This is a genomic window from Rhodothalassium salexigens DSM 2132 (assembly GCF_004341375.1).
In the GTDB taxonomy this organism is placed as follows: domain Bacteria; phylum Pseudomonadota; class Alphaproteobacteria; order Sphingomonadales; family Rhodothalassiaceae; genus Rhodothalassium; species Rhodothalassium salexigens.
Genome location: NZ_SLXO01000009.1, coordinates 1 through 112,584, shown reverse-complemented (window position 1 = coordinate 112,584; position 112,584 = coordinate 1). Strand labels below are relative to the sequence as shown.

Annotated in this window: 99 protein-coding genes and 1 other RNA gene (1 of these 100 only partly in view); 61 read left to right on the top strand and 39 right to left on the bottom strand. The window is 69.0% G+C overall.

Annotation, left to right across the window (positions count from 1 at the left end):
* The 8 genes from EV659_RS11785 to EV659_RS11750 all read right to left on the bottom strand — a co-directional run.
* On the bottom strand, positions 1-164 hold the 5' portion of the coding sequence (locus EV659_RS11785) for a UDP-N-acetylmuramoyl-tripeptide--D-alanyl-D-alanine ligase (protein ID WP_132709090.1). It extends 1,294 nt beyond the left edge of the window; 164 of the gene's 1,458 nt are visible here — the first part of the coding sequence; its start codon is at positions 162-164; its stop codon lies off the left edge, out of view.
* Positions 161-1,633, bottom strand: coding sequence for a UDP-N-acetylmuramoyl-L-alanyl-D-glutamate--2,6-diaminopimelate ligase (locus EV659_RS11780; RefSeq protein WP_132709089.1), 1,473 nt, complete (start codon positions 1,631-1,633; stop codon positions 161-163). The genes EV659_RS11785 and EV659_RS11780 overlap by 4 nt, the downstream gene beginning before the upstream one ends.
* A gap of 5 nt (positions 1,634-1,638) precedes the next feature.
* On the bottom strand, positions 1,639-3,321 hold the full coding sequence (locus EV659_RS11775; RefSeq protein ID WP_132709088.1) for a peptidoglycan D,D-transpeptidase FtsI family protein: 1,683 nt from the start codon (positions 3,319-3,321) through the stop codon (positions 1,639-1,641).
* Positions 3,318-3,773: a cell division protein FtsL gene (ftsL, locus tag EV659_RS11770; protein WP_132709087.1), complete on the bottom strand. Its 456-nt coding sequence runs from the start codon at positions 3,771-3,773 to the stop codon at positions 3,318-3,320. The genes EV659_RS11775 and ftsL overlap by 4 nt, the downstream gene beginning before the upstream one ends.
* The gene (rsmH, locus tag EV659_RS11765) at positions 3,770-4,798 is read right to left on the bottom strand and encodes a 16S rRNA (cytosine(1402)-N(4))-methyltransferase RsmH (RefSeq protein WP_132709086.1); all 1,029 of its coding nucleotides are present in this window, start codon (positions 4,796-4,798) and stop codon (positions 3,770-3,772) included. The genes ftsL and rsmH overlap by 4 nt, the downstream gene beginning before the upstream one ends.
* Positions 4,798-5,268, bottom strand: a complete 471-nt coding sequence (locus EV659_RS11760) for a division/cell wall cluster transcriptional repressor MraZ (protein WP_165878870.1) — start codon at positions 5,266-5,268, stop codon at positions 4,798-4,800. The genes rsmH and EV659_RS11760 overlap by 1 nt, the downstream gene beginning before the upstream one ends.
* Positions 5,269-5,654: 386 nt before the next feature.
* An RNA gene (gene rnpB / locus EV659_RS11755) (RNase P RNA component class A) lies at positions 5,655-6,062 on the bottom strand.
* Positions 6,063-6,221: 159 nt separating this feature from the next.
* Positions 6,222-6,530, bottom strand: a complete 309-nt coding sequence (locus EV659_RS11750; protein WP_132709084.1) for a metal-sensitive transcriptional regulator — start codon at positions 6,528-6,530, stop codon at positions 6,222-6,224.
* Between the two features lie 189 nt (positions 6,531-6,719).
* Between EV659_RS11750 and EV659_RS11745 the strand changes: the two genes are divergently transcribed.
* The 3 genes from EV659_RS11745 to EV659_RS11735 all read left to right on the top strand — a co-directional run bounded on the left by EV659_RS11745 (position 6,720) and on the right by EV659_RS11735 (position 10,894).
* Positions 6,720-7,286: a DUF4396 domain-containing protein gene (locus tag EV659_RS11745; protein WP_165878869.1), complete on the top strand. Its 567-nt coding sequence runs from the start codon at positions 6,720-6,722 to the stop codon at positions 7,284-7,286.
* A gap of 122 nt (positions 7,287-7,408) precedes the next feature.
* Positions 7,409-8,329: a cation diffusion facilitator family transporter gene (locus EV659_RS11740; protein ID WP_165878868.1), complete on the top strand. Its 921-nt coding sequence runs from the start codon at positions 7,409-7,411 to the stop codon at positions 8,327-8,329.
* Between the two features lie 69 nt (positions 8,330-8,398).
* A complete protein-coding gene (locus EV659_RS11735) occupies positions 8,399-10,894 on the top strand; it encodes an ATP-dependent helicase (RefSeq protein WP_132709082.1) in 2,496 nt (831 codons plus the stop codon).
* 91 nt (positions 10,895-10,985) lie between these two features.
* On the opposite strand, the gene EV659_RS11730 is transcribed toward EV659_RS11735, so the two are convergent.
* Complete coding sequence (locus tag EV659_RS11730; protein WP_132709081.1) at positions 10,986-12,083, bottom strand: glycerophosphodiester phosphodiesterase family protein; 1,098 nt, start codon at positions 12,081-12,083, stop codon at positions 10,986-10,988.
* Between the two features lie 109 nt (positions 12,084-12,192).
* Between EV659_RS11730 and EV659_RS14720 the strand changes: the two genes are divergently transcribed.
* From EV659_RS14720 to EV659_RS11715, 4 genes are all read left to right on the top strand, one after another.
* Entirely contained in the window at positions 12,193-12,330 is a 138-nt protein-coding gene (locus EV659_RS14720; protein WP_165878867.1) for a hypothetical protein, read from the top strand.
* Positions 12,331-12,532: 202 nt separating this feature from the next.
* Complete coding sequence (locus EV659_RS11725; RefSeq protein ID WP_132709080.1) at positions 12,533-15,208, top strand: MMPL family transporter; 2,676 nt, start codon at positions 12,533-12,535, stop codon at positions 15,206-15,208.
* Between the two features lie 144 nt (positions 15,209-15,352).
* Entirely contained in the window at positions 15,353-16,528 is a 1,176-nt protein-coding gene (gene hpnH / locus EV659_RS11720) for an adenosyl-hopene transferase HpnH (protein ID WP_132709079.1), read from the top strand.
* A 125-nt stretch (positions 16,529-16,653) separates the two neighbouring features.
* Complete coding sequence (locus tag EV659_RS11715; RefSeq protein ID WP_132709078.1) at positions 16,654-18,495, top strand: ABC transporter ATP-binding protein; 1,842 nt, start codon at positions 16,654-16,656, stop codon at positions 18,493-18,495.
* A 32-nt stretch (positions 18,496-18,527) separates the two neighbouring features.
* Here EV659_RS11715 and EV659_RS11710 read toward each other — a convergent pair whose 3' ends face one another.
* From EV659_RS11710 to hpnC, 7 genes are all read right to left on the bottom strand, one after another.
* Positions 18,528-19,358, bottom strand: coding sequence for a lysophospholipid acyltransferase family protein (locus EV659_RS11710; RefSeq protein WP_132709077.1), 831 nt, complete (start codon positions 19,356-19,358; stop codon positions 18,528-18,530).
* Positions 19,359-19,361: 3 nt separating this feature from the next.
* Positions 19,362-19,823 (bottom strand): phosphate-starvation-inducible PsiE family protein, encoded by a 462-nt coding sequence (locus EV659_RS11705; protein WP_132709076.1) that lies wholly within the window; start codon positions 19,821-19,823, stop codon positions 19,362-19,364.
* Between the two features lie 41 nt (positions 19,824-19,864).
* The gene (locus EV659_RS11700) at positions 19,865-20,605 is read right to left on the bottom strand and encodes a phosphorylase family protein (protein ID WP_132709075.1); all 741 of its coding nucleotides are present in this window, start codon (positions 20,603-20,605) and stop codon (positions 19,865-19,867) included.
* Entirely contained in the window at positions 20,602-21,978 is a 1,377-nt protein-coding gene (gene hpnE / locus EV659_RS11695; protein ID WP_132709074.1) for a hydroxysqualene dehydroxylase HpnE, read from the bottom strand. Before hpnE ends, EV659_RS11700 begins: the two co-directional genes overlap by 4 nt.
* On the bottom strand, positions 21,975-22,904 hold the full coding sequence (gene hpnD / locus EV659_RS11690) for a presqualene diphosphate synthase HpnD (RefSeq protein WP_132709073.1): 930 nt from the start codon (positions 22,902-22,904) through the stop codon (positions 21,975-21,977). The genes hpnE and hpnD overlap by 4 nt, the downstream gene beginning before the upstream one ends.
* Positions 22,905-23,027: 123 nt before the next feature.
* Positions 23,028-24,257, bottom strand: coding sequence for a glycosyltransferase (locus EV659_RS11685; RefSeq protein ID WP_132709072.1), 1,230 nt, complete (start codon positions 24,255-24,257; stop codon positions 23,028-23,030).
* Between the two features lie 10 nt (positions 24,258-24,267).
* Positions 24,268-25,122 carry a squalene synthase HpnC gene (hpnC, locus tag EV659_RS11680; protein WP_132709071.1) on the bottom strand — a complete coding sequence of 285 codons (855 nt, stop codon included), beginning with the start codon at positions 25,120-25,122 and terminating at the stop codon, positions 24,268-24,270.
* Between the two features lie 249 nt (positions 25,123-25,371).
* On the opposite strand from hpnC, the gene EV659_RS11675 reads away from it, so the two are divergent.
* From EV659_RS11675 to EV659_RS11665, 3 genes are all read left to right on the top strand, one after another.
* A complete protein-coding gene (locus EV659_RS11675) occupies positions 25,372-26,289 on the top strand; it encodes an SDR family oxidoreductase (protein ID WP_132709070.1) in 918 nt (305 codons plus the stop codon).
* Positions 26,290-26,296: 7 nt separating this feature from the next.
* On the top strand, positions 26,297-27,277 hold the full coding sequence (locus tag EV659_RS11670) for an NAD(P)/FAD-dependent oxidoreductase (RefSeq protein WP_132709069.1): 981 nt from the start codon (positions 26,297-26,299) through the stop codon (positions 27,275-27,277).
* A 93-nt stretch (positions 27,278-27,370) separates the two neighbouring features.
* Complete coding sequence (locus tag EV659_RS11665) at positions 27,371-27,811, top strand: universal stress protein (RefSeq protein WP_132709068.1); 441 nt, start codon at positions 27,371-27,373, stop codon at positions 27,809-27,811.
* A gap of 50 nt (positions 27,812-27,861) precedes the next feature.
* Here EV659_RS11665 and EV659_RS14895 read toward each other — a convergent pair whose 3' ends face one another.
* Positions 27,862-29,457, bottom strand: a complete 1,596-nt coding sequence (locus EV659_RS14895; RefSeq protein ID WP_200287507.1) for a GNAT family N-acetyltransferase — start codon at positions 29,455-29,457, stop codon at positions 27,862-27,864.
* A gap of 281 nt (positions 29,458-29,738) precedes the next feature.
* On the opposite strand from EV659_RS14895, the gene EV659_RS11655 reads away from it, so the two are divergent.
* A complete protein-coding gene (locus EV659_RS11655) occupies positions 29,739-30,917 on the top strand; it encodes a glycosyltransferase family 2 protein (protein WP_165878866.1) in 1,179 nt (392 codons plus the stop codon).
* An 85-nt stretch (positions 30,918-31,002) separates the two neighbouring features.
* Here EV659_RS11655 and EV659_RS11650 read toward each other — a convergent pair whose 3' ends face one another.
* Positions 31,003-33,105 carry a S9 family peptidase gene (locus tag EV659_RS11650; RefSeq protein ID WP_132709066.1) on the bottom strand — a complete coding sequence of 701 codons (2,103 nt, stop codon included), beginning with the start codon at positions 33,103-33,105 and terminating at the stop codon, positions 31,003-31,005.
* 134 nt (positions 33,106-33,239) lie between these two features.
* Positions 33,240-34,070: a DUF2189 domain-containing protein gene (locus tag EV659_RS11645; protein ID WP_132709065.1), complete on the bottom strand. Its 831-nt coding sequence runs from the start codon at positions 34,068-34,070 to the stop codon at positions 33,240-33,242.
* 324 nt (positions 34,071-34,394) lie between these two features.
* Here EV659_RS11645 and EV659_RS11640 point away from each other — a divergent pair, with 324 nt between their 5' ends.
* The 6 genes from EV659_RS11640 (at position 34,395) to EV659_RS11615 (ending at position 43,493) form a co-directional block, all read left to right on the top strand.
* Positions 34,395-36,278 (top strand): putative nucleotidyltransferase substrate binding domain-containing protein, encoded by a 1,884-nt coding sequence (locus EV659_RS11640; protein ID WP_165878865.1) that lies wholly within the window; start codon positions 34,395-34,397, stop codon positions 36,276-36,278.
* 18 nt (positions 36,279-36,296) lie between these two features.
* A complete protein-coding gene (locus tag EV659_RS11635; protein WP_132709063.1) occupies positions 36,297-36,956 on the top strand; it encodes an exonuclease domain-containing protein in 660 nt (219 codons plus the stop codon).
* Positions 36,957-37,194: 238 nt separating this feature from the next.
* On the top strand, positions 37,195-38,508 hold the full coding sequence (locus tag EV659_RS11630) for an MFS transporter (RefSeq protein ID WP_165878864.1): 1,314 nt from the start codon (positions 37,195-37,197) through the stop codon (positions 38,506-38,508).
* A gap of 274 nt (positions 38,509-38,782) precedes the next feature.
* Entirely contained in the window at positions 38,783-40,567 is a 1,785-nt protein-coding gene (locus EV659_RS11625; RefSeq protein WP_132709061.1) for an N-acetylglutaminylglutamine amidotransferase, read from the top strand.
* 3 nt (positions 40,568-40,570) lie between these two features.
* Positions 40,571-42,382: an N-acetylglutaminylglutamine synthetase gene (gene ngg / locus EV659_RS11620; RefSeq protein WP_132709060.1), complete on the top strand. Its 1,812-nt coding sequence runs from the start codon at positions 40,571-40,573 to the stop codon at positions 42,380-42,382.
* Positions 42,363-43,493 carry an osmoprotectant NAGGN system M42 family peptidase gene (locus EV659_RS11615; protein WP_132709059.1) on the top strand — a complete coding sequence of 377 codons (1,131 nt, stop codon included), beginning with the start codon at positions 42,363-42,365 and terminating at the stop codon, positions 43,491-43,493. Before ngg ends, EV659_RS11615 begins: the two co-directional genes overlap by 20 nt.
* A gap of 173 nt (positions 43,494-43,666) precedes the next feature.
* Here EV659_RS11615 and EV659_RS11610 read toward each other — a convergent pair whose 3' ends face one another.
* Entirely contained in the window at positions 43,667-44,251 is a 585-nt protein-coding gene (locus EV659_RS11610) for a VPLPA-CTERM sorting domain-containing protein (RefSeq protein WP_132709058.1), read from the bottom strand.
* A gap of 537 nt (positions 44,252-44,788) precedes the next feature.
* Here EV659_RS11610 and EV659_RS11605 point away from each other — a divergent pair.
* Genes EV659_RS11605 through EV659_RS11595 form a run of 3 tightly spaced genes read left to right on the top strand, consistent with a single transcriptional unit; the run spans position 44,789 to position 47,359 of the window.
* The gene (locus tag EV659_RS11605; protein WP_132709057.1) at positions 44,789-45,535 is read left to right on the top strand and encodes an acetoacetate decarboxylase; all 747 of its coding nucleotides are present in this window, start codon (positions 44,789-44,791) and stop codon (positions 45,533-45,535) included.
* A gap of 18 nt (positions 45,536-45,553) precedes the next feature.
* Positions 45,554-46,336 carry a 3-hydroxybutyrate dehydrogenase gene (locus EV659_RS11600; protein WP_132709056.1) on the top strand — a complete coding sequence of 261 codons (783 nt, stop codon included), beginning with the start codon at positions 45,554-45,556 and terminating at the stop codon, positions 46,334-46,336.
* Positions 46,337-46,339: 3 nt separating this feature from the next.
* Positions 46,340-47,359, top strand: a complete 1,020-nt coding sequence (locus tag EV659_RS11595) for a patatin-like phospholipase family protein (RefSeq protein ID WP_132709055.1) — start codon at positions 46,340-46,342, stop codon at positions 47,357-47,359.
* A 64-nt stretch (positions 47,360-47,423) separates the two neighbouring features.
* Here EV659_RS11595 and EV659_RS11590 read toward each other — a convergent pair whose 3' ends face one another.
* The 3 genes from EV659_RS11590 to EV659_RS11580 form a co-directional block, all read right to left on the bottom strand.
* The gene (locus EV659_RS11590; protein WP_132709054.1) at positions 47,424-48,512 is read right to left on the bottom strand and encodes an alpha-ketoacid dehydrogenase subunit beta; all 1,089 of its coding nucleotides are present in this window, start codon (positions 48,510-48,512) and stop codon (positions 47,424-47,426) included.
* A gap of 97 nt (positions 48,513-48,609) precedes the next feature.
* Positions 48,610-49,593: a thiamine pyrophosphate-dependent dehydrogenase E1 component subunit alpha gene (locus EV659_RS11585; protein ID WP_132709053.1), complete on the bottom strand. Its 984-nt coding sequence runs from the start codon at positions 49,591-49,593 to the stop codon at positions 48,610-48,612.
* Positions 49,593-50,360, bottom strand: a complete 768-nt coding sequence (locus EV659_RS11580) for an SDR family NAD(P)-dependent oxidoreductase (protein ID WP_132709052.1) — start codon at positions 50,358-50,360, stop codon at positions 49,593-49,595. The genes EV659_RS11585 and EV659_RS11580 overlap by 1 nt, the downstream gene beginning before the upstream one ends.
* Before the next feature lie 117 nt (positions 50,361-50,477).
* Here EV659_RS11580 and EV659_RS11575 point away from each other — a divergent pair, with 117 nt between their 5' ends.
* Positions 50,478-51,569, top strand: coding sequence for an EAL domain-containing protein (locus tag EV659_RS11575; protein WP_132709051.1), 1,092 nt, complete (start codon positions 50,478-50,480; stop codon positions 51,567-51,569).
* 138 nt (positions 51,570-51,707) lie between these two features.
* Here the strand turns inward: EV659_RS11575 and EV659_RS11570 are convergent, their stop codons facing one another.
* From EV659_RS11570 to speD, 3 genes are all read right to left on the bottom strand, one after another.
* Positions 51,708-52,433, bottom strand: coding sequence for an SAM hydrolase/SAM-dependent halogenase family protein (locus EV659_RS11570; protein ID WP_132709050.1), 726 nt, complete (start codon positions 52,431-52,433; stop codon positions 51,708-51,710).
* A 97-nt stretch (positions 52,434-52,530) separates the two neighbouring features.
* Complete coding sequence (gene speE / locus EV659_RS11565; RefSeq protein WP_132709049.1) at positions 52,531-53,409, bottom strand: polyamine aminopropyltransferase; 879 nt, start codon at positions 53,407-53,409, stop codon at positions 52,531-52,533.
* Positions 53,406-53,903 carry an adenosylmethionine decarboxylase gene (gene speD / locus EV659_RS11560; protein WP_132709048.1) on the bottom strand — a complete coding sequence of 166 codons (498 nt, stop codon included), beginning with the start codon at positions 53,901-53,903 and terminating at the stop codon, positions 53,406-53,408. Before speD ends, speE begins: the two co-directional genes overlap by 4 nt.
* Before the next feature lie 272 nt (positions 53,904-54,175).
* Between speD and EV659_RS11555 the strand changes: the two genes are divergently transcribed.
* Complete coding sequence (locus tag EV659_RS11555; protein WP_132709047.1) at positions 54,176-54,616, top strand: VOC family protein; 441 nt, start codon at positions 54,176-54,178, stop codon at positions 54,614-54,616.
* Positions 54,603-55,373 (top strand): SDR family NAD(P)-dependent oxidoreductase, encoded by a 771-nt coding sequence (locus tag EV659_RS11550; RefSeq protein WP_132709046.1) that lies wholly within the window; start codon positions 54,603-54,605, stop codon positions 55,371-55,373. The genes EV659_RS11555 and EV659_RS11550 overlap by 14 nt, the downstream gene beginning before the upstream one ends.
* 71 nt (positions 55,374-55,444) lie before the next feature.
* On the opposite strand, the gene trmFO is transcribed toward EV659_RS11550, so the two are convergent.
* Positions 55,445-56,803, bottom strand: a complete 1,359-nt coding sequence (trmFO, locus tag EV659_RS11545; protein ID WP_132709045.1) for a methylenetetrahydrofolate--tRNA-(uracil(54)-C(5))-methyltransferase (FADH(2)-oxidizing) TrmFO — start codon at positions 56,801-56,803, stop codon at positions 55,445-55,447.
* A 185-nt stretch (positions 56,804-56,988) separates the two neighbouring features.
* Between trmFO and EV659_RS11540 the strand changes: the two genes are divergently transcribed.
* Positions 56,989-58,407, top strand: coding sequence for a glutamate-cysteine ligase family protein (locus EV659_RS11540; RefSeq protein ID WP_132709044.1), 1,419 nt, complete (start codon positions 56,989-56,991; stop codon positions 58,405-58,407).
* Positions 58,391-59,473, top strand: a complete 1,083-nt coding sequence (locus tag EV659_RS11535) for a M14 family metallopeptidase (protein WP_132709043.1) — start codon at positions 58,391-58,393, stop codon at positions 59,471-59,473. Before EV659_RS11540 ends, EV659_RS11535 begins: the two co-directional genes overlap by 17 nt.
* Before the next feature lie 12 nt (positions 59,474-59,485).
* Here the strand turns inward: EV659_RS11535 and fliP are convergent, their stop codons facing one another.
* Together fliP and EV659_RS11525 are read right to left on the bottom strand one after the other, a co-directional pair.
* Positions 59,486-60,373 (bottom strand): flagellar type III secretion system pore protein FliP, encoded by an 888-nt coding sequence (gene fliP / locus EV659_RS11530; RefSeq protein WP_132709042.1) that lies wholly within the window; start codon positions 60,371-60,373, stop codon positions 59,486-59,488.
* Positions 60,345-60,668: a flagellar biosynthetic protein FliO gene (locus EV659_RS11525; RefSeq protein ID WP_132709041.1), complete on the bottom strand. Its 324-nt coding sequence runs from the start codon at positions 60,666-60,668 to the stop codon at positions 60,345-60,347. Before EV659_RS11525 ends, fliP begins: the two co-directional genes overlap by 29 nt.
* Before the next feature lie 344 nt (positions 60,669-61,012).
* Here EV659_RS11525 and flgB point away from each other — a divergent pair, with 344 nt between their 5' ends.
* From flgB to alaS, 9 genes are all read left to right on the top strand, one after another.
* On the top strand, positions 61,013-61,456 hold the full coding sequence (gene flgB / locus EV659_RS11520) for a flagellar basal body rod protein FlgB (RefSeq protein ID WP_165878863.1): 444 nt from the start codon (positions 61,013-61,015) through the stop codon (positions 61,454-61,456).
* A 79-nt stretch (positions 61,457-61,535) separates the two neighbouring features.
* Positions 61,536-61,943: a flagellar basal body rod protein FlgC gene (gene flgC / locus EV659_RS11515; protein WP_132709039.1), complete on the top strand. Its 408-nt coding sequence runs from the start codon at positions 61,536-61,538 to the stop codon at positions 61,941-61,943.
* A gap of 11 nt (positions 61,944-61,954) precedes the next feature.
* On the top strand, positions 61,955-62,287 hold the full coding sequence (fliE, locus tag EV659_RS11510) for a flagellar hook-basal body complex protein FliE (RefSeq protein ID WP_132709038.1): 333 nt from the start codon (positions 61,955-61,957) through the stop codon (positions 62,285-62,287).
* 225 nt (positions 62,288-62,512) lie between these two features.
* Positions 62,513-62,788 carry a flagellar biosynthetic protein FliQ gene (locus EV659_RS11505; RefSeq protein ID WP_200287505.1) on the top strand — a complete coding sequence of 92 codons (276 nt, stop codon included), beginning with the start codon at positions 62,513-62,515 and terminating at the stop codon, positions 62,786-62,788.
* A gap of 12 nt (positions 62,789-62,800) precedes the next feature.
* Positions 62,801-63,559, top strand: coding sequence for a flagellar biosynthetic protein FliR (gene fliR / locus EV659_RS11500; RefSeq protein WP_132709037.1), 759 nt, complete (start codon positions 62,801-62,803; stop codon positions 63,557-63,559).
* Between the two features lie 50 nt (positions 63,560-63,609).
* The gene (gene flhB, locus EV659_RS11495) at positions 63,610-64,713 is read left to right on the top strand and encodes a flagellar biosynthesis protein FlhB (RefSeq protein ID WP_132709036.1); all 1,104 of its coding nucleotides are present in this window, start codon (positions 63,610-63,612) and stop codon (positions 64,711-64,713) included.
* Positions 64,714-64,806: 93 nt separating this feature from the next.
* A complete protein-coding gene (locus tag EV659_RS11490; protein ID WP_165878862.1) occupies positions 64,807-67,155 on the top strand; it encodes a hybrid sensor histidine kinase/response regulator in 2,349 nt (782 codons plus the stop codon).
* Positions 67,156-67,283: 128 nt separating this feature from the next.
* Positions 67,284-68,336 (top strand): recombinase RecA, encoded by a 1,053-nt coding sequence (gene recA, locus EV659_RS11485; protein WP_132709034.1) that lies wholly within the window; start codon positions 67,284-67,286, stop codon positions 68,334-68,336.
* 238 nt (positions 68,337-68,574) lie between these two features.
* A complete protein-coding gene (gene alaS / locus EV659_RS11480) occupies positions 68,575-71,277 on the top strand; it encodes an alanine--tRNA ligase (protein WP_132709033.1) in 2,703 nt (900 codons plus the stop codon).
* Between the two features lie 637 nt (positions 71,278-71,914).
* On the opposite strand, the gene EV659_RS11475 is transcribed toward alaS, so the two are convergent.
* Both EV659_RS11475 and EV659_RS11470 read right to left on the bottom strand, forming a co-directional pair.
* The gene (locus EV659_RS11475) at positions 71,915-72,748 is read right to left on the bottom strand and encodes a hypothetical protein (protein WP_132709032.1); all 834 of its coding nucleotides are present in this window, start codon (positions 72,746-72,748) and stop codon (positions 71,915-71,917) included.
* Positions 72,749-72,891: 143 nt separating this feature from the next.
* Positions 72,892-74,106, bottom strand: coding sequence for an NADP-dependent isocitrate dehydrogenase (locus tag EV659_RS11470; RefSeq protein ID WP_132709031.1), 1,215 nt, complete (start codon positions 74,104-74,106; stop codon positions 72,892-72,894).
* A 1,159-nt stretch (positions 74,107-75,265) separates the two neighbouring features.
* On the opposite strand from EV659_RS11470, the gene EV659_RS11465 reads away from it, so the two are divergent.
* Entirely contained in the window at positions 75,266-76,054 is a 789-nt protein-coding gene (locus tag EV659_RS11465) for a LysM peptidoglycan-binding domain-containing protein (protein ID WP_132709030.1), read from the top strand.
* A gap of 80 nt (positions 76,055-76,134) precedes the next feature.
* Here the strand turns inward: EV659_RS11465 and EV659_RS11460 are convergent, their stop codons facing one another.
* Complete coding sequence (locus tag EV659_RS11460) at positions 76,135-76,581, bottom strand: hypothetical protein (RefSeq protein WP_132709029.1); 447 nt, start codon at positions 76,579-76,581, stop codon at positions 76,135-76,137.
* 219 nt (positions 76,582-76,800) lie between these two features.
* Between EV659_RS11460 and EV659_RS11455 the strand changes: the two genes are divergently transcribed.
* The 4 genes from EV659_RS11455 to EV659_RS11440 all read left to right on the top strand — a co-directional run bounded on the left by EV659_RS11455 (position 76,801) and on the right by EV659_RS11440 (position 83,885).
* A complete protein-coding gene (locus EV659_RS11455) occupies positions 76,801-78,678 on the top strand; it encodes an ABCB family ABC transporter ATP-binding protein/permease (RefSeq protein WP_132709143.1) in 1,878 nt (625 codons plus the stop codon).
* A gap of 129 nt (positions 78,679-78,807) precedes the next feature.
* On the top strand, positions 78,808-79,098 hold the full coding sequence (locus tag EV659_RS11450; protein ID WP_132709028.1) for a Dabb family protein: 291 nt from the start codon (positions 78,808-78,810) through the stop codon (positions 79,096-79,098).
* 469 nt (positions 79,099-79,567) lie between these two features.
* Entirely contained in the window at positions 79,568-80,680 is a 1,113-nt protein-coding gene (locus EV659_RS11445) for an efflux RND transporter periplasmic adaptor subunit (RefSeq protein ID WP_132709027.1), read from the top strand.
* 61 nt (positions 80,681-80,741) lie between these two features.
* A complete protein-coding gene (locus EV659_RS11440) occupies positions 80,742-83,885 on the top strand; it encodes an efflux RND transporter permease subunit (protein WP_132709026.1) in 3,144 nt (1,047 codons plus the stop codon).
* A 175-nt stretch (positions 83,886-84,060) separates the two neighbouring features.
* On the opposite strand, the gene EV659_RS11435 is transcribed toward EV659_RS11440, so the two are convergent.
* The 4 genes from EV659_RS11435 to EV659_RS11420 all read right to left on the bottom strand — a co-directional run bounded on the left by EV659_RS11435 (position 84,061) and on the right by EV659_RS11420 (position 90,279).
* Positions 84,061-85,431, bottom strand: coding sequence for an amidohydrolase family protein (locus tag EV659_RS11435; protein WP_200287693.1), 1,371 nt, complete (start codon positions 85,429-85,431; stop codon positions 84,061-84,063).
* Complete coding sequence (locus tag EV659_RS11430; RefSeq protein WP_132709025.1) at positions 85,428-86,912, bottom strand: amidohydrolase; 1,485 nt, start codon at positions 86,910-86,912, stop codon at positions 85,428-85,430. Before EV659_RS11430 ends, EV659_RS11435 begins: the two co-directional genes overlap by 4 nt.
* A 53-nt stretch (positions 86,913-86,965) precedes the next feature.
* A complete protein-coding gene (locus tag EV659_RS11425; RefSeq protein WP_132709024.1) occupies positions 86,966-88,306 on the bottom strand; it encodes a metal-dependent hydrolase family protein in 1,341 nt (446 codons plus the stop codon).
* Between the two features lie 125 nt (positions 88,307-88,431).
* Positions 88,432-90,279 carry a peptide MFS transporter gene (locus EV659_RS11420; protein WP_132709023.1) on the bottom strand — a complete coding sequence of 616 codons (1,848 nt, stop codon included), beginning with the start codon at positions 90,277-90,279 and terminating at the stop codon, positions 88,432-88,434.
* A 263-nt stretch (positions 90,280-90,542) separates the two neighbouring features.
* Here EV659_RS11420 and ispH point away from each other — a divergent pair, with 263 nt between their 5' ends.
* The 7 genes from ispH (at position 90,543) to ftsY (ending at position 96,707) form a co-directional block, all read left to right on the top strand.
* The gene (gene ispH / locus EV659_RS11415) at positions 90,543-91,496 is read left to right on the top strand and encodes a 4-hydroxy-3-methylbut-2-enyl diphosphate reductase (RefSeq protein WP_200287694.1); all 954 of its coding nucleotides are present in this window, start codon (positions 90,543-90,545) and stop codon (positions 91,494-91,496) included.
* Positions 91,497-91,524: 28 nt separating this feature from the next.
* Positions 91,525-92,547 carry a homoserine kinase gene (locus tag EV659_RS11410; protein WP_132709021.1) on the top strand — a complete coding sequence of 341 codons (1,023 nt, stop codon included), beginning with the start codon at positions 91,525-91,527 and terminating at the stop codon, positions 92,545-92,547.
* Complete coding sequence (gene rnhA, locus EV659_RS11405; RefSeq protein ID WP_132709020.1) at positions 92,534-92,992, top strand: ribonuclease HI; 459 nt, start codon at positions 92,534-92,536, stop codon at positions 92,990-92,992. Before EV659_RS11410 ends, rnhA begins: the two co-directional genes overlap by 14 nt.
* 139 nt (positions 92,993-93,131) lie before the next feature.
* Positions 93,132-93,764 (top strand): 50S ribosomal protein L25/general stress protein Ctc, encoded by a 633-nt coding sequence (locus tag EV659_RS11400; protein ID WP_132709019.1) that lies wholly within the window; start codon positions 93,132-93,134, stop codon positions 93,762-93,764.
* A 99-nt stretch (positions 93,765-93,863) separates the two neighbouring features.
* Entirely contained in the window at positions 93,864-94,439 is a 576-nt protein-coding gene (gene pth / locus EV659_RS11395) for an aminoacyl-tRNA hydrolase (RefSeq protein ID WP_132709018.1), read from the top strand.
* A 59-nt stretch (positions 94,440-94,498) separates the two neighbouring features.
* Entirely contained in the window at positions 94,499-95,602 is a 1,104-nt protein-coding gene (gene ychF, locus EV659_RS11390; protein ID WP_132709017.1) for a redox-regulated ATPase YchF, read from the top strand.
* Positions 95,603-95,729: 127 nt separating this feature from the next.
* Positions 95,730-96,707, top strand: a complete 978-nt coding sequence (ftsY, locus tag EV659_RS11385) for a signal recognition particle-docking protein FtsY (protein WP_132709016.1) — start codon at positions 95,730-95,732, stop codon at positions 96,705-96,707.
* Between the two features lie 114 nt (positions 96,708-96,821).
* Here the strand turns inward: ftsY and EV659_RS11380 are convergent, their stop codons facing one another.
* Positions 96,822-97,961 (bottom strand): alpha/beta hydrolase family protein, encoded by a 1,140-nt coding sequence (locus EV659_RS11380; RefSeq protein WP_132709015.1) that lies wholly within the window; start codon positions 97,959-97,961, stop codon positions 96,822-96,824.
* A 222-nt stretch (positions 97,962-98,183) separates the two neighbouring features.
* The gene (acnA, locus tag EV659_RS11375) at positions 98,184-100,874 is read right to left on the bottom strand and encodes an aconitate hydratase AcnA (RefSeq protein ID WP_132709014.1); all 2,691 of its coding nucleotides are present in this window, start codon (positions 100,872-100,874) and stop codon (positions 98,184-98,186) included.
* A gap of 275 nt (positions 100,875-101,149) precedes the next feature.
* Between acnA and ccmA the strand changes: the two genes are divergently transcribed.
* The 13 genes from ccmA (at position 101,150) to EV659_RS11310 (ending at position 110,645) form a co-directional block, all read left to right on the top strand.
* The gene (gene ccmA / locus EV659_RS11370; protein WP_200287695.1) at positions 101,150-101,851 is read left to right on the top strand and encodes a heme ABC exporter ATP-binding protein CcmA; all 702 of its coding nucleotides are present in this window, start codon (positions 101,150-101,152) and stop codon (positions 101,849-101,851) included.
* The gene (gene ccmB, locus EV659_RS11365; RefSeq protein WP_132709012.1) at positions 101,851-102,513 is read left to right on the top strand and encodes a heme exporter protein CcmB; all 663 of its coding nucleotides are present in this window, start codon (positions 101,851-101,853) and stop codon (positions 102,511-102,513) included. Before ccmA ends, ccmB begins: the two co-directional genes overlap by 1 nt.
* A 108-nt stretch (positions 102,514-102,621) precedes the next feature.
* Positions 102,622-103,365 carry a heme ABC transporter permease gene (locus tag EV659_RS11360; protein WP_132709011.1) on the top strand — a complete coding sequence of 248 codons (744 nt, stop codon included), beginning with the start codon at positions 102,622-102,624 and terminating at the stop codon, positions 103,363-103,365.
* Positions 103,362-103,529, top strand: coding sequence for a heme exporter protein CcmD (ccmD, locus tag EV659_RS11355; protein ID WP_132709010.1), 168 nt, complete (start codon positions 103,362-103,364; stop codon positions 103,527-103,529). The genes EV659_RS11360 and ccmD overlap by 4 nt, the downstream gene beginning before the upstream one ends.
* Positions 103,526-104,032: a cytochrome c maturation protein CcmE gene (gene ccmE, locus EV659_RS11350; protein ID WP_132709009.1), complete on the top strand. Its 507-nt coding sequence runs from the start codon at positions 103,526-103,528 to the stop codon at positions 104,030-104,032. The genes ccmD and ccmE overlap by 4 nt, the downstream gene beginning before the upstream one ends.
* Entirely contained in the window at positions 104,029-106,032 is a 2,004-nt protein-coding gene (locus EV659_RS11345; RefSeq protein ID WP_132709008.1) for a heme lyase CcmF/NrfE family subunit, read from the top strand. Before ccmE ends, EV659_RS11345 begins: the two co-directional genes overlap by 4 nt.
* Before the next feature lie 69 nt (positions 106,033-106,101).
* Positions 106,102-106,692: a DsbE family thiol:disulfide interchange protein gene (locus EV659_RS11340; RefSeq protein WP_132709007.1), complete on the top strand. Its 591-nt coding sequence runs from the start codon at positions 106,102-106,104 to the stop codon at positions 106,690-106,692.
* 54 nt (positions 106,693-106,746) lie between these two features.
* Positions 106,747-106,950, top strand: coding sequence for a hypothetical protein (locus tag EV659_RS11335; protein ID WP_132709006.1), 204 nt, complete (start codon positions 106,747-106,749; stop codon positions 106,948-106,950).
* Positions 106,947-107,438 carry a cytochrome c-type biogenesis protein gene (locus tag EV659_RS11330; RefSeq protein ID WP_243641593.1) on the top strand — a complete coding sequence of 164 codons (492 nt, stop codon included), beginning with the start codon at positions 106,947-106,949 and terminating at the stop codon, positions 107,436-107,438. Before EV659_RS11335 ends, EV659_RS11330 begins: the two co-directional genes overlap by 4 nt.
* Positions 107,435-108,739, top strand: coding sequence for a c-type cytochrome biogenesis protein CcmI (gene ccmI, locus EV659_RS11325; RefSeq protein WP_132709005.1), 1,305 nt, complete (start codon positions 107,435-107,437; stop codon positions 108,737-108,739). The genes EV659_RS11330 and ccmI overlap by 4 nt, the downstream gene beginning before the upstream one ends.
* Positions 108,740-109,033: 294 nt before the next feature.
* Complete coding sequence (locus tag EV659_RS11320) at positions 109,034-109,402, top strand: hypothetical protein (protein WP_132709004.1); 369 nt, start codon at positions 109,034-109,036, stop codon at positions 109,400-109,402.
* A gap of 82 nt (positions 109,403-109,484) precedes the next feature.
* On the top strand, positions 109,485-110,057 hold the full coding sequence (locus tag EV659_RS11315; protein WP_132709003.1) for an NUDIX hydrolase: 573 nt from the start codon (positions 109,485-109,487) through the stop codon (positions 110,055-110,057).
* Between the two features lie 3 nt (positions 110,058-110,060).
* On the top strand, positions 110,061-110,645 hold the full coding sequence (locus tag EV659_RS11310) for a hypothetical protein (protein WP_132709002.1): 585 nt from the start codon (positions 110,061-110,063) through the stop codon (positions 110,643-110,645).
* 76 nt (positions 110,646-110,721) lie between these two features.
* Here EV659_RS11310 and EV659_RS11305 read toward each other — a convergent pair whose 3' ends face one another.
* Positions 110,722-111,333, bottom strand: a complete 612-nt coding sequence (locus tag EV659_RS11305; RefSeq protein ID WP_132709001.1) for a septation protein A — start codon at positions 111,331-111,333, stop codon at positions 110,722-110,724.
* Between the two features lie 48 nt (positions 111,334-111,381).
* Here EV659_RS11305 and EV659_RS11300 point away from each other — a divergent pair, with 48 nt between their 5' ends.
* Positions 111,382-111,966 (top strand): NUDIX domain-containing protein, encoded by a 585-nt coding sequence (locus EV659_RS11300; protein ID WP_132709000.1) that lies wholly within the window; start codon positions 111,382-111,384, stop codon positions 111,964-111,966.
* A 92-nt stretch (positions 111,967-112,058) separates the two neighbouring features.
* Positions 112,059-112,502 carry a hypothetical protein gene (locus EV659_RS11295; RefSeq protein ID WP_132708999.1) on the top strand — a complete coding sequence of 148 codons (444 nt, stop codon included), beginning with the start codon at positions 112,059-112,061 and terminating at the stop codon, positions 112,500-112,502.
* The last annotated feature ends 82 nt before the right edge of the window (positions 112,503-112,584 follow it).

Sequence of the window (112,584 nt, the reverse complement as noted above, 5' to 3'; positions counted from 1 at the left end):
TCGCTCGTGCGGCCGGCCAGGGCGACGAACAGGTCGCCCGGCACCACTTCGCGGCTGTCGATGGCGACCCCGGTCACCGCCAGGTCGGCGGTGGTCCGGCCGGCGACGGCGGCGGCGATGGCGCCGGTGGTCCACAAGGCGCGTTGGTCGGGGGCTGTGGTCATGACAGGGTCTCCGAGGCCGGATCGCTCAGATGGGCTTGGGCCACCTCGCGGTCGTTGAACGGCAGCACCGTGTCGCCCACGATCTGGCCGGTTTCGTGGCCCTTTCCGGCAATGATCAGGGCGTCGTCGGGGCCCAAGCCCGCGATCGCGGCGGCGATCGCGGCGGCGCGGTCGCCGATCGCCTCGGCCTCGGGGCAGCCTTCGCGGATTTCGGCGCGGATCTCGGCGGGGTCTTCGCCGCGCGGATTGTCGTCGGTGACGATCACCCGGTCGGCGTGGCGCGCGGCGGCGCGGCCCATGGCCGGGCGCTTGGTGCGGTCGCGGTCGCCGCCGGCGCCGAACACCACCGTCAGCCGGCCGCGCACATGTGGGCGCGTCTGCGCCAGCACGGTCTCCAGGCCGCCGTCGGTGTGGGCATAGTCCACATAGACCGGCGCGCCCGAAGCCGCCCGGCCGACCAGTTCCATGCGCCCCGGCACGCCGGTGAGGTGGGCGAGCGTGCCGAGGGCGGTGTCGGCGGGCAGCCCGGCGGCGATCGCCAGGCCGGCGGCGAGGATCGCGTTTTCGGCCTGGAACAGCCCCACCAGCGGCAGGTCGACCCGGTAGGGCGCGCCGTCGAAGGTCAGGCTCAGGCGCTGGCCGGTGGCGCCCGGCTCGGCGGCGACCAGGCGCAGGTGCGCGGCCGGGTCGCGCCCGACGCTCAGCCGCTTGAGACCGTGACCCCAGGCCAGGTCCTCCATCGACCGGCCGCCGGGCGTATCGATATTGACCACGGCGGCGCTGCCGGGCTCCAGCAGTTCGCCGAACAGCCGCGCCTTGGCGAAGAAATACGCCTCCATGGTGCCGTGATAGTCCAGATGGTCCTGGCTGATGTGGGTGAAGCCGCCGGCGGCCAGCCGCACGCCGTCGAGCCGCGCCTGGTCGAGCCCGTGCGACGACGCCTCGAACGCCACATGGGTGACGCCGGCGTCGGCCAGGTGCGCCAGCACCTTGTGCAGATGGGCGGGGTCGGGCGTGGTCAGGCCGCCGGGGCTTTGGATCGGGTCGCTGTCGACGCCGAGGGTACCGACGGCGGCCCCCGACAGCCCGGCTGCGCGCCAGATCTGGCGCACGAAGCGGACCACCGAGGTCTTGCCGTTGGTGCCGGTGACCGCCACCGCGGTGGCCGGTTGGCGGCCCCAGAAGCGCGCCGCCAGTTGGGCGTAGCGCCGGCGCGGGTGCGGGTCTTCGATCACCGGCACAGGGCTGCGGTCGATCCCCCACCGGTCGAGCGCGCTGCCGGCGGGCACCAGAAGTGCTGCGGCGCCACGGGCCAGGGCGTCGGCGATGAAGGCGCGGCCGTCGGCATGGGCGCCGGGCAGGGCGGCGAACAGCCAGCCGGGCTCGACCGCGCGGCTGTCGGCGGTCAAGCCGGCGATCTCCACGCCGGTGACGGTGCCTTGGGTGCCGATCAGGTCGGATAGGCGCATGGCGATCAATCCTTCTCCTGGACCAGCAGCGCGGCCTCGCGGATGAAGGTCTGGTCGGCCGGTCGGGGCTCGACGCCGAGCAGCGGGCCGATGCGCGCGATGATCTTGCCCACCGTGGGCGCCGCCACCCAGCCGCCGCCGGCGAACTGATAGGTGGCCTCGGTGCCGTGCGGCTCGTCGAGCATGGCGAACACCAGGTAGCGCGGCGTCTCGGCCGGGAACACGCCGGTGAACGAGCTCAACACCCGGTCATGGTCATAGCCGCCGGTCTGGCCCGGTTTCTCGGCGGTGCTGGTCTTGCCGGCGACCCGGTAGCCGGGCACGTCGGCGAACGAGCCGGTGCCCTTGACCACCGCCACGCGCATCAACTGGCGCATCACCGCGCTGGTTTCGGGGCTGATCACCTGGCGGCCGCGGTGCCGGCCTTGGCGATCGGCGTCGGCCAGCAAGGTGGCCGGTTGCAGGCGCCCGCCATTGACCATGGCGGCCATGGCCTGGGCCAGTTGCACCGACGAGATCGACACGCCGTGGCCGAACGAGGCGGTCATGGTGTGGATGCGGCCCCAGCGTTCGGGGTAGCGCGGCGCGCTCACCTCGGTGACCTCCACGTCCGCCGGGCTCAACAGCCCCACCTGGCGGAAGAACCGCTTCTGGCGTTCGGCGCCCAGCGTGTCGCCGAGCCGCGCCGAGCCGATGTTGGAGGAGTAGGTGAACACCTCGGGCACGGTCAGGTCGCGGCGCTGGCCGTGAAAATCGTGGATGGTGTAGCCGGCGATGCGGATCGGCTTGGTGGCGTCGATCCGGTCGTCGAGGCGCACCAGCCCGGCGTCGAGCGCGGCGGCGATGGTCACCGCCTTGAGCGCCGAGCCCTGCTCGTAGATTTCGTAGGTGGCGCGGTTGCGCTTCTGCTCGGGCGTCGCGGTGGCGTAGCGGTTGGCGTTGTAGTCGGGCAGCGACACCAGCGACAAAAGCTCGCCGCTGTGCACGTCCATCACCAGCGCCACCGCGCCCTTGGCCTGAAACTCGTCCATGGCCAGGGCGAGTTCGTCGGTGGCGGCGTGCTGGACGCGCAGGTCGAGCGACAGGCGCAGCGGCTCGTCGAGCCGCGCGGGGTCGGTCAGCCGGCGGTCGAAGAACTTCTCCAGGCCCGCCAACCCCTCGCCGTCGATGCCGGTATAGCCGAGCGCGTGCGCGGCCAGCCGGCCGTGCGGGTAGAGGCGCAGGCTGCCGGTCTTGAAATTGAGCCCCGGCTCGCCGAGCGCGTTGACCGCGGCGACCTGGGACGGCGTCAGATTGTGTTCGATCCAGACGAATTCCTTGGGCCGGCGGAACCGGCGCAGGATGTCGCCGGCGGTCTGGCCCGGCAGGATTTCGGCCAGGGCGAGCGCGGTCTCTTCGGGCTTCTGAATCCGCCGCGGGTCGGCATAGAGCCACTGCGACGCCACCGTGGTCGCCAGCACCTCGCCCCGGCGGTCGACGATCTCGGCGCGCTGCCAGCGATGGTCGGCCTCGGCGGGGTTGACCGGGGCGGCCGGGTCGCCCGCGTACTGGAACACGCCCAAATCCACCGCCCGGCCGGCGACCACCAGAAAGCCGGCGGCGAACAGCAGGATCAGCACGCTCAGCCGTTGGTGGGCCTGGTCCAGCGACGGGCGTTGCAGGCGGAACAGACGGTCGACCCGGATCATCGCTGGTCCTCCCTTTTATCTACGGTCACCCATCGGGGCTGGCCGGCGCGCTCGGCGGCTTGATAGGCGATGCCGATGCCCGGCACGTGCGGTCGCCGCGCCGGCGCCTCGTCGGTCGCCACGTCCGGGCGGATCAGGTCGCGGTCCCCGTCCACCGGCGTCTCCGGGTCGAGGCGCAACGGAATGTCCCGGATATTGGTGATCACCTGGTCCGTGCGCGCCTTGCGCAGGGTCAGGAACTTGGACGCTTCGGTCTGGACCACCGCCGGGCTCGACAGATAGGCGGCTTCGGCGCGCAGCACCTGGATGGCGTCGCGTTCGCGCGCGATAGTGGCCTTGAGCGCGGCGACCTCGCGGCTGCGCGCGTCGGCCATCAGCTTGAGCTGATAAAGCCCGCCGACCGCCCCCAGGACCACGGCCAAGCCCAAAAAGATCAACAGCTTGCGGATCATTGCGGCGCCTCCCCGGTGGGCCGGGGCGCGGCCTCGGTGCGGATGCCGACGCGCAGCCGGGCCGAGCGCGCGCGCGGATTGGCGGCGATCTCGGCGGCGGTCGGCTTGACCGCGCCCTTCGACGGCAGGCGGAAGGTGGCCACCGGCGCCGGCCCCTCGGGCAGCGGTTGGTGGCGCGACACCGCCGGGCGCTCGCCCGTGCGCGCGGCCAGGAAGCGCTTGACCCGCCGGTCTTCCAGCGAATGGAAGCTGACCACCACCAGCCGCCCGCCGGGCTTGAGCAGCCGTTCGGCGGCGTCGAGCGCGGCGTCGAGCTCGTCGAGCTCGCGGTTCACATGGATGCGCAGCGCCTGGAAGGTGGTGGTGGCGGGGTGGATCTTGCGCTTGGGCGTCGGCCCGACGGCCTGGGCGACGATCTCGGCCAGCCGGCCGGTGCGGGTGATCGGCGCGCTGGCGCGTGCCTCGACGATTGCCCGGGCGATGCGCCGCGAGCGCGGTTCCTCGCCATAGCGGTAGATGATCCGGGCCAGGTCCTCGGCGTCATAGTCATTGACCACGTCGGCGGCGCTTTCGCCGGCCTCGGCGCCGCCGGCGTCCATGCGCATGTCGAGCGGGCCGTCATGGGAGAAGGAAAAGCCGCGTTCGGCCCGGTCGAGTTGCATGGACGACACGCCGATATCGAGCACGATGGCGTCCACATCCGCCACGCCGCGCGCCGCCAGCGCCTCGGCCATGGCGCCGAAACGGCGTTCGATCAGGGTCAGCCGGCCGGCATAGGCGTCGACCAGGGCCGCGCCGGCGGCGATCGCCGTCGGGTCGCGGTCGAACGCCAGCACATGGGTGCGCGCGGCGTCGAGGACCGCGCGGGTGTAGCCGCCGGCGCCGAAGGTGGCGTCGACGATCACCTGGCCGTCTTGGGGGCTGAGCGCCTTGAGCACGCTGTCCAGCATCACCGGCACATGCGGGCCACCGGTGGGGGCATCGGGGCCGGCATTGGGGCTGGGCGGGGTCTGGCGTTCGACCATCACGACAGCGCCCCTTCCGCCGGCAGCCCTTCAAGGGCGGCCAGCACATCGTCGGCCATGGCGTCGTCGTCGTTTTCCTCGGCGTCGAGGCTGGCGCTGTTCCAGATCTGGAAATGGTCGCCGGCGCCCACAAAGCTGAGCGTGTCGACGATATCGGCATAGTCGAGGAATTTCTTGGGCAGGATGATCCGGCCTTCGCTGTCGAACTGCATTTCTTGCGCGCGGCTGAACAATTGCCGCGAGGCGCGGGTGCGCTTGGCGTCGAAGCGGCCGTAGGTCTGCTTGAGCTGGCGCAGGATGTCCTGGAATTCGGCCGGTGCCATGGCGCGCAGGAACGGCTCGCGCGGTTCGGGCAGAACCACGACGCTGGACGCGTTCGCTTCGGCGAGCGCGGCGCGGAAATCGGAAGGCACCGAAACCCGGCCCTTCTTGTCGATCCGCTTGTCGTGTCGTCCCCAGAAGAGATTCATCCACCGCCCCAGCGCGGCTTTGGGCCGCGCGCACATATCCCAGCCAATCTTGGGTATCTTTGGGATATCATGGGATTGCTTGGGCGTCCAGGGACTCCTTACCTCGGACGCTAGGATTCATGCGCCTTTCCGGCCGTTTGTATTCGATAAAATCTACGCAATTTGTGTCGACATTCTCGGCAGCGGCCCGCCAATTCTTTCTATGTTTATGTTTTGTTCTTCTTATGGTCTCGTCTTCTGGCAAGGGCGATGCGGTTCCCAAGCGTTCCCAGGGCCCGCTCGCCGGTTTCGCGGCTTGGGCGTCGGTAGGACGTTACCGCCGCGCCCGACGGGCCCGATTTTGTTAAAAGAAACGCCCTAAAGGGCTGATTTTGCAGCCCGAAGCGGTGGGCAGACGGCCTGTAAGCCGGGTTCTGTGCGCCCTGGTGGCCCAGGGGCGGCGACCATTCATCTGGGGCGGGCGTTGCCGACCGCCTCGTGCGACCTACCCGAGCGACACCCCGGAAACCGGGCCGGGCCGCGCCATCAGGCCGGCCCCGGTCGCTCCTTCTCGGTCTTGCTCCCGGTGGGGTTTACCGTGCCCCGACCGTTACCGGCCGGGCGGTGCGCTCTTACCGCACCCTTTCACCCTGACCCGCCGAGCCGCTCGGGCCGGTGGGCGGTTTGCTTTCTGTGGCACTGTCCCTGGAGTCGCCTCCGCCGGGCGTTACCCGGCACCGTGTTTCCGTGGAGCCCGGACTTTCCTCTCCCACCACGGCCTCGCCGCGGTCGGGAGCGGCCGCCCGGCCGTCTGCCCACTGGTTTTATATGACGCGGCCGGCGGAGGCGCGCAAGTGTCGCCGACCAGCCGGGTGGCCGGGGCCGGGCACCGCGCCGGGTCGGGGCGGTTCGAGCGGGCCGCTGCTGTCGACCACCACGCGCCCGCAACCCGACCGAAGCACATCTGCCCCGTCTCAGCGGCGGGCCTTGCCGAACAAGTCGACCAGTTCGTGAAACTGGCGGCGCTGCGCCTGCGGGTCGCCGGCCCGGATCGCCTGTTCCACGCAACTGGCGGCGTGGTCCTTGAGCACTTGGTCTTCGACCTTGGCCAGTGCCGCGCGCACCGCCTGCAATTGGTACAGCACGTCCATGCAATAGCGGTCCTGCTCGATCATACGGGCGATGCCGCGCACCTGGCCCTCAATGCGGTGGAGCCGGCGCAGCTTTGCGGTCTTGTCGGTGGCCTCGGCCGGGCTGTCGGCGGTTTCGGTCGTGTCCGTCATTAGCAGCGGGTCCTTGACGTATACCCCATAGGGGTACCATGTGTAGCGAACGGATGAGCCGGCGTCAAAGCGGCGTCGGCCGGACGACGGAGCGGCGACGAAGCCCCCGACGGGCCGGAGTTGATGCCGCCGACCGGTTCGATGCGGCAGCGCCCATCCGCTGACTTGATCGGAGCAAAGGAGCCATCCATGACCGACACTCCTACGCTAACGACGTCCAACGATCCAGGCACCGCCGTGCGCCACGCGGACGCTGCAGAGGATCAAGGCTGCGCTGGCCACGGCGCCAAATCCGGCGGCGAAGCGGAAGCGGGCCACGCCCATGGTCATGGCGCGAACCGCTGGGTCACCTCGGCGCATGCCACGCTGCATTGTTTGAGCGGCTGCGTGATCGGTGAGGTCGCCGGTCTGGCCATCGGCGTGTCGCTGGGCTGGCCGGTGTGGGCGACCATCACCCTGGCGACCGTGCTGGCCTATATCTCCGGCTTCACCCTCGGCCTGGTGCCGGTGATGCGCCAGACCGGGCGCACCTTCGTCCAGGCGTTCAAGGCCATCTGGCTTGGCGAGGCGATCTCCATCGGGGTGATGGAAATCGCCATGAACAGCGCCGACGTGATGGTCGGCGGCGCCAGCGCGGGTTCGATCCTGGAGCCGGCGTTTCTGATCGGCCTGGCGGTGGCGATCCCGGCGGGCTTCCTGGCCGCCTGGCCGGTCAATGCCTGGTTGCTGGCCCGCGACATGAAGAAGTGCCACTGAGCCGGCGGGCGGGCCGTCGGAGTCTTCAGGGCCTTCCGGGGCCGGTGGGGCTGGCTGTGGCGGTTATTGGCCAGCCCCGATCCCGTTGCTAGGATGGCCGCGCATCACGTCAGGAGATCGCCGTGGCTCACGCGCATACCCATGGGGCGGACAAGGCCGGGCTGAACCAGCGCCGGTTGGGTCTCGCCGCCCTGCTGACCGGCCTGTTCATGGTGGCGGAAGTGGCCGGCGGTGTCATTTCGGGCTCGCTGGCGCTGCTGGCCGACGCCGGGCACATGGCCACCGACTTCGCGGCCCTGGGGCTTGCCTGGTTCGCCGCCCGGCTTGCCCGACAGCCGGCCGACGCCCGACGCACCTATGGCTTCGACCGGTTTTCGGTGCTGGTGGCGTTCGCCAACGGTCTGGCGCTGTTCGCCATCGCCGGTATGATCGTGATCGAGGCCGGGCGCCGGCTGGCCGAGCCGGTGGCGGTGCAGGGGCCGGTGATGCTGGGCGTCGCGGCGGCCGGGTTGGCGGTCAACATCCTGGCGTTCTGGATTCTGCACGGCGCCGACCGGGGCAATCTCAATGTGCGCGCCGCCGCCTTGCACGTGTTGGGCGACCTGTTGGGCTCGGTGGCGGCGATCGGTGCTGCGGTGGTGATCATGACCACCGGTTGGACGCCCGCCGACCCCTTGCTGTCGATCCTGGTGGCGCTGTTGATCCTGCGCAGCGCCTGGCTGGTGGTCAAGGACGCCGGCCGCATTCTTCTGGAGGCCGCGCCCGTGGGCGTCGACGCCGAGGCGATCGCCGCCGACCTGGTGGCCGAACTGGACGGCGTGGTCGACGTGCACCATGTGCACGCCTGGGCGCTGACCGAGACCCGGCCGATGATCACCCTGCACGCCTGCATCGACGCCGGCGCCGACCCGGTGGGGCGGATCGCCGCGATCAAGGACCGGCTGCACGCCCGCCACGGCATCGACCACGCGACGGTCGAGATCGAATATGGGCGCTGCTGCGATGCGGTGATCCATCGCCGCGCGGCGGTGGCCACGTCCTGAACGCCGGGCGGACCGACGCCGCCCGCGCCGCCGCTGGCGTCGGCCTCACCGGCTTGCTATACCGCGCCCATGCCCGATCATGACCCGTTCGACCTGAGCCATTTCGATGCCCCCGCGCCCGCCGGCGCGCCCGCCGCCGCTGGTGAGCCTGTGCCCGGTAGCGAGCCGGCGAGGGCGTCGGTACCGCCCGCCGTGCCCCAGTCGCCGCCCGCTTATCTGGACGGGCTGAACCCGCCGCAGCGCCAGGCCATCGAGGCGCTCGACGGGCCGGTGCTGGTGCTGGCCGGCGCCGGCACCGGCAAGACCCGGGTGCTGACCACCCGCATCGCCCATCTGATCGCCACCGGCCGCGCCGGGCCGGGGCAGATCCTGGCGGTCACCTTCACCAACAAGGCGGCGCGCGAGATGACCGAGCGGGTCGAGGCGCTGCTTGGCCGGCCGATCGGCGGCATGGCCATCGGCACCTTCCACGCCATCTGCGCGCGCATGATGCGCGGCGTCTATGGCGCCACGCCCGGCGCCGGCCTGGTGGGTCTCGACCGCAATTTCACCATCCTCGACCCCGACGACCAGATCCGCCTGCTCAAGCAGCTCATGGCCGCCGAGGGCGTCGACGAAAAACGCTGGCCGGCGCGCGCCCTGGCCGGGCTGATCGACCGCTGGAAGAACCGGGCGCTGACCCCTGACCGGCTGCCCGAGGCCGAGGCGCACGGCTTTGCCAACGGCTTGGGCGGCCGGCTCTATGGCCAGTATCAGGCGCGCCTGAAGACGCTCAACGCCTGCGACTTCGGCGACCTGTTGCTGCACATGATCACCGTGTTCCAGAACCACGCCGATGTGCTGGGCGACTATCACCGGCGCTTTCGCTATCTGCTGGTCGACGAGTATCAGGACACCAATGTGGCGCAGTATCTGTGGCTGCGCCTGTTGGCCCAGGACAGCAAGAACATCTGCTGCGTCGGCGATGACGACCAGTCGATCTATGGCTGGCGGGGCGCCGAGGTGGGCAACATCCTGCGCTTCGAGCGCGACTTTCCCGGCGCCCAGGTGATCCGGCTGGAACAGAATTACCGCTCCACCGGCAATATCCTGGGCGCCGCCTCGGGGCTCATCGCGGCCAATGAGGGGCGCATGGGCAAGACGCTGTGGACCGAGGCCGGCGCCGGCGACGCGGTGGTGGTGCGCGGGGTCTGGGACGCCGAAGAGGAAGCGCGCCAGATCGGCGACGAGATCGAGGATCTGCAACGCGAGGGCCTGGCGCTCGACCGGGTCGCCGTGCTGGTGCGCGCCGGCTTCCAGACCCGCGAGTTCGAGGACCGGTTCATCACCTTGGGGCTGCCCTATCGGGTGGTCGGCGGCCCGCGCTTCTATGAGCGGCGCGAGATCCGCGACGCCATGGCCTATTTCCGCCTGCTGGTCCAGCCGTCGGACGATCTGGCGCTCGAACGGATCATCAATGTGCCGCGCCGGGGCATCGGCAAGGCGACCTTGCAGGCGCTCAACGCGGCGGCGCGTGCTGAGGGCGTGCCGCTGATGGTCGCCATCGACCGCCAGTTGCGCGCCGGCGCGGTCAAGGGCCGGGCACGCACCGCCCTGACCCAGTTGCTGACCGACTTTGCCCGGTGGCGGGAGTTGTTGGACGCCGGCGAGCACCGCCACACCGAGGTCGCCGAGATCGTCCTCGACGAGTCCGGCTATCTGGCCATGTGGCAGGCCGACACCTCGGTCGAGGCGCCGGGGCGGATCGAGAACCTGCAGGAGTTGATCCAGGCGATGGCCGAGTTCGACAATCTGGCCGGCTTTCTGGAGCATATCGCGCTGGTTATGGACAATGACCGCCAGGCCGACGGCGCGGCGGTCACCATCATGACCCTGCACGGCGCCAAAGGGCTGGAGTTCGACACCGTGTTCCTGCCCGGTTGGGAGGAGGGCGTGTTCCCCAACCAACGCGCCATCGACGAAAGCGGGCTCAAGGGGCTCGAAGAGGAACGCCGGCTGGCCTATGTGGGCATCACCCGGGCCAAGCGCCGGGCGCGCATCTATCACGCCGGCAACCGCCAGGTGTTCGGCAAGTGGCAGTCGCAGATCCCGTCGCGCTTCCTGGACGAGTTGCCCGAGGACCATGTGGAGATGGCCGCCGATACCGGCCTTTATGGCGCCCAGGGCGGCATGGCCTGGGGGCGCAGCTACGAGGCCGGCGCCTGGGGGCGGATGGACGCCGGCGCCGGCGGTTCGGGCGGCGCGGGGAGCGCGGGCCATGGCGACGCCGGACGCCACGCCGGGCCCGGCTGGCAGCGCATGGCCCGGCGCGAGGCCCGCGCCAACCCCTTCGACCGCGACCAGAAGCCCGCCGCGCGGGGCACCACGCTCGACCTGCGCGCCCGCAAGGTGACGGTTCAGGACAGCGCGGCGGCGTCCTATGACCAGGGCGACCGGGTGTTCTCCGACAAGTTCGGCTATGGCACGGTCACCGCCACCGACGGCAACAAGGTCACGGTGGCGTTCGACAAGGCCGGCGAAAAGCGCCTGGTGGCCAGCTACGTCCGCCCCGCCGACCAGGCCTGAGCGCCGCCGGCGCCGGGCGTTGGCGGCACCATGGTGCTGGGGCTTGAGCGCCCGGGGGTGTTAGCGCCCGGGGGCGTCGCCATGGCGGGTGTCAGCGATGGCGGGCGGCGCAGCGCCGGGCCGCCTGGCTGGTCCGGTCGGGGTCGGTGATCGCGGCGTGGGCGGCGGCGGCGCGGTCGGTGGCCAGCAGGTCGACCCCTTGGCCGACCAGGCGGCGGTAGCGCGCGTCGTCGCCCGATGCGGCGATGGCGCGGTCGATGTCCCACATGGTGCCGAACGAGACCGGCACGCCGGCGGCGTCGAGCGCCTGCCAAAGCGCGGGCGCCGGCGCGCCGACCCCGGTCCAGGCCAGAATGCGCCGCGGGTCGACGCCCCGGGCCGCCAGGGCCTTCAGGTCCGCCTCCGCATCCACCGACACCGAGACGCCGAGCCGGTCGTTGGCGGCCAGCGCCGTGGCGGCGGCGTCGGCGCTGTAGGTGATCACCGTGGCGACCGCCTCGGCGTTGTGGGCGCGCACCGCGCGGGCGACCCGGGCGATGTCGACGCCGCGTTTGACGTCCAGTTGCAACAGCACCGGCGCGCCCCGCCAGCCCAAGGCCCAGGCCAGGGCGGCGTCGAGCGTCGGCACGGCAAAATCGGTGGCCGCCCCGTCATTGTCGCGCAGCCGCAGCCCGGCGATCCGCTGCCACGGCGTGTCGGCGACCGGGCCCGTGCCGGTGGTGGTGCGGTCGAGGGTGTCGTCGTGCATCAGCAACAACACGCCGTCGGCGCTGCGCCGCACGTCCACTTCCAGCGCCACCGGCCCCAGGGACGCCGCGTGCGCGAAGGTCTCCAGCGCGTTTTCGGGATAGCCCGGCGCCGGGCCACCGCGATGGGCGCTGACCAGCGCCACGTCGGCGGCGTCCAGGCAGCGCAGATAGGCGATCGCCGGCGCGTCGGCCTCGGGCGCCTGGGCCTGTGCCGGTGCCTGGGCCTCCAGCGGTTCCCGAGCCGGTTCCTGGCCATGGCCGGCGACCGGCGCGGCCAGCACGGCGCCGATGGCCACCAGCGCCCGGGGCAGGGCTGGGCTAAACGCCGGGGCCAATGCCGGGATACGCGCCTTGGGGATCAAGCCGGCGGCCAAACGGGACAATGAAAACCACCCGCTGAGCGGACGGGCGGTCGGGTCGGCGGCGGTGTGTTCAGGCATGGCGGCGGGGTCCGGTCGCGAAGCTGGGGGTCAAGGTTGCGCGACCCAATAGCGCAGCTCCACCGGGACCGCCAGCGCGAATTCTATAAGGTTGAAAAAAGGGGGGATTATGAACGTTCTCGGCGATTACTGGCGCGATCTGCGCACCGCGGCCGAATTGTTGCTGGTTCTTCGGCCCTATCATTGTCTTGGGGTGGGCATCGCCCTGGCCCTGGCGGCCGATCTGGTTTTATCCGGCGGCCTTTGAGCCATCCGGTTGGCCGCCCCTAAGCCGTCCCGAAGCTGTCCCTGAACCGGTCGGCGGTGACACCCCGCTGCGGTCTTTGACCGGCAGGGACCGGCGGGGCGACCGCGCACCGGATCGGCCGGCCGAGGGGCCTTGATGCCCCCGCCACCGCGCGTCTACAAGCGGGCCTCAGTGGTTTTTCAGGCACAGCGGGCGCGCATTCATGCACAAAGGGTTGGGACCGATCGTCGGATGGCTGCGGGCGTGGGTGGCGCTCTGCGTCAGGCGCCCGCGTCTGGTATTGGCGCTGGTGACCAGCCTGGCCTTGGCTGGCCTGGCGCACGGCATCGCCTTCATCTCCATCGACACCGAAGCGCGCAACATGATCGACGGCGATCTGCGCTATCGCCAGGTGCAGCAGGCGTATCTGGACGCGTTCGGGCAGAGCCGGGATTCGATCGCCGTCATTGTCCGCGCCGAGACGCCCGAGACCGCCGACGAGGCGACGCGCATGCTGGTCGACGCCATGCGCGCCCGGCCCGACACCTTCGACACCGTGTTCGCCAGCGCGGTCGAGCCTTATCTGCGCGACAACGGGCTGTTGTTCCTGTCGGTCACCGAACTGGAGGACCTGTCGGGCCGGTTGAGCGACGCGACGCCGTTCCTGGAACGGCTGATGGCCGACCCGACACTGACCGGGCTGTTCAAGCCGATGAAGGGCGCGCTCGAACGGGATTTCGAGCCACAGGTTCTGATCGGGCTGTTCGACGAGTTGAGCGTCACCGCCGACGCCGCCTTGGCCGAGTCGTCGGCGGCTCTGGCCTCGGGCGGCGGCGCGCCGCCGACGCGCGCCATGTCCTGGGCGCGGGTTTTCGACCCCGACGGCCAGATGACCGGGCAGGGGCCGGTGATGCGCGTGATCACCGCCAACCCACGCCAGGATTTTCGCAGCCTCAACCCCACCAAGCGCGTCGAGGCGACACTCGACACCTTGTTCGACGAGGTTCGCGGGGTGGTCGCCGGGCCGGTGGCGTTTGCGGTCACCGGCGACGCGGTGCTGCGCGGCCAGGAACTCAAAAGCGTGTCGAGCGGCATCGGCGTGTCGACCATGCTGTCGCTGGTGCTGGTGGCGGTGATCCTGGCGGTGGGGCTGCGGTCTTGGGCGTTGGTCGGCGGCGCGCTGTTGTCGCTGTTCTTGGGACTGTTTTTGACCTTCGGTTTCGCCAGCGTCGCGGTGGGCTCGCTCAATCTGGTGTCGATCGCGTTCACCGTGCTGTTCATCGGCCTTGGCATCGACTTCGCGATCCATCTGGCGCTCAGCTTCTGGGACGAACGCCGGCGCGGCCAGCCGGTGGGGCGCAGTCTCGACAACGCCATGGACGAGATCGGCCTGGCCTTGTTGTTGTGCGCACCGACCACCGCGCTGACCTTCTATGCCTTCATCCCGACCGCGTTCACCGGCATCGCGCAATTGGGCATCATCTCGGGCACCGGCGTGTTCATCGCCTTCTTCACCGCAGTCACGGTGATCCCGGCCTGGCTCGCCCTGGTCAACCCGAGCCCGAAGCGCTTCAAGCGCGATCCCCATCCGGCGTTCCAGCGCCGCTTCGCCAAGGTCACCCGGCCGATGGCGCTGATCGCGCTGGTGCTCGGCGCGGTGGCGATCCCGTGGGCCGACGACGCCCGGTTCGACGCCGACCCGATGAGCCTGCGCGACCCCGACAGCCCCGCCGTGCGCGCCTTCCAGCTTTTGTTCGAGAAGGACAACACGGTCCCCTACACGCTGCAATATCTGGCCGCCGACCTGGGCGCGGCGCAGGACAAGGCCGAGATGTTCGAGCGCCTGCCGGCGGTGCGCCAGGCGCTGACCCTGGCCAGCTTCGTGCCCAAGGATCAGGCGTTCAAGCTGACCGAATTGGACTATTTGGCCGGCCAGTTGGCGATCGTGTTCCAGACCGAGCCCGAGCCGACCACCGACCCCGACAGCCACCGCGCGGCGATCACCGACTTTATCGCCGTCGGCCGCGACATGCTCGACACCAAGCGCGCCGAGGCCGACCCGGCCCTGCGCCCCGGGCCGTTCGAGGCGTCGTTGACCCGGCTGATCGACCGCATGGCGCGCATGGTGGCCGCCGACGACGCCACCCTGGCGCGGTTCGAGGCCCTGGTGATGCGCCACCTGGGTGACCATCTGGGGCTGTTGGAGCGCCAGGTGGCGGTGGCGCCGGTGGGCCTCGACGATGTGCCGGAGACCTTGCGCCGGCTTTACCTGGCCGACGACGGCCGCGCGCGGGTGCAGATCTATCCCGCCTATGACGTGGCCGACGAGGCGCGCCGCGCGCGCTTCGTCGATGAGGTGGGCGCGGTGGAGGAAGACGTGACCGGCTCGGCCAAGGTGGTGCTCTACGCCGCGCGCTATGTCAGCGAGGCCATGGTCCAGGCCACCGCCACCGCCGGGGTGCTGGCGGCCGTGATCTTGTGGGTGGCGCTGCGCCGGCTGACCACGGTGGCGTTGATCCTGTTGCCGCTGGTGCTGGCGGGCGTGTTTACCATGGCGGCGAGCACGCTTTTGGGCATGCCGTTCAACTTCGCCAATGTGATCGTGCTGCCGCTGCTGATCGGCTTGGGGGTGGACAGCGGCATCCATTTCGTGCTCAGAGCACGGGCTGGCGGCGGGCCCTTGTCGGCGGTCGCCACGTCGACCCCGCGCGCGGTAAGCCTGTCGGCACTGACCACCATCGGTAGTTTCGGCACCCTGGCGCTCAGCGACCACCGCGGCACGGCCAGCATGGGCATCCTGCTGACCGTGGCGATCGGCTTGACGCTGGTCTGCACGCTGGTGGTATTGCCCGGTCTGTGGAGCCTGCGCCACCCGCCCGGCGATACGGACGACGGATGACAGGGCCGCCATACCGGCTTGTGGCAAGAGTGCTGCACCTGCTCTTATGATGACCGAAATGGTCTGAAAAGGGGGTGACGCATACCGGCTTATGGTGTATGGCGCCATAGGAGAACAGGAATTCCAGGATAAGAGGAAAGAGCCGTGGCTGTCCCCTTGATACAACAATTCCGCGTCGGGTCTTACATCCTCAAGCAGAAGCTGATGGGGCGGCAACGCTATCCGCTGGTGCTGATGCTGGAGCCCTTGTTCCAGTGCAATCTGGCGTGTCCGGGCTGTGGCAAGATCGATTACCCCAAGCGCATCCTGGAACAGCGCCTGTCCAAGGAAGAGTGCCTTGAAGCGGTCGACGAGTGCGGTGCGCCGATGGTCTCGATCCCCGGCGGCGAGCCGCTGCTGCACAAGGAGATCGACGAGATCGTCGCCGAGATCGTCGCGCGCAAGAAGTTCGTCTATCTGTGCACCAACGCGCTGCTGCTCAAGAAGGCGCTCAAGAAGGGTACGTTCAAGCCGTCGCCCTATCTGACCTTCTCGGTCCATCTGGACGGGCTGGAAGAGGAGCATGACGAGGCGGTCGACATGAAGGGCGGCTTCAAGCGCGCGGTCGAAGCGATCGAGATGGCCGTCGAGCAGGGCTTCCGCGTCACCGTCAACGCCACCTTGTTCAACAATGCCGAGCCCGAGCGCGTCGCCGAGTTCTTCGACTATTGCATGACGCTCGGCGCCGAGGGGATCACCGTATCGCCGGGTTATGCCTATGAGCGCGCGCCCGAGCAGGAGCACTTCCTCAACCGCCAGCAAACCAAGACCATTTTCCGCGACGTGTTCCGCCTGGGCAAGAAGCGCGAGCGCAAGTGGGTGTTCAACCAGTCGTCGCTGTATCTGGATTTCCTGGCCGGCAACCAGCAGTACGAATGCACGCCCTGGGGCAATCCCACGCGCAACGTATTCGGCTGGCAGAAGCCGTGCTATCTTCTGGGCGAGGGCTATGCCGGCAGCTTCAAGGAATTGATGGAAGACACCGACTGGGACAGCTACGGCACCGGCAAGTACGAAAAGTGCGCCAACTGCATGGTCCATTGCGGCTATGAGCCGACCGCAGTCGACGACACCGTGGCCCACCCGTTCAAGGCGTTCCTGCGCATGGTGCGCGGGGTCGAGACCGAAAAGCCCATGGTCCAGGACCTGGACCTGTCCAACCAGCGGCCGGCCAAGTATATCTTCGACAAACAGGTGGACGCGTTCATGAACGACGCCCACATGCCCGACGCCACCAAGCGCGATGGTGAGGGCGAAAGCGCGGAAAGCCGCGTCGCCTGACGCCGCGACGCGCCCCGGCGGCGTCGCCTCGCGCGGCACCGGCGGGGGTCTGTGAGCCCCCGATCTGACGACCACGCCCGCCCCGGCCGTTCGGGGCGGGCGTTTGTGGCTGGAGGCAAGCTGTCATGTTGCGCTGGTTCGAGACCCGGCTGGAGGCGTTTCCGTCCGACCCGGCGGAGCAGCCGCCGCGCGGGCTGTGGGCCTATTGCTGGCACTATGCGCGCTCGGCCAAGGGGCTGATCGGCGCCATGGCGGCCACGTCGGCGGCCGTGGCGATCCTGGAGGTGTGGCTGTTCGCCGTGCTCGGCCAGTTGGTCGACTGGCTCGACGGCGCCGACCGGGCGACCTTCCTGGCCGAGTATGGCTGGACGCTGGTGGGCATGAGCGTCGTGGTGCTGGTGGTGCTGCCGGCCATGGCGCTATTGAGCGGTCTGGTGGTCCACCAGGGGCTTCTTGGGCCGTTCCCCATGCGCATCCGCTGGCTGACCCACAAATATCTGCTGGGCCAAAGCCTGAGCTTCTTCCAGGACGATTTCGCCGGCCGCATCGCCACCAAGCTGATGCAGACCTCGCTGGCCGTGCGCGAGGTGGTGCTCAAGCTCACCGATGTGTTGCTCTATGTGGGCGTCTATTTTCTCGGTACGCTGGCGCTGCTCGGCGGTTCGGACTGGCGGCTCATGGTGCCCATGGTGCTGTGGTTTCTGGGCTATGTGGCCATGATGCGGTTCTTTCTGCCGCGCTTGCAGGACCGCTCGGAGCGCCAGGCCGACGCCCGCGCCGACATGACCGGCCGGGTGGTCGACAGCTATGCCAACGTCCAGACGGTCAAGCTGTTCGCCCGGTCGGGGCGCGAGGAACGCTATGCCCGCGACGGCATGGACGGCTTTCTGGCCACCGTGTTCGCCCAGATGCGCCTGGTCACCGGCTTGCAGACCTGTCTCTACACGCTCAATTCGCTGTTGGTGTTCGGCGTTGCCGGGCTGTCGATCCATCTGTGGCTGACCCAGGCGGTGTCCTTGGGCGAAATCGCGGTGGCCATCTCCATCGTGCTGCGCCAAAGCGGCATGGCTCAGTGGATCATGTGGGAAATTTCGGCGCTGTTCGAGAACATCGGCACGATCCGCGACGGCATCGCCACCTTCGCCCGGCCGCGCGCCATCGTCGACCGGCCGGACGCCCGCGCCCTGACCGTTACCCGCGGCGCGATCCGCTATGACGGCGTGGCGTTCCACTATGGTAAGGGCTCGGGCGTGATCGACGATTTGACCCTGGAGATCGGGGCCGGCGAGCGGGTCGGTCTGATCGGCCGCTCAGGCGCCGGCAAGTCGACCCTGGTCAACCTGTTGTTGCGCTTCCACGATGTGGAGGCTGGGCGCATCCTGATCGACGGCCAGGACATCGCGGCGGTGACCCAGGAAAGCCTGCGCCGCTCGATCGGCATGGTCACCCAGGAACCCGGGCTGCTCAACCGCTCGGTGCGCGACAATATCCGTTTCGGCAGCCCCGAGGCCTGCGATACCGCCGTCTGGCGCGCCGCCGAGCGCGCCCACGCCGCCGAGTTCATCACCGGACTGGTGGATCACAAGGGCCGGACCGGCCTCGACGCCCATGTGGGCGACCGGGGCGTCAAGCTCTCGGGCGGCCAGCGCCAGCGCATCGCCATCGCGCGCATGTTCTTGAAGGACGCGCCGGTGCTGTTGCTCGACGAGGCCACCTCGGCGCTCGATTCAGAGGTGGAGGCGGCGATCCAGGACAGCCTGGCCGAGTTGATGGCCGGCAAGACGGTGATCGCCATCGCGCACCGGCTGTCGACCATCGCGTCCATGGACCGGCTGATCGTGCTCGACCGCGGCCGCATCGTCGAACAGGGCACCCATGACGATCTGCTGCGCGCCGGCGGCCTTTACGCGCGCCTGTGGCAGCGCCAGTCGGGCGGCTTTTTGACCGAGGAAGCCGCGGCGGAGTAAGCCGGCCGGCGCCTTGAGGATGTCCCGGCCGGTCAGCCCGGCGCCCGGCCCAGCGTCAGGGTGACCTGGCGCAGATGGGCCAAGAGCGCGGCGCGATTGGCGAAGCCGGTCAGGGCCTCGAACGGGATCGGCGCGCCCACCCGGACGTCGAGCGGCGTGTCGATGCGCCGCGCGGTTTCGCGGAATAGCAGCGACAGGCGCAGGGTCTGGCTCAGATGGCTGGCGATCTGGAACAGCCGCGAATTCTGCCCGGCGAAGTGGACCGGCACGACGCTCGCCCGGGCGCTCAGGATCAACTTGGCGGTGAACGGGTGCCAGGGCCGTTCCTCGGCGCGGCCGGAAAAAGCGCGCGGGCTGGTCGCGACGCCGCCGCCGGGAAAGAGGCCGACCGCGCCGCCCTGGGCCAGCCAGTCGCGCGCCGCCTTGCGCGCCGCCAGCATGGACGCCTGCGCGGCCGGGGTGCCGGCGAAGTCCACCGGCAGCAGATGGCCGTGCGCCTCGGGGATTCGGGTCAGCGCGGCGTGGGCCATGACCAGAAGGTCACGGCGCGCGCGCAACGCCAGCGCGGTCAGCGTCAGCCCGTCGAGCACGCCGTAAGGATGGTTGGCGATGAACAGCACGGGCCCGCTGGCAGGCACCCGGGCGAGGGCCGCGTCGTCGACCCGAAGGTCGAGGCCCAAGGCCGCCACGGCGCGGTCGAAGAAGCTTTCATCCGGTGCCCAAGGCCGTGCCGCCGCGCGGTCGTAGAGCCGCTTCAGCCGGCGCCGCCCGCCGGCCTGTTCCACCAGCGCGATCAGCGCCCGCTTGGCCACCGGCAGGTCCGGCGTGGCGTAGGAAAAGCGTGCGGGCGGCGGTTTGGCCACGGGTCAGAACGGGCTGCGGTCGATCGGACGCTCGGCGCCGTCTGGGCTCTGGCGGCCACGCTCGACCCAGAACACGGCGGCGTAGGAGAAGCCGAGCGCCAGAATAGCCGTGCCGAGGCCCAACAGGAATAGACCGCTGGTCTGTTCGATTTCCAGCAAGATGAACTTGCGCACCACCGCCAACACGCCGATCAGCAACACTGTGCGGACCTGGGTCAGACCGTGTTCGCCGGCGGCCATTTGTTGAACGGAATGCGCGAGTTCGAGCGCGATGATCGCCGCCAACACGCGCTCGAACAGGCCCTGGAAGGTTTTGTAGGTGAAGCCGGTGTCGAGCGTCCAGAGCGTCTCGCCCACACCAATGAGGAATTGCAGCGCCGCCATGGCCACCACCGCCATCAGCCCAATGGTCAGGGCGGCGGCCACCAGCCGCTCGAATCCTTGATAAATCCGTTTGAAAACCATGGTCGCCAGCTTAACGGGCGCAGGCCTGTGCAATCAACCGGTCAGGATCGCCCGGTTTCTGACAAGGAGGGCTGGGCCAGGCCGAAATCGGGCAGGCCGGCGCGGGCCACCGCCTCCAGGTCGCGGGTCACGGCGGCACGCCGGCGCGCCAAGCGCAACAGGCCCGGCAGGTCTTGCGGTCGCCGGGCCAGGGTGGCGATCACCGGCCACACCGATGTGCCGCGCCCCGGGGCGAAACCTGCCAGCGCCGCCGGCGGCAGGGTCTCGTCGGCGGTGTCGAGCACCAGACGGACGCTGAGCCAGGGCACGCCGGCGGCGTTTGCCGCGCGCGCCACGCCCAGGCTTTCCATGTCGACGCCGAGCGCGCCGGTGCGCGCATGGGCCGCCGCCTTGGCCTCGGCGGTGGCCAGGGGCACGTCGCCATGGACCAGCGCGCCAACGGCGGGCGGCGCGCCGAGCACCCGGGCCAGCCGGGCGGCGGCGGCGTCGAGGGCGGGGCGCTCGGCAACCAGGGCGCCGTCGCCGTCCGGGGTCAGCAGCCGGTCGGCCACGACCACCCGGCCCGGGGTCAGATCGGGCGCGAGCGCGCCGCAGAAGCCCAGGCTGATCAGCGCGCGGGCGCCCCTGTCCGCCAGCGTCGCGGCGGCGGCTTCGGCGGCGTGGCAGCCGGCGCCAACGGCGATCGGCGGCGCGAGCAACCGGGCGCCGCGTGCCGCCCGGCGCACCGCTGCGGCCTCGAAGTCCATGCCGGTAATCAGGCCCACCGAGAGCGCGACGGTCATGCGGCGCGGATCGCTTGGGCGGGCGCGGTGCCGGTGTCGGCCGGGGCGGCGGGGCTGAGCGCCTCGGCGGCGGTAAAGCCCGAGCGGATGGCGCCTTCGATGGTGGCGGGCAGGCCGGTGTCGGTCCAGTCGCCGGCCAGGGCCAGATTGGCCAACTCGGTGCGGCTGTGCGGCCGGCGCGCCACATTCTCGGGCGTTTGCAGGAAGGTGGCGCGCTTTTCGATAATCACTCGCACCGGCGGCATCGGCTCGGCCGGGCGGTCCAAGGCGCGGCTCACATCGGCCCAGCAGGTTTGGGCGATCTCGTCATTGGGGCGCTGCGCCAGGTCCGTGGCATTGGACACGGTGACCGAGGCCAGCCGGTCGCGCAGGAACAGCCAGTGCGCGGTACCGCCGACCAGGCCCAGAAGTCGCGGTTCGCCCGGCGGCGCCAAGGGCACGTCAAGGCGGAAATGCACATTGACGATCGGCACCGCCCCTTGCGGCACGTCCAGGTCCAACAGCTTGCCGGTCTGGTCGGGGGGCAGGGCGAGCACCACGGCGTCGCCGGCGTCGAGCGCCACACGGCCCCGGTCGCGGCCGAACACCAGCGCGCTGGCGCGCCCGTCGCGGCGCTCCACGGCGCTCAGCCGGGCGCCGGTTTCAAGGCTCACCCCGTGGCGGTCCAGATGGGCCAGGGCCGGATCGACCAGCGCCTCCGACAGCCCCTCGCGCGCGATCCACGGCCGGCAGGCGTCGCCGCCCCGGGCGAAGGTCTCCACCATCACCCGGCGCAACAGCCTCGCCGAGGCCCGATCGGGGCCGCAGTTCATCACCGCCTCGGTCAGCGGCAGGATGAACCGGTCGTAGAGCGCGCCTTGCGCCGGCACCCGGTCGACCACCCGGTCGCGCGCGCCGGCCAGCAACAGCCCGGCGGCGCGCAGATGCGCCCACAGCCCGGCCCCGGCGACCCGCCGGCCGGGCACCAGAAGCCACCAGGCCAGGGCGCCGCGATTGGGGTGCACCGACCAGCGGGTGCCGCTGGCCAGGTCGAGAAAGTCGAAGCGCGCATGGGGGGCTTTGTAAAGCCCGTCGGGGGCGCCGACCCGGTCGAGGAAGTCGGCCACGGCGGTGTTGGCGGCCATCATCAGATGGTTGCCATTGTCGATCCGGGCGCCGAGGGCGCTGTCGTCGAACGACCGGCAGCGCCCGCCGGCGCGCGGCGCGGCGTCGTAAAGCCGCACCGGCCGGCCGGCATCGGCCAGCGCCACGGCGGCGGCGAGCCCGGCCAAGCCGGCCCCGACCACGTGCACGGTGCCGGGGGTCGTGACGGTGCCGGGCGCCGTCACGGTGTCGGGGGGCAGGGCGGGGCCGGGGGGCGGGGTGGCGGTCATGACCGCGCCAGCAGGCCGTGGCGCAGCGCCAGCCACAGCTTGACCGCGCTCGACCGGATCTTGGCCAGCGGGTTGCCCGGCTTGGGCTTGCCGACGCCGGCGAAGCCGTCGGCGGCCATGCGGTCGAGCAGGTGGCGATAGACCGCGCGCATCATCCGGGCGGGTTTCATGGCCACCCGGTCGCAGCGGGCCATGGCGGCGTCGGCGCGGTCGAACGACTGCGCCGCCATGGCGCCGATGTCGCGGGCCACCGTCGGCAGCCGGGGGTCGGCGGCGACGGCATAGGGGTCGGCGGTGTCGATGCCGTGGCGCTTCAGCACCTCGCGCGGCAGGTAGAGCCGGCCTTCGAGCGCGTCTTCGTGGACATCGCGCAGGATGTTGGTCAGTTGCAGGGCGCGGCCCAGATGGGTGGCGACCGCCTGGCCGTTGGCGCCGGGCTCGCCGAAGATCGGCACGCTCATGCGTCCGACGGCGGCGGCGACCCGGTCGCAATAGAGGTCGAGCCGGTCGAGCGACGGCGCGCGGATCGGGCCGTCGGCGTCCATGGCCATGCCGTCGACCATGGCGTCCAGGTCGGCCTGGGCCAGATCGTAGGCGGCGACCACGTCGGCGAGCGCGCGCGCGGTGGGGTAGGCGGGTTCGCGGCCGTCGAAGATCGCCGCGATGTCGGCGCGCCACAGGTCGAGCGCCTGGTGTTTTTCCTCGGTTGCCAGGTCGCCGTCGGCGATGTCGTCGACCTCGCGGCAGAAGGCGTAGACGGCGAACATGGCGCGCCGCTGCGGCTTGGGCAGCAGGCGCATGGCCCAGAAGAAGCTGGTCCCCGCCTCGCCGACCACCGCATAGACATGGGCCCAGTCGGCGCTGTCGGCGGTGGGGGTGGAGCGGGCGGCGGGGGGCTCGGACCGGATGGCTTGGGTTTCGGTCATGCGTCGCGTTCCGGCAGGCCGGCCGCGCGGGCGTCGCGCCTATGGGATGGCCGCGACAGGGCGGGGCGAAGGGGCGGTTTCGGGCTGGTCCAGGCTGCCATGTGTCGTCCGAATTGTCTATTGTCAGCCATGATCGTACACGCGCCCCTTCCAGGCGCCGCCGGCGCCGCGCCAGTGGGCGAGCGCCGAATGCACGGTCATCGCCGTGTACAGCGTCGCCGCGACCGCCAGTGTCGGCGCCCAGGCGACGGACAGGGCATAATACCGGTCGGTCGGCCGGCGCAAGATGGCAAGGCCCAGCCACGGCGCCAGCGCCGCGGCCCAGCCGAGCCAGCCGGCGGGAAACAGCCAGCCCTGGCCGGTCGCCGCCCAGACCAGCCGGTCGACGAGCCCGAGCGCCGGCGGCACGATGAACAGCGCCGCCATGAACACCACGGTGACGATCAGCAGCCAGGGCGAAAAACCCAGTTGCACGAACGCGGTGCGCTTGACCATGTGCCAGAATTCGCCCAGGTGCTCGTAGCGGCGCAGCGACCGGCTGTGTTCGGCCAGCCCAAGCCAGATCGGCCGGCCCTGGCGCTTGATCAGCGCGGCCAGCGAACAATCGTCGATCAGCGCGCCCTTGATCCGGTCGAGCCCGCCGGCGGCATCGAGCACCGGCCGCGACACCAGGATGCAACCGCCCGCTGCGGCTGCCATGGGGTGGCCCGGCGTGTTGACCAGCCGGAACGGGTAGAGCATCTGGAAGAACAGCACGAAGGCCGGCACCAAAAGCTTCTCCCACACGCTGGTGCAGGCCAGCCGCACCATCAACGACACCAGGGCGGCGTCGCTTTGGGCCGCCTTGGCGGTCAGGTCGCGCAGCACCTGCGGGTCGTGGACGATATCGGCGTCGGTAAACCAGTAGAAATCGGTTTCAGGAGCGACCTTCGTCGCGTGCGCCAGGCCGGCGTCGAGGGCGGCGATCTTGCCCGACCAGCCGGGCTTGAGCGCCGGCGCGGTGATCACCTCCACCGGGACCCGGGCGTCCGCGCCGGCCCCGGCGGCGATCGCGGCGGTGTTGTCGCTCGACTGGTCGTCGACCACGATCACCCGCAGCCGGCCCGGATAGTCCTGGGCGGCGAGCGCCCGCACGCAGGCGGCGATGGTCGGCGCCTCGTCGCGCGCCGGCACCACCGCGGTCACCGTCGGCCACCCGGTGTCGGCAGGACTGTCGGCAGGGCTGTCGGCGGCGCGGCTGGCGGCGGGCTCGCGGGTCAGGCGTTCGTCGGCGCAGAAGAAGCCCGGGCGCGCGGCGGCCAGCCCGGCCAAGGCGGCGCCGTGGGCGAGGATGTAGCTTAAGGTGGCGAACATCACCGGCGGCCTAAAAGGTCCGGGCGATGCCGCGCACCGCCGCCCACAGTTTTTCGGGCTTGCTCAGTTCGACCCGGGTGGCCAGCGGGTCTTGGCGGCGCAGGCGGGCCACCAGATCGTCGGCGATTTGCAGGATCACAGCGCTTTCCCACGCCAGCCGCCGGCTTTTCAACTGCGCGGGCAGGGTCCAGGCGTGCGCCAGCAACTCTTGGGTGGCGTCGAGGCAGCGGTCGACGGCCCGGCGCAGGCCGGGGCTGAGGGCGGCGCCGTCCAGGTCTTCGTTGGTCGCCCCGGCCTCGGCCATCCAGTCCTGGGGCAGGTAGATGCGGTCGAGGGCGGCGCGGTCGTCGCCGCAGTCCTGCAGGTGGTTGATCACCTGGAGCGCGTTGCACAGGGCGTCGGAGGCGGAATAGCCCGCCCGGTCCTCGCCGTGCAGGTCGAGCAGGAAGCGGCCCACCGGACAGGCCGAGCGGTTGCAATAGTCGATCAACTCGGCCCAATCGGCATAGCGCGTCTTGACCGCGTCCTGGCGAAACGCCGAAATCAGGTCGAGCGCGTGGGCGTGCGGGATGCTCAGCGGGTCGAGGGTCTGGCGGCCGAGGCGGGCGGCCTTGTCATAGCCCGGCGGCGTCGGCTGGCCGGCGATGGCGGCGGCGAACCGGTCGAGCCGGGCGATTTTTTGCTCGGCGCTGGCGTCGGCGTCGTCGGCCACGTCGTCGATGGCGCGGGCGAAGGCGTAGTAGCGCGCCACATGGGGGCGCAGCCGCTTGGGCAGCAGGAGCGACCCGACGGGGAAATTCTCGTCTGCCGCGCCCTTGCCCGAGGGCGTCTCGGCCGCCAGGGCCGTTTGCCGTGCCTCGTCCATGTCTCGCTCACTCCCGATTGGCGTGGCGCCCCTGAAGACCCGGGTACACGCCGGTCTGCCCGTCGGTCTGATAGCGTGCCGAAGCACCGGGGTCCATGGGGGGCGGTGCCCGGCAGCGATTGATTTGCCCCGATAGCTGGACCAAGATCGCGGCCCCGAAGGCCCGTAGAGCATGGTCCGTGCGGCAGGGGTCGTGGCGGGCGTACCGGACAAACCAATGGCCGGACAATCCAAGAGGGGGAGACAGACATGACGCTGCGTTTTGATGGTCGGGTGGCCATCGTGACCGGGGCCGGCGGCGGCCTCGGCCGGGCCCATGCGCTCGAACTGGCGCGCCGCGGCGCCAAGCTGGTGGTCAACGATTTGGGCGCCGATGTGGACGGCGCCGGCGGGTCGTCGGACGCCGCCGACGCCGTGGTCCAGGAAATCCGCGACATGGGCGGCGAGGCGATCGCCAACGGCGCGTCGGTGTGCGACCGCGACGGCGTCGCCTATCTGGTCGAACAGACTCTGGACCGGTTCGGCCGCATCGACATCCTGGTCAACAATGCCGGCGTGCTGCGCGACCGGTCGTTCCACAAGATGACCCTCGACGATCTGGATTTCGTGCTCGACGTGCACCTGCGCGGGGCCGCCTATTGTTCGCACGCGGTCTGGCCGGTGATGCGCGACCAGGGCTATGGCCGCATCGTCATGACCAGCTCGTCCACCGGGCTTTACGGCAATTTCGGCCAGGCCAATTACGGCGCCGCCAAGCTTGGCCAGGTGGGCCTGATGAACACCCTCAAGCTCGAAGGCGCCAAGTACGACATCCGGGTCAACGCGCTGGTGCCGATCGCCGCCACGCGGATGACCGAAGGGTTGATGCCCGAACAGATCTACGACCTGTTTCAGCCCGACCTGGTGACGCCGGCGCTGGTGGTGCTGGCCCATGAGGACGCGCCCAATGGCGAGATCGTCTCGGCGGGCGCCGGCCATTTCGCCAAGGCGCACATGGTCGAGACGCCGGGGGTGACGCTCGGCGCCCATGCCCGCGCCGAAGACGTCAAGGCGGCGTGGGCGGAGTTGGTCTCCAACCAGGGCCAGGAGCCCCTGGAACAGGGCGGCAAGCACACCGAGAAATACGCCACCCGCGCCTTCACCTGGATGCAGCAGAACGCCGAATGACCCGCCGATGAACAGTCTGAGTGCACCGCGTTACGCCGTCATCGGGGCGGGCATGGCCGGCCTTGCCTGTGCCGACGCGCTGGCCGGCGGCGGCGCCCGGGTCAGCGTGGTCGACAAGGGCCGGCGCCTGGGCGGCCGGCTGGCAACCCGGGCGCGCGACGGCCGGTCGTTCGACCATGGCGCCCAGTTCGCCAGCGCCGAGGGGCCGGCTTTCGCCGATGCCCTGGCGCGCTTCGAGGCCGCCGGCACGGCCGCCGTCTGGCCGGCGCTCGGCGGCGGTCCGGGGCCGCGCTATGTGGGCGTGCCGGGCATGGCCGATCTGGCCGCGCCGCTGGCCGACGGGCTCGACGTGCGCCTGGCCACCGAGGTGGCGGCGATCGACGGTGCGGCCGGCGCCTGGACGCTGCGGCTCAAGGACGGCGCCGCCCTGGGGCCGTTCGACGCGGTGCTGGTCACCGCCCCCGCCCCCCAGGCGGCGGCGTTGTTGGAACCGGTCGCCGCCGACCTGGCGGCCCAGGCTGTGCGGGCGGTCTATGCGCCGTGCGCGGCGGCGATGGTGGCGGCACCCGGGCCGGCCGATGCGCCGGCGTTCCTGCGCCCCGAGGCCGGTCCGATCGGTTGGGCGTGCCGCAGCGAGACGCGCCCGGGCCGGCCGCGCCCGGCCGGCGTGCAGCAATGGCTGATCCACGCCACGCCCGAGTGGAGTGCTGAGCATCTGGACGACGACAAGGCGGACCTGGTGGCGCCGTTGCAGGCGGCGCTCGAAGCGCTGCTGGGCGCGCCCTTGGGGCCGCCGGTCTACAGCGCCGGGCACAAATGGCGCTATTCCCTGGTCACCGAGGCGCTCGGTCTGCCGTGCCTGTTCGAGCCCGAGCGCGGCCTGGGGGCTGCCGGCGACTGGTGTCTCGACGGCCGGGTCGAGGCGGCGTTCGAAAGCGGCCGGGCGCTGGCTGCGGCGGTCGCCGTCTGGGGCACGCTCAGGGGCTGAACGCGCATGGTTGATATGGCTCAAGGGTGCTGGACATCGCCGATGGCATCGAAGACCATGCCGCTCCAAAGGACAGAATAAGGGATATCGCCCATGGCATCGGAGAAAGTGTTCATCGTCGCCGTCGACGGCAGCAAGGCCAGCCACCGGGCGCTGGACCACACCATCATGCTGGCCCAGGCGCTCGGCGCGCGGGTCCATCTGATCCATGTGGTGCATTGGTCGGGCTATGTGCCGATCGGGGTCGAGGACGCCTATCACCGCCCGCTCGACCGCAAGAAGGAAGAAAAGCACGCCAAGGAAGACATCATCGCCCCGGCCATGGACAAGCTGCGCGAGGCGGGCGTCGAGGCGGACAACAGCTACACCTGGGGCAATCCCGCGCAAGAGATCAAGAAAAAGGCCCAGAAGCTCAATGCCGACATGATCATCGTCGGCCGCAAGGGCCGGTCCAACATCGCCGAGATGATCGTCGGCAGCGTGTCGAACGCCATCGCCCATATCGCGCCGGTGCCGGTGCTTTTGGTGCCCTGATGGTGTCCTGACCGAGCCGCGCCGCGCGCGCCCGCGCCGGCCTCGGGGCCTCAGGGCGCGTCGTCGGGCAGCCGGACCACATGGTCGGCGGCCAGCCGGGTCTGGTGCACGCGGCCCGGCCGGCGCAGGCCATCGGCCCCGGGCAGCGGCCGGCCGGCGGCTTCCGCCAGCGTCCAGCCGAACGGGTCGAGCCCGGCGGCGATGCCGGCGGTCGAGGCGCCGCCGAAGCGCGGGTTGACCTCGATCACGTGCAGGCGGTCGTCGGCGTCGACGATCGCCTGGGCGACCACTGGGCCGGATAACTCCAGGCTTTCCAACAGCCCCGCCAGGGTGCGCTCATGGTCCGGGTGGCGGAACGTGACGGTGACCTGCGACTCGCCCGCCACCACCCGCTCGCGCCGGCGCAGCACCACGCCGTCGGGTCCGCCATGGACCCGGTGCTGGCGGTCGAGCCAGGCGTCGGCGCTGATCTCCACGCCGGCGACCTGCGGTTGGACGATCGCCGCCGACAGGGTCGCCGCGTGCGCCTCGGCTGCCGCCGGGCTCAGCCCCACGGCCACCGACCGGCTGCCCGACCCCCACCGCTCCTTGACCACCAGCGGCCCCGGCCCGGCATCGGCGACGCGCTCGACCGCCGGGATCACCGGCCAGCCGGCGTCGCGCCCGGCGCGCGCGAACGCCAGCTTGTCCAGGCAGCGCGCCACCGCCGCCGGCGGCGACACCGCCACATGAATGCCGCGCTCGGCGGCGCGCGCGGCCCACGCCGCCCACAGGCCCAGTTCGCCGTCGCGGGTCGGGATCACCAGGCCCACGCCGCGGCCCGCGCAGCCGTCGAGGATCGCCGCCATGGTCGCGTCCGAGATCGCCGGCATGGTCCAACCGTCGTCGGCGAGGCAGAAGCTTGGCGCTGCGGGGTCCACATCGCCGGCGATCACGCGCGCCTGCGGGTCGTGGGCGCGGGCGGCGGCCTTGACCGCGCGGATCAGCGGCGCCTTGGCGCCGGCGCTGGTGACCAGCACGTGACCGGGCGGGCCGGGCGCGCGGCTGGCCCCTCTGCCTCGGTGGTCGGCGGCCAGGCAACTGTGCGCCACCGCGTCGACAAAGCGGCCGTCGACCCGCACATGGTCGCGCAGCACGCCGTCGCGCGCGAAGCCGGCCCGGTCCAGCACCGACAGGTGATAGGGGCGCAGGTCATAGCTTTCGGTGGTCAGCTTGTGCAGCTTGAGGTCGGTGAACGCCAAATCGCGGATCAGGTCCAGAAAACCCTGGAAATAGCGGCCGTAGCGCACATTGGGCGTGGTCAGCGCGGGGTCGAGCAGGAACGAGATTTCGGCCCGGCGGTGCGCCCAATGGATATGCACCAGGCCGCCATAGCCGACCAGCCGGCCGTGTTCCAGGATCGACACCAGGATGTTCGCCGGCTGCTCGGCGGCCATGGCGGGCCACACATGGGCGGCGTAATAGGCGCGCTGATCGTCGGGCGAGAGCGGCCGGTCCTGGCGCAGGATCGCCATTTGGGCGTTGCGCCACTGGCGGATCGCCTCGATGTCGTCGGGCTGCACGCTCTCGATGGCCAGCGCGCCGCGCTCCACGCGCCGGCGCGGCAGGCAGCGATAGTGCAAGGGCTCGGCGGGCGGGCTGGACATCGCGATCGGGTCGGTCTCGGACGGGTGACAGGCGAAGCGGCGCAACGGGCGGCGGAGAGCCTAGCCCAGCCGTGCCCGGCGATCCAGGGCCAGGGTGAGGCGCCGGGCGGCGGCCGCGCTGAAGGGTTCCTTAACCACGTCGGGCCAAGATCGGGCGTCCGCCGTCGCGCCCGCGCGCCCCAGCCAGCGAAGCCTGCCCCATGTCTCGCCAGCCCCTCTCTCGCCAGTCCCTGTCTCGCCAGTCCGCCTCGTCGCCTCGGTCTCAAGACCTGACCGTCGCCATGCCGGCCTACAACGCCGCGTCGACGGTGGCGGCGGCGTTGCGTTCGGTCTGCGACACCCATGACGGGCCGATCCTGCTGGTCGACGACCGGTCCGCCGACGATACGGTGGCGCGGGCGCGGGCGGTGGCGGGCGCACGGCTCCAGGTGGTCACGGCGCCCGGCCCGCGCGGCGTCGCCCGCGCCCGGGCGCTTGCCCTGGCCGCCATCGACACGCCCTACGGGCTGTGGCTCGACGCCGACGACCTGATGGCGCCGGGCCGGCCGCAGGCGGTCCGGGCGGCGCTCGATGCCGGTGCCGACCTGGTCTATGACGCGGTGACGCTGATCGACACCGCCGGCCGGGTCGAGCGCGACCTGCCCATGCCGGCGTTCCTGCACGGTCCCGGCCGGCTGTGGCGACAGGTGGAACGCAATTGGCTCAACGGGCTGTTCTGCGGCTTTCGCACCGACATCGCGCGCCGGGTCGGCTATGACCCCGAGCTGTCGACCGGCGAGGACTATCGCTTCTGCCTCGACGCGCTGATGGCCGGCGCGCGCATCGCCTTGCTCGACCGGGTCGGCGTGTTCTACCGCCACGGGGCGGCGACCCTGTCGCGCAACCTGGCGGTGGCCCAGGCCAATATGCGCCGGGTCCATCGGGCGCTCGACTGGGCGGCGGCCGAGGCGGGCATGGCGCGCGCCGGGCTGCCGGCGGTCGAGATCGCCTATACCCGCGCGGCCCAGGCGGTGCACCGGGGCGATGCCGCCGCCGCGCTCGCCGCCGCCGAGGTGCTGCTGGACGGCGCCGAGACCATCGCGCCCTATGGCCATAGCGCCGACTGGATGGGGCGGTTTCTGGGCGGTGCCGCCCTGTTGGCGCTCGACCGGCCGGGCGAGGCGGCGGCGTGGCTGCGCGCGGCGGTCGAGGGCCGGCCCCAAGCCGGCGATGGCGCCGACCTGCACAACAATCTGGGCGTCGCGGCGGCGCGCACCGGCGACCGGGCGGCGGCGCAGCGGGCGTTCGCAGCCGCAGCCGAGCGCCGCCCGGGCTATGTGGACGCGGCCCACAATGCGCGCCTGCTGGCCCAAGCCGGCGGCCCGGTCGCCGCCGACGCCTGGGCGGTGACCCGCCTGCCGCTGCGCAATGTGGCCAACCGCGACCGCTACGACGCCGCCGAAGCCGCCCGGCGCTCATAAACATTTGGTTTTCGCCCGCCGCGATGAGGCGGGGCCGGGCGGCCGGGTCTGATGCAACCGGCCGCCCGGGCGGGGCTGCGGCGGGCTAGTTGGTCGCCGTCGCGTCGGGTTCGCTCGGCGCGTCCCGGCCCTTCAGATGGCTGTCGAGGAAGCGCAGATAGGCTTCCGATGCCGCGACCCGGTTGGCCTTTTTGCGGAAGCCGTGGCCCTCGTCGTCGAACACCACATAGTCCACCGGCACGCCGTTGGCGCGCACCGCCGCGACCAGTTCGTCGCTTTCCACCTGGAGCACCCGCGGGTCGTTGGCGCCCTGGACCACCAGCAGCGGCCGCTCGATCCGGTCGGCGTGGAACAAGGGCGAGATGCGGCGCAGGCGGTCCTCGTCGGTCGCCGGGTCGCCCAGTTCGTCGTAGAGCGCGTCGCGCTGCGGGCCCCACCAGGCCGGGATCGACTGCAAGGTGCGCAGCCAGTTGGTCACCCCGAAGATGTCGATGCCGAGATCGAACACCTGCGGCTCGAACGCCAGGGCGGCGGCGACCATGTAGCCGCCATAGGAGCCGCCGATGATGCCGATGGCGTCGCCGTCGATCCAGTCTTTGGCGGCCAGGAAGTCCTTCGACGCCACCACGTCGCCCAGGTCGGCCTCGCCGTGCTTCTGGTCGTCCAGATGGTTGAAGGTCTTGCCATAGCCCGAACTGCCGCGATTGTTGATCGCGTAGACCGCATAGCCGTGGTTGACCAGATGCTGGATGGTGCCGTTATAGCCCAGCCGCGACTGGCCGCCGGGGCCGCCATGAACCCAGACCAGCGCCGGTACCGGCGTCTTGGCCGACGCCTGGTGCGGGCGATAGAGAATGCCGGGGATCGACAGGCCGTCATAGCTGTCGAACCGGGCGACCGTGGCCTCGACCAGGTCGGCGGCGTCGATGGCGTCGGTCAGGCTGTCGGTCAGCCGCCGGGCGGTGGCGTCGTCGCCGAGCGTCAGGGTGTAGAGATTGGCCGGCTGCGACGCGCTTTCCAGGCGGAACGCCACCCGGGTTTCGTCGGGCGCGAAGCGCACACTGGAGATGATGCCGTCGGCGAGCCCGACCCCGTCGGTCAGCGGCACGGTGTCGCCGGTCAACCGGTCGGTCAGCGTTACCTGGGTGCGCGCGTCGGCGTTGACGCCGTGGACCCGATAGCGCCCGGACGGGCTGTAGGACACATAGACCACGTTCCAGTCGGCCTCGATCAACGGCGCGGTCTCGCCGGTCTCCAGGTCGTAGGTCCAGGCTTGGGTGAACTCCGACGTTTCGTTGGTGCCGTAGACCAGCTTGTCGCCCTCGGGCGTGAACGCGAAGGCGTTGAACTGGATGGCGCCCTCATGCTCGGTGATCAGGCGGGGCTCGGGCGTCTCGGCGTCCAGGTCGACCAGCAACAGGTCGCTGTCGGCGTTGGTGTTGGCGCGGGAGAGCACCACCCAGCGGCCGTCGTCGCTGATCTCGGCGGGGTAGAGCCCGCCCGGATTCTCGAACAACAGGCTGCGCTCATAGCTCTCGGCGTCATAGCGGTAGAGGTCGAAGGCCTGCGGGTCGCGCTCGTTGGTGGCGACCACGAAGGCGGCGTCGTCCTCGATCCAGCCGGCGACCGACGCCTTGACAGCGTCGCCGGGGGTCAGGTCCTGTGCGGTGCCGTCCGGGCCCTGGACATAGACATGGGTGAGTTCGTTGCCGCCCTGGTCGGCCGAATAGAGAAAGCGCTGGCTGTCGGGGAAATAGCTGACCGGGAAAATCGCGTCGCCGTCCGAGTTGGTCAGCGCGGTCTTGTCGCCGGTGGCCAGGTCGATGGCATAGGCGTTGAACACCCCGCTCTGGTCGGAATAGGCGAGCAGCGTCGACCCGTCGGGCGAGAAGGCGTGGCCTGGGGCGAGGCCCACCGACACGGTGTCGAGGAACGCCTCGGCCGAATAGGTCTGCGACGGCCGGTCGGTGGTCGCCTCGGCCTTGGTGGCGTCGGTTTGGCGGGCGTCGGTCATTGCCGTGGCCGGGTCGGCGGTGGCGGCGGATTGCGGCTCGGCGGGTTTGTCGGGGCCTGCGGGGCGGTCACAGGCGGCAAGCACCGCGCAACCGAGGGCGGCGACCGCGGCGCCGAGGCGCCAGGCGGCGCGCGGCCGGGTCGGGTCGGAGGGGGCCGGGCGGCGGATGCGCATGGGCGGTCTCCCTGATCGGGTGGATCGGTCTGATCGGATGGATCGTTGGACCGGCCGGACCAGGTGCGGTCCGACCGGCCGGTGGCCGGCCGTCCCGATGCGCTCCCGCAGAGGCCGCCTTGGCGCCGCTGGCGTCAGGCCGCCGGCTGGTCGGCGATCAGGTCGCGATAGGCGTGCCAGGTGGCGTGGCCGATCAGCGGGAACGTCAGGATCATGCCGACGAACAGTGTAGCGATCCCCAAGGCCATGACCAGGGCGATCAGCCACGCCCACAGCAGCATCGGCCACAAGTTGCGGGACACGGCGGTCATGCTGGTGAAGGCGGCGGTCATGGCGTCCAGGTCGCGCTCCATCAGCATCGGCACCGACACCGCCGAGACCGCGAACACCACGAACGCCAACACCGCGCCGACCGCGCTGCCGACCACCAGAAGCGTCAGGCCGGTGGCCGTGAACAGCAGATCGTGGACGAAGTCGGCGAGCGGCGGAAACTCCAGCGTGCCCCAGACCAACGCGAAGATCAGCGTCGCCAGCCGCACCCAGGCGAGCAGGACGATCATCATCACCACGCCCAGAAACGCCAGTTGCACCGGCGACTTGGTGCGTACGAACAGGATCGACGTCAGGGTCACCGGCGCGCCCGACTGGATGCGCCGGGACAACTCGTACATGCCCACGGCGAGCATCGGCCCCACCAGCATGAAGCCCGCCGCCAGGGCCAGGCTGAGCGACGCCAGGTCGAGGCTGACCAGACCGAGGATCAACCCCACCGAGATGAGCGCGAAACCCAGCCCATAGCCCAGGCTGAGCGCGGGGTGCTGCCACAGGTCGCGCCAGCCGGCGGCAAGCCAGGTCCACGGCGCGTCCAGGGTCACGGACCGGATCTCCGGCACCCCGGACAGGCCCAGCGGATTGACCGGGCGGGGCGCGCCGTCCGGGTCGGTGCTCGTCTTCGCGTTCGCCATGCTCCCCTCTCTTATGATTTGGCTCCCTCGGCGGCGGGCGATGGGCGCATCGCCGACGGGCTCTGCCGCAAACAGTTTCCGTTCGCGGTAATATCAAGAGATTGCCAAATCCCCGCGCCAACCGAAAGCCTAAACCGACCGGCGGGACGTCGGCCTGGCATTCGGCCGGCCCCGGCCCGGGCGTCCTGGCCCCGGCGGTCATGGCACCGGGGTCGGGCCATGACGGCGATCGGGATGCTGGGTCCCGCATATGGCTTTCGCCCGGCGATGGCGGGGGCTAAGCTCATGCGGTGGCGGTCCGGGTATGATCGAAAAGGTGGCGCGATGGATGTCGAATTGCTGGAGGTGCATGATTTCCTGGCCCAGCATCGGCCGTTCGACGCGCTGCCCGGCGAGCGTCTGCGCGCAATCGCCCGGGTGCTGCGGCTGCGCTACGAGCGCAAGGGGGCGCTGATCCTAGACGCCGGGGCGCGCAACGACACCTTCTTCATGGTCCGCTCGGGCGCGGTTGAGGTGCGCGAGGGCGGCACCGACCTGACCAGCCGGCTGGTCGAGGGCGAGTATTTCGGCTATCGGTCGCTGCTGCGCGACGGGGTCACGCGCAACTCTGTGCGCGCCTTGGAAGACACGCTGTTGATCTGCCTGGACGCGGCGGTGTTCCGCCGGTTGATCGACGAGGAGCCGATGGTCGCGCGCTACTTCGCCATGGCCGAGGCGGATCGGTTGCGCGCCGCGATGGAGAGCTTCCACCGGCACCATCTGGGCCATGACGAGACCCGTCTGGTCAGCGCGCGGGTCGGCGATCTGGGCCCGCGCCGGGCGGTGGTGGCGTGCGGGGGCGACACCCCGGTGGCCGAGGTCGCCCGTCGGATGGCCGCCGCCGACGTGTCGACCATGCTGGTCACCGACGCCGACGGCGCGCTGGCCGGCATCTTCACCGACAAGGATCTGCGCCGCCGCGTGGTCGGCAAGGGGCTGGCGCTCGACCGGCCGGTGGCCGAGGTGATGACGCCGCAACCGGTGACCATGGCGGCCGAGGCGACGGCGCTTGAAGCGCTGCTGGCGATGACCAAGCGCAACATCCACCATATCCCGGTGGTCGACGCCGACGCCGACCCGGTGGCGGTGATCAGCGCCAACGACCTGCTCAGCCAGTTGAGCGGCCAGGCGCTCTATGTCACCGCCCGGATCGAGAAGGCCGAGGACCCCGCCGCCGTGGCCGAGGCGGCGCGCGCCACCGGTGCCAGCCTGCTGGCCCTGGTCGAGGCCGGGGCGCCGCCCCAGGCGGTCGGTCACTTCGTGTCCAGCATCGGCGAGGCGGTGCACCGCCGGCTGGCGCAACTGGCCGAGGCCGAATTGGGGCCGCCGCCGGTGCCTTATGCGCTGTTGGTGTTCGGCTCGCTGGCGCGCGAGGACCAGAGCGCGCGTTCGGACCAGGACAATGGCCTGCTGATCGACGACGCCTATGACGTCCGGGCCCATGGCGGCTATTTCGAGGCGCTGGGCCGGCGGATCTGCGACGGGCTCGACGCGGCGGGATACCCCTATTGCAAGGGGGGCATCATGGCGTCGAACCCGGACTGGCGGCTGCCCTTGTCCGGCTGGCAGCGGACCTTTGCGCGCTGGATCACCGAGCCCGAGCCCAAGTCGATCATGAACGCGACCATCTTTTTCGACCATCGCGCGGTCCACGGCGAGGTCGCCCTGATGGCCCGGTTGCGCGACCATGTGCTGGGCCTGGCCCATGGCGACACCATCTTCCTGGCCCACATGACCCAGGACGCGCTGCGCGCCTCGGTACCGCTCGGCTTCTTCCGCAAGCTGGTGCTGATCAAGGACAAGGAACATAAGGACAGCCTCAACCTCAAGCGCCAGGGCATCATGCCGATCACCGACATCGCGCGGGTCTATGCGCTGGCCAGCGGCAGCCCGACGGTCAACACGCGCGAGCGGTTGGCAGCGGCGGTATCGGCGGGGCTGTTGGCGGCGTCGGATGGTGCCGACCTGACCGACGCCTGGGATTTCGTCGCCGGCGTGCGGCTCAAACACCAGGCGGCCCAGGTGCGCGCCGGCGAGACGGCGGACAATTTTGTCAGCCCCGGCGCCTTGAGCCGGTTCGAGCGCGACCATCTGCGCGACGCCTTCGCACTGATCCGGCAGGCGCAGAACGCCATCGGGTTCAAGTTCGCGCGCGGGATCATGAGTTGACGGGAGCGGGCCATGGGCATGGCACGGCATAAGCCGATCCGGGTGCCGAGCCCGGCGTTCGAGCGGTTTCTGACCGCCCCGCGGCCGTCGCCCCGGCTGCCGGTGCGCGACGCCGCGCTGTTGGCCATCGATCTGGAGACCACCGGGCTCAAGGCGCGCAGCGACATGATCCTGTCGATCGGCGCGGTCGAGGTGCGCCGTGGGTTGGTGGAGGTGGGCACCGCCTTTCACCAGGTGGTGCGGCCCGACGACGCGGCGCTGCCCGCCGAAACCGGGGCGACGATCCACGGCCTTGGCCATGATCGTCTGGCCGAGGGCGTGCCGCTGCCGGTGGCGCTCGACCACCTGTGGGAGGCGTTGGCCGGCAAGGCGCTGATCGCCCATGGCGCGGCGTTGGAACGGGCGTTTCTGGATCGAGCGTGCCGCCGGCTCTATGGCGAGCGCTTCAAGGCACCGGTGGTGGACACGTTGACGGTCGAACAGCGCCGCCCCGCGCAGCGCCGCGATGGCGGCACCGGGCAGGGCGGTCTGCGCCTCGACGCGGTGCGCCGGCGTTATGGCTTGCCGCGCTACCGCGCCCATCATGCGCTGTCGGATGCGCTGGCGTGCGCCGAATTGTTCCTGGCCCAGGTGGCCCATGCCGGTGACGCGCCGCTGCTCAAACGGTTTCTGTCATAAGCGCGCTGTGCCGACGGCTTGTCGGTCTGTCTCCTGGCCCCGCATCGTCTTGTCCGGTCTTCCCGGTCCGGCCGCCGGCGCCCGCTCTCGACCGATCGACCGGGAAAAGAGCCCGCGGGCCGTCCTTTTTTGTTCTTCGTGTCTTCATCCTCTGGAAACCGGCTTCGGTCACAGTTAGATGGCATTGGTTCGGTGCGATCGGCCGCCCGAGTTGTGTCTGGTGAAAAGGGGGGCTGCCATGACCCGTCTGCTCGTTTCCATCACCGCCTTGTTGTTGGCGACCGCGATCCTGTTGACCGGCAATGGCCTGCAATCCGTGCTGTTGCCGGTGCGCGGCGATCTGGCGGGTTTCTCCACCGTCGAGATCGCCGCCTTGGGGTCAGCCTATTTCGCCGGTATCCTGATCGGCAGCCTGTTCGTACCGTTTCTGGTGTCGAGCGTCGGCCATGTCCGCACCCATTCCGCGATGACCGCGCTGCTCTGTGCGGTGACGCTGGCTTATGCCTTACTCCTGCACCCTTGGTTGTGGATCGCGCTCCGAGTGTTCTACGGGGTCTTTCTGGCCGGCATCTATCTGGTGGTGGAAAGCTGGCTAAACGAACGCGCCGACAACGCTTCGCGCGGCAGTATCCTGTCGATCTATACCATCATCAATCTGGTGATGATGGCGGCGGGGCAGTTGCTGATCAATGTCTACGACCCGCGCGGCTATGAGTTGTTTATCCTGTCGGCGCTGTTGGTCTCGCTGGCGGCGGTGCCGGTGGCGCTGACCCGGCAGATCACGCCGGTGCAGCGCCCCCATGGCGGCTTCAAACTCGCCACCTTGACCGGTCTGCCGCGGGTCTCGGTGATCGGCGCGCTCGCCGGCGGCATCACCACCGGCGCGTTCTGGGGACTGGCACCGGTGTATGCCCAGGCGATCGGGCTCGGCACCGGCGGGGTCAGTCTGTTCCTGGCGATCACCATCACCGGCGGGGCGTTGTTCCAGTGGCCGCTCGGCCGGCTGTCGGACGCCATCGACCGACGCCGGGTGATCATCTTGTGTCTGGTGGGGGCCGCGGTCGCCGGGACGTTCCTGCGCATGGGGCCGGCCACCGCCTTGATCCCGACGCTGGCGGCGGTGTTCGCTTTCGGCGCCTTCGCCTTCCCGCTCTATCCGATCAGCGCCGCCCACGCCATCGACTGGACCGACGCCGACGGTATCGTCGACACCGGCACCGGCATTCTGTTCCTGACCGGCGTCGGCGCGCTGACCGGGCCCTTGTTGGCCGCGACGGCGATCGCGTTCCTCGACGCCTCGGCGCTGTTCCTGTTCACCTCGCTGATCCACGGGCTGGCCGCCGCCGCGGCGGTCATCATGATCGCCACCCGCGCGCCGATCGACGACGACGAAAAGGTCGATTTCCACTTGGCGCCGCGCACCACGCCCATGGCCTATGAACTGAGCCCCTATGGCGACGACGAGGCCGAAGACGGCGACGAGGGCGTCGGGCAGGGCGACGCCGCCGACGCCCCAGACGGTGCGATCCGCGATCGACACGCTGCGGAATAGCGCGCTCCGGTCGCCCCGGTGCGGTCGTCCCGGCGCTAACGCCCCGGTGCTCGTACTGCGACGCCCACGCTCGGGTACGCACGCCCCGGTTCCCGCGCCCTGCCGCCATCAACCCCGGCCCGGTCGCGGCCCGGGGGATGTCGCCGGGCGACGTCGGGGGCACGGCCGTGCCACAACCCTGTCGGGTTGCTTTGTCGCCGTTCGGTCCCCATGCTAAGGGCTCGGATTTGCAACATCGCGCGGCCATGGACGCTGCGGCGAAGAGAGGATGTGTATGTGCGGCATAGCAGGTGAGGTGCGGTTCGACGGCCGGATGGCCGACGCGGGTCTGGTGGCCCGGATGAGTGAGACACAGGCGCCGCGCGGGCCCGACGGCGAAGGGCTGTGGCAGCATGGCCGGGTCTGTTTCGGCCACCGGCGGTTGCGCATCATCGACCTGACCGACGCCGGCAGCCAGCCGATGATTGACAGCCATCTGGGCCTCGCCATGGTGTTCAACGGCTGCATCTACAATTATCCCGACCTGCGCGCCGAGTTGGAGGCCGCCGGCCATCGCTTCTTTTCGACCAGCGACACCGAGGTGATCCTCAAGGGCTATCGCCAGTGGGGCGAGGATGTGGTCCAGCGGCTGAACGGCATGTTCGCCTTTGCGATCCACGAACAGGACACCGGCCGCGTGGTGTTGGGCCGCGACCGCTTGGGCATCAAGCCGCTTTACTATGCCGAGGCGCCGGGCACGCTGCGCTTTGCCTCGGCCTTGCCGGCGCTGGTGAAGGCCGGCGACGTGGACCGCGACATCGACCCGGTGGCGCTGCATCACTATATGAGCTTCCACGCCGTGGTGCCGGCGCCGCGCACGATCCTGAAGGGGGTGCGCAAGTTGCCGCCGGCGACGCTCATGGTGGTCGAGCCCGACGGCACCCGGCGCGAGCGGCGCTATTGGGACCTGTCCTATGGGCCGGCCGCGGGCGACGCCGGGTTGGGCTTCGAGGACTGGCGCGACCGCACGCTGGCGGCGCTGCGCCGCGCGGTCGAGCGCCGGCTGGTCGCCGATGTGCCGGTGGGTGTGCTGCTGTCGGGCGGCGTCGACAGTTCGCTGATCGTCGGCCTGCTGGCCGAGGCCGGGCAGACCGGGCTCAACACCTTCTCGATCGGTTTCGAGAGCGTCGGCCAGGAAAAGGGCGACGAGTTCGAATATTCCGACATCGTCGCCGAGCATTTCGCCACCCGCCACCACAAGATCCAGATCGACAGCACGCGCGCCTTGCCGGCGCTCAAGAAGTGCATCGCGGCGATGAACGAACCGATGGTCAGCCACGACGCCATCGGCTTCTTCCTGCTGTCCGAAGAGGTCTCGAAAGAGGTCAAGGTGGTGCAAAGCGGGCAGGGCGCGGACGAGGTGTTCGCCGGCTATCACTGGTATCCGCCGCTGATGGACACCGCCGCTAATGACGCAGCCAGCGCCTACGCGCAGGTGTTCTGCGACCGCGACGCCGAGGAAATGGCGCGCACGCTCGACCCGCGCTTCCTCAATGGCGGCACCGACCATGCCCGCGCCTTCATCGCCGAGCATTTCGACAAGCCCGGCGCCGACCGTGCCATCGACAAGGCGCTGCGCCTCGACACCCAGATCATGCTGGTGGACGACCCGGTCAAGCGGGTCGACAACATGACCATGGCCTGGGGGCTCGAAGCGCGGGTGCCGTTCCTCGACCATGAACTGGTCGAGATGGCGGCGGCCATGCCGGCCGAACACAAGGTGGCCGAGGGCGGCAAGTACGCGCTCAAGGAAGCGGCGCGCCAGGTGATCCCGGCTGCGGTGATCGACCGGCCGAAGGGCTATTTCCCGGTGCCGGCGCTGAAATATCTGCAAGGCGATTATCTGGCGCTGGTCCGCGACGCGGTCACGTCGCAGGCGGCGCGCGAGCGCGGGCTGTTCCAGCGCGACTATGTGGACACGCTGCTCGCCGACCCGCAAGCGCACATCACGCCCTTGCGCGGGTCCAAACTCTGGCAAATCGGGCTGCTGGAGTTGTGGCTCCAGACCCATCTGGGCTGAGCGATGACCGGACGGGATCATAGCCGTAAGGGCCAGGGCGCATCCGCCTATCGGCTCGAAAAACTGCGCCGTCAATCGCTCAAGCCCGGCGTCGAGGGCGCCGAGGGCAGCCGCGGCGGGCCGCACGCCAATGCGGTGGTCGACTGCGGCTGGGGGCGGCTGGTGTTCGCCAACACTTTCGACGACACCCGGGCCTTGACCGATATCCTGCTGGAGGAAAAACCGCAGCGCCGCGACATCGCCTTTTATGTGCAGGAACCCCATGTGGTGCTGTCCTACGCGCCGCAGGACCTGTTCCTGGACCCGTCGAACACCTACCGGCTCTATCCCTACAATTATCGCCGGACCAAGCGACGGCCGCGCGGCTTTCACATCCGCCGGCTGTCGACCCGCGAGGACGCGGTGGCGGTCAACCGCATCTATGCCGAGCGCAACATGGTCGAGGTCGACCCCGACTTCTACTGGACCGAGGGCGACGCGCGCGCGCTCAGCCATTTCGTCGCCCAGGACAACCGAACCGGTGAGATCGTCGGCACGGTCATGGGCGTCGACCATGGCCGCGCCTATAACGACCCGGCCGGCGGTTCGTCGCTCTGGTGTCTGGCGGTCGATGCCCAGTCGCCCCACGCCGGCATCGGCGAGCAACTGGTGCGCCAACTGGCCGAGCACTTCCAGGCCCGGGGCTGCGCGTTCATGGACCTGTCGGTGATGCACGACAACGCCCAGGCGATCGCGCTTTATGAGAAGCTCGGCTTCGAGCGGCTGCCCTATTTCGCCATCAAGACCAAGAACGCGATCAACGAGAAGCTGTTCGCCGGGCCCGCCTTCGGCGCCAAGCTCAACCCTTATGCGATGATCCTGGTCAACGAGGCACGCCGGCGCGGCATCAGCGTCGAGGTGCTGGACGCCGAGGAGGGCTATTTCCGGCTGTCCCACGGCGGCCGGTCGATCATCTGCCGGGAGAGCCTGACCGAGCTGACCACCGCCATCGCCATGAGCCGCTGCGCCAACAAGCGCGTGACCCGGCGGCTTCTGGGGCAGGCGGGGCTTTTGGTGCCGGCCCAGGTGATGGCCGGCGACGCCGAGGCCAATGCCGAATTTCTCGAACGCTATGAGGCGGTGGTGGTCAAGCCGCTCGACGGCGAACAGGGCCAGGGCGTGGCGGTGGACATCCGCAGCGCTGAGGAGATGGAAAAGGCGGTGGCGGCGGCGCGCAAGGTCGACGAGCGGGTGTTGATCGAGCAGTTCATGGCCGGCTTCGACCTGCGGGTCATCGTCATCGACTTCAAGGTGGTGGCGGCGGCGATCCGTCGCCCGCCGCAGATCCAGGGCGACGGCCAGCGCACCGTGCGCGACCTGATCCGCCGCCAGAGCCGGCGCCGGGCGGCGGCGACCGGGGGCGAGTCCAAGATCCCGCTGGACAAGGAGACCAAGCGTTGCGTCGCCGACGCCGGGCTCGATCTTGACGACACGTTGTCGGCGGGCCAGGTGCTGACCGTGCGGCGCACCGCCAATCTGCACGCCGGCGGCACCATCCACGACGTCACCGACCAGTTGCACCCCAAGCTGGTCGACGCCGCCGCGCGCGGTGCCCGGGCGTTGGACATTCCGGTGGTCGGGCTCGATTTCATCGTGCCGGACCCCGCCGGACCCGATTACATCGTCATCGAGGCCAATGAACGCCCCGGCCTCGCCAATCACGAGCCCCAGCCGACCGCCGAGCGTTTTATCGATCTGTTGTTTCCGCAGTCCATCCCCAGTGGGCTGCAACCCGTCCGCAAAAGGAGCATCGGCCATGGACCGGCTCAAGATTGACACCGATTATCTGATCGGCATCCTTGAAGATCTGCTGGCGATCCCCAGCCCCACCGGCTTCACCGACGAGGTGGTGCGCCGCACCTGTGCCGAACTGGATCGGCTGGCCGTGCCCTACGAGTTGACCCGCCGGGGCGCCATTCGCGCGCGCCTGACCGGCGACGCGCCGCGCCCGGCGCGCGCGATCATCAGCCATCTGGACACCCTGGGCGCCCAGGTGAAGCGGTTGAAGGACAATGGCCGGCTCGAACTGGTGCCGATCGGCCATTGGTCGGCGCGTTTCGCCGAGGGCGCACGGGTGACGCTGTTCTCCGACAAGGGCGCCTATCGCGGCACCATCCTGCCCTTGAAGGCGTCGGGTCACACGTTCAACGACGAGATCGACGAACTGCCGATCGCCTGGGCCAATGTGGAACTGCGCGTCGATGCGCCGGGCCAGACCTGCCGGGATCTGGAGCATCTGGGCATCCATGTGGGCGATTTCGTCGCCATCGACCCCAATACCGAGGTGCTGGAAAACGGCTTCATCGTGTCGCGCCATCTGGACGACAAGGCCGGGGTTGCGGTGGCGCTCGCGGCGCTCAAGGCGCTGCGCGAGGCCGAGATCACGCCGCCGGTGGACAGCTATTTCCTGTTCTCGATCGCCGAGGAGGTGGGCGTCGGCGCCTCGTCCATGCTCACCCACGACATCGCGTCGATGGTCACCATCGACAATGGCACCACTGCACCGGGGCAGAATTCCAGCGAATTCGGCGTCACCATCGCCATGGCGGATCAGACCGGGCCGTTTGACTATCACCTGACCCACCGGCTGATCGACCTGTGCAACGCCCACGACATCCGCCACCAGCGCGACGTGTTCCGCTACTATCGCTCGGACAGCGCCAGCGCGCTTGAAGCCGGCAACGATGTGCGCACGGCGCTGGCCGCTTTCGGCATCGACGCCAGCCACGGCTATGAGCGCATCCACCTGCACGCCCTGCGCTCGCTGGCCGAATTGATCGGCGTCTATCTGCAATCCGAGGTGGAGATCCCGCGCGACGCCGAGGAAATGGCCTCGCTCAAGGGCTTCACCCACCAGCCCACCGACACCGCGCCCGAAGGCGCCTGACCGCGACGGTCCCGGCAGCCCGGGGGCGTCTGAGCCCGGCGGTTGGCGACGCTGGCGGGGGCGGCGGCGCTCTCGCCCAGGCGCCTTATCGGGTAGAATAGAACACGGCCGCGCCGGGTTTGCCCCGGCGCGGCCGTGTTCGCGTGGTTGGTGCGTTTGGCGGCGACCGCGGGTCAGGCGGCCTTGCGGCGGCGGATGCCGGCCAGACCGGCCAGGCCGCCGATCAGCAGCAGCGCGGTGGCAGGGGCGGGCACGCCCAACAGGTCGTCGCGGTTCAGGACCACCGAGTTGGCGCCAACGCCGAAGGTGCTGGTGCCCGCGAACACGGCGATATCACCCGACGCGCCGGCGAACGCGGTGTCGAATTCCAGGAACAGCGCGTCGAACACCGAGCCCGAGCCGCTGGACAGCGCGTCGATGGTCACGCCGGCGTTCACATTGTCCAGGATCGAGGCGTCGATGGCGCCCGACTGGAAGCCTGACGGCGGCAGGCTCGACGGGTCGCCGGCAAAGATATTGAGGATGTCGGGACCGGTGATCTGCAGAGCTTGAATGTCGGCGAGCGTCAAGGTCTCGCCGACGGTGGCGCCGGTGATCGTGAACAGGCCGCCCAGATTGCCGTCGAAATCAATGATCACGGTGTTGCCGCCCTGGTTGGACGGCGTGATCGCGGTGGCATGGGCACCGCTCGGCGTCACCGCCATGGCCAGAGTGGCCGCCACGGCAAGCGCCACGGATTTCAGGGTCTTGGCTCGCATGGGATACTCCTTCAAGCGTTACATGTCGGGTCGATGTGCCAACCTGTGCGGCGCAATACAAATTACGTGCCAGAATGAAAGCTGTTGGTTTTTCAGTGTCTTGGCTGGCTTGCCCTCTCCCTCTGTTATGGTGGGTTAACAGATCGCCCAAGCCATGCCGCGTCGCCACGTTATTCCTTGGTCTTTTGGCCCAAAAAACAAGTTAAATATACCGAATATTGTCAAAAAATTGACATTTTGATCTAAATAACAAATATAGATTTTAGTATAATCTTTTAATAAAGCGCTTTTCCTATCTTTACTGAAAAAACAAAAACGTCAGATAAATATCTATACTAATCCTGTTGAAATCGAAGTCTGGTCAATCAACCAACTTGCTGTCTACAGCCGTTTCGGCCGGTGGGTGGCGGGCTATCGATCCGAAAAACGCATTTTAATATAAGTTACAATTATAATGCATGAAAAAGGTGAAAGACCTTAACCAGAAGAAATTTAAAAGAGTGTTTCGAGTCGGTTTTGCGTCCATGAGGTGGTATTATGAAGCTTGACAATGTTTTGTCTCAGCCGGCCATGCCGCTGGCCAATCCCAGCTATCCGGTGGGTCCGTTCCGGTTCGTCGACCGGGAGGGGTTGTACATTACCTACGAGACCGATCCGGCGGCCATTCGCGCGCTCGTCCCGGCCCCTTTGGAGCCCGACGGCTCGGGTCAGGTGGTCTATGAATGGCTGAAAATGCCGGATGCGGGAGGCTTCGGGGCGTTTCAGGAATCGGGCGTGGTGATCCCTTGTCTGCTCAATGGCGAGCCGGTCAACTTCATCGCCATGATGTTTCTGAACAACGAGCCGGCGATCACCGCCGGGCGCGAGATCTGGGGGTTTCCGAAACGCTGGGGCGAGCCGCACCTGGCGGTGGCGCGCGATACGCTGACCGGCACGCTCGACTATGCGGGCGAGCGGGTCGTCCTGGGCTCCATGGCCTACAAGCACGAAAACCTGGCCGATCAACACGATCGCTGTGCGGCCATGCTTGCCAAGACGCAAATCAATCTTAAATTGCTGCCATGCGTCACCGGCAAGCCGTTGGTGGCGCAGCTCGTGGCCTATGCCCTGACCGATATCACGGTGAAGGGCTTTTGGGCCGGGCCGGCGCGGTTGGCGCTGACCCCGCATGTGAACGCGCCGGTGGCCGACCTGCCGGTGCGCCGGGTGGTCGGTGCGATCCATTTCGTCGCCGATCTGACCCTGCCCTATGGCCGCGTGGTGCACGACTATCTTTCCCCTTAACCTCGGGAGACGGACAGGATGATCGACGGCAAGCGCGCACTGGTCACCGGATCGACCAGCGGCATCGGTCTCGGCGTGGCGACCGCGCTGGCCGAGGCCGGCGCGGACGTGATGTTGAACGGCCTGGGCGATGCCGCCGAGATCGAGGCTGCGCGCGCCCACCTGGCCGAGCGGACCGGCCGCACGGTGCTGTTCAACGGCGCCGACATGACCGATCCAGAGCAGATCGCCGCCATGGTCGCCGACGCGCAGGATCGCCTCGGCGGGCTCGACATCCTGGTCAACAATGCCGGTATCCAGCATGTGGCGCCGGTGGAGGAGTTTCCGGTCGCCAAGTGGGACGCGATCATCGCCATCAACCTGTCGGCGGCGTTCCATTGTATCCGAACCGCCCTGCCGGTCATGAAGCAGGCGGGCTTCGGGCGCATCGTCAACATCGCCTCGGCGCACGCGCTGGTCGCCTCGCCCTACAAATCGGCCTATGTGGCGGCCAAGCACGGGCTCGCCGGGCTGACCAAGACGGTGGCGCTCGAAGTGGCCGAGGACAATATCACCGTCAACGCCATCTGCCCGGGCTATGTGCTGACGCCCCTGGTCGAAGGCCAGATCCCCGATACCGCCAAGGCGCGCAACATGACCGAGGAACAGGTCAAGCGCGACGTGCTGCTGGCCGCCCAGCCGAGCAAGGAGTTCGTCAAGACCGACCAGATCGGCGCGTTGGCGGTGTTCCTGGCGACGCCGGCTGCCAGTGCGATCACCGGCGCCATGCTGCCCATGGATGGCGGCTGGACGGCGAAGTAGCCCATGGCCCGCGCCGAGCCCAAGCCGATCAACCTGGCGCTCCAGGGCGGGGGCGCGCACGGCGCCTTCACCTGGGGGGTGATCGACCGGCTGCTCGAAGACGGGCGGCTGGCGTTCGAGGGCATCTCGGGCACCTCGGCGGGTGCCATGAACGCGGCGGTCTATGCCGATGGGGTGGTCAAGGGCGGGGCCGATGGCGCGCGCCAGGCGCTCGCCGACTTTTGGGCGGCGGTGGCGCGCGCGGGCCAGGCGAGCCCGATCCAGCGCAACCCGATCAACCTGTTGTTCGGCGATTGGAGCCTGGACAATTCGCCGAGCTATCTGTTCTTCGACCTGATGTCGCGGCTCGCTTCGCCCTATGAGGTCAACCCGCTGAACCTCAATCCGCTGCGCGACCTGCTTGAAGCCCAGGTGGATTTCGCGCGGGTGGAGAGTTGCTGGCAAACCCAGTTGTTCGTCTCGGCCACCAATGTGCACACCGGCCGGGTGCGGGTGTTCCGCAATCCTGAGATCAGCGCCGACACGGTGATGGCGTCGGCCTGTCTGCCGTTCATGTTCCAGGCGGTGGAGATCGACGGCGTGCCCTATTGGGACGGCGGCTATATGGGCAACCCGGCGCTGTTCCCGTTCTTCGACTGCTGCACCACCAGCGACGTGCTGCTGGTCCAGATCAACCCCATGGAGCGCGCCGAGACGCCCAAGACCGCGCGCGAGATCCTCAACCGGGTCAACGAGATCACCTTCAACGCCTCGCTCATGAAGGAGTTCCGCGCCATCGAGTTCGTGTCCCGCCTGATCGACCAGGGCCGGCTCGACGGCACCGATTACCGCCAGGTGCGCCTGCACCGCATCCAGGATGCCGAGGCGATCAAGTCCTTGTCGGCGTCGTCCAAGCTCAACGCCGAATGGGCGTTCCTGACCCGCCTGCGCGACCTCGGCCGCGACGCCGCCGGCCAGTGGCTCGACACCTGCTTCGACCGGGTCGGCGAACGCTCGACCGTGGATATCACCGATATGCTCTGAGCTGCGGGGCGGGTATTCAGCTCTCGCCACCGCCTAGTATGATAGTCGTCGGTTTGCGTCTCCCTCAGCCGTCGGTGCACAGCCGGCGCAGCGCCTCGGCGATGCGGGGGGCGTCGGGGGCCCAGGCGTCTTCGAGGCCGGGCGCGAACGGCACCGGGCCCGGCGCCGGGCAGATCAGGCAGGGCGGCGCCTGGAGCAGCGCAAAGGCGGTCTCGGCCAGCCGCCCGGCGACGATCTCGGCGGCGCAGCGGTCTTCGTCGGTGATCGCCAGCCGGCCGGTGCGCGCCAGCGAAGCGGTCAGCGTCCCCAGGTCGAGCGGGTTGAGCGTGCGCGGGTCGACCACCTCCACCTCGATGCCGTGACCGCTCAGCCGTTCGGCCGCGTCGAGCGCGGGGGCCACCTGGCCCGCGACCGCCAGCAGGGTGGCGTCGCGCCCGGCGCGCACCACCCGCGCCCGGCCCCAGGGCAGGGCGTCGCCGGCCAACGGGCCCGTGGTGTCGTACAGCCGCTTGTGCTCCAGCACCACCACCGGCTCGGCGCACGCGATCGCATGGGTGAGCAGCGCATAGGCGTCGGCGGGGGTGGCGGGCAGGGCCAGGCGGATCGCCGGCAGGCGCAGCAACGCGCCGTGCAGCGGCTGGCTGTGCTGGGCGCCCGAGCGGTCGCCGGCGCCGAACGCCGCACGGATCACCAGCGGCAGGTGGCCGGCCTGGCCCGGGGCGTCGCCGAACAGCGCGCCGGCCTGGGCGATGTGGTTGACCAGCGGGTCGGCGGCCACATGGGCGAAGTCGGCGAACATCAGGTCGACCACCGGCCGCAGCCCGGTGGCCGCAGCCCCGGCGGCCATGGACAGCATGGCGCTTTCGGCGATCGGGGTGTCGATGACCCGCTCGGCGCCGAAGCGGTCATAGAGCCCGGCGGTGACGCCGAAGGCGCCGCCGGTGCCGCCCTGGGCCGCCGCGCCGGCGCCGCCGGCCACGTCCTCGCCGATCACCACCACGCCGGCGTCGGCGGCCATGGCGTCGTCGAGCGCCCGGGTCAGGGCGGCGCGGTAGGTCACGGGCTCGGCCGACGGATCGGCGGGCGAGGCCCCCAGGGACGAATAACCTGCGGACGAACAAGCTGCGGACGAAGGCTCGGTGCGGTCGGTCATGGCGCGGCGGTCTTTCAGCGGCGGCGGTCAAGGATGGCGGTCAGGAGCCCGTCAGGGGGCAGCGGTCTGGGCCAGCAGCGTTCTGGGCCAGCGGTGGTCAGGGGCCGGCGGGCGGTGCCGCGCGCGCGGCGGCGAGGGCGGCGTCGACCGCGTCGGCCTGATCGGTTTCGATGGCGGCGAGCGTGGCGTCGTCGAGCCCGCCGCGCGCCTTGGCGCGAAACCGGGCGAGCGGGCAGGCCGCCGCGCGCAGCCGGGCGACCTCGTCGGCCCCGCGATAGGCTTGGGCGTCGAGGCTGAAGAAGCCTTCCAGGCGGCCGACCGCGGCTTCGATGAAGCTCGGGCCGAGGCCGAGGCGTGCGCGGTCGGCAGCGCGCGACACCGCCGACCAGACCAGATCGACCCGGCTGCCGTCGACGGTGTCGGCGGCGAGCCCGAAGCCCCGGGCGCGCGCGGCCAGGCTCTGACCGCCGCTGGCATAGGCGCTGGCGGTGGTCTGGGCGTAACCATTGTTCTCGACCAGGATGATCAGCGGCAGGGCCAGCGCCACCGCCATTACCATGGCCTCGAACACCGCCCCCTGGTTGGTCGCGCCGTCGCCGGTGAACGCCAGCGCGACGCCGCCGGTCTGGCGGGTCTTGGCGCTGAGGGCGGCGCCGGCGGCCAGCGGCACCGACGCGCCGACGATGGCGTTGGTTGCGAGCAGGCCGCGTTCCGGGTCCGACAGGTGCTTCGAGCCGCCGCGTCCGGCCACGAGCCCGGTCCGCCGGCCCATCAACTCGGCCATCAAGGCCGTGGGGTCGGTGCCGAGTGCCAGGGCGTGGCCGTGACCGCGGTGGGTCGAGGTGACCATGTCGCCGGGGGCGAGTGCCAGCGCAGCCCCCACCGCGGTTGCTTCCTGGCCGGTGGCCACATGGACCACGCCGGGGATGTCGCCGGCACGCCAGGCGTCCATGACCGCGTCTTCGAAGCGCCGGCAGCGCACCAGCCCGGCCCAGGCGGCGCGTGCGCACGCGTCGGTCCAGTCATTGGGGGCCGGGGTCTGGTCGCTGCCCGGGGTCGGCTGGGAGGTGGGCGCCGGCATTAATACTGCACCCGGCGGGTCAGACCGCCGTCGACGACCACATTGGTGCCGGTGGTATAGCAAGAGGCGGGGCTGGCCAGGAAGGCGATGGTGCGCGCGATCTCGGTCGGTCGGGCGAAGCGCTGGCCCAAGGGCACGCGCGCGGCGGTGGCTTGGAACTGGTCGGGCATTTGCTGGCGGACCTGATCCCACACCCCGCCCGGGCACAAGGTGACGCCGGGCGACACGCTGTTGACCCGGATGCCCTGGTCGGCCAGCGCCTGGGATTGGTTGGCGGCATAGTTGATCAGCGCCGCCTTCATGGAGTTATAGGCCTGGACGCCGCCGAAATCCTCGACCGCGGCGATGCTGGCCACCATCACCATGGCGCCGTTGTGCGACCGGGCCAGGTGCGGCAGGGCGGCCTCGGCGGTGCGCACGGCGCCCATCAGGTCGACCTCGAAATTGGTTCGCCAGCCGATCTCGTCGGTCATACCACCGCCGCCCGAGACGTTGATCACCACGATGTCGAGGCCGCCGAAACGCTCGGCGGCCCGGTCGATCCAGCGTTTGAGCGCCACGCCCGGGCGTGCCAGGTCCACGGTCTCGCCCATGGCTTGGACGCCCCGGGCCTCAAGCGCCTCGACGGTCTCGGCGACCGCGTCGGCGCGGCGCGCGCAGATTGCCACATCGGCGCCTTCCTCGGCCAACAAGTCGGCGGTGGCGCGGCCGATGCCGCGCGTGGCCCCGGTGACCGCAGCGCGCAGGCCGGAAAGTCCCAAATCCATCAAAGGTCTCCCGTCTTGACAAGGCCGTCGAACTGGCCACCTCTATCTAGGCCGTCCGGTGGCCCGTGTATTGCGTGCTGGTCTGGCGGCGTCGACCGTGCGATTGATGGATATGCCATGCTGGACAATGACACCACCGACGATTTCGCGGACCAAATGGTCCAGTGCCGAAACTGCGGGGTGCCGCCGATGATCCATGGGTCGCGTTTCCTCCTTCGTCCGCCGGGCGGCCATTCCATGGCCAAGGTGCATCAAGCACTCAAGCTGGCGGGATGTGTGGCCCGGTCCGGCCGTCGTCATCAAGAATTGGTGGTGGAGGTCGACGACCACCACCGCCTGGCCGACGCGCTGGTGGAAAGCCTCCACATGAACGAACTGGCCGACACCATGATCATGCCGGCCAAGGACGACGGCCCGGATCTGGATCAGCTTTGGTCGGTGATGCGGTTGAGCGACTACACCGCCAATGTGCGCGGGGCCTGGTTGGTCGATCTGGTGGAATCCGGGCGTCTGACCGCATTCATGCAGCCCATCGTCGACGCCACCCTGCGGCCCGTGGGCCATGAATGCTTGGTGCGCGGCCACGACACGGACGGCAACCTGATCCCGGCCGGGCGCATGTTCGAGGCGGCGTCGTCGCCGCGGCTGGCGGCCTATTTCGACCGCGCCGCCCGGCTGACCGCGGTGGCGCGCAGCAAGCGCCTGCCCACCGACCAGACCTGTTTCATCAATTTCCAGCCGAGCGTGCTCTACGACCCGGAAAACTGCCTGCGCACCACGGTCGCGGCGCTCAAGGAGTACGGCATCGACCCCGGCCGCGTGGTGTTCGAGGTGGTCGAGACCGACCATGTGTCCGACATGGCCCATCTGCGCCGCATCGTCGACTATTACCGCAATGCCGGTTTCCGGGTGGCGCTCGACGACTTCGGGTCGGGCTACAACAATCTGTCCCAGTTCGTTGGCCTGCGCCCCGATTTCATCAAGATCGACAAGGCGCTGGTCTTAAGCCTGAACAGCCACCCGATCGCCCGGCGTCTGGTGGAATTCCTGGTCGCCACGGCCCAGGACAATGGCATCAAGATCATCGCCGAGGGGGTCGAGGACGCGCAGACCTTCGACACGCTTAAAGCCATCGGCGTGGATTTCTACCAGGGCTTCTACTTCGCCCGCCCGGCGCCCGACCCGGTGACCAGCGTCACGCTGCAATAGGCCCGGCAGCGAGCCCGTTCGTCCGGGCCGGTTCGGGTCGGTCCAGGCCCCGGCCCTGGGGTCTTTCCGCCCCACGGGCGATCGCGGCGGACCATCGCGACAGTGCATCGGCACGGGGGGTGCCGGGGCGTGCCGGGCTCAGCGCCAAGCCACGGGACTGCCGACGGCCAGGTCAAGCGCCGTCGCCGCCGCGCCCTGGTTGACGGCGATTTCCGCCAGCCCGGCCGAATTTTCGTACCAGAAGGCCTGGCCCGGCGCCACGTCGGCGAAGGTGCGGGCACGCGCCAGATGCTGGTCGCCCAGTAGCGCTTGGGCGTGGCCGGGCAGGGTGGCGGCGCGCCGGCCGGTCATGGCGTTGCCATAGCGGTCCACATAGACCACGCGGTCGGCGTCGTCGGGCCAGTCGCGGCCGGGGCGCGCGTCGCCCGGCGCCGGTTCAAGCGCCACCGGCTGGCCGCTGGCCAGCCGCGCGGCGGCCGGGGCGAACAGGTCGCGGCCGTGGAAACTGGCCGACAGCCGCGCCGGCGCCTCGGCCAGCCGGCGCCAGCGCACGCTCCGGGCGCGGCGTGCCACGATCTCGAACAAGCCATTGTCGGGGCCTATGAAGCGGCGGTCGTCGGCCTCCAGCACCACCGCCGGCCGGGCACTGCCGACGCCGGGGTCGACGACGCCGCAGACCACCGCGTCGGGCGCCATGCGCTCGGTCAGCGCCGCCAGCAGATAGGCCGACGCGCACGGGTCGAACGCCGGCGCGTCGTGCATCAGATGGACCGGCACGACGCCGGGCGCGGCAGCCAGCGCGGCCGCCGTCATTTCGCCCACATAAGGGCCGTCATAGCCAAAGTCGGTGAACAAGAGCAGCATGGCCGTCCCCAAGCAGCCGTCCCCAAGCAGCCGGCGCCAAGGGTCGGCCAAGGGCGGGCCAAGCTCTGGCCCCGCGCGGGCCGGCACCTGTGTCGCGTCAGTCGCGCGCCGGCGGGTCGATGCCGTCGTCGGCCGACAGCGCGAACAGGGCATGATGGCGCGCCGGGCTGTAGAAGCGCAAGGCCCCGGCCAGGCCGCGCGCCGCCAGCCGGCTGGCCAGCGTCGCCGCCGGGACCGCGCCGGGGTCGGTGGCAGCACTGCCCCAACCGAGCCCGAGCGGGCCGCCGGTATAGGTGGGCACCGGCACCTCGTAGCGGCCGCTGAGTGCGAAGGCGCGCGCCAGCCGTTGGGCCTTGGCGCGGTGCACCGGGCCGTCCAGGAACGGCACCGCGTGCTGGGCGGCGAGGATGCCGTCGGCGCTCAACCGCCGGGCGGCGTCGGCATAGAAGGCGTCGGTGAACAAGACCCCGCCGGGGGCTTCGCTATGGGCGCCGTCGCCGGGGTCGGTGCTGTCGACCAGGATCGCGTCGAAGGTCTCGTCGCTGTGCGCCACATGGGCGATGCCGTCGCCGACGATCAGGTCGACCCGTTGGTCGTCGAACGCGCCCGCCGACAAGGCCGGCATGTGGGTGCGGCAGGCGTCGATCACCGCGCCGTCGATCTCGACCATCACCACGCGCTCGACCGGGTGCTTGAGCACCTCGCGCAGGGTGCCGCCGTCGCCGCCGCCGATGATCAGCACCCGGCGCGGTGTGGCCAGGCTGGTCAGCGGCACATGAACCAGCGCTTCGTGGTAGCGGTGTTCGTCGGCCTCGGTGGTCTGGACCACGCCGTCGAGCACCAGCACCCGGCCCCACAGCCGGTTTTCCAGCACCTGGATGTGCTGAAAGGCGCTTTGTTCGCGGTGGACGGTGCGGCTGATCTCGAAGAACTGACCCCAGTAGCGGTCGACGGTTTCGTGAAACCGGTCGCTCACGTGGTCACGCCGCGCTTGTGTTCGGCCAGCGTCACATGGGCCGGCTTGAGCCGTTCGCGCAGCACCTCGATGGCGCGCATGGGCTCGGTGCCGCCGCACATGAACACGTCAAGAGCGGCGAACCCGCGCTCGGGCCAGGTGTGGATCGAGATATGGCTCTCGGCCAACAGCGCGATGCCGGTGACGCCCTCATAGGGCGAGAAATGGTGCAGCTTGACGCCCAGCAGCGTGGCGCCGGCAGCCTCGGCCGCGTCGCGCATGGCCGCCTCGATGGCGTCGATGTCGTTGAGCTTCTCGGCGCCGAAGAAGTCGGCGATCAGATGATGGCCGGCATAGGCCAGGCCGCCCTCGACGATGAAATCGCCGCCGGGCGACGTAGCGTCCAGGCGCGGGGCATTGGGATCGACAGGCTCGGGCGAAGCGGTGGTCTTGGCGTCGAGAACAGTGACCGTATCGCCCGCGACGGCCAGTTGTTCGGTCTTGGAATAGCGCATTGCCTGCGACCTCCATCCACAAGGGCCCCAGCGGGGCCGCGCACCATGTGACTCTCCGGGTTAACCTCGGGTTGAGCCGCGTCATTTGGGCCATTTGGCCCGGCCGCGCAAGCCTTTTTTAGCGCCCTGCGGGAAAGTGTGACAGCTTTGTTGCAGCCGGGCAAAGCCCGTCGTGCGGTCGGGCAAAGCCGGTTCGCGCCAGCGCCGGTGCCCCAGGCCGGCCAGCCACCGGTGCTTGTCAGCCATCGCCAAGCGTGGCAGCGTTCGGCCCCATGAGCACCGATCCCTTTCATTTGGCCTTTCCCGTCGACGACTTAAAGGCGGCCGAAGGTTTCTATGCCGGGCTGTTGCAGTGCGCCGTGGGGCGCCGGTCGGACGCCTGGATCGATTTCGACTTTTTCGGCCATCAGATCACCGCGCATCTGAGCCCGGACGACTGCCGCGAGGCGGCCACCAACCCGGTGGACGGCGACCGGGTGCCGGTGCGCCACTTTGGCGTCGTGCTCGGCTGGGCGGCCTGGGAGGCTCTGGCCCGGCGGTTCGACGACGCCGGCGTCGCCTTCCTGCTCGACCCGCATGTGCGCTTCGAGGGCCAGGCCGGCGAGCAGGGCACCTTCTTCGTGCGCGACCCGGCGGGCAATGTGCTGGAGTTCAAGACCTTCCGCGACCGCGCCAGATTGTTCGACCCGGGGGCCGGCGATGATCACGCTTGACGGACAGACGGTGCTGGTCACCGGGGCGGCGGGCGGTATCGGCGCTGCGACCGCTGCGGTGTTGCTCGACGCCGGCGCCCATGTGGCGTTGCACTGGCACAGCGGCGCGGGCACGGCGGCCGAGCTGGCGGCGGCTTATCCGGACCGGGCGACGACCGTCCAGGCCGACCTGGGCCGCAAGGCGGCGGTCGCCGAGTTGTGGCGGGCGGCCGAGGACTGGGCGGCGGGCACGCCGGCGGGTGGGCTGACCGCGCTGGTCAACAACGCCGCCACCATGCCCTATTCGGCGCCCGAGGACCCTTATGAGGACTGGGACCGCGATTGGGACCGGGTCTGGGCGGTCAATGTGCGCGCGGTCGCGGACCTCAGCCGCCTGGCGGTGCTGGCGTTCAAGGCGCGCGGCGGCGGCCGGATCGTCAATGTGGCCAGCCGGGCGGCGTTTCGCGGCGACATGCCCGACGCCATGCACTATGCCGCCAGCAAGGGCGCGGTGGTGGCGCTGACCCGCTCGCTGGCCAAGGGCTATGCGCGCCAGGGCGTGCTCGCCTACACGGTGGCGCCCGGCTGGGTGCGCACCGAGCGGGTGGCGCCGCGCATCGACGACCCGGCCAACGCCCATATGCTCGACGAGGTGCCCATGGGCGACGCCGCGCCGCCGCGCGAGGTCGGCAATCTGATCGCGTTCCTGCTCAGCGGCCTGGCCACCCACGCCACCGGCGCCACGGTGGACATCAACGGCGCCAGCTACTTCCACTGAGCCCCGCCGGGCCCGGATTATACCGACCCGGCGGACCGGGCAGGCCCGGCAGGCTCAAGCGGGCCCGGCGGTCATTCGGCCGCCTTGGCCGCGTCGTCTGGTGCGTCGCCGGCGAGCCAGGGGCCGAGGGCTGAGAGCGCGCGGTCGGCGTGGGCGGCCTTGCGCTCCTTCTTCTTGACCCGTCCCTCGAACGGCGGGAACAGGCCGAAATTGACGTTCATGGGCTGGAAGGTCTCGGCGTCGGCGCCGCCGGTGATGTGGCCGAGGAGCGCGCCCAAGGCGGTGGTCGGCGGCGGCGCGGCGGGGGTGCGGCCGTGGCTCTCGGCGGCGGCGAAGCGCCCGGCGAGAAGGCCAATGGCCGCCGATTCGATATAGCCCTCGACGCCGGTGATCTGACCGGCGAAGCGCAACCGGGGCTGCGCCTTGAGCCGCAGGGCGCCGTCAAGCAGCTTGGGGCTGTTGATGAACGTGTTGCGGTGCAGACCGCCGAGCCGGGCGAAGCGCGCGTCTTGCAGCCCCGGGATCATGCGGAAGATGCGCTTTTGTTCGCCATAGGTGAGCTTGGTCTGGAAACCGACCATGTTGTAAAGCGTGCCAAGCTTGTTGTCCTGGCGCAGTTGCACCACCGCATAAGGCCGGCGTTCGGGGTCGTGGGGGTTGGTCAGCCCGACCGGCTTCATCGGCCCGTAGCGCAGCGTCTCGGGCCCGCGCTCGGCCATCACCTCGATCGGCATGCAGCCGTCGAAATAGGGCGTGTCGGCCTCCCACTGCTTGAACCGGGTCTTCTCGCCGGTCAGCAGCGCGTCGATGAACGCCTCGTACTGGGCGCGGTCCATGGCGCAGTTGATATAGTCGGCACCGTCGCCCTTGTCGTAGCGCGACTGGAACCAGGCCTGGCCCATGTCGATGCTGTCCTTGTGGACGATCGGCGCGATGGCGTCGAAGAAGGCCAGGCTGTCCTCGCCGGTCAGGTCGCGGATCGCCTCGGCGAGCCCGGGCGAGGTGAGCGGCCCGGTGGCGACGATCACGCTCGACCAGTCTTCGGGCGGCAGGTCGGCCACCTCGCCGCGCTCGACGGTGACCAGTGGGTGGTTGGACAGGGTCTCGGTCACATGGGCCGAGAAGGCGTCGCGATCCACCGCCAGCGCCGAGCCCGCCGGCACCTTGTGGGCATCGCCAGCGGCCAGGATCAACGAGCCGGCGCGGCGCATCTCTTCGTGCAGCAGGCCGACCGCGTTGGCGTGCACCACGTCCGAGCGGAACGAGTTGGAACAGACCAGTTCGGCCAGGCTGTCGGTATGGTGGGCGTCGGTGGGGCGGGTCGGGCGCATCTCGTGCAGCACCACGGGCACGCCGGCCTGGGCCACCTGCCAGGCGGCTTCGGAGCCCGCCAGGCCGCCGCCGACGATATGGATGGGCTGGTGGGTCATCGCTTGGCGCCTTTTCTGTTCGGACCGGGGAGGGGAAAGCTGCGCCCTACATGGCGCGGCCGGGCGCGCTTGAAAAGGGGCCAATGCGCGCGCCGCCCCTTGCGTCGCGTGGGTCTGTCGCCGCACACTCGGGTCAATGACACCGCGATGACGCGGGCACGACATCAGGGAGGTGTCGGCAACCGATGGGCGACGAAGTCGAGACCAGCGACTTCCGACGCGCGGATTTCCGGGCGTTCGAGAAGACTCTGCGCTTCGAGACCGACCTTTTGTATCGGTGGCTGAAAGCCGGCCGGGTGGCGCGCGACCGGATGCGCGTCGGCGCCGAGCTTGAAGCCTGGTTGGTCGATGCACAGGGCCGGCCGGCGGCGCGCAACAAGGCGTTTCTCGACGCCATGGACGACCCGCTGGTGGTGCCCGAGCTGTCCAAGTTCAATATCGAGTTCAACACCCCGCCGGCCGTGCTGGCGGGCCGGGTGCTAAGCCGCATGGAACGCGCGCTCGGCGAGAGTTGGGCGCGCGGTCGGCGGGTGGCGCGCGATCTGGGGCTCGACCTGGCGATGATCGGCATCCTGCCGACGGTGACCGCGCGCGACCTGTGCCCGCAGAACCTGTCGCGGATGACCCGCTATCGCGCGCTCAACGAACAGATTATGCGGCTGCGCCGGGACGTGCCGATCCACCTGGATATCGAGGGCGAGGACAGCCTGCACAGCGTGCACACCGACATCATGCTCGAAGCCGCGACAACCTCGTTCCAGATCCACCTTCAAGTGGCGCCGGGCAAGGACGCGCGCGCCTATAATGCGTCGAAGGTGGCGTCGGCGCCGATGGTGGCGGTGGCCGCGAATTCGCCGTTCCTGTTCGGCCGCTCGCTGTGGGCCGAGACGCGGATTCCGCTGTTCGAACAGGCGGTCTCGGTGGGTAAGTGGGACTATATGGAGCGGGTGACCTTCGGCATCCGCTATCTGGAAGAAGGCTTCTACGAGGTCTTCAAGGCGAACCGCCAGCGCTATCCGGTGATCCTGCCGATCCGCTTCGACGCGCCGCCCGAGCGGCTCAAGCATCTGCGCCTGCACAACGGCACCATCTGGCGCTGGACGCGCGCGCTGGTCGGCTTCGAGGACGACGACTTGCCCCATCTGCGGCTTGAACAGCGCGTGGTGCCGTCGGGGCCGACGGTGGTCGACTGCATCGCCAACGCCGCCTTCTATTACGGCCTCATGCACTATCTGGTCGAACGCGAGACCACGCTGGAGGACGATCTGCCCTTCTATGTGGCGCGCGACAATTTCTACAACGCCGCGCGCCACGGCCTCGACGCCAGCTTCGAATGGCGCGAGGAGGAGATCGCGCCGATCCACCGCTTCCTCGCCCACCGGTTCATCCCCATGGCCGAGGCCGGGCTCGCCATGCTCGGCATCGATGACGGCGACATCGCGCGCTATATCGGGATCATCCGCGGCCGGGTCGAAACCGGCCAGACCGGGGCGGTGTGGCAACGCGCCTATGTGGCCGCCCATGGCGCGTCCATGGCCGACCTGACGCTCGCCTATCTGCGGCGCCAGAACAGTGGAGTGCCGGTGCATGAGTGGTCGGTTTGACGCTCACGATCTGATCCAGTTGGACGCCCTGCCGCCGGGGTTTTTGGACGCCCCGGTTGCGGCCCTCGACGCGCTGCTCGGCCGGCCGACGCTGATCCATCTGCCCGGGCGGGCGGGCCAGACAGGGCAGGCAGGCCAGGCAGGTCGGGCGCCGCTGTTCGTCTCGACCCTGCTGCACGGCAACGAGCATACCGGCGTGCTGGCGGTGCAGCAGGTGTTGCGCCGCTACGATGTGGGTGGCGGGTCGGTCGCCCTGCCGCGGCCCTTGAGCCTGTTCATCGGCAATGTGGCCGCTGCCGCCCACAACCGCCGCCGGCTCGACGGCCAGCCCGACTTCAATCGGGTCTGGCCGGGGGCCGAGGGCGATGGCCCCGAACACCGGCTGATGGCGCGGGTGGTGGAGATCATGGCCGCGCGGCGGCCGTTCGCCAGCCTGGACATCCACAACACCACCGGGCGCAACCCGCATTATGGCTGCGTCAACCGGGTCGAGCCCGCGTTTCTGCATCTGGCGCGCCTGTTCAGCCGCACCCAGGTCTATTTCACCGAACCGCGCGGCGTGCAGTCGCTGGCGTTCGCGCCGCTGTGCCCGGCGGTGACCGTGGAGTGCGGGCGCTCGGGCGAGCCCGCCGGCGTCGCCCTGGCCGCCGACTGGGTCGACGCCGCGCTGCACCTGGACCATCTGCCCACCACCTGGCCCGCCCCGGCCGATGTGGACCTGTTCCACACCGTGGCCACGGTCAAGGTGCCGGCGGGTCTGTCCATGGCGATCGGGCCGGGCGAGGCGGATCTGGCGCTGCCGTTGACGCTGGAGACCTGGAACTTCGCCGATCTGGATGCCGGCACCGCGATCGCGCGCCAGGCGCCGCGCGGCGACGGGGCGATCTTGCTCGACGTCACCGACGAGACCGGCGCCGACTGCACGCGCGCCTATCTGGCCGCCGACGCCGGCGGCCTGATCACCCTGCGCCGACCGGTGGTGCCGGCCATGCTGACCAGCGACACCCGGATCATCGCCCAGGATTGCCTCGGCTATTTCATGGAGCGCTACCCGCTGCCCGGCTGAGCGGCGGCCCGGCTAGACCGTGTTGAAGCTTTGCACCAGGCTGCCCGACAGCATGTTCCAGCCGTCCACCAGCACGAAGAAGATCACCTTGAACGGGATCGAGATCATCACCGGTGGCAGCATCATCATGCCCATGCTCATCAACACCGACGCGACCACCAGGTCGATAATGATGAACGGCAGATAGATCAGAAACGCCATCTCGAACGCCCGGCGCAATTCGGAAATCACGAATGCCGGCAACAGCACCTGGATGGCGATGTCGTCGGGCGTCTCGGGGCGCGGGCCGTCGCCCATGTTGACGAACAACTCCAGGTCGGCTTCGCGCACATTGGCCAGCATGAAGGTGCGAAACGGGGCCACGGCCCGTTGCAGGCCGTCCACGGTGTCGATCTCTTCATTGACCAGCGGCTGGATACCGTCGGTGTAGGACTGCTGGAACACCGGCGCCATGATGTAGCCGGTCAGGAACAGCGCCAGCGCGATCATCACCACATTGGGCGGCGTGGTGCGGGTGCCGAGCGCGTTGCGCAGGATCGACAGCACCACCACGATGCGCGTGAAACTGGTCATGGTCAGCAGGATCGACGGTGCCAGCGACAGCACCGTGATCAACAGCAGCATCTGGATGACCCGGCCGGTCAGCGTGCCCTCGGCGCCCAGATCGACCGAGATTTCCTGCGCTGCGACACCGCCGGGGAAGATCACCACCGCCGCCAGAGCCAGCGCCGCCACCACGCCCAGCGCGGCGGCCGCCCGGCGTCCGACCTGGGCGATCCGGGCCAGACGCGAGGGGCCAGACGGGCGCGAGGCGCATTGGCGGCGCGACGGGCCCACCGGGCCCGGGTTGCCGCCGCTGGGGCGGTGAGGCTCAGCGGCCGGCGCGGCGGTCGCGGTCATGGGCGGTCTCCTTGGGCGCCGTGTCGGCGGCGACTACCTGATCGGTGTGGCCGCCCAGTAGCAGCAGATGGTCGCGGTCGTCGCAGCGCACCAGCACCAGCCGGCGCCGCGCGTCGAGCGCCAGGGTCTCGACCAGTTCCAGCCGGCGCTTGGGGCGCCCATTGGTGCCGCTGCCCCAGTGGCGCAGACGGTCTTGCAGGGTCGCGCTGCTGCGCAGCAGGATCGCCAGCCCGCCGATCAGGCCGACCACGAACAACAACGCCAGCGCGGCATACAGCAAGTCGAGCCCGGTCATGGGGGGCGATAGATCCCTGGTCAGGCCCGGCGCGGGCGGGGCGTGGTCATCAAGGCACCGGTGGGTGCCCGCCTGGTTCGATACGCCAGCCCGGGCGATCGGCGCAAGCGGCCCCAGGCCGGGCGGCTGTGGGCGCCATCTTTACCAATGCCGGTTAAGCATGGTTTAAGCCTCGCCACCCGATGCTCGATCGCCTTGTCTCGGCCGGTCTGGCCTGGCCTGGTCGGTTCGGGCGGCGGTCGCGGTCAGCCATTAACATTCTGGCAACCGACAGCGCTTAGGGTCTAAGCTTGCAGAAGGTTCATTCCGCGGGATGGCCGTGGATCATGGAGCGGGTCGGCGTTATGGAATTCTTCGATATCCCTTTGCTTGAGGGCCTGAAGTCCCGGATGCACTGGCATAACAAGCGCCAGCAGGTGCTGTCGGAGAACGTCGCCAACGCCAACACGCCGCGCTATACGGCGCAGCGCATGCAGGGGCAGAACTTCACGCAACTGCTCGACAAGACCGGTGCGCTGGGCAACAACGCCACGCCGACCATGCCGACGGTGCGCATGGTGGCCAGCCATCCCGGTCACATGGTGCCGCCGGGCGACGCGTTCGGCGCGCTCCAGGCGGTCGAGACCAAGGCCGGGCAGGAAACGCCCAATGGCAACAATGTGGAACTCGAAGAAGAACTGCGCCGGGTCGGCGAGAACCAGATGGAATACGGGTTGATGATCAATCTCTACCGCAAGCATTCGGGGCTGTTGAAGATGGCCATCGGCAGCGGCGGTGGGGCGCGATAGGGTAACGGTCGGTCCGGCCCGCGCGGCGGTTCCGTCGCGGTAAGATAGGGCCGGTCGTGGTCAGTGAAGGAGAGGCGGCATGGATATCGAAAAGGCAATGATGGTCTCGGCCGCAGGCCTGCGTGCGCAAAGCGTGCGCATGCGCATCATCGCGGAGAACATGGCCAACGCGGACTCGACCGCCCTGCGGCCGGGCGACGATCCCTATCGGCGCAAGGTGGTGACGTTCAAGAACACGCTCGACGATCAGATGGGCGTCAACAAGGTCGGCGTGCATAAGATCGACGAGGACAAATCGGCATTCGGCAGCCGCTACGAGCCCGGCCACCCGGCCGCCGATGCCAGCGGCTATGTGGCGACCACCAACGTCAAGGGGCTGGTCGAGGCAATCGACATGCAGCAGGCTCAGCGCAGCTACAAGGCCAATCTGAACACCATGGATTCCACCAAACGCATGGCCGTCGCCACGGTCGAACTGTTGCGCTGAGGAGAGAGCCGATGGACATGAAAACGCTCGACGCCAGCGCCGCCTACGGCTCGGCGCTCAACCGCGCCACCGAACAGCAGCAGACCGGCGTCGCCGGGGCTGCGGGTGGGCAGGCCGCGCAAGGCGCTGGTGGCTTCGGCGCCCTGGTCGACACCATGGTCACCAATGTGGAAGACGCCACTCGCAACGCCGAGCAGATGTCGGCCAAGGCGGTGGCCGGTGAAGCGGGGCTGGTGGACGTGGTCACCGCGGTCAACAATGCCGAGATGGTGCTCGACACCGTGACCACCGTGCGCGACCGGGTGGTCAAAGCGTATGAAGAGATCATGCGTATGCCGATCTGACGGACCGTCGGTCTTCGACCCGCGGCCCCCAATTCGGGTCTGGGGTTTCCGGCCCCGAAGGCGGGCCCGCGGCTTGTTGTGTCGCGCATCGTTGGTCGGCACCGTGACATCCGGCGCTGCCGGGGCGTTGCCGGGACGCGGGCCAATGCTGGGCGTCGGGCTTGGGCCGCGCGCCGGGTGCTCGGGGCGCGGCCGGGTGCAACCCAGGCGGAACAGGCGAGCGATATGCCCCTTCTTCTGACCGGTGCCGAAGTGCTCGATGTGGCCCGACAGGCGCTCGTGACCCTGTTGATGGCGGCCGGGCCAATCATGTTGTTCGGGCTCGCGCTTGGGCTTGTGGTGGCGATCTTTCAGTCGGTCACACAGATCCAGGAAATGACCCTGACCTTCGTGCCGAAGATCATCGCGGTGTTCGCCGCCACGCTGTTCCTGCTGCCCAATATCGGGCGACGCATGAACAGCTTCATGCAGCAGATCTTCGACCTGATGATCGCCGGCTAGGGCGCGCGGGCCGTGCTTGAAGATCTGCTGCAAGCCGAGGTCTACGACTTTTTTACCCTGTTCGTGCGCATCGGGGCGTTCTTCATGCTGGCGCCGGCGCTGGGCGAACAATCGTTCCCGCGGCCGGCGCGCCTTGCCTTTGCGCTTCTGGTCACCGGCGTCATGGTCGGGCCGCTGGCGCCGACTCTGCCGCCGCCGCCGGCCGGCTTTGCCGGCCTGTCCTGGCTGGTGATCCGCGAATTGATCGTCGGCCTGACGCTGGCCTTGGTCGGTCAGATTCTGATGGGCGCGCTGCACGTCACCGGCACCATCCAGGGGTTCATGAACGGGCTGGCGGTGGCCGAGCAGTTCGACCCCACCCAGGGCACCCAGGCGGCGCTGACCGCCACCTTCATGCGGCTCATCGGGGTGACGTTGATCTTCGTCACCGATCTGCACCATCTGATGCTCGAAGCGCTTTACGACAGCTACACCCTGCTGCCGCCGACCCGGATGATGCCGGTGGGCGACTATCTGACCATGATCGTCGACCAGATCAGCCACATGTTCCGGCTCGGCCTGCAACTGGCGGCGCCGTTTTTTGTCTATGCGCTGGTTTTTTACACCGCGCTCGGCATCAGTGCCCGGCTTCTGCCGCAATTTCAGATTTTCTTTTTGGCCATGCCGATCAACATTCTGCTGGGATTTGTGGTCTTGGCGGTGGTGCTGCCGGGCGTCATGATGGCGTTTCTGGCCGGCTATGAGGATCAGTTTCAGCGTTTCGTGCGCTGATCCCGGCGCGGGCAGGGGGCCCGGAACCGACCCCCATCGGGAGCGGCGGCATGGCCGAAGACAAAGACTCAAAAACCGAAGACGCGACGCCCAAGCGGCGGCGGGAGGCCGAAGAAAAAGGCCAGATGCCGCACAGCCAGGAGGTCAACAACGTGGTCAGCCTGACCGCCGGGCTGATCGTGGTCATCGGGCTGGGGCGGTTCTTCATGCCCGATATCGCCGGCCGTCTTCAGGCCCATATCCAGGGCTTCGGCACCATGTCGACGGGGCCTGAAAGCCTGCGCGCCATGGCCGCCGATCTGGTGATCGACACGGCGCTGATCATGGCGGTGCCGATGACGATCTTCGTCGCCGCCGCGCTGATCGGCAATCTGCTGCAGAAAAAGGTCGTGCTGACCGGCGAACGGCTCAAGCCCGACCTCAAAAAGATCGACCCGATCAAGGGCTTCAAGCAGAAGTTCGGCACCCAGGCGCTGGTCGAGTTCGCCAAGACCATGATCAAGTTGCCGGTGATCTTCGGGGTCATCCTCCTGGTGTTGTATCCGGCACGCGGGCGGCTTCAGGCGCTCATGGACATGCCGATCGGCGAAACGCTGGCGGTCCTGGCGCTGTTGATCACCCGCGTCCTGATCGCGGTGATCCTGGTCATGGTGCTGATCGCCATCCTGGATCTGGTTTATCAACGCTGGAAGCACAGCGAAGACCTCAAGATGTCCAAGCAGGAGGTCAAGGACGAGCGCAAGCAGACCGAAGGCGATCCCGAGGTCAAGCGCAAGCTGGCGCAATTGCGGGCCCAGCGCGGTCGCGAACGGATGATGGCCGCGGTGCCCGATGCCGACGTGGTGGTCACCAACCCGACGCACTTCGCGGTGGCGTTGCGCTACAAGCATGGCGAGATGGACGCGCCGGTGCTGGTCGCCAAGGGGGTCGACCAATTGGCGTTGCGCATTCGCTCGGTGGCCGAGGAACACGGCGTGCCGGTGATGGAAAACCCGCCGGTCGCGCGCGCGCTTTATGCCAGCGTGGAGGTGGACGAGGAAATCCCGCCGGCGCACTATCAAGCGGTCGCCGAGGTCATCGGTTACGTCATGCGGCTGAAGGCCAAGACCGCCCGAAGCCGGCGGCGGGCCGATGCCGCCCAGCCCGGACGCTGAGCCATGGACATGCCGAGCTTTTCCCCGCTTCCCATGCACCTGACGTCGCCGCCGACCGGGCGGCCGTCGGGACGGCTGATATGGGTTGGCGGTTTGGCCTCGCTGCTGGTCGCCGGAGCCTGGAGCGCCGCCACGCTGTGGTTCGGGGTCGAGGCCGGCTTGGCGTTTTTGGCCCTGGGCTTGGTCGGTCTGGCCCTGGCTCTGCTGCTCGCCGAACGCAGCCGCGAGGTCGAGGCGGCCGAGTCCGAGGTGGATATGTTGCGCACTCTGGTCGCGGCAACGCTCAACCCGGTGGCGGTCACCGACCACACCGGCGCGGTGATCTGGCACAATGGCGGCTATGAGCGGCTGGGCCGCGGCCAGGTACTGGCGCCGCGCCAATTGATCGGCGGCCCCGGCGGCGCCAGCGCCGACTGGGATATGCTGCAACGCAATCTGGACGAACGCGGCCAGGCCGACCTGGTGGTGCCCGCCGCGTCCGGTGTGACGGCGGCTTGGCTATCGCTGAACGTGCGCCAGGTCGCCAGTCGCAGGGTTTGGCATGTGGCCGCGGTGGAGCCCGACGCGGCATTTGCCCAGCGGCTCGACCGCGCGCGCGACCATGTGGGGCCTATGCTATCGGCGGTGGGGACCGGGGTGGTGCTGGCCGACGACGGCGGCGTGGTGCGATTCGTCAACGACGCGGCCGCCGAACTGATCGGCGCCGACGCGGCGAGCCTGTCCGAGGCCGGTCTGCGCTTTGACGCCCTGTTTCCCGACGACGGCGAGGTCATCCAGACCGAGGCCGGCGCGCGCAAGCCGGTGCACCGGTCGCTGGCGCCGCTTTACGGGCCGGTGCACGGGATGCTGGTGGGGCATTTGGCGGTGTTACGTCCTGATCGGGAGGCCGAACGGATGGCCGCCGCGCGTGAGGCCGGGGTGCCGTCGGCGCCGCAGCCCGGCCGGTCGGCGTTCGAGGCCGCCTTGTTCGAGGAATCGCCCCTGGCCATGGCGGTGATCGATGCCGAGGGCCGGATCGGCCGCGCCAATGCCGCGTTTGGCGCCTTCGTCCCGGCGGGGGTGGCGACCCGGGGCGGCCGGCTCGGCGATTTCGTCGTCGATGAGGATCGCGCTGCGGTCGCGGAGGTGCTGCGCTTGGCAGCGGCGGGCGAAACCGCACCCAAGCCCATGGAATTGCGTTTCAACACCCAGCCCCAGCGCTCGGCGCAACTGTTGCTGCCGCCGCGCAGCCTGGCCCGCGGCGGCTGGACCGTCGCCTATCTGGTCGACCTGACCCACCAGAAGTCGCTGGAGCGCCAGTTCACCCAGGCGCAGAAAATGCAGGCCATCGGCCAACTCGCCGGCGGCGTGGCGCACGACTTCAACAATCTGCTGACCGCGATCCTGGGCTTTTGCGACCTGCTCCTGGTCCGTCACGGTACCCATGACGAGTCGTTCACCGACATCATGCAGATCAAGCAGAACGCCAACCGGGCGTCCAACCTGGTGCGCCAGTTGCTGGCCTTTTCGCGCCAGCAGACGCTGCGCCCGCGGGTGCTGTCGATCACCGAGGTGCTGGCCGAGATCTCCAACCTGTTGCGCCGGCTGATCGGCGAGACCATCGAGTTGGAGATGGAGCACGGTCGCGATCTGCGCCCGGTCAAGGTGGACCAGGGCCAACTCGAACAGGTGATCATCAATCTGGCGGTCAACGCCCGCGACGCCATGGCCGAGGGCGGCACGCTGACCATCCGCACCAGCGCGGTGACGGTGGAAACCGCCGACGACGACGATTCCGAGACCATGACCGATCAGGAATATGTCCAGATCCTGATCCGCGACACCGGCTGCGGCATCCCGCCCGAGCATCTGAGCAAGATTTTCGACCCCTTCTTCACCACCAAGGAAGTGGGCCAGGGCACCGGGCTCGGCCTGTCGACGGTCTATGGCATCATCAAGCAGACCGGCGGCTATATCTTCGTCAGCAGCGAGCCCGGCCTCGGCACCGAATTCCGGCTCTATCTGCCGACCCAGGATGCCGCTCCCGAGGTCGACGAACCCGAGAACAGCCGCGTGGTCCGCGACCTGACCGGCAAGGGCACGATCCTGGTGGTCGAGGACGAAGACCCGGTGCGCATGTTCGCCGCCCGGGCGCTGACCAACAAGGGCTACAAGGTACTGGAGGCGGATTCGGGCGAGGACGGTCTCGACGTGATGAACGAATATGCCGGTCCCATCGACCTGTTGATCAGCGACCTGGTGATGCCCGGCATGGACGGCCCCGCCCTGGTCGACGAGGCACGCAAGTCGCGCCCCGACATGAAGATCGTGTTCATGTCGGGCTATGCCGAGGACGCGGTGCGCCAGCGCATCGGCGAATCTGGCTTCGCCTTCCTCGCCAAGCCGTTCTCGCTCAAGCAACTGGCCGAACTGGTCAAGGACGTGCTCGACGAGCGGGTTTGACGGCGTTCGTCCGGACCGGTGGGGAAGGGAACAAACCAAGAATATCGCGCTTGTGCGGCCGGAACAAACCTGGTACAAACCGTGTGTTGAATGGAGTGAACCGGTCTTCTATGGAAGGGAGAGCGCCGATGTCGGCCGCAGCGGATCTGCAACTGGTGAAGGACGCCCCCATGGACAAACAGAAGGCCCTCGATGCCGCGTTGACCCAGATCGACCGTGCGTTCGGCAAGGGCTCGGTGATGAAGCTCGGCCAGCAGGAGGCGATGGACATCGCGGCCATTTCCACCGGCTCGCTGGGGCTCGACATGGCCTTGGGCATCGGCGGTCTGCCGCGCGGCCGGATCATCGAGATTTTCGGCCCGGAAAGCTCGGGCAAGACCACGCTGGCCCTGCACGTGGCGGCCGAGGCGCAGCGCAACGGCGGCACGGTGGCGTTCGTCGACGCCGAACACGCGCTCGACCCGTCCTACGCCCGCAAGCTCGGCGTCGACGTGAACGAACTGCTGGTCTCGCAGCCCGACACCGGCGAACAGGCGCTCGAAATCGCCGACACGCTGGTGCGCTCGGGCGCCATCGACGTGTTGGTGGTGGACTCGGTCGCCGCATTGACACCGCGTGCCGAGCTCGAAGGCGAGATGGGCGACAGCCATGTGGGGTTGCAGGCGCGGCTGATGAGCCAGGCGCTGCGCAAGCTCACCGGCTCGATCTCCAAGTCGCACTGCATGGTCATTTTCATCAACCAGATCCGCATGAAGATCGGCGTCATGTACGGCAGCCCGGAGACCACCACCGGCGGCAACGCGCTCAAATTCTATGCCTCGGTGCGGCTCGACATCCGCCGCACCGGCCAGATCAAGGACAAGGAAGAGGTGGTCGGCAACGCCACCAAGGTGAAGGTGGTCAAGAACAAGGTGGCGCCGCCGTTTCGCCAGGTGGAATTCGACATCATGTATGGCGAGGGCATCTCCAAGCGCGGCGAACTGCTCGACCTGGGCGTCAAGGCCGGCGTGGTGGAAAAGGCCGGCAGCTGGTATTCTCACGACAGCCAGCGCATCGGCCAGGGGCGCGAGAACGCCAAGCGTTTCCTCAAGGACAATCCCGACGTCGCCCAGGCGATCGAAACCGCGATCCGCAAGAATGCCGGCCTGGTGACCGAGGAATTGCTGGTCGAGCCCGAATAGGCGCGGGTTCTGGACAGCCGGGGCCGTGGCCGGCTAGAAGCGGGGGGCCTTTGCCGGTCCGTGTGTCGGCCTTGCCGGCGCCGGTCCCAGAAACCGGTCCCTGAAACTGGTCTTCGATACCGGTGTCAGGGGCCAGGGCCCGGTGTTGGGCGGCCAGCCCCGATCGTATCGGTCGGCCCCGACGTGACCGGCCGGCTGCCATGGCAAGTGGCCGGTCCCCGAAGCGAGAAGTGCGCCCATGACCAACCCGTTGTCGACCAACCACATCCGTCGCCAGTTCCTCGACTTCTTCGCCGAGCGCGACCACAGCATCGTGCCGTCGTCGCCGCTGGTGCCGATGAACGACCCCACCTTGCTGTTCACCAATGCCGGCATGGTGCCGTTCAAGAACGTGTTCACCGGCGCCGAGACCCGGCCCTACAGCCGCGCGGTCAGCGCCCAGAAGTGCGTGCGCGCCGGGGGCAAGCACAATGATTTGGACAATGTGGGCTACACCGCCCGGCACCATACCTTCTTCGAGATGCTGGGCAATTTCTCGTTCGGCGACTATTTCAAGGACCAGGCGATCAGCCAAGCCTGGGACCTGGTGCACAAGGTGTTCGGCCTGCCCGCCGACCGGCTGGTGGTCACGGTGTTCCATGACGACGATGTGGCCTTTGACCTGTGGCGCAAGATCTCCGGCCTGCCCGAAGACCGCATCATCCGCATCGCCACCGCCGACAATTTCTGGTCCATGGGGGCGACCGGGCCGTGCGGGCCGTGCTCGGAGATCTTCTATGACCACGGGCCCCACATCCCCGGCGGCCCGCCGGGCAGCCCGGACGAGGACGGCGACCGCTTCGTCGAGATCTGGAACCTGGTGTTCATGCAATACGACCAGCGCGACGCCGACACCCGGGTCGACCTGCCGCGCCCGTCCATCGACACCGGCATGGGCATCGAACGGATCGCCGCGGTGCTCCAGGGCACCCACGACAATTACGATATCGACCTGTTCGCCAAGCTGATCGCGGCGTCGGAAAGCGTCATCGGCGTCGCCGCCGACGGTGAGGCGGCGCCGTCGCACCGGGTGATCGCCGACCATCTGCGCGCCACCAGCTTCCTGATCGCCGACGGGGTCATGCCGTCCAACGAGGGTCGCGGCTATGTGCTGCGCCGGATTCTGCGCCGCGCCGTGCGCCACGCCCACCTGCTCGGCGCCCAGGATCTGGTGCTGCACCGTCTGGTGCCGGCGCTGACCGCCGAGATGGGCCAGGCTTACCCCGAACTGGTGCGCAGCGAAGCCCTTATTGCCGAGACCCTGCGCGGCGAGGAAGACCGCTTTCGCGCCACGCTCGATCGCGGGCTCAAGCTGCTCGACGAGGCGGTGGCGCGGCTGGACGCCGGCGCCCAACTGCCGGGCGCGGTGGCGTTCAAGCTCTACGACACCTATGGCTTCCCACTCGACCTGACCGAAGACGCGTTGCGCGGCCAGGGCCTCAGCGTCGACCGCGCCGGCTTCGATGCCGCCATGGCCGAACAGCGGGCCAAGGCACGCGCGGCCTGGGCGGGATCGGGCGACGCGGCGGATGAAGCGGTCTGGTTCGACATCCGCGACCGCGCCGGTGCGACGGAATTTGTCGGCTATACGGGCGAGACCGGCCAGGGTCGGGTCGACGCCATCGTCAAGGACGGCGCCGAGGTCGATGCCGCCGAGGCGGGCGACGAGCTGTGGTTGGTGACCAACCAGACGCCGTTCTATGCCGAATCCGGCGGCCAGATGGGCGACACCGGGCGAATCGCCGGCACCGACGGCAGCGACTTGGGCATCGCCGTGCTCGACACCCAGAAGCGCGTCGGGGCGTTGCACGTCCACCGCGCGCGGGTCGAGACCGGCCGCGTGGCGGTCGGCGACGTGGTGTCGCTGTCCGTCGACGGTGCGCGCCGTCGGGCCCTGCGCGCCAACCACTCGGCGACGCACCTGCTGCACCGGGCGCTGCGCCGTCTGCTCGGCGATCATGTGGCCCAGAAAGGTTCGCTGGTGGCGGCCGAACGGCTGCGGTTCGACCTGTCGCACCCCCAGGCCATCGGCGCTGACATGCTCGCGGCGGTGGAAGACGAGGTGAACGCCTATATCCAGCAGAACAGCCCGGTGACCACCAAGGTGATGAGCTATGACGCCGCGGTCGACGCCGGCGCCATGGCGCTGTTCGGCGAGAAGTATGGCGACGAAGTGCGCGTGGTCGCCATGGGCCAGGAGCCGGGCGACGATCCCCAGCGCCCCGGCGACTATTCGGTCGAACTGTGCGGCGGCACCCATGTGGCGCGCACCGGCGATATCGCGCTCTTTAAGATTGTCGACGAAAGTGCCGTGTCGGCCGGCGTGCGGCGCATCGAGGCGCTGACCGGCGAGGCCGCCCGGCGTCACCTGCTCGACCAGGAGGCGACGCTGAGAGCGGCGGCGGCGCGGCTGCGCGTGGCGCCGGCCGAGCTGCCCGAGCGCGTAGCCACGCTGTTCGAGGAGCGGCGGCGGCTCGAACGCGACCTGGCCGACGCCAAGAAGGCGCTGGCGCTGGGCGGTGGCAGCGGTCCGTCGGCGGCCCCGGCGCCCGAGGATGTGGGCGGCACGGCGTTCCTCGGCCGGGTGGTCGAGGGGGTGAACCCCAAGGACCTGCGCGGCATGGCCGACGAGGCCAAGCGCTCGCTGGGCTCGGGCGTTATCGCCTTCGTCGGCCGCAATGACGGCAAGGCGGCCCTGGTGGTGGGCGTCACCGACGACCTTAAGGACCGGGTGTCGGCGGTCGAGCTGGTGCGCGCGGGCGCGGCTGCGGTCGGCGGCAAGGGCGGCGGTGGCCGGCCCGACATGGCCCAGGCCGGCGGCCCCGACGGCGCCGCGGCCGAGCAGGCGCTGACCGCCATCCGCGACCAGTTGGCCGCAGCCGGCGCCGCCGCCCCGGCTTGAGCATGAGGCGCGGCGCCGCTGCCGGTTGGTGACCGGTGCGGCGCGGCCGGACGATGGCGGGGCGGCGGCCCGCCGCGTGCTCCGAGGGATGCTCGCTGTGCGCTCCGGGCGGCACGCGTGAGACGAGCGCGGCTGCCATCCAGGCGGCGCCCGGTTTTGCCCCGTCTCGGCGCGCTCTCCGTCTCGGCGCGCCCTCCGCCTTGGCGCTCGGCTTGCCCCCGGCCGTCGCGGGCCCTTGGGCTGTGACGGTGTGGGCAAGGAGGGGGGGCGAGGCGGGGGCGGCGCGCTCGCGCACCAGACGAGCCCGGTGGGGCGGTCATCGGTGCGCGGGTTTGGGGCCCCAGGGGAGCACGGGGCCCGCACCCGGGCGGCGCGGGCAGGCGACGACCGCAGGATCGCGCCCGTCCGCCGATGAGCGAAGCGAACCCGTGCAACCAAGAACTCTATACATGCGCGCCCGGCTGCGTGGCGGGCCGCAGCAAGGCGATGCCCGTGCCCCCACGCCCGGCGCGGCGCGCGCGTCTTTGCCCGCGCATGAAAAAAGCCAGCCTTGGTGGTCAAGGCTGGCTTGTCGGGTCGGTTTTCCGGCCGCTCGGTTTGGCCGCCGTGCGGAGCGGCTATGGCCGCTCCGGCCGGCTTAGAAGGTGTAGGTGAACCGACCGCCGATCGGGATCGACAGGCGCCGGCCGGTGTCTTGGGCGCCGTTGAGCACGGTACCCTCGAACGCCTCTTCAGCGAGCGACCATTCGCCGGTCCAACTGATCCCCACATTGACGCTGAAGGTGAAATTGTCGCGGAAGCTGTAGGCGAGTCCGAACTCGCCGCCCGCGGTCAGCACCGTGTCGTCGTCGAACAGGGCGCCGTCATACACCGTGCCGATGGGCCCGGCATTGCCGTCGGCGGTCAGGGTCATGCCCACGGAATCGATGAACCGAACCCCGAAGAAACCGCCGACAAAGGGGCGGAAGTCCATGCCGTCATTGAAGAAATAACGCGCGCCACCGTGCAGGTAAAACTCGTTATAGTCGTCCAGAACCGCGGTAAAGGTGCCCTGGGTGTCTCCGCCCGCGAACGACCCGGCGGTCTTGTTGCTGGACCCGGATTCCATATAACCGCCGCGCGCGAACAGCTCGATCCGGTCGGTCAGGCCATAGGAAACCGTGCCTTGCACGCCCACCAGCGAGCCGTAGGAATTGTCCAGGCTCTGCTCGTTGATCTGGGCGATCCCTTCCACATCGGGCAGGGTGTCGAGGATCTGGCTGAGATTGCCGTTGAACTGGAAGTCCTGGAGGCTGGTGCTGCTGAGCAGGAATTCGCCGGTGGCGCCGAGGCCGGCGCTGAACCGGCCGGCCTTGGGCGGCGCGACCGGGTCGCTCGACTGGGCGAATGCCGGCGCCGCGGCAACGGAGCTCATGGCGGCGGCAAGCGCGGTGGCCAGCGCCGGCCGCGCAAAATGAGTGCGTTGGGGCATTTTTGTCTCCCTGGTGGGTCGGGCCGGCACCGCCTCAGGGGACGGACGGGCCCGCTCGCTGTCGTTGATAACCGCGACCTTAGGCGAGGCGGCGGCCGCTGTCCATGCAACCGATGGGGCGCATCGCCGGCCCGGCCTGCGGGTTATGCCATCTTCTGTTGGAGGCGTTCCTCGATTTTGTCGAAGAACTGGCTGGTGGTCAGCCACGCTTGATCGGGGCCGATCAGCAGGGCGAGATCCTTGGTCATGTGCCCGGCCTCGACCGATTCGACGCAAGCGGCTTCAAGCTTGGCGGCAAAGTCCTCCAATTCGGGCGTACTGTCCTGCTTGCCGCGATACTTGAGCCCGCGCGTCCAGGCGAAGATCGAGGCGATCGGGTTGGTGGAGGTCTCGCGGCCGGCCTGGTGTTGGCGATAGTGGCGGGTCACCGTCCCGTGGGCGGCCTCGGCCTCGACCGTGTTGCCGTCGGGCGTCATCAAGACCGAGGTCATCAATCCCAGCGAGCCGAACCCTTGGGCCACCGTGTCCGACTGCACGTCGCCGTCATAATTCTTGCACGCCCACACATAGCCGCCGGCCCATTTCATCGACGCGGCGACCATGTCGTCGATCAGCCGGTGTTCGTATTTCAGCCCGCGGGCGTCGAAATCGGCCTTGAAGTCGGTGTCGAAGACCTCCTGGAACAGATCCTTGAAGCGGCCGTCATAGACCTTCAGAATCGTGTTCTTGGTCGACAGATAGACATCGTAATTGCGCATCAGGCCATAGTTGAAGCAGGCGCGCGCAAAGTCGCGAATCGATGCGTCCAGATTGTACATGCCCATGGCGACGCCGGCGCTCGGCGCGTCGAACACCTCGTATTCCTGACGCTCGCCGCCATCTTCGGGCTCGAACACCATCTTCAGCTTGCCCTTGCCGGGGAACCTGAAGTCGGTGGCGCGGTACTGGTCGCCAAAGGCGTGGCGGCCGATGACGATCGGCTGGGTCCAGCCGGGCACCAGGCGCGGCACCTTGGCGATGATGATCGGCTCGCGGAACACCGTGCCGCCGAGGATGTTGCGGATCGTGCCGTTGGGCGAGCGGTACATGCGCTTGAGGCCGAATTCCTCGACCCGCGCCTCGTCGGGCGTGATGGTGGCGCACTTGACGCCGACGCCGTGTTTCTTGATCGCCTCGGCGGCTTCGACGGTGATCTGGTCGTCGGTTTCGTCGCGTTTTTGAATCGACAGGTCGTAATAGAGCAGGTCCACGTCCACATAAGGCAGGATCAGACGATCGCGGATCCATTGCCAGATGATCCGGGTCATTTCATCGCCGTCGATTTCGACGATCGGGTTTCTGGCCTTGATCTTGGACATGTCGTACCTCTTTCGAACGGGGCGGGAGACGAAACGGGGATTGCGGGCGACCGACGGGTTCGGCCATTCTGGCACAACCCGTCAAATTGAAAGAAGTGGCCGGCACCCTATGGCTGGGGCTGGAAAAAGGCAAGACGAACCGCCCCTTGGCAGCCCCGCCGACGGGACGACGAAAGCGACGGCGTCGCGGTTGGCGACGACGGATTACGGGCCGACGGCGATATGAGGGTCGAGGTGCCGGCCGCAAAGGCGGCCGACCGCGACGGTGGCCAGGGCGCCATCATTTGCGCTATGGGCCGCGATGACGGGGCCGCCTGCGATCACGCGGCCAGGCATGGGGATTGGAACAGTGACGCCAGACAATGCCAATAGTGACCGGTTTTCGGCCATGCGGATCGCCTTCATTGGCGCCGTGGTCGTGGTTCTGACGGCCGCCCTGCTGGTCGCTCTGCTGAGCGGTGGCGAGCACGAGAGCGTGCACGCCGATGGCCGGGCGGAACAACAGGCTCCGGCATTGGCCGGGCCGGATGCGCTCGACCTCGACGCCGCGCTGTTGGCGGATCGACCGCTGCTGGTTGCCATGGGCCGGGAGCCGGCCAGCGCACCGTCGCCAGTGGCGGCGGTCGCTGACCCGGTGCCAACTCCCGCCGATCCTGCCTCATCTTTCCCAGTCCCGTCTTCGCCTGTGTCGTCCGCCCCCGTGCCGTCTGACAAAGGCCCGACCGATCAGGCCCCCGGCCCGGGCGTTGGCGAGCCGGGTCAGGGCATGGCGGACGACACCCCTGTGTCGCTACCGGCCGATCCGCAAACGCGCGATCCGCTGGTGTCCGATCCGCCGTCCTCAAGCCCACAGCCGACCGCCACGGAGCCGCCCGCTTCGCAGCCGGGCGATCCAGCGCCGTCTGACCCCAATCCTTCAAGCCCCGAGCCGGTGCCCGCAGACCCACCGCAGGCCGACCCGTCCGAGCCCGCCCCCGCAACCGGTGCGACCGGTGCGACCGGTGCGGCCGATGCCTCCGGGGGGACCGATCCAGGTCGGGGGCCGTCGGGGCAAGAGGCGGCCGAGAGGCCGGAGGGGCAGCAGCCGGCGCCCGCCACACCCACCTTCGATGTGGTGCGGATCAGCCGTGGCGGCACCGGCGTGCTGGCCGGACGGGCGATGCCAGGGGCAGCGGTGACCGTGCTGGAAGACGACCTGCCGCTTGGCACCGTCAAGGCCGATGCCCGGGGCGAATGGGTGATGATCCTGGAAGACCCGTTGGCGCCGGGGACCGCGCAGTTTGCGCTGACCGCTACGCTGGCGGATCGCGAGCCGGTGGCGTCGGCGGACGTGGTGGTGCTCAACCTGCCGGCCAATGGTGACGATCCGAACCGCTTTCAGCCCTCCGAACGAGAGGGCGTGGTGGCGGTGCTGTCGCCCCGGCACGGCGACGGGCCGAGCCGGGTGCTGCAAAAGCCCGGCGGCGCGGTGCCGGCGGACCTGGCCGGCGACCTCAGCGTCGAGACGGTCGACTTCGGCACCGACCGGCTGCCGCTGATCAGCGGCCGCGCCCCCGCCGGTGCGTCGGTGGCGGTCTATCTGGACAATCGGTTTCTCGCCGCGACCCGTGCCGGCGACGACGGCGTCTGGCGGGTGTCGGCCGACACGTCGCTCGACCAGGGCGCCCACCAGATCCGCGTCGACCAACTCGTCGACGAGGGGGTCGTGGCACTGCGGATCGAACAGCCGTTCAGCGTCGCTGCGCCGCCCGCCGACGCCGCCGGGGTTCAGGTGCACGAGGGCGATAAGCTTTGGGCGGTGGTCCGACCCGCGCAAAGCGGCGCCGATGGCCTGCGCTACACCTTGGTGTTTCGCGCCAACAGCGACCAGATCACCGACCCCGAGGTGATCTATCCCGGCCAGTTGTTCCCCGCCGCGACGGCGGAAGCGCCATCCCGCGCTGGTTAACCTGGCTGCGCCGGGCGTGCGGGATCGGCGCGCGGCCATGGCTGCGGCTATGGCACCGGCCGAAGCTGGCCGGCACCAGGCTATTTCAGATGCGTCGCGAGGCCGATCAGGCCCGGGCCGATATCGAGCAGCACGATCGACAGCGCCCGGAACACGCCGTCCATGGTCATATCGGCGTCGAGCACCGTGCTTGAGCGCACCGACACCCGTCCGGCCTGGCTCAGGTCGAGCGAGAAGCCCGGATGATCCCAGGCGGCGAGTTGCTTCAGTTGGTCGATGGCCCGGTCGCGGATGGCCGCGCCTTCCGCAGAGTAGGGCAGGCAGCCCAGATCCGCGTCAATCCGTAGCAACCGACGATTATGGCTTTCGTGCGAGACCAGCACGTCCAGGCCGACGCCGTGCCAGACGAACCGGGCGCGCACCTCGTCTTCCTGCTCCAGGGTCTGGAGATGGTCATGGGCTTTGCGGTACTGCTCGTCCAGCGCCGTCGGAGCCGGGGGCTGGGGAGCCTGCGAGGTTGCTGGCATGGGCAAAGGTCCAGAACGTCGGGGGATGGCGGGCGGACGGCCGACCGCGGGCAAATCGTTGGCGGGCAGTCTGGCCCGGCTCACTTAAATTTACGTAAATGACGCCTTTTGCGGGCAAAAGGCACAGTTGTCGAAAAGGAGTTTCTTGTGGCGCGACGTCCGGGCACCAGCAAGGCCACCAATTCCACCCCGGCACAGCACCGAGCGGTCATCCGCCGGATGCTACCCTATCTGTGGCCCGCCGGCGAGCCCGGGCTCAAGGCCCGTGTGGTGTTGACCATCGTGCTGGTGATCGCCGCCAAGCTGGTGGTGGTCTACACGCCGTTCTTCTACAAGCACGCCACCGACCGGCTGGCCGGCGAGACCGCGCAGGCCGTGGCGGTGCCCTTGTTCCTGCTGCTCGGCTATGCGCTGGCGCGCTTCGCCTCGGTGGGCATGAACCAGTTGCGCGACGCGGTGTTCTCCAACGTCACCCAGCACGCGCTGCGTCGGGTCGCCCTGGAGACCTTCCGCCACCTGCACACCTTGTCGCTGCGCTTTCACCTGGAGCGGCGCACCGGCGGGCTGAGCCGGGCCATCGAGCGCGGCACCCGCGGCGTCGACTTTCTGCTGCGCTTCCTGCTGTTCAACATCGGCCCCACCTTGTTCGAGTTGGCGCTGGTCACCGGCATCTTCATGGTCAAGTTCGACTGGTACTACACGGCGGGTCTGCTGGCCGGAGTGGTCACCTACATCGTCTTCACCACCATCGTCACCGAATGGCGCACCCAGTTCCGGCGCGACATGAACAGCCGCGACTCCACCGCCAACACCCACGCGGTCGACAGCCTGCTGAACTATGAGACGGTCAAATATTTCAACAATGAAGACCATGAGGCGCGCCGTTACGACCGGTCGATCGCCGGCTATCAGCAGGCCGCCCTGCGCTCGCAATACTCGCTGAGCGGGCTCAACGCCGGCCAGGCGCTGATCATGAACGCCACCCTGGGCGGGCTGATGCTGTTCTCGGCCCAGGGCGTGGTGTCGGGCGCCCTGACCGTGGGCGACTTCGTGCTGGTCAATTCGTTGCTGATCCAGTTGTTCGTGCCCTTGAACGTGCTCGGCTTCGTCTATCGCGAGATCAAGCAGGCGCTGATCGACATGGAGCATATGTTCGGCCTGATGGACGAACCGCGCGAGGTCGAGGACCCCGCCGATGCCCCCGACCTGGCGGTCGCCGGCGGCGAGGTGCGGTTCGAGGGCGTGCGCTTCGACTATGACGGCAAGCGGCCGATCCTCAAGGGCCTTGATTTCACCGTGCCGGCGGGGCGCACGCTCGCCATCGTCGGGCCGTCGGGGGCCGGCAAGTCGACCATCGCGCGGCTGTTGTTCCGCTTCTACGACGTCACCGACGGCGCCATCCGCATCGACGGCCAGGACATCCGCACGGTGTCCCAGGCGAGCCTGCGCCGGGCCATCGGCATCGTCCCCCAGGACACCGTGCTGTTCAACGACACCATCGGCTACAACATCGCCTATGGCCGCCCCGACGCCGACCCCGAGACCATCGCCGAGGCGGCGCAACTGGCCCAGATCGCGCCGTTCGTCGAGCAATTGCCCGACGGCTACGACACCATGGTGGGCGAACGCGGCCTGAAACTGTCGGGCGGCGAGAAGCAGCGCGTGGCGATCGCCCGGACGATCGTCAAGGACCCGCCGATCCTGCTACTCGACGAGGCGACCAGCGCCCTCGACACCCATACCGAACGCGACATCCAGGCCGCCCTCGAACGGGTCTCGCAGGGGCGCACCACGCTGATGGTGGCGCACCGCCTGTCCACCGTGGTCGGCGCCGACGAGATCCTTGTGCTCGACCGCGGCGAAATCGTCGAACGCGGTCGCCACGCCGAGTTGCTGGCCCGAAACGGCGTCTATGCCGCCATGTGGCAGCGCCAGCAGACCGCCGCCGACGACGCGGGCGATGCCTCGACAGCGGACGCGCCCGCCGGTCCCCGCGCTTCCGAGCCCCCGGTCGAGCCCAAGGCCGACCCTCGGGCCGAGCCCGGGAGCGAGACCCATCTGGGCGGCCGGGCGGTCTGGGATACCGCCGGCGAATAGCCGGTCACCGGCGCCCCCGGTCGGGCAGGGCGACCACAGCGCCCTTGACAGAGGGCGCCCGGGTGCGCTCCACACTCACGCGCAGCCGCCCCGCCAGGCTCCCATCCTTCTGGAGCGTCACGTCAGACCATGATCCGTCACATCGTTTTCTTCACCGCCAAGGACCGCGCCCATCTGGGCCGAATCATGGACGACCTGTCCCGCCTGGGCACCATCGAGCCGGTCCGACACCTTGAGGTGGTGCAGAACGAAAAGCGTGATCTGTGGCATAATGAGATCGACGTGGTGGTCTATGCCGAGTTCGACGACTTGGCGTCGCTCGACCGCTACAAGGCCGATCCGCTCTACGAGGAGATCACCGCGCGCGTGCGCCCCTTGCGCGACCTGCGTATGTCGGCGGACATTCGCGCGGTCGACTGAGCGCCCCGCCCGCGCCCACCCTGGCGGACCGCGGCGGCGGTGGGCGGCGCGCAACGCCAATGACCGCCAATCGGCCGCGATTGCCGGCCGGGGTCGTCCCGGGCCGGTCCAGCCCTGCCCGGTGCCACCCCGGCGCCACCCCGGCGCACAACGCAATACCCAGGCGCCGCTGCGGGTGTTTACCACATTGCCTTGCCGTGATTGTAAACCAACGGCACAATTGTACCGTATAGCCCTCTCGCTATGGTCTTCTGGTTTGTATGCCTGGGACAAGGGTGGGCGCTCGCCGCACCGCCCGACGGCTTCGTCATCGGGCCGGCGAAGGTTCGCCCGATTGCCCAGCGTATCATGACCCGTCGGGCCGTCGCCAAACCGGCTTGACGACGGAAAAACGCATAAAGGGCCAGTTTACCGGTCCACTTCGGGCGGGGCACGGAGATTCTCTGCGCCCCAGTCTTAGGGAGCCATCATGAGAAAAGCGTTCACGCTCCTTCTGCTGTTGTTCGCCGCCGCGCTGGTGGCCGGCGGGGTGTATTTGATCCAGCGCGGTCCGCAGGGCCAGCAAGGCGCGGGCTTTGGCGGCGCCGGGCCGGTCTCGGTGGAGGTGGCGACGGTCGGCTACGACCAGTTCGCCGACGAGATCGAGGCAATCGGCACCGCCACGGCGGACGAATCCGTGACCATCACCGCGCGCGTCTCCGAGACCGTCGAAGAGGTCCATTTCGACGATGGCGACCGGGTCGATGCCGGCGACGTGCTGGTCAGCCTGACCGACGACGAGGAAGTGGCCCAGTTCACCGAGGCCAAGGCCCGGCTGAAGGAAGCTGAGCAGCAATTGGCGCGCATTCAGGATCTGGTCAAGCGCGGCAACGCCAGCGAGGCGGCGCGCGACGAGGCCGTGCGCGAAGTGAGCGCCTTCCGCTCGCAGGTGGAAGCGGCCCGCGCCCGGGTCGAGGACCGGCGCATCACCGCGCCGTTCGGCGGCGTGCTGGGCCTGCGTCGGGTATCGCCGGGGACCTTGGTGTCGCCGGGCGACGAGATCACCACGCTCGACGATGTGCAGCCCTTGAAAGTGGACTTCGCGGTGCCCGAGCGGTTCATCGCCGACCTGTCGGTGGGCCAGGCGGTCAGCGCGCGGGTCGCCGCGTTCCCCGGTCGGACCTTCGACGGCACCATGCGCACCATCTCGTCGCGCGTCGACCCGGTGTCGCGCGCGGTGACCGCCCGGGCGATCCTGCCCAACCCGGACAGCCTGCTGCGTCCGGGCATGTTGATGTCGGTGATCCTGCGCTCCAACCAGCGCCGGTCGCTGGCGGTGTCGGAAGACGCGCTCGTGCCGGTGGACGACAATCAATATGTCTATGTGGTGCGCGCCGACAACACGGTCGAACGCCGCCGGGTCGAGGTGGGCGCGCGCCGGCCGGGGGTCGCCGAAATCAGCGACGGTCTCGACGCCGGCGAACGGGTGGTCACCGCCGGGACCCTGCGCATGCGGCCGGGGCTCACGGTCCGGGTCCTGCGCGAAGACGGGGCGCCCGCCGGGGCCGAGGGTCAGACCGCGACCGCCGCCGCCGGCATGTAAGCGCCGCGCCGGTCTCGGCGCTTGTCCAACGCGCGACAGACTTCTTGAGGAGACAGCGGGCATGGTCCTGTCTGACGTGGCCGTCAAACGGCCGGTGTTCGCCACGGTCATCAGCCTTATTCTGGTGGCTTTCGGTATCATCTCGTTCCAGCGCCTGCCGCTGCGTGAAATCCCCGATATCGACCCGCCGATCGTGTCGGTGGATACCGATTATCCCGGCGCCTCGGCGGCGGTGATCGAAACCCGCGTCACCCAGATCATCGAGGATCGCATCGCCGGGGTCGAGGGCATCCGCACCATCACCTCGTCGTCGCAGGACGGCAGTTCGCGCATCACCATCGAGTTCGAGCTTTATCGCGACATCGACTCGGCGGCCAACGACGTGCGCGACCGGGTCAGCCGGGTGCTCGACAACCTGCCCGAGGAAGCCGACCCGCCCGAAGTCTCCAAGGTCGACAGCGACACCCGCCCGATCATGTGGTTCGCGCTGTCCAGCCCGGTGATGGATTCGCTGCAACTGTCGGACTATGCCGACCGCAATCTGGTCGACCAGATTTCGGTGGTCGACGGGGTCGCGCGGGTGCGCATCGGCGGCGACAAACGCTATGCCATGCGCATCGACCTGGACCGCAAGGCGATGGCCGCGCGCGACATCACCGTCGCCGACATCGAAGCGGCGCTGCGGCGCGAAAACCTCGAATTACCCGGTGGCGAGGTGCAGTCCACGCGCCGCGATTTCACCGTGCGCATCGACCGCGAATACCGCGACCCGGAGGACTTTTCGCAGCTTGTGCTGCGGCGTAACCCCGACGGCCACCTGACCCGGCTCGGCGAGGTGGCGACGGTGGCGCTCGGCGCCGAGAACGAGGAAACCGAGTTCCGCGGCAACGGCCAGAACCGCATCGGTCTGGGCGTGGTGCGCCAGTCCACCTCCAACACCCTGGCGGTGGCCGAGGCGGTGCACGCCAAGATCGAGGAGATGCGCAAGACGTTGCCCGAGTCGATGACCCTCGACGTGTCTTATGACAGCTCGCTGTTCATCTCGCAGGCGATCGAAGAGGTCTATGTAACCCTCGGCGTCGCCATGGTGCTGGTGTTCGTGGTGTTGTACCTGTTCCTGGGCTCGATCCGCACGGTGATCATCCCGGCGGTCACTGTGCCGGTGTGCATCGTCGCCACGTTCAGCGTGCTCTATCTGTTCGGTCTGACCATCAACTTGTTGACGCTGTTGGGGCTGGTGCTGGCCATCGGGCTGGTGGTCGACGACGCCATTGTGGTGCTGGAGAATATCTATCGCCGGGTGGAGGAAGGCAGCCCGCGGCTGTTGGCGGCCTATGAGGGCGCGCGCCAGGTGGGTTTCGCGGTGATCGCCACCACCTTGGTGCTGATCGGCGTGTTCCTGCCGATCCCGTTTCTGGCCGGCAATATCGGCCGCCTGTTCAGCGAATTGGCGATCACCCTGTCGGCGGCGGTGGCGTTCTCGTCGCTGGTCGCCCTGACCCTGACGCCGATGCTCAGTTCCAAACTGCTGCGCCAGAACCAGGGCCACACCAAGCCGCTGGTCAACCGGCTGGTCGACAGCGCCTTTCGCGGGCTTCAGCGCGCCTATGCCCGGTCGCTCGACTATTTCTTCGTCCGCAAGTGGTTGGTCGGCGTGGTCTATGGCGGCGCCTTGGTCGCCATTGCCGGGCTTTATGTGAGCGTGCCCCAGGAACTGGCGCCGCGCGAGGACCGGGGCGCCTTCTTCATCGCCGTCACCGGGCCCGAGGGCGCCGGCTTCGAGTATATGAAGGAATACATCGGCAAGATCGAGGACCGGACGCTCTATCTGGCCACCGAGACCGAAGAGGCGCGGGTGGTCATCGTGCGCGCCGACGGCAACAACGAGGCGTTCGGTATCGTCACGTTGCAGCCCTGGGACGAACGCGCGCGGTCGGCCGACGAGATCATCAACGAATTGCGCGGCAAATACAGCGACCTGGCCGGCGTGCGCACCTTCATCATCATGCGCCAGGGCATCAGCGCCAGCGGCGGTCGCCAGCCGGTGCAGTTCGTCATCGGCGGCGACACCTATGACGACCTGCAACGCTATGCCAGCGTGATCGAGGCCGAGGCACCGAAGCTGGCGTCGCTGGTCGGCATCGATACCGATTACAAGGAGACCCAGCCGCAGGTGCGCGTTGCGGTCAATCTGGACCGGGCGGCCGAACTGGGCGTGTCGGTGCAGACCGTGGGCCGGACGCTGGAAACCGTGCTCGGCGGTCGGCGGGTCACCACCTTCATCCAGAACGGCGAGGAGTATGAGGTGATCCTGCGCGCCCAGGACGCCGACCGGGATCAGCCGTCCGATATCCTCAACTACTATGTGCGCTCCGACCGCACCGGCGAGTTGGTGCCGCTGTCCAATGTGGTCGAGGTGCGCGAACAGGCCGGCTCGGCGACGCTCAACCGGTTCAACCGGGTGCGTGCGCTGACCGTCACCGCCAATGTGGCGCCGGGCTTCACGCTTGGTCAGGCGCTCGACGATCTGGAAGACCTGGTGCGCGCCGAATTGCCCGAGGTGACCACCATCGACTATAAGGGTGAAAGCCGCGAGTATCGCGAGGCCGGCGGCGCGATCTTCTTCGTCTTCGGCATGGCGCTGTTGATCGTGTTCCTGATCCTGGCTGGGCAGTTCGAAAGCTTCATCCACCCGCTGGTGATCATGCTGACCGTGCCGCTGGCGATCGCCGGCGGGCTGTTGGGCCTTTATGCCGCCGGCAGCACGCTCAACATCTATTCCCAGGTGGCGTTGGTGATCCTGATCGGCATCGCCGCCAAGAACGGCATCCTGATCGTCGAATTCGCCAATCAGATGCGCGACGAGGGCAAAGCGATCCGCGACGCGCTGGTCGAGGCGTGTCTGCTGCGCCTGCGCCCGATCATCATGACCTCGCTGTCCACCGCCATGGGCGCGGTGCCGTTGATCATGGCCTCGGGCGCCGGGGCGGCCAGCCGCACCACCATCGGCGTGACCATCTTCTGGGGCGTCGTGGTGGCGACCTTCTTCACCCTGTTCGTGGTGCCGGTGTTCTACGACCTGCTGGCGCGGTTCACCAAGTCGCCGGGCTATGAGGCCCAGCGGCTGCGCCAACAACAGTGCCAGGCCGGGTCGGGCGCGGCCGATGGCGACCAGGGCGGCGGTGCTGCCCAACCGGCCGAGTAGGGCGCCGGCCAGCCCCGGTCCGGCCTCGCTTAAACGGGGCCGGGCTTGGCGGCGACGGCGCCAGGGCCAGGTGCGACGCCCGTGTCGGCGATGACCAAAACGGCGCCGGAGAGGATCTCCGGCGCCGTTGTCCTTGTGTCGGTCTTAAGCGGGGTGTGCGCGGTTCCGGTCCCGGCTATTCGGGGCGGCGATAGGCGAACGGCGGCGCGCCGTCCAGATCGCTATAGCGCGCGTGCAGCTTCATCTGGCGCGAGGTCATCGGCGTTGCCACGCCTTCGATGAACACATGGGTGGGGTTGGTGCGCACCTCCAGCGGGTCGCCGTCCCAGACCACCACATCGGCCAGCTTGCCCCGGTCGAGCGCGCCCAGTTCGCGTTCGACGCCGTAGATGCGCGCCGGGTTGAGCGAGATCGCCTTGAACGCTTCCTCCCAGGCAACGCCGTTGGCGACCGCGTTGCCCGCCGACTGGCGGATCAGGTGCGGCAGATGGCTGTCCGATCCCGCCGGCACGAACGCCACCGTCACGCCCGCCTCGATCAGCCGGGCGGCGTTGCGCTGGGTGGCGCCCAGGCGGTCGAAACTGGCCGGCAGGTTGGCGGTGGGGTCCAGGATCACCGGCACCCCGGCGCGCACGATCCGGTCGGCCACCATCCAGCCCTCGGCGGCGCCGTGCAGGATCAGCCGCAGCCGCTCGAACCGCTCGATCAGCTTGAGCGTCTGGGTGATATCGCTGGCCCGGTGGACCTGAACCATCAGCGGGATTTCGCCGCGCACCACCGGCGCCAGCGCCTCGGCGTCGGCGCGCGGGATCGGGCCGTCCCAGCGCTGCGTCAGGTCCAGGGGGCCGATGGTGTCGGCGGCTTGCAGCGCCCGGATCAGCGCCCCCATGGCGGCGCCGCGCGACCCGCCGGTGCGCCGGGCACCGGCCTCGCCGAGGCTCACCACCATGGCGACGCTGTCCTTGAACACCGCGTCGGCGGCCGGGCGCAGGTGGATCAACGCCGCCTGGCCGCCGAACAGGCTGTCGCCGGGCACCGGGGTCACCGCCGCGCGGGTCACGCCCTCGGTGCGCGATACCGGGATCGCGGTGGCGCGGGGGTTGACGCCGTAGCTGACCTTGAAGGCGGCGGAGAAGCCCGCCGCCTCGCCGCTCACCTGGTCGTCGCGGGTGCCGTCGACGGCACCGACCTCGACGGTGCCCAGCCGTCCGGCGGGCGCGAACAGCCCCGGCGTGACCCAGCCGCCGCCAGCATCAATCACCGTCGCGTCGCGCGGGATCGAGACATTGGCGCCCACGGCGGTGATCCGCCGGCCCTCGATCACCACGGTGGCGTTGGCGAGCGTCCCGGCGTCGCTCAGCGTGACCACGCGGGCGTTGGTGATCGCCACCGATTGCGCCATGGCGGGGACTGCCGGGGCGAGCGCCGCCGCAAGCGCTGCGACGGCCACGCCAAGCCGGCGGGTCAAACGCCCGACGCGGGGCCGGGGGAAGGCGTTTGCGGCGCGCGCGGCGACGGTTGCCGGGGCGAGGGTCAGCGCGGTCATTTCAGGTCTCCTTCGCCGGGTTGGCCCAGTTCGAAATCGGTGATCGGCCGGTGCGCGGGGTTGTCCAGGTCCCAGGCCAGGGCGCCGTCCACATAGACCTTCTCGGCCTTGGCGTAGACCGAGAACGGGTCGGCGGACCAGACCACCACGTCGGCATTCTTGCCCGCCTCCAGGCTGCCGGTCACATGGTCGATGCCCATCGACCGCGCCGGGTTGAGCGACAGCCAGGTCCAGGCTTCCGCGGGCTCGACGGCCAGACCCATGCGTTCGGCGTCGCCCAGCACCTTGGCGGCTTCCTGGTTGAGCCGCTGAATGCCCATGTCGCTGTCGGAATGGATGATCGCGCAGCCGCCGGCGGCGTGCACCAGCGCGGCGTTGGTCGGCACGGTGTCATAGGCTTCCATCTTGAAGCCCCACCAGTCGGCCCACACCGACGCGCACACGTTCGCCTCGGCCAGCCGGTCGGCGATCTTGTAGGCTTCGATGGCGTGGTGGAAGGCGGTGATCCGATAGTCGAACTCCTGCGCCATATCGAGCACCTGGAGCATCTCGTCGGCGCGATAACAGTGCATGTGCACCAGAATCTCGCCGTCGAGCACGCCCTTCAGCGTCTCCAGCTTGAGGTCGCGCTTGGGCGGTTCGGCGTCTTCGCCGGCGGCGCGTTTGCGCTCATAGGCGTCCCATTTGTCCCGATAAGCCTGCGCGTCGATCCATGCGGCGCGGTAGCTGGCGAAGCTGCCCATGCGGGTCGACGGCTGGCGGCCGCGGCTGCCATAGACGCGCTTGGGGTTCTCGCCGCACGCCATCTTCAAGCCATAGGGGGCGCCGGGGAACTTCATCTCTTGGACGCTGCGCGCCGGCACCGGCTTCAGGGTGACCGAGCGACCGCCGAACAGATTGGCCGATCCGGGCAGTACCTGAAGCGCCGTGACCCCGCCGGCAAGCGCGCGCACGAAGCCCGGGTCCTGCGGCCAGACCGAATGTTCGGCCCAGACCTGGGCGGTGTTGGGTGCGGTCGCTTCGTTGCCGTCGGCATGGGCGCGCACACTAGGCGAGGGATAGACGCCCAGATGGCTGTGATTGTCGACGATGCCCGGCGTCACCCACTTGCCGCTGGCGTCGATCTCGGCGGTGCCGGCGGGGATCGCCAGGTCGCGGCCGACGCCGGCCACCTTGCCGTCGATCATCAACACATCGGCGTCGTCGAACCGCCGGCCGGTGCCGTCGAACACCGTGGCATTGCGCAACACCGTGGCCGGGTGGGCCAGGGGCTCGTAGGTGGAGGGAAAGGCGGTGGAGGCCGCCGGCGGTTCGGATGTATCGGACGCCGCCGGCGTCGCCGGCGTCGCCGGGGCGTCGGCCTCGGGCGGCGGCGCGCCGGTGGTCGCGCAGCCGGCCAGCAGAAGCGCCACGGTGGCCGCGGCAAGCGACCGCGCCGGCCGGCGGGCTGTCAGAGCAACGGAGGGGCGAACGATCGTCATGGGCGTCTCCATGGCCAGGACTTGAAACGGGGCTCGAAACGGCGGTGGTATCGTCAGCGCCGGTGGACCCGGCCGTCGCGCATGACGAAGGCCATCGTGCGCATGGCGGTCATATCGCTCAGCGGGTCGCCGGCGACCGCGACGATGTCGGCGGCCTTGCCGGGCTCGATGGTGCCCACCGTGTCGTCGACGCCGAGCAGGGCCGCCGCGTCCACCGTGGCGGTGCGCAACACCGCTTCGGCCGGCATGCCGGCCTCGACCATCAGCACCAGTTCGCGCGCGTTCTGGCCGTGTGGCGACACGCCGGTATCGGTGCCGAAGGCGATCCTTACGCCCGCCTCATGGGCGCGCGCCAGCATCTTCATCAGCGCCGGCCCGACCCGGATCGCCTTTTCCGCCACCGGTGCGGCCATGAAGCTGCCCGGGGCCTGGGCCATTTCCGACACGGTGACGCCGGCCAGCACGGTCGGCACCAGATAGGCGCCGGTTTCCCTGAACAGCGCGATCGCCTCGTCATCCAGAAAGGTGCCGTGTTCGATGCTGTCGACGCCGGCGCGCAAGGCGGCCTTGATGCCGGCGGCGTCGTGGGCGTGGGCGGCGACCTTGCGGCCCAGGGCGTGGGCGGTTTCGACCACTGCGGTCATTTCGTCGTCGAACATCTGCTGGCCGGTGCCGGCGGCGGTTTCGGATAAGACGCCGCCGGTGGCGGTGATCTTGATCAGGTCCGAGCCGCGCTTGATCTGGCGGCGCACCGCTCGGCGGCAGTCGTCGGCGCCGTCGCAGTTGCTGCTGTCTTCCATCAGGTGCAGGATGTCGTCGCGATAGCCGTGCACATCGCCATGGCCGCCGGTGGCCGAGATGGTCGACCCGGCCGACAGGATGCGCGGCCCGGTGACCTCGCCCGCGGCGATGGCGTCGCGCAACGCGAACACCGCCTCGGCATTGGCGCCCACGTCGCGGATGGTGGTGAAGCCGGCGGTCAGCGTCCGGTCGGCATAGGCCCAGGCGCGCATGGCGGTGCGGGCGTCCGACATCTCGACCCGGTCGAGCTTTTGGCGCGGTCCCAATTCGCCGGTGATGTGCACATGCGCGTCGATCAGCCCGGGCAGCACGAAATGGTCGGTCAGGTCGACGATCTGCGCGCCCCGCCAGTCATCGCCGCCGGTGGTGTAGCCGTCTTCGATGGCGACGATGCGGCCTTTGCGGATCAGGATCGAGCGTTCTTCGGCGACGCCGGCGCCGGGCACCGCCAACAGCCGGCCGGCATGGATGATCGTGCCGGGGTCGGTGTCTGCGTCGGCGGCTGCGCTGCCGGCTTGGGCTTCGGCGGCCGGCGTGCTTGCGAGGCCGGCGCACAAAAACGCCAGACCGGTGGCCAGATGGCGCAAGGGCATAGGGTCCCTCCCTGTTGGTTGCTTTTGTTGGCAAGAACGCTAGCAGGGCACGGGCCGGCTGTCATCCGCTCCGCCGCCTGGTCGCCGCGGCGGAGCGGGTCATTGGTGGGCGTCGGGTGCCGGCCTTAGCCTTGGCCCGAGCGGGTCTCGCTTTCGACGGCCGCACGCGACGCTGGCGCGCCGGCGGCCGCCGGTTCGGCCAATTCCGCCTCGCCGGCCATATTGTGGGCGACCGGGCCGACCCGTTCTTCGTGCATGCCCCGGCGCAGGATCGGCGACAGCGCGAACACGCCGACCGCGATCGCCACCGCCAGCCAGCCCACATTGGCGTAGACGTCGGCATAATTGGCCTTGGCGGCGGCCAGGTCGGTGATCTCGCCGCCGACCGTCTCGGCGCCGGTGGTGCGGGCGATCTGGGCGGCCAGGAAGTTGGCGAACGCGGTGGCCAGGAACCACGCGCCCATCATCATGCCGACCAGACGCGCCACCGACAGCTTGGTGACCATCGACAGGCCCACCGGGCTCAGGCACAGCTCGCCCGTGGTGTGCAGCAGATAGACCAGCACCAGCCAGATCATCGACGCCTTGCCCACGTCACCCGACGCCTCGATCCCGGCAACCAGGACCAGAAAGCCCAGACCCACCTGCAACAGGCCGAGCGAGAACTTGACCGGCGTCGAGGGCTCGCGGCGCTTGCGCGCCAGGAAGGTCCAGCCGATGGCGAACAGCGGCGCCAGGGTGATGATGAAGAAGGCGTTGAGCGACTGGAACATGGAGGCGGGGATTTCCCAGCCGAACAGCGTCCGGTCGACGGCCCGGTCGGCGAACAGGTTGAGCGACGAGCCGGCCTGTTCGAACAGCGCCCAGAACGGGATCTGGCACAGGATCAGGAAGGTGGCGACCAGCATCCGGTCGCGTTCGATGGGCGTGCACTTGATCAGCGAATAGGCCAGGATGCCGCCGAACACCACGGCCCCCGCAGCGATCAGCAGGTTGCCGACCACGTCCTGCGATTGCAGCAGCCAGGCAACCACCACCATCACCACGCCGCCCAGATAGATCAGCCATTCGCGGTTGAGCATCGGTGCCACGCGTTCGCGCAGCTTGGCCGGGTCGGGCGGTTCGGCCAGGCCGCGCAGCAGCGGTTGCCAGACCCGGAACACGGTCAGCCCGAGCACCATGCCGATGCCGGCGAGCCCGAAGCCGTATTGCCAGCCATAGGTCTGGCCCAGCCAGCCGCACAGCAGCGTGGCCATGAAAGAGCCCAGATTGATGCCCATGTAGAAGATGGTGAAGCCGCTGTCCCGGCGCCGGTCGCCGGGCGCGTAGAGGTCGCCGACGATGGTCGAGATATTGGCCTTCAAAAAGCCGGTGCCGGCGATGATCAGCGCCAGCGCCAGATAGAGCAACTGCAGCCCGCCCTGGTCGCGCTGGGTGCGCAGGGCGAAGTCCTCGCCGGTGAGCACCGCAGGCAGACCGGCGGCCGCAGCGCGGTCGGCATCGTGAAAGTCGATCTCGCCGCCGCCCACCGCGGCCTCCAGCCGCTCGCCGTCAACCAGCACGAAGCGCTCGGCGGCGTCGCCGCGCCCTTCGGTGACGATCTCGTAGGACTGGCCGGCATAGTCGACGAACTGGCGCGAGGCGTCGCCTTCGATGGCCATGGTGGCGTGGCCGAACACCAGCAGGATGGCGCCGAAGGTGACCGCCTTTTTCGCCCCCAGATAGCGGTCGGCCAGCAACCCGCCGATCACCGGCATCACATAGACCAGCGCGGTATAGGCGCCGTAAATGGCAGTCGCCTTGTCGTCGCCGAACAGGAAGTGCTGGGTCAGGTAGAAGATCAACAGGGCACGCATCCCGTAATAGGAAAAGCGCTCCCACATTTCGGTCAGAAACAGGACGATCAGGCCCTTGGGATGGCCCAGAAACTCCCCATGTGCCGACGCAGGCGTCGGCTGCGGCGCGTCACTCATAACCGCTTACCCTTCTGTCAGGTCCGGGGTCCCGGAGGACCCGCGATTTCAGCGTTTCGATGTGTGTAGAACCGGGTGGCCGCGGCCGGGCCCGGCCGTCATGGCGGCGTAACAAACCACAGCCCGAGCGGTTTTGCCTAGAAATTTATCGTGAACGCGCGCCTGCCGCGATAGGATAGGGGGATTTCCCCTTGAGACACAGCCCCCATATGAGATAGCCAACATTTTAGGTCCGCTTTCATCCCATGCCCCAGGAGAGACCCATGGCGAAGCCCGATTTGAACATTGTCATCGCCAACCCGCGCGGTTTTTGCGCCGGGGTGGATCGGGCGATCAAGATCGTCGAGTTGGCGCTCGAACGGTTCGGCGCGCCGGTCTATGTGCGCCATGAGATCGTCCACAACCGCTATGTGGTCGAGGGGCTGGAGCGGCGCGGCGCCGTGTTCGTCGAGGAATTGGACGAAGTGCCGGCCGACGCGCCGGTGGTGTTTTCGGCCCACGGGGTGCCGAAATCGGTCCCTGAAGATGCCGAACAGCGCAACATGTTCTATGTGGATGCCACCTGCCCGCTGGTTTCCAAGGTCCACCGCGAGGTCGAGCGGCACGACCGCACCGGCCGCCACATCCTGCTGATCGGTCATTCGGGCCACCCCGAAGTGGTCGGCACCATGGGCCAGGTGGACGACGGCAAGATGACCCTGATCGAGACCGTCGCCGACGCCGAGGCGGTCGAGCCGCCGCACGGCGAGCAACTGGCCTTCGTCACCCAGACCACGCTGTCGGTGGACGACACCAAGGACATCATCGAGGTGCTGACCCGCCGCTTCCCCGATATCGAAGGGCCGAAGAAGGAAGATATCTGCTACGCCACCACCAACCGCCAGGAAGCGGTCAAGGCGATCGCCGACCGCTGCGACAAGATGATCGTCATCGGCGCGTCCAATTCGTCCAACTCCCAGCGTCTGGTGGAAGTGTCGAAGAAGTGCGGCTCCGACGCGCGGCTGTTCCCGCGCGCCGAGGCGCTGGATTGGGACTGGTTGTCGGGGCTGACCAGTGTCGGTATCACCGCCGGTGCTTCGGCGCCCGAGGTGCTGGTGGAAGAAGTGATTGACGCGCTCCGGGCGCACTATAATGTCACCATCGAAGAGGTGACCACGGCGCGCGAGGATGTGATTTTCAAGCTGCCGGCGTCGCTGAGGGAAGAAGAAGCAGCCTGAGCGCGATCAAGCTCTAATAAGGACGGCCATGGCGGTATTTACCGAGTTGAGCCGGGCCGACATCGACGCACTGCTGACCGATAACGAGCTGGACGCTCTGGTGGATTATACCGGTGTCGAAGAAGGCACCGAGAACACCACCTATCTGGTCGACGGTGCGCGTGCCCGGTATGTTGTTTCCGTGTTCGAACGCTGGGTCGAGCCCCAGGATATTCCGTTCTTCGTCGATCTGTTGACCCGGCTGTCGGACGCCGGCGTGCCGTGTCCGCGGCCGGTCGCGGGCCGCGACGGCCGCGCGATCACGTCGGTCGCCGGGCGCCCGGCGCTGGTCACCAGCTTTCTGCCCGGCCGCCCGGTGGACGACCCGGCGCCCGAGGCGTGCCGGGGCTGCGGTCGCGTGCTCGCCCACATCCACCGGGTCACCGAAGGCATGGACAGCCACCGGCCCAACATGCTGTCGCTGACCGACTGGTACGGGTTGCTGGACGCCTGCGGAACCCGGCTCGACACCATCGCCGACGGGCTGCATGCCGAACTGGCCCGGGCGCTCGACCGTATCGCGGCCGCCTGGCCCGGCGACGACCTGCCGCGGGGCGTCATCCACGGCGATCTGTTCCCCGACAATCTGTTTTTCGCTGGCGCGGGCGCGGCGACGACGGCCGGCCCGGAAGCCGACCCAGCCGCCCACCCAACTGCCGACGATGTGTCGGGGGTGATCGACTTCTTCTTCGCCGCCCATGAGGTGTTGGCCTATGACCTGGCGGTGTCGCTGGCGTCCTGGGCGTTTGACGGCCGGGGCCGGTTCGAGCCGGCGCGGGCCCGTGCCATGGTCGCGGGCTATGGCGAGCGGCGGACGCTGAGCCCGGCCGAGGCCGCCGGACTGCCGGTGCTGACCCAGGGGGCGGCGCTGCGCTTTACCCTGACGCGCGCCTATGACTGGCTCAACCCCAAGCCCGACGCGCGCATCCGGCCCAAGGACCCGCTGGCGATGATGCCGCGCCTGCGCCTGTTTCTCGACCAGCCACGGGCGATTGCCGATGCCTGCGGCTGACCGGTCGCCGCGACGGGTGGAGATCTTCACCGACGGCGCCTGTTCGGGCAATCCCGGGCCCGGCGGCTGGGGCGCGCTGCTGCGCTATGGCGAGCGCGAGAAGGAGATCAAGGGCGGCGAGCGCCAGACCACCAACAACCGCATGGAACTGACCGCCGCCATCGAGGCGTTGCGCGCGCTCAAGCGGCCGTCGGATGTGCTGCTGGCCACCGACAGCCAATATGTGATGAACGGGATCACCCAATGGCTGCCGGGCTGGAAGGCGCGCGGCTGGAAGACCGCCGCCAAGAAGCCGGTCAAGAACCAGGATCTGTGGCAGGCGCTCGACGCCGAGCTGGCCCGCCACCGGGTCGAGTGGCAATGGGTGCGCGGCCATGCCGGCCATGCCGAAAACGAACGCGCCGACCAACTGGCCAATGAGGGCATGGCGCCGTTCAAACGCTGAGGCCTTGCCTCAAGGGGCTTGTCAAGCCCCGCCACAAGCGATAAAGAGCGCGCTTTCGAGGCACGCCCACATCCCTGGAGGGGGCGGCCTGCGGGACCGGCATGGGGCCGGCCCGACCCAGTTTTCGGAGATTGAGACCATGGCAGACGTGACGACGATCGTCGCCGTCAAGCGCGACCGGGCCGGAAAGGGATCCGCCCGCGCGGCACGGCGCGAAGGCTTGGTGCCGGCGGTGATTTACGGCGGCAAGAAGAAGCCCGAGATGATCACGGTGGAACGGCGCGAACTGGTGCGCCTGATGAACCGCGGCGGCTTCATGTCCCACCAGTATGAAATCGACGTGGACGGCAAGAAGACCCGCGTGCTGCCGCGCGACCTGCAAGTCCATCCGGTGACCGATACGCCGATCCACGTGGACTTCCTGCGCCTGACCAAGGGCGGCACGGTGGCCGTGGAAGTGCCGGTGCACGTGGTCGACCAGGACGATTGCCCGGGCCTGACCCGTGGCGGCGTGCTCAACATGGTGCGCGACACCGTGGAACTGGACGTGCCGTCGATGAACATCCCCGAGATGATCGAAGTGTCGGTCAAGGGCATGGACGTGAACGACCAGATCCGTATCTCGCAGGCCAAGCTGCCCGAGGGCTGCACGCCGACCATCACCGACCGCGACTTCGTCGTCGCGACGATTTCCGCGCCGTCGGCCATGAAGTCGGCCGAGGGTGAGGAAGCCGAGGGCGAGGAAGCCGAAGAAGAGGGCGGCGAGGAGTAATCCCCACCGCACGGCCGAGCGTTGGCGGGCCTCGCAAGCGTCCTTGCGAGGCCCGCTCCGTTCGCGGGGCCGGGGCGCGTCGGGGCAGGAGCGCTGGTCATGCTGATTCTGGTCGGATTGGGCAATCCGGGCGCCAAATACGCCCGCCATCGCCACAATATCGGCTTTCGCGTGGTCGACGAAATCGTCGCCCGGCGGCCCGGCTTTGGGCCTGAGAAGGCGCGCTTTCAGGCGCGGGTCTGCGAAGGCCGGCTGGGCGCGGACAAGGCGGTGGTGGTCAAGCCGCAGACTTATATGAACGAGTCCGGGCGCGCGGTCGGCGAGGCGATGCGCTTCTACAAGCTCAGCCCCGCCGACGTGGTGGTGATCCACGACGAACTCGACCTGGCGCCCGGCAAGGTCAAGGTCAAGCAGGGCGGCGGCCATGCGGGCCATAACGGTCTGCGCTCGATCGCCCAGCATATCGGCCCCGACTTCGTGCGCGTGCGCCTCGGAATCGGCCATCCCGGCCACAAGGACCGGGTGTCGGGCTATGTGCTGAGCGACTTCGCCAAGGCCGAAGAGCCGACCATATCGGGCGTGGTCGAGGCGGTCGAAGCCTCGGCCGAGCTGCTGGGCGCGCGCGACTGGCAGCGGTTTTCCACCGAGGTGGCGCGGCGGCTTCAGGCGGCCTGAGGGCCGCCCGCAAGCACGGCGGCGCCCCCGCTGACTTAAAACCGGAAGGACGAGCAGCCATGGGCTTCAAATGCGGGATCGTGGGCCTGCCCAATGTGGGCAAGTCGACCCTGTTCAACGCGCTGACCAACACCGCAGCAGCCGCGGCGGCGAATTATCCCTTCTGCACCATCGACCCCAATGTGGGCGAGGTCCCGGTGCCCGATCCGCGCCTTGACACGCTGGCCCAATTGGCCGGCTCGGCGACCAAGATCGAGACCCGGCTGTCGTTCGTCGATATCGCCGGGCTGGTCCGTGGCGCCAGCCAGGGCGAGGGGCTCGGCAACCAGTTCCTGGCCAATATCCGCGAGGTCGACGCCATCGTCCATGTGCTGCGCTGTTTCGAGGACGACGACATCACCCATGTGGACGGCCGCGTCGACCCGGTCGCCGACGCCGAGACGGTCGAGACCGAGCTGATGCTCGCCGACATGGAATCGCTGGAAAAGCGGCGGCCCAACCTCGAACGGCGCATTCGCGGCCAGGACAAGGACGCCAAGGCGGAACTGGCCCTGGTCGAACGCTGTCTGGCGGTGCTGGCCGACGGCGAGCCGGCCCGCGCCGTCGAGCCGGCCGACGAGGAAGAGGCCCGGCTGCTGCGCCAGTTGCAACTGCTGACCACCAAACCGATCCTCTATGTGTGCAATGTGGAGGAGGCCGCCGCCGCCGAGGGCAACGCCCATGCGGCCGCCGTCGCCGCCATGGCGGCGGCCAAGGGGGCGGGCTCGGTGATCATCTCGGCGGCCATCGAGGCCGAGATCGCGCAGATGGACAGCGCCGAGGAAAAGGCCGAGTTCCTGGGCGATATGGGGCTCGACGAGCCCGGGCTCGACCGGATCATCCGCGCCGGCTACGAGTTGCTGCACCTGATCACCTTCTTCACCGTCGGGCCCAAGGAAGCGCGCGCCTGGACCGTGCCGGCGGGTGCCAAGGCACCGCAGGCCGCGGGCGTCATCCATACCGACTTCGAAAAGGGCTTCATCCGCGCCGAGACCACGGCCTTTGACGACTATGTGGCCCATGGCGGCGAGACCGGTGCCAAGGACGCCGGGCGTATGCGTCTGGAAGGCAAGGAGTATGTGGTCGCCGACGGCGACGTGATGCATTTCCGCTTCGCCAACTAGCCCGCCCGCGCCGGCGCGCCTCAGGCCGCTCCCGGCGGTGTCCGGCCACCGGCATCGACGGCTTCAAAAGCGCCGGCGGGCGGCGTATGCAGGGCGCAGTGGTTTTCACAGCGAGGAGGCAGCGAGCATGGCCGACGACCATCCCGACCGCGACCCGTCCGAGGGCGAGACCGGCGAGGACAAGAAGAAGGGCGGCTGGTTCAAGCGCCTGCGCGCCGGGCTCGGCCGGTCGGCGGCCAATCTAGGCGGCGGCATCACCGGCATCTTCACCAAGGCCAAGCTCGACGACGACACCCTCGAAGAGCTCGAAGACCTGCTGATCAGCGCCGATCTGGGCCCGGCGGTTGCCGCCCGGGTGACCGAAAAACTGGCCAAGGAGCGCTACGACAAGGAGGTCAGCCCCGACGAGGTGCGCGCGGTCCTGGCCGAGCAGGTGGCGCAGATCCTCGACGGCGTGGCCGCCCCCCTGGACGTGGAGCGCGGCCACCGGCCGCACGTGATCTTGATGGTTGGCGTCAACGGCACCGGCAAGACCACCACCATCGGCAAGCTGGCGTCCAAGTTCCGCGCCGAGGGCAAGTCGGTGATGCTGGCCGCCGGCGACACCTTCCGCGCCGCTGCGGTCGAGCAATTGGCGGTGTGGGGCGAACGGGTCGGCTGTCCGGTGGTGACCACCAAGCTCGAAGGCGACGCCGCGGGCCTTGCCTATGACGCGCTGGTGCGCGCCGAGGCCGAGGGCATCGACGTGTTGATGATCGACACCGCCGGGCGCTTGCAGAACAAGGCGGCGTTGATGGACGAACTGTCCAAGGTGATCCGGGTGGTGACCAAGAAGCTGGGCCAGGCGCCCCACGACACGCTGCTGGTGCTCGACGCCACCACGGGTCAGAACGCGGTCCAGCAGATCGACGTGTTCAAGGACCAGGCCGGGGTCACCGGGCTGGTGATGACCAAGCTCGACGGCTCGGCGCGCGGCGGCGTGCTGGTGGCGGCGGCGGAAAAGTTCGACCTGCCGGTGCACTTCGTGGGCGTCGGCGAGGGCGTCGACGACCTGCAACCCTTCGACCCCCAAGCCTTCGCCAAGGCGCTGGTGGACGCGGTCTGACCGCCGCCGGCGCCCCTGGCCCGGCTGGCCGATGGCCCCACAGGCCGAAGGCCGTGGGGGCGGGGCCCAACACCGACGCCGGTGGTGGGCCCCTGAGGGATCGGGACGGTCGGGTCAGCGACCGTGGAACAGATAGCCGGCCTTTTCCAGCGCTTTCAGCGACGTCAGCGGCTTGGGCGGGTCGAGATGGTCGGCCAGGAACTTGTAGGCGCGCAGCCGCGCCTCGCGGGCCGTCTTGTGGTCCATGCGGGCGTGCTTATGGCCGCCGGGGATATCCTCGAACACCTTGTATTCGAACTTTTTGTCCGCCGCCTTCAGCGCCTTGATCAGGTGTTCGACCTCCAGCACATTGACGTCTTCGTCATTGGTGTTGGTGTAGACCAGCAGCGGCGTCTGAAGCTTGTGGGCGTTCCACGCCGGCGAGCGGCGCTTGTATTCCTCGGTCGCGGCATAGGCGGTCTTGCCGATGTGATAATTGGCCGAATAGAGCGCCCGGTAGCCGTCGGTCTTATAACCCATGCGCGCGATCAGGTCCGACACCGGCACGTCGGCGAAGCCCACCTTGTAGGCGTCGGGATACTCGAACAGGTTCATCAGCGTGTGCAGGCCGCCATGGCTGTGGCCCATGATGCCGACCCGGTCGGGGTCGACGATGCTGTAATTCTCGACCACGAAGTCGCGGGTCGCCTTGGTGTCGGCGATCTCCTTGCCGCCATAGTCGATGCTTTCGTAGAAGCCGCGCCCATAGCCGGTGCTGCCGCGATATTCCGGCGCCGCGATCACATAGCCCTGGGCCAGCAATTCGCGCATGATGTGGCCGCCGTCGATGCGGAAATTGCTGTGCACGCCGCCATGGGGGTAGAGCAACAGCGGCAGCTTCTTCCCCGACGCCGCCGCGTCCTTGGGCACGAACACATAAGCCCAGAACACCAGGGGGTTTTCGCGCACGAAGGCGCCGGCGCCGGCTTGCTCGATCCAGTCGTCGGTGTAGTCGGCGCCCAGCGCCGGGCCGGTCAGGCGGATGCGCTCGATATGGGCGACATCGCCGAGGGTCTGGCGCATCAGCACCTCGCGGGTCAGGCGCTGGCTGGTGTCGAAGGCGTGGCGCTGGTTGGCGATCGCTTGGCCCAGATCTTCGGCCCAGGCCGGGGCGTCGCCGTCTTGGGCGGCGGCGGGGGCGACGCCGGGTACTGCCAGCGCGGCGGTCAGCGCACCGAGCGCGGCAAGGCGCGCGACGATAGGTTTAGGGCGCATGGGGGCTGTTTCCTCTCTCTTGGGGTGGCCCGGTCCCGTTGGTCGCCGGCACGTGTGGCGGGCGGCGGGACGCGTGGTTGTGATTGTCGTAGGCCAAACACTGTGCGGCGCCGGCCCCCGGCTGCGCAATAGTCTGTCGGTTGAGCCGGGCCGGCGACAAAAAACGGCCGCCGGGGGCAAGCCGGCGGCCGTTTGGGGGCTCGCGGTGAGGCGCTGGCGCGCTCAGTCGGCGGCCAGGCGGCGCAGCACATAGTGCAGGATGCCGCCATTGCGGTAATAGTCCACCTCGTCGGCGGTATCGATCCGGCACAGCATGGTGATGTCCTTGGTGCTGCCGTCGGCGTAAGCGATGCGCACGGCCACGTCCTGGCGCGGCGCGATGTCGCCGGCGATGCCGGTGATGTCGAAGGTCTCGGCGCCGGTGAGGGCGAGGCTTTCGCGGCCGTCGCCGTCCTTGAACTGCAAGGGCAGCACGCCCATGCCCACCAGGTTGGACCGGTGGATGCGCTCGTAGCTCTCGGCCAGCACCGCCTTGACGCCCAAGAGCCGGGTGCCCTTGGCGGCCCAGTCGCGGCTGGAGCCGGTGCCGTATTCCTTGCCGGCGACGATCACCAGCGGCACGCCCTGGTCGCGATAGGCCATGGCGGCGTCGTAGATCGCCATCTGCTCGCCCGAGGGCTGGTGCACGGTGACGCCGCCTTCGGTGCCCGGCGCCATTTCGTTGCGGATGCGCACATTGGCGAAGGTGCCGCGCATCATCACCTCGTGGTTGCCGCGCCGCGAGCCGTAGCTGTTGAAGTCTTTGCGCTCGACGCCATGCTCTTGCAGATAGCGCCCGGCCGGGCTGTCGGGCTTGATCGCGCCGGCGGGCGAAATGTGGTCGGTGGTGATCGAGTCGCCGAGCATGGCGAGCATGCGCGCCGCCTTGATGTCGGCGATCGGCGCGGGCTCGGCGCCCATGTCCTCGAAGAACGGCGGGTGCTGCACATAGGTGGACCGGGCGTCCCACTCATAGGTCTGGCCGTCCGACACGGCGATCTGTTGCCACACCGCGTCGCCGGTGAACACGTCGCCATAGCGCTCGTTGAACATCTCCGAGGTGATCGAGGCGGCGACGCAGTCGTGGACCTCCTGCATGCTCGGCCAGATGTCCTTGAGATAGACCGGCTCGCCGGCGTCGCTTTCGCCCAGCGGCTCTGTGATGATGTCGGCGCCCATGGTGCCGGCCAGCGCATAGGCGACCACCAGCGGCGGCGAGGCCAGATAGTTGGCGCGCACGTCGGGGCTGACCCGGCCCTCGAAATTGCGGTTGCCCGACAGCACCGAGGTGACCACCAGGTCATTGTCGTTGACCGCCGCTGAAATCGGCTCGGGCAGGGGGCCCGAATTGCCGATGCAGGTGGTGCAGCCATAGCCCACCAGGTTGAAGCCCAGGGCGTCGAGATCGTCCTGCAAGCCGGCGCGGCCCAGATAGTCGGTGACCACCTGGCTGCCCGGCGCCAGCGAGGTCTTGACCCACGGCTTGACCCGCAGGCCCTTGGCGCGGGCGTTGCGGGCGACCAGGCCGGCGGCCAGCATCACGTCGGGGTTCGAGGTGTTGGTGCACGAGGTGATCGCGGCGATCGCCACGTCGCCATGGCCCAGGTCGTAATTCTCGCCCGGGACCGGCACCCGGCGGCTTTCTTCGCCGGCCTTGTGGAAGGTTTGGGCCAGTTCGCGGCCGAACGACGCCTTGGCCTGGGACAAGGCGACCCGGTCTTGCGGGCGCTTCGGCCCGGCCAGCGACGGCTCGACCGTGCTCAGGTCCAATTCCAGCGTGTCGGAATAGACCGGATGGGGGGTATCGGCGTCGGCCCACAGCCCTTGCGCCTTGGCATAGGCTTCGACCCGCGCCACCGTGGCGGCGTCGCGGCCGGTGAAGCGCAGATAGGTCAGCGTCGCCTCGCTGACCGGGAAAAAGCCGCAGGTGGCGCCATATTCGGGCGCCATGTTGGCGATCGTCGCCTGGTCGGCCACCGACATGGCGGCCAGGGCGTCGCCGTAGAACTCCACGAACTTGCCGACCACGCCCTTCTCGCGCAGCATCTGCGTGACCGTCAGCACCAGGTCGGTGGCGGTGGTGCCTTCGCTGAGCGCGCCGGTGAGCTTGAAGCCGACCACTTCGGGGATCAGCATGGAGATCGGCTGGCCGAGCATGGCCGCCTCGGCCTCGATGCCGCCGACGCCCCAGCCGAGCACCGCCAGGCCGTTGATCATGGTGGTGTGGCTGTCGGTGCCCACCAGCGTGTCGGGAAACGCCAGGGTCTCGCCGCCCACATCCTTGGTCAGCACGGTCTGGCCCAGATATTCCAGATTGACCTGGTGGCAGATGCCGGTGCCCGGCGGCACGACGCGGAAATTGTCGAACGCCTGCTGGCCCCAGCGCAGGAACTCGTAGCGTTCCTTGTTGCGCGTCATCTCCAGGTCGACATTGTGGCGAAACGCCTGGGCGTTGCCGAACGCGTCGACCATCACCGAATGGTCGATGACCAGATCCACCTGGGCCAGGGGATTGATCTTTTCCGGGTCGCCGCCAAGCTTGGCCATGGCCGCGCGCATCGCCGCCAGGTCGACCACCGCCGGCACGCCGGTGAAGTCCTGCATCAATACCCGCGCCGGGCGATAGGCGATCTCGCGGGTCGAGCGACGGTCCTTTTGCCAGTCGGCCACCGCCTGGATGTCGTCGGCGGTCACCGTGGTGCCGTCCTCATGGCGCAGCAGGTTTTCCATCAAAACCTTGAGCGTATAGGGCAGGCGCGTGACGTCGCCGACGGTCTCGGCCGCGGCGTCGAGGGAGTAATAGGCATACTCCCGGCCGTCGGCCGCGGTCAGGCGGCGTTTGGTGTTCAGGCTATCCTTGCCGGTGCTGGCCATGGGCAGTCCTCTTGGGCTAGTACTAACCGACCCCGTGGGCAGAACGGGGGGCGAAACGGTGTCCTTGACATAATCCGGGGTCGCAAGCGGCGCAAGCGGGGGGGGCAAGCGGCGCCAGCGCCGCCGCTGGTCCGGTGGTCGGCCAAACCGCCCGCGCCGATACCCGTTTGCCCTTCCCAAGGCGTGCCGCAGACGCTAGCGTCCAGCCGCCGCGCGGCCTTGTCGTCGCCCCGGCGCCGTCGTCGTCGCAAGTCGTCGCAATGAGTGGAAGTGTCGTGCCCGATCCTGTCTTTCCAGCCCATCGCCTGGATGTCACCGATCTGGCCTGTCGCCGGGCCGGCCGGCCGGTGTTCGCCGGCCTGTCGCTGTCGCTCGGCCCCGGCCGGCCGGTGTGGCTCAAGGGCCCCAACGGCGTCGGCAAGTCGAGCCTGTTGCGCCTGCTCGCCGGGCTCGGCCGGCCGGCCGCCGGCACCATCGCGCTCGATGGCGTGGCGCTCGACGACGACCCGGAGGGCTATGCCGCAGAGGTCCACTTCATCGGCCACGCCGAGGCGCTCAAGCCGGCCTTGAGCCTTTATGACAACACCGCCTTTTTCGCCCGCCTCCAGGGCGTGGCCGAGGCGCAGGTGGCCGAGCGCGTCGACGCCGCCCTCGACACCCTGAGCCTGGGCGCGCTGCGCGATCTGCCGGCGCGCATGCTGTCGTCGGGGCAGCGGCGGCGCGCGGCGCTCGCCCGGCTGTTCCTGGCCGCCCGGCCGATCTGGCTGCTCGACGAGCCGACGGTGGGGCTCGACGCCGGTGCGCGCGCCGATCTGGCGCGGCTGATCGCCCGCCACGCCGGCCAGGGCGGTTGCGCGCTGATCGCCAGCCACGACCCGCTCGACCCGGCCATGGCGGTGGTCGAAATGGCCTCCGCCGCCAGCCTCGACCTTGGCCCGGATGGCGACGCCGACCTTGATATGTGGGAGATCGCCTGATGGGCGCGCGGGTGTTCGCCGCCACGCTGGGCCAGGACGTGCGCCTGGCGCTGGCGCAAGCCGGCGGCACGTTGATGCCGCTGATGTTCTTTCTGGTGGTGCTGGCGCTGTTTCCGCTCGGCCTCGGCAGCGATAGCGCCCTGCTGACCCGAGTCGCCCCGGCGGTCGCCTGGGTGGCGGCCTTGTTGGCGGCCTTGCTGGCGCTCGACCGGCTGTTCGGCGCCGATTTCGAGGATGGCACGCTCGACCAACTGGTCACGGCGGGCGCGCCGGTGGCCTTGGTGGCGTTGGCCAAGACCCTGGCGCACTGGCTGGTCACCGCTCTGCCGCTGGTGGTGGCGAGCCCGATCGCCGGCATCCTGTTCCAACTGGACGGCGACGCCATCGCGCGGCTGGCCTTGAGCCTGGCGCTCGGCACGCCGGCCTTGTCGGCGATCGGCACGCTGGGCGCGGCGCTTACCGTGATGGTCCGGCGCGGCGGCGTGTTGGTGCCCATTCTGGTGCTGCCGCTGTTGGTGCCGGTGCTGATCTTCGGCGTTGGGGCGGCCGCCGGTGGCGCGCAGGCCATGCAGGCGTTCTACTTCGTCGGCGCGCTCAGCATGGGCGCGCTGGTGGTTGGACCGGTGGCCACGGCGGCCGCATTGCGCCTGGCGGTCGCCTGATCGAACGGTTTAGGAGTAACGACCTGCGGCGCTCGGTCCCTGTCAAATCCGCTTGAAACCGCCCGGTGTTTCTTGAAGCGCCAGGGCGTTAGGCTTAAGAAAGAGATCATGCACTACCTCGCCAATCCCGCTCGTTTCGTCTCGTTGGCCGACCGGCTGCTGCCCTGGCTTGCCGCCGCGACGGCGTTGGCTTTCCTGGTCGGGCTGCCCTATGCCCTGTTGTTCTCGCCGCCGGATTATCAGCAAGGCGAGACGGTGCGGATCATGTATATCCACGTACCAAGCGCCTATCTGGCGACCATGGGCTATCTGGGCCTGGGCATCGCCAGCGCGGTGTGGCTGATCTGGCGCCACCCGCTGGCCGATCTGGCGGCGGTGGCTCTGGCGCCCGTCGGCGCCCTGTTCACCGGGTTGACGCTGGTCACCGGGGCGGTGTGGGGCAAGCCCACCTGGGGCACCTGGTGGGTGTGGGACGCGCGGCTGACCTCGATGCTGGTGCTGTTCTTTCTGTATCTGGGCTATATGGCGCTGCGCGAGGCGATCGAGGACCCGGACAAGGCCGGCAAGGCGGCGGCGATCCTGTCGCTGGTCGGGCTGATCAACCTGCCGATCATCAAGTTTTCGGTCGACTGGTGGAACACCCTGCACCAGCCGGCCAGCCTGCTGCGCCGCGACGGCCCGGCGATGGACCCGTCGATGCTGACGCCGTTGCTGATCATGCTCGGCGCGTTCAGCCTCTATTTCGTGACCGTGATCTTGTGGCGGATCAAGGCGGCGGTGGCGGCCAAGCGGGTCGACGGCCTGCGCCGCGCGCGCGCCCACGCCGCCCAACGAGCGAGGACGGCGGCATGAGTGAGTTTTTCGCCATGGGCGGCTATGGCGCCTATATCTGGCCCTGTTACGGGCTGACCCTGATCGGCATGGTGGCCCTGGCCGGGTGGAGCTTCGCCAAGCAGCGTCGGCTGACGCGCGAGGCCGAACGGCTGAAGGCCCTAGGCAAGGAGAGCCGGCAATGAGTCGACTGAGCGGCAACCGCGCCCACAAGCGCAAGCAGCAACGCCTGGTCATGGGCCTGGCGGGCCTGTTCGGGCTGGCCATCGCCGGCGCGCTTCTGGTCCTGGCGCTCGGCGAGGGCGCCAACCACTTCCGCACCCCCGCCGACCTGGCCGAACGCCCGATCGAGCCCGGCCGCAGCTTCCGCCTCGGCGGGCTGGTGGCCGAGGGCAGCGTCGACAAGCTGGGCGATTCGACCATCACCTTCCGGGTCACCGACGGCGCGGCCGAGCAACTGGTGCGCTTCCGCGGCATCGTCCCCGACCTGTTCCGCGAAGGCCAGGGCGTGATCGCCGAGGGCGTGCTGGACAGTGCGGGGCTGTTCGTGGCCAGCAATGTGCTCGCCAAGCATGACGAAACCTATATGCCGCCCGAGGTGGCCGAGGCGCTCAAGGAACGCGGCGAATGGCGCGAGGGCGCCGACGGCAAGCTGGTGCCGGTGAACTCGGCGGAGCCCGGCTCGTGAGCCCGGAACTCGGCCATCTGTCGCTCTGGCTGGCATTCGGCCTGGCGGCCATCGTCGCCGTCGTGCCGCTGATCGGCGCCCATCGCGGCGACGCCCGGCTGATGGCCGTGGCCGAGCCCCTGGCGGTCGGCCAGTTTCTGTTCGTCGCCCTGGCGTTCGCCGCGCTGACCCAGGCGTTCATCGTCTCGGACTTCTCGGTGCGCCTGGTGGTGGCGTCGAGCCATACCGACAAGCCGTTGCTCTACAAGATCTCCGGCGTCTGGGGGAACCATGAGGGCTCGCTGCTCCTGTGGATGGTGATCCTGACCCTGTTCGCTGCCGCCGTGGCCGCGTTCGGGCGCAATTTGCCGGTCAGTTTCCGGGCCCGGGTGTTGTCGGTGCAGTCGATGATCGCCACCGGTTTTCTGGCGTTCATCCTGTTCACCTCGAACCCGTTCGAGCGGCTGATCCCCGCGCCGCCCCAGGGCCAGGGGCTCAACCCCTTGCTTCAGGACCCGGGGCTCGCCTTCCATCCGCCCTTGCTCTATCTGGGCTATGTGGGCTTTTCGATCGCCTTTTCGTTCGCCGTCGCGGCGTTGATCGACGGCCGGATCGGGCCGACCTGGGCGCGCTGGGTACGGCCGTGGACGCTGGCCGCCTGGATGGCGCTGACCGCCGGGATCGCGCTCGGTTCCTGGTGGGCCTATTACGAACTCGGCTGGGGCGGCTGGTGGTTCTGGGACCCGGTGGAGAACGCCTCGCTGATGCCGTGGCTGGCCGGCACCGCGCTGTTGCATTCGGCGATCGTGGTCGAGAAGCGCGACGCCCTGAAAAGCTGGACCATCCTGCTGGCGATCATGACCTTTTCGCTCAGCCTGCTCGGCACCTTCCTGGTCCGCTCGGGCGTGCTGACCAGCGTCCACGCCTTCGCCACCGACCCCGCGCGTGGGGTGTTCATCCTGGCGCTCTTGGCGCTCACCGTCGGCGGCGCGCTCACCCTCTATGCCTGGCGCGCGGCGTCGCTGGAGGCCAGCGGCCTGTACCGTCCGGTGAGCCGCGAGGGGATGCTGGTGGTCAACAACCTGTTCCTGGCGGTGTCGGCGGCCACCGTGCTGCTCGGCACGCTCTATCCGCTGATCGTCGACGGGCTGTTGGGCGAAAAGATCACCGTCGCCGCGCCGTTCTTCAACACCATCACCGTGGCGCTGGCGCCTGGGTTCCTGCTCGCCATGGCGATCGGGCCGTTGATGGCGTGGAAGCGCGGCAGCCTCAAGAGCGTGGTCAAGGACCTGCGCCCGGCGATCGTCGGCACGGCGCTGTTCGCGGTGTTCACCCTGGTGGCGCTCGACGGCGAGTGGGCGCCGCTGATGGGGTTGGTGCTCGGCGTCTGGCTGGTGCTCGCCACGGCGATGGAACTGGCCAAGCGGATCAAGCTGTTCTCGACCCCGCCGTGGGTGTCGCTGCGCCGCTTGGTGGGCCTGCCCAAGCGCCAGTGGGGGCTGACGCTGGGCCATCTGGGCTTGGCGGTGACCATTCTGGGCATCGCCGGGTCGGAGGCCTTCACGGTCGAGAAGCTGGTCACGGTCAGTCGCGGCCAGAGCGTCGAGGCGGGGCCGTATACGTTCATCTTCGAGGGCGTGAACCCCGCCGCCGGCCCCAACTATACCGCGGTCGAGGGCCATTTTCGGGTCCAGCGCGGCCGGCAGACCGTGGCCCGTCTGGCGCCCGAGGAGCGCACCTATACCAGCCCGCCCAACACCACCACCGAGGCGGCGATCAAACCGCTATGGCACGGCGACCTCTATGCCGTGGTCGGTGAACCCGAACAGGGCGGCTGGTCGGCGCGGCTTTACTACAAGCCTCTGGTGTCGTGGATCTGGGCCGGGGCCGGGCTTATGGTGGTCGGCGGCGCGATTTCGCTCACCGACCGGCGGCGCCGGGTCGGCGCGCCGACCCGCGCCAAGGCGGACCGCGCCGATGCGAGCGCCGGTCCCAAGTCGGTGGCGGCGCCGGCCGAATAGGTCGTATCTGGTAGTCCTGTCTCCGGGCCGCCCGACCGGCCCGGAGCTGTTGAACGAGAGCTTTGTCCCATGTCCTGGCGTGCCCTTTTACCGATTGCCGTGTTCATCGCGCTGACGGTGCTGCTCTACGGCGCCTTGAGCCGCAACCCGCGCGAGCTCAACTCGGCGCTGATCGACAAACCGGCGCCCACCTTCGACCTGCCGGCCCTGTATGAGGGCGGACCGGGCCTGTCGAGCGACGATCTCCGGGCCGGGCGTCCTGCGATCGTCAATGTGTTCGCCTCGTGGTGTACGCCCTGCCGCGCCGAACATCCTCAACTCATGACGCTGTCGGACCGCCTTGACCTGCCGGTTTATGGTATCAACTACAAGGACACCCAGGCCGCCGGTCAGCGGTTTCTCGACGACCTCGGCAACCCCTATGACGCCGTGGGCGTCGATGCCGACGGGCGGCTAGGCATCGACCTCGGCGTCTATGGTGTGCCCGAGACCTATGTGGTCGACGGCCAAGGGGTGATCCGGTTCAAGCATGCCGGGCCGTTGACGCCGCGGCTGATCGAGACCGAGTTGATGCCCGCGCTCGAAGCGGCCGGCAGGGTGGCCGGTCCGCAGGGCGAGGCCCCGGCCGGCGGCCAGGGTGACGGCCAGGGTGGCAATTGAGCGCGGCGACCGGAGGCTTTCCGTCCGTTGAGGCGGTTGGAGGGAGAAACGGCGATGACCTGGCTGGCCGCGGCATTGCGGACCCTGCGCGGCAATTGGGTCGAACTGGCGGTGATCATCGCGGTGACCATGTTCATCCCGTCGTTCGTGCCGCTTTGGGTGTTTGCGATCCTCTTGAGCTTGTTGGCGGTGGCGTTGGTCGCCCAAATCGTTCGGCAGTACCGACAAACCCGCCAGAATAGGGAAAATCAATCGTGATCCGGCTGTTCGTTCCGTTCGCTTCGCTCTCCGCGCTTGTGGTCGTCTTGGCCCTGGTCCTGACGCCGCCGGCGTCGGCGGTCGCCGTCGATCCCAACGGGCGGCTCAAGGACCCGCAGAAAGAGGCTCTGGCCCGCGACATCATGGCCGACATTCGCTGCCTGGTCTGTCAGAACCAGTCGATCGAGGACTCCAATGCCGATCTGGCGCGCGACCTGCGCCAGGTGGTGCGCGAGCGCGTGGCCGCGGGCGATAACCCCGATCAGGTCAAGCGCTATCTGGTGGACCGCTACGGCGATTGGGTGTTGATGCGCCCGCCGGTGGACCGGCGCACCTATCTGCTTTGGGGCGGGCCGGCGATCCTGTTGTTCCTCGGCGGCGCTCTGGCCTTGGCCAACAGCCGGCGCAAACGCGCCGTCGCCGGGCGTTTGAGCGCCGAAGAGGAAGCGCGCGTCCAATCCCTGCTGGATGAAGTGAACAACCCATGAGTTTTGCAATTGCGGGCCTGGTGTTGCTGGCCCTGTTGGCGACCCTGTGGTGGCGGTTGGGCCGCGCCAAGGCCGAGACCGACGAGACCCGGCGCCAGGCGTTGATGGTCTATAAGAGCCAGTTGGCCGACCTGGACCGAGACGTGGCCGAGGGCCGCCTGGCCCGCGAGGATGCCGACGCCGCGGCGGTGGAGATCAAGCGCCGGGCGCTGGCCGCCGACCGCCAGCGCGACGACCGGCGCGCCGGGGGCCAGGTGCCGCGGGCGGCGGTGCTGGCGCTGGCGCTGGTTGGGGTGGCCATCGGCGCCGTGGGCTATGCTCTGGTGGGCGACCCCAATGCCGACCGGGTGGCCCGGGCCGAGCGCAGTGCCGCCGAACGCGCCCGGGCGCCGAGCCCCGACCAGGCCGAAGCGGCCGAGGAAATGGCCGGCCTGGTCGATCAATTGGAACGGGTCCTGAAGGACGACCCCGACCGCGCCGACGGCTGGGCCATGCTGGCACGCTATAGCGGCCGCATGGGCCAATGGTCGCGCTCGGCCGATGCCTATGAGCGCGCGGCCCGGCTCGACCCGGACAAGGGCGACTATTGGGTCGGCTATGGCGAGGCCTTGGTGCAGATCTCGGAAGGCCAGGTGACGCCGGCGGCGCGGCTGGCCTTCAACCGCGCCGCCCAGGTGGACCCGGGGCATCCGGCGGTGGCCTATTACACCGGCGTGGCGCTGGCCCAGCGCGGCGATGCGGAAGCGGCGATCGAAATCTGGCAGGATGCGCTCGACCGGCTGCCCCAAGAGGCCGAACGCGCGCGGGTGCCGTTCCAGGTTGCCATGGCCCAGGCGCGCGCCGACTTGCAGATGCGGTCCTGGCGCCGCGAGCCGCCGGCGTCGGGCGCCGGCGCGCCCCGGGCAGACGCCGCCGAGCCGGGCGCGGCCCAGGCCGGCACGCCGTCAGCCGGCGCAGCCCAAGCCGACGCAGCCCAAGCGGGCGGTGCAGGGGGCCAGGGGGCGCCCGCGGGCATGCCCCAGCCGAGCCAGGAGGCCATGGCGGCGGCGTCGGAGATGACCCCGGCCGAGCGCGAGGCGTTCATCGCCAGCATGGTCGACCGGCTGGCGGCGCGTCTCGCCGACAATCCCGACGACCGCGATGGTTGGCTGCGGCTTGCCCGGGCGCGACGGGTGCAGGGCGACAGTGCCGCCGCCGCCGAGGCGCTGCGCCGGGCCCTCGACCTGACCGACGACGCCGCCCAGGCCGCCCAAATCCGCCAACAGTTGGAAACGCTGGAAACCAGCGGCCCGACCGAGTAAACTTCACCGGCTTCGCGGGCCCCGGTCCGGCGAGTGGCCCGCGTTCGCCCCGTTAACCGGCTCAAGGGCTGGTCTGCGGACGAACCTGTGGGCGCGCGCGGGTCGGTGCCTACCGGGGATCGTTGGTGCCCGGGATCGATGGCGCCTGGGGGCTGCGGTTCAGGTGGCTAGACCGGGTTGAGCCTGACCGGGTGAGACGGGACCGGGTGAGACTGGGCCGGCCAAGGCTTGGACCGGCAATAAAATGGGCCGCCTGGTCGCCGGGCGCTTTGGATTACGGCAGAGGGGTAGGGAATGCCGTCGATCAATCCCAATAGCAATCTTCTCTCGGCGCTGGGTACGCTGTTCGGCGGCCCGTCGCAGCGCACCGGACAAGTGCCGGGCCAGTCGCCGGGCCAGCCCGACGATGGCGCCGCCAAGGCGCGCGGCGACACCCAGGACCCGCGCCGTCAGGCGATGATCGACGAGTTCAGGGCCCGTCAGGCACAGCGCCGGTCGTCCGCCAACCCGCTGTCCAGCAATGCCGAACTGCGCGCCGCCAGCGACCGGGTCCGGGCGCTCGGCGGTGACATGGCCGGCGTGGGCGGGCGCGCCCTGGCCCTGGGCGCCGGCGGCATCATGGCCCGCCAGCCGCTGGGCCAGGTGGTCGATATCTTCGTTTAACGAACGGGCCCGGTGAGGCGGGGCGGTCGCTGGGGCGGGAAACCGCTGGACGGCGCAGCCGCGCTCGGGGCATGGTTTGACCATGGCAGAAGACATCAACGCTGCGCCGCCGTTTCGCCGGCGTGTCCCCGAGGGTGATGACCGGGAACGCCTCGTCTGCGATAGCTGCGGCTTCATCCATTATGAAAACCCGAAGATCGTCGTGGGCTCGGTGGCCCGCTGGGGCGACCGGCTGCTGTTGTGCCGGCGCGCCATCGAGCCGCGTCGCGGCTATTGGACGATCCCGGCGGGCTATATGGAGCTGGCCGAGACGTCCGAGGAAGGCGCCCGGCGCGAGGCCTGGGAGGAGGCGCGCGCCGACTTGGCGCTCGACGGGCTCCTGGCGGTCTATAACATCGCCCGGATCAGTCAGGTGCAACTGATCTATCTGGCCCGGCTGACCAGCGACGCGGTCGCCGCCGGGCCCGAGAGCGCCGAGGTGGCGTTGGTCGGCTGGGACGATATCCCGTGGGACGAGTTGGCGTTTCCGTCGGTGGTCTGGGCGCTGCGGGACTATCGTCGGCTGCTCGATCGACCCGGCGGGCTGACCGGCGACTTTGCGCCGTTCGGTAATCCGCCCGGCGACCGCGGCGACCGCCGCCCAGCGGGGCTTTAGCCCATGGCCAGCGGATGGCGGGTGCGGGCCGGGGCGCGGGCGCCGTGGCGGCCGGCAATGTTGGGGCTGGCGGGGCTGGTGCCGATCGCGGTGCTGGCGGGGTTTGCGTGGCCGGCGGCGGCACAGACCGTAGCCCCGGGCGAGATCGAAGGACGCTGCACCGAAAAGGTCCAGTTCGAACTCGGCGAACGCGGGCGCCTGCGCCGGGCCAAAGAGCCTGAACGGGTGATCATGGAGGGCGGCGCGCGACTTTTTCGTTGCGATCAAATGCTGGAGGCGCCGCGCGTCGTCGGCTATCTGCGCGACGGTCAAACGCTCTACCGCGCCGACATGCCCGGCCGTGCGCGCCTCGTGCGCGGCGACCAAGTGGCCGAGGCCGGCTGGGCTGTTGTGGATTTCGATCAGGATCTGGCGACCCTCGGCGGCGGGGTGACGCTCGACACCGCTGCCGTGACGCTCCGGTGCGACCGGGTCGAGGCCGACCTGACCGCCCGACGGCTCTATTGTCAGGGGGTGACCGGACCGATGCGCGCCCGCCTGCGCCCCAGCCGCGAGGCGGGCGCGCCGGCGCCGGGGCAGGGCGGTTGAGGGCCTCCCGGGCCGCACCGCACCCGCCCGGTTGGTCCCTGTCCGGTCGGTCGCTGGTCGCGAAGTCGTTGGGTCATTAATCGCCGCCGGGGGCGTCGTCCTCGGCGCGGTCGAGGTTCCGGTTCATCACCCGCACCTGATAGAGCGCCATGGCGAAGGTCAGCGGGATATTGCCCCAGACCTTGAAGGCGACCCAGAATTCTTCCGAGAAATTGCGCCAGATCGTTTCGTTGAGCAGCGCCAAAAACAGGAAAAAGGCGGCCCAGTTGCGGCTGAGTTCGCGCCAGCCCCGGTGAGTGATCGGCGGGAAGGCCGACTGGAACAGCGGTTTGAGCACCGGCCGGTCGACCATCAAACTGCCGATGATGGTCAGCGCGAAGATCGAATTGACGATCGTCGGCTTCATCTTGATGAACGTGTCGTCGTGCAGGATCAGCGTCAGCCCGCCCATGACGATGACCACCCCGCTCGACACCCACAGCATGGGCGCGATCTTCCCCTCGATCCGCCACGAGGCGATCATGGCGGCGGTGGTGGCGATCATGAACAGCCCGGTGGCCGGGAAGATCGGGTCGGCAACGCCGAAACGCGGCGCCAGGAAATAGGTGCCGAAGAAAACGATCAGCGGCCCCATCTCGATGGTGAGCTTGAGGGTCGCGTTGTGCCGGGGGCTGGTGTCTGCGGTCATACCCGTTAGTACTGCCTGATATCGTGTTTGGATGAGAGGACCCCCACCATGGCAGACGATGCGCCCGCTTTCACCATCCATTCGGTGGAGACCGTGCTGGACGACTGGTACCGGGTCGACGCCGCGCGGGTCAGCTTCCGCACCGCGGCGGGCGATTGGGCCGGGCCGCAGCGGGTGCTGTGCCTGGAGCGCGGCGAATCCATCGCGGCCCTGGTCCACGACCCGGCGCGCGACCTGTTCGTGTTCGTGCGCCAGTTCCGCTATCCGAGCCTGCGCCACAGCGACGGTTGGCTGGTCGAACTGGTCGCCGGCGGCATCGACGGCGACGAAACGCCCGAAGCCGCGACCGCGCGCGAGATGGTCGAAGAGGTCGGGCTGGCGCCGCGCGCGCTCAAGCCCTTGGGCGAGTTTTTCGTCTCGCCCGGCGGCACCTCGGAATACGCCTATCTCTACTATGCCGAGGTGGACACGTCCCAGCGCTTGGGCACCGGCGGCGGCAACGACCATGAGGGCGAGCATATCGAGGTGCTGACCTGGACCCGCGACCAGGTGCGCGCGGCCCTCGCCCAAGGGGTGTTCAAGGAGGCGCGGCTGCTGTTGGCCGTACAATGGGCGCTCGCCGGCGGCTGCTAGGCCGCGCAAAGGCGGCGGCGGTGCTCCCTTGACGGGTATTGATTTTGTATTTCGCGTTCCATTACATTGGAATAAATGTAACGGAGGCTCTAATGCGAAACAAATTTGTCGATAAAAAGTATAAAATTTTCTTTATCATCAAGAGTCACTTGATTTCTATACTAATTAGTTCCTGCCTGACTTTTGCAGCATCCTCGGTTGGGTTGGCCTTTCATGTCGTACAAAAGAGCGCTGAATTAGCTCAACCGACGGCTCAAATTGCAAAATTGAAGGCTGCAAATAAAATCATTGAACAAAAATATAAAAAGAAAATTGCAAAAGAAAAAATTAAATCAAAAATCAAGTTGGTTATGTCTGCTATGCCTTTCATTGGAATTGGGACAGTAGGGTATTTCGAGTACCACGATTATCAGGACTGGAAGGCGCTGAATCCAGAATCCGATCCATCTGACTATGTCGATCATGTGCAGCAGCAATTTATATTATTCGAGGAAGATTTGAAAAATGAGTTACCTGAAAAGGCTAGGTCCTGTTGACGAAGTGGATTCCCAAGGCGGTCGAAGCGTGATTCAAGACTGGCTTTTGGGAGGCGGTCTTGGTTCGCGGGTTGATGACGGA

Excerpts from the sequence above, each read along its gene's own strand:
- EV659_RS11665 (WP_132709068.1), top strand. The coding sequence starts at position 27,371 with ATGGCATCGGAGAAAGTGTTCATCGTCGCCGTCGACGGCAGCAAGGCC.
- alaS (WP_132709033.1), top strand. The coding sequence starts at position 68,575 with ATGACCAACCCGTTGTCGACCAACCACATCCGTCGCCAGTTCCTCGAC.
- ccmI (WP_132709005.1), top strand. The coding sequence starts at position 107,435 with ATGAGTTTTGCAATTGCGGGCCTGGTGTTGCTGGCCCTGTTGGCGACC.
- EV659_RS11410 (WP_132709021.1), top strand. The coding sequence starts at position 91,525 with ATGGCGGTATTTACCGAGTTGAGCCGGGCCGACATCGACGCACTGCTG.
- EV659_RS11670 (WP_132709069.1), top strand. The coding sequence starts at position 26,297 with ATGAACAGTCTGAGTGCACCGCGTTACGCCGTCATCGGGGCGGGCATG.
- EV659_RS11775 (WP_132709088.1), bottom strand. The coding sequence starts at position 3,321 with ATGATCCGGGTCGACCGTCTGTTCCGCCTGCAACGCCCGTCGCTGGAC.
- ccmD (WP_132709010.1), top strand. The coding sequence starts at position 103,362 with ATGAGTGAGTTTTTCGCCATGGGCGGCTATGGCGCCTATATCTGGCCC.
- EV659_RS11780 (WP_132709089.1), bottom strand. The coding sequence starts at position 1,633 with ATGCGCCTATCCGACCTGATCGGCACCCAAGGCACCGTCACCGGCGTG.
- EV659_RS11750 (WP_132709084.1), bottom strand. The coding sequence starts at position 6,530 with ATGACGGACACGACCGAAACCGCCGACAGCCCGGCCGAGGCCACCGAC.
- EV659_RS11420 (WP_132709023.1), bottom strand. The coding sequence starts at position 90,279 with ATGAGTGACGCGCCGCAGCCGACGCCTGCGTCGGCACATGGGGAGTTT.
- EV659_RS11585 (WP_132709053.1), bottom strand. The coding sequence starts at position 49,593 with ATGCCGGCGCCCACCTCCCAGCCGACCCCGGGCAGCGACCAGACCCCG.
- pth (WP_132709018.1), top strand. The coding sequence starts at position 93,864 with ATGCTGATTCTGGTCGGATTGGGCAATCCGGGCGCCAAATACGCCCGC.
- EV659_RS11540 (WP_132709044.1), top strand. The coding sequence starts at position 56,989 with ATGGGCGACGAAGTCGAGACCAGCGACTTCCGACGCGCGGATTTCCGG.
- EV659_RS11615 (WP_132709059.1), top strand. The coding sequence starts at position 42,363 with ATGGACCGGCTCAAGATTGACACCGATTATCTGATCGGCATCCTTGAA.
- EV659_RS11305 (WP_132709001.1), bottom strand. The coding sequence starts at position 111,333 with ATGACCGCAGACACCAGCCCCCGGCACAACGCGACCCTCAAGCTCACC.
- EV659_RS11535 (WP_132709043.1), top strand. The coding sequence starts at position 58,391 with ATGAGTGGTCGGTTTGACGCTCACGATCTGATCCAGTTGGACGCCCTG.
- EV659_RS11580 (WP_132709052.1), bottom strand. The coding sequence starts at position 50,360 with ATGGATTTGGGACTTTCCGGCCTGCGCGCTGCGGTCACCGGGGCCACG.
- ccmB (WP_132709012.1), top strand. The coding sequence starts at position 101,851 with ATGGGCGCGCGGGTGTTCGCCGCCACGCTGGGCCAGGACGTGCGCCTG.
- EV659_RS11705 (WP_132709076.1), bottom strand. The coding sequence starts at position 19,823 with ATGGTTTTCAAACGGATTTATCAAGGATTCGAGCGGCTGGTGGCCGCC.
- EV659_RS11400 (WP_132709019.1), top strand. The coding sequence starts at position 93,132 with ATGGCAGACGTGACGACGATCGTCGCCGTCAAGCGCGACCGGGCCGGA.
- EV659_RS11315 (WP_132709003.1), top strand. The coding sequence starts at position 109,485 with ATGGCAGAAGACATCAACGCTGCGCCGCCGTTTCGCCGGCGTGTCCCC.
- EV659_RS11340 (WP_132709007.1), top strand. The coding sequence starts at position 106,102 with ATGTCCTGGCGTGCCCTTTTACCGATTGCCGTGTTCATCGCGCTGACG.
- EV659_RS11460 (WP_132709029.1), bottom strand. The coding sequence starts at position 76,581 with ATGCCAGCAACCTCGCAGGCTCCCCAGCCCCCGGCTCCGACGGCGCTG.
- EV659_RS11745 (WP_165878869.1), top strand. The coding sequence starts at position 6,720 with ATGACCGACACTCCTACGCTAACGACGTCCAACGATCCAGGCACCGCC.
- EV659_RS11675 (WP_132709070.1), top strand. The coding sequence starts at position 25,372 with ATGACGCTGCGTTTTGATGGTCGGGTGGCCATCGTGACCGGGGCCGGC.
- EV659_RS11450 (WP_132709028.1), top strand. The coding sequence starts at position 78,808 with ATGATCCGTCACATCGTTTTCTTCACCGCCAAGGACCGCGCCCATCTG.
- EV659_RS11570 (WP_132709050.1), bottom strand. The coding sequence starts at position 52,433 with ATGCTGCTCTTGTTCACCGACTTTGGCTATGACGGCCCTTATGTGGGC.
- EV659_RS11455 (WP_132709143.1), top strand. The coding sequence starts at position 76,801 with ATGCTACCCTATCTGTGGCCCGCCGGCGAGCCCGGGCTCAAGGCCCGT.
- EV659_RS11590 (WP_132709054.1), bottom strand. The coding sequence starts at position 48,512 with ATGACCGACCGCACCGAGCCTTCGTCCGCAGCTTGTTCGTCCGCAGGT.
- EV659_RS11645 (WP_132709065.1), bottom strand. The coding sequence starts at position 34,070 with ATGGCGAACGCGAAGACGAGCACCGACCCGGACGGCGCGCCCCGCCCG.
- EV659_RS11575 (WP_132709051.1), top strand. The coding sequence starts at position 50,478 with ATGCTGGACAATGACACCACCGACGATTTCGCGGACCAAATGGTCCAG.
- EV659_RS11320 (WP_132709004.1), top strand. The coding sequence starts at position 109,034 with ATGCCGTCGATCAATCCCAATAGCAATCTTCTCTCGGCGCTGGGTACG.
- EV659_RS11475 (WP_132709032.1), bottom strand. The coding sequence starts at position 72,748 with ATGCCCCAACGCACTCATTTTGCGCGGCCGGCGCTGGCCACCGCGCTT.
- EV659_RS11715 (WP_132709078.1), top strand. The coding sequence starts at position 16,654 with ATGTTGCGCTGGTTCGAGACCCGGCTGGAGGCGTTTCCGTCCGACCCG.
- fliP (WP_132709042.1), bottom strand. The coding sequence starts at position 60,373 with ATGACCGCGACCGCCGCGCCGGCCGCTGAGCCTCACCGCCCCAGCGGC.
- EV659_RS11725 (WP_132709080.1), top strand. The coding sequence starts at position 12,533 with ATGCACAAAGGGTTGGGACCGATCGTCGGATGGCTGCGGGCGTGGGTG.
- EV659_RS14720 (WP_165878867.1), top strand. The coding sequence starts at position 12,193 with ATGAACGTTCTCGGCGATTACTGGCGCGATCTGCGCACCGCGGCCGAA.
- ccmE (WP_132709009.1), top strand. The coding sequence starts at position 103,526 with ATGAGTCGACTGAGCGGCAACCGCGCCCACAAGCGCAAGCAGCAACGC.
- EV659_RS11735 (WP_132709082.1), top strand. The coding sequence starts at position 8,399 with ATGCCCGATCATGACCCGTTCGACCTGAGCCATTTCGATGCCCCCGCG.
- rnhA (WP_132709020.1), top strand. The coding sequence starts at position 92,534 with ATGCCTGCGGCTGACCGGTCGCCGCGACGGGTGGAGATCTTCACCGAC.
- ispH (WP_200287694.1), top strand. The coding sequence starts at position 90,543 with ATGGCGAAGCCCGATTTGAACATTGTCATCGCCAACCCGCGCGGTTTT.
- EV659_RS11335 (WP_132709006.1), top strand. The coding sequence starts at position 106,747 with ATGACCTGGCTGGCCGCGGCATTGCGGACCCTGCGCGGCAATTGGGTC.
- EV659_RS11465 (WP_132709030.1), top strand. The coding sequence starts at position 75,266 with ATGCCAGGGGCAGCGGTGACCGTGCTGGAAGACGACCTGCCGCTTGGC.
- EV659_RS11440 (WP_132709026.1), top strand. The coding sequence starts at position 80,742 with ATGGTCCTGTCTGACGTGGCCGTCAAACGGCCGGTGTTCGCCACGGTC.
- EV659_RS11760 (WP_165878870.1), bottom strand. The coding sequence starts at position 5,268 with ATGAATCTCTTCTGGGGACGACACGACAAGCGGATCGACAAGAAGGGC.
- flgB (WP_165878863.1), top strand. The coding sequence starts at position 61,013 with ATGGAATTCTTCGATATCCCTTTGCTTGAGGGCCTGAAGTCCCGGATG.
- EV659_RS11555 (WP_132709047.1), top strand. The coding sequence starts at position 54,176 with ATGAGCACCGATCCCTTTCATTTGGCCTTTCCCGTCGACGACTTAAAG.
- EV659_RS11655 (WP_165878866.1), top strand. The coding sequence starts at position 29,739 with ATGCCGGCCTACAACGCCGCGTCGACGGTGGCGGCGGCGTTGCGTTCG.
- EV659_RS11600 (WP_132709056.1), top strand. The coding sequence starts at position 45,554 with ATGATCGACGGCAAGCGCGCACTGGTCACCGGATCGACCAGCGGCATC.
- EV659_RS14895 (WP_200287507.1), bottom strand. The coding sequence starts at position 29,457 with ATGTCCAGCCCGCCCGCCGAGCCCTTGCACTATCGCTGCCTGCCGCGC.
- EV659_RS11430 (WP_132709025.1), bottom strand. The coding sequence starts at position 86,912 with ATGACGATCGTTCGCCCCTCCGTTGCTCTGACAGCCCGCCGGCCGGCG.
- EV659_RS11525 (WP_132709041.1), bottom strand. The coding sequence starts at position 60,668 with ATGACCGGGCTCGACTTGCTGTATGCCGCGCTGGCGTTGTTGTTCGTG.
- EV659_RS11435 (WP_200287693.1), bottom strand. The coding sequence starts at position 85,431 with ATGACCGCGCTGACCCTCGCCCCGGCAACCGTCGCCGCGCGCGCCGCA.
- fliE (WP_132709038.1), top strand. The coding sequence starts at position 61,955 with ATGGACATGAAAACGCTCGACGCCAGCGCCGCCTACGGCTCGGCGCTC.
- EV659_RS11610 (WP_132709058.1), bottom strand. The coding sequence starts at position 44,251 with ATGCGAGCCAAGACCCTGAAATCCGTGGCGCTTGCCGTGGCGGCCACT.
- EV659_RS11445 (WP_132709027.1), top strand. The coding sequence starts at position 79,568 with ATGAGAAAAGCGTTCACGCTCCTTCTGCTGTTGTTCGCCGCCGCGCTG.
- EV659_RS11380 (WP_132709015.1), bottom strand. The coding sequence starts at position 97,961 with ATGCGCCCTAAACCTATCGTCGCGCGCCTTGCCGCGCTCGGTGCGCTG.
- hpnD (WP_132709073.1), bottom strand. The coding sequence starts at position 22,904 with ATGACCGAAACCCAAGCCATCCGGTCCGAGCCCCCCGCCGCCCGCTCC.
- ychF (WP_132709017.1), top strand. The coding sequence starts at position 94,499 with ATGGGCTTCAAATGCGGGATCGTGGGCCTGCCCAATGTGGGCAAGTCG.
- ngg (WP_132709060.1), top strand. The coding sequence starts at position 40,571 with ATGACCGGACGGGATCATAGCCGTAAGGGCCAGGGCGCATCCGCCTAT.
- EV659_RS11630 (WP_165878864.1), top strand. The coding sequence starts at position 37,195 with ATGACCCGTCTGCTCGTTTCCATCACCGCCTTGTTGTTGGCGACCGCG.
- speD (WP_132709048.1), bottom strand. The coding sequence starts at position 53,903 with ATGCGCTATTCCAAGACCGAACAACTGGCCGTCGCGGGCGATACGGTC.
- EV659_RS11625 (WP_132709061.1), top strand. The coding sequence starts at position 38,783 with ATGTGCGGCATAGCAGGTGAGGTGCGGTTCGACGGCCGGATGGCCGAC.
- EV659_RS11550 (WP_132709046.1), top strand. The coding sequence starts at position 54,603 with ATGATCACGCTTGACGGACAGACGGTGCTGGTCACCGGGGCGGCGGGC.
- EV659_RS11300 (WP_132709000.1), top strand. The coding sequence starts at position 111,382 with ATGGCAGACGATGCGCCCGCTTTCACCATCCATTCGGTGGAGACCGTG.
- EV659_RS11730 (WP_132709081.1), bottom strand. The coding sequence starts at position 12,083 with ATGCCTGAACACACCGCCGCCGACCCGACCGCCCGTCCGCTCAGCGGG.
- recA (WP_132709034.1), top strand. The coding sequence starts at position 67,284 with ATGTCGGCCGCAGCGGATCTGCAACTGGTGAAGGACGCCCCCATGGAC.
- EV659_RS11650 (WP_132709066.1), bottom strand. The coding sequence starts at position 33,105 with ATGCGCATCCGCCGCCCGGCCCCCTCCGACCCGACCCGGCCGCGCGCC.
- EV659_RS11595 (WP_132709055.1), top strand. The coding sequence starts at position 46,340 with ATGGCCCGCGCCGAGCCCAAGCCGATCAACCTGGCGCTCCAGGGCGGG.
- acnA (WP_132709014.1), bottom strand. The coding sequence starts at position 100,874 with ATGGCCAGCACCGGCAAGGATAGCCTGAACACCAAACGCCGCCTGACC.
- EV659_RS11505 (WP_200287505.1), top strand. The coding sequence starts at position 62,513 with ATGCCCCTTCTTCTGACCGGTGCCGAAGTGCTCGATGTGGCCCGACAG.
- EV659_RS11360 (WP_132709011.1), top strand. The coding sequence starts at position 102,622 with ATGCACTACCTCGCCAATCCCGCTCGTTTCGTCTCGTTGGCCGACCGG.
- EV659_RS11470 (WP_132709031.1), bottom strand. The coding sequence starts at position 74,106 with ATGTCCAAGATCAAGGCCAGAAACCCGATCGTCGAAATCGACGGCGAT.
- hpnE (WP_132709074.1), bottom strand. The coding sequence starts at position 21,978 with ATGACCGCCACCCCGCCCCCCGGCCCCGCCCTGCCCCCCGACACCGTG.
- ftsY (WP_132709016.1), top strand. The coding sequence starts at position 95,730 with ATGGCCGACGACCATCCCGACCGCGACCCGTCCGAGGGCGAGACCGGC.
- EV659_RS11425 (WP_132709024.1), bottom strand. The coding sequence starts at position 88,306 with ATGCCCTTGCGCCATCTGGCCACCGGTCTGGCGTTTTTGTGCGCCGGC.
- trmFO (WP_132709045.1), bottom strand. The coding sequence starts at position 56,803 with ATGACCCACCAGCCCATCCATATCGTCGGCGGCGGCCTGGCGGGCTCC.
- flhB (WP_132709036.1), top strand. The coding sequence starts at position 63,610 with ATGGCCGAAGACAAAGACTCAAAAACCGAAGACGCGACGCCCAAGCGG.
- ftsL (WP_132709087.1), bottom strand. The coding sequence starts at position 3,773 with ATGATCCGCAAGCTGTTGATCTTTTTGGGCTTGGCCGTGGTCCTGGGG.
- EV659_RS11310 (WP_132709002.1), top strand. The coding sequence starts at position 110,061 with ATGGCCAGCGGATGGCGGGTGCGGGCCGGGGCGCGGGCGCCGTGGCGG.
- EV659_RS11635 (WP_132709063.1), top strand. The coding sequence starts at position 36,297 with ATGGCACGGCATAAGCCGATCCGGGTGCCGAGCCCGGCGTTCGAGCGG.
- rsmH (WP_132709086.1), bottom strand. The coding sequence starts at position 4,798 with ATGGTCGAACGCCAGACCCCGCCCAGCCCCAATGCCGGCCCCGATGCC.
- EV659_RS11685 (WP_132709072.1), bottom strand. The coding sequence starts at position 24,257 with ATGTTCGCCACCTTAAGCTACATCCTCGCCCACGGCGCCGCCTTGGCC.
- hpnC (WP_132709071.1), bottom strand. The coding sequence starts at position 25,122 with ATGGACGAGGCACGGCAAACGGCCCTGGCGGCCGAGACGCCCTCGGGC.
- EV659_RS11640 (WP_165878865.1), top strand. The coding sequence starts at position 34,395 with ATGGATGTCGAATTGCTGGAGGTGCATGATTTCCTGGCCCAGCATCGG.
- EV659_RS11700 (WP_132709075.1), bottom strand. The coding sequence starts at position 20,605 with ATGACCGTCGCGCTCTCGGTGGGCCTGATTACCGGCATGGACTTCGAG.
- EV659_RS11295 (WP_132708999.1), top strand. The coding sequence starts at position 112,059 with ATGCGAAACAAATTTGTCGATAAAAAGTATAAAATTTTCTTTATCATC.
- flgC (WP_132709039.1), top strand. The coding sequence starts at position 61,536 with ATGGATATCGAAAAGGCAATGATGGTCTCGGCCGCAGGCCTGCGTGCG.
- EV659_RS11605 (WP_132709057.1), top strand. The coding sequence starts at position 44,789 with ATGAAGCTTGACAATGTTTTGTCTCAGCCGGCCATGCCGCTGGCCAAT.